89 protein-coding genes, 1 pseudogene and 1 other annotated feature (2 of these 91 running past the window's edge) are annotated in these 115,343 nt (G+C 44.3%); of the genes and pseudogenes, 19 read left to right on the top strand and 71 right to left on the bottom strand.

The window, feature by feature from the left end:
- From MHI52_RS14275 to MHI52_RS14255, 5 genes are all read right to left on the bottom strand, one after another.
- Positions 1–470, bottom strand: partial view of a Gfo/Idh/MocA family protein gene (locus tag MHI52_RS14275; RefSeq protein WP_405159259.1) — the start only. Its footprint begins 628 nt before the window's first position; the window shows 470 of its 1,098 coding nt (coding positions 1–470); it begins with the start codon at positions 468–470; the stop codon falls past the left edge of the window.
- Between the two features lie 14 nt (positions 471–484).
- Entirely contained in the window at positions 485–1,408 is a 924-nt protein-coding gene (locus tag MHI52_RS14270) for a helix-turn-helix domain-containing protein (RefSeq protein ID WP_244988337.1), read from the bottom strand.
- Between the two features lie 24 nt (positions 1,409–1,432).
- The gene (locus tag MHI52_RS14265; protein ID WP_405159258.1) at positions 1,433–2,437 is read right to left on the bottom strand and encodes a Gfo/Idh/MocA family protein; all 1,005 of its coding nucleotides are present in this window, start codon (positions 2,435–2,437) and stop codon (positions 1,433–1,435) included.
- A 7-nt stretch (positions 2,438–2,444) separates the two neighbouring features.
- Positions 2,445–2,678 carry a hypothetical protein gene (locus tag MHI52_RS14260; RefSeq protein ID WP_340982626.1) on the bottom strand — a complete coding sequence of 78 codons (234 nt, stop codon included), beginning with the start codon at positions 2,676–2,678 and terminating at the stop codon, positions 2,445–2,447.
- Between the two features lie 251 nt (positions 2,679–2,929).
- Complete coding sequence (locus tag MHI52_RS14255) at positions 2,930–3,454, bottom strand: DUF5412 family protein (protein WP_340984826.1); 525 nt, start codon at positions 3,452–3,454, stop codon at positions 2,930–2,932.
- A 327-nt stretch (positions 3,455–3,781) separates the two neighbouring features.
- On the opposite strand from MHI52_RS14255, the gene MHI52_RS14250 reads away from it, so the two are divergent.
- Positions 3,782–4,366, top strand: coding sequence for a hypothetical protein (locus tag MHI52_RS14250; protein ID WP_340982627.1), 585 nt, complete (start codon positions 3,782–3,784; stop codon positions 4,364–4,366).
- A gap of 18 nt (positions 4,367–4,384) precedes the next feature.
- Entirely contained in the window at positions 4,385–4,978 is a 594-nt protein-coding gene (locus tag MHI52_RS14245; RefSeq protein ID WP_340982628.1) for a hypothetical protein, read from the top strand.
- 122 nt (positions 4,979–5,100) lie between these two features.
- Here the strand turns inward: MHI52_RS14245 and MHI52_RS14240 are convergent.
- The 9 genes and pseudogenes from MHI52_RS14240 to MHI52_RS14200 all read right to left on the bottom strand — a co-directional run.
- Positions 5,101–5,249 (bottom strand): annotated as a pseudogene (locus tag MHI52_RS14240) (IS256 family transposase); the annotation flags it as partial.
- 247 nt (positions 5,250–5,496) lie between these two features.
- Positions 5,497–6,144 (bottom strand): restriction endonuclease, encoded by a 648-nt coding sequence (locus MHI52_RS14235; protein ID WP_405159257.1) that lies wholly within the window; start codon positions 6,142–6,144, stop codon positions 5,497–5,499.
- Between the two features lie 206 nt (positions 6,145–6,350).
- Positions 6,351–9,143, bottom strand: coding sequence for an alpha-mannosidase (locus MHI52_RS14230; protein WP_405159256.1), 2,793 nt, complete (start codon positions 9,141–9,143; stop codon positions 6,351–6,353).
- Between the two features lie 18 nt (positions 9,144–9,161).
- The gene (locus tag MHI52_RS14225) at positions 9,162–9,986 is read right to left on the bottom strand and encodes a carbohydrate ABC transporter permease (protein ID WP_036608291.1); all 825 of its coding nucleotides are present in this window, start codon (positions 9,984–9,986) and stop codon (positions 9,162–9,164) included.
- 22 nt (positions 9,987–10,008) lie between these two features.
- Complete coding sequence (locus tag MHI52_RS14220) at positions 10,009–10,875, bottom strand: carbohydrate ABC transporter permease (RefSeq protein ID WP_101314027.1); 867 nt, start codon at positions 10,873–10,875, stop codon at positions 10,009–10,011.
- A 67-nt stretch (positions 10,876–10,942) separates the two neighbouring features.
- Positions 10,943–12,322 (bottom strand): extracellular solute-binding protein, encoded by a 1,380-nt coding sequence (locus tag MHI52_RS14215; protein WP_127545869.1) that lies wholly within the window; start codon positions 12,320–12,322, stop codon positions 10,943–10,945.
- Between the two features lie 79 nt (positions 12,323–12,401).
- Positions 12,402–13,703: a glycoside hydrolase family 125 protein gene (locus MHI52_RS14210; RefSeq protein ID WP_253508175.1), complete on the bottom strand. Its 1,302-nt coding sequence runs from the start codon at positions 13,701–13,703 to the stop codon at positions 12,402–12,404.
- Positions 13,704–13,926: 223 nt separating this feature from the next.
- Positions 13,927–15,099 carry a GntR family transcriptional regulator gene (locus MHI52_RS14205; protein ID WP_405159390.1) on the bottom strand — a complete coding sequence of 391 codons (1,173 nt, stop codon included), beginning with the start codon at positions 15,097–15,099 and terminating at the stop codon, positions 13,927–13,929.
- Positions 15,100–15,355: 256 nt separating this feature from the next.
- Positions 15,356–20,608, bottom strand: a complete 5,253-nt coding sequence (locus MHI52_RS14200) for a S8 family serine peptidase (protein WP_405159255.1) — start codon at positions 20,606–20,608, stop codon at positions 15,356–15,358.
- A 995-nt stretch (positions 20,609–21,603) separates the two neighbouring features.
- On the opposite strand from MHI52_RS14200, the gene MHI52_RS14195 reads away from it, so the two are divergent.
- Positions 21,604–22,038 (top strand): hypothetical protein, encoded by a 435-nt coding sequence (locus tag MHI52_RS14195; RefSeq protein ID WP_127545860.1) that lies wholly within the window; start codon positions 21,604–21,606, stop codon positions 22,036–22,038.
- Positions 22,039–22,168: 130 nt separating this feature from the next.
- Here MHI52_RS14195 and MHI52_RS14190 read toward each other — a convergent pair whose 3' ends face one another.
- The gene (locus MHI52_RS14190; protein WP_405159254.1) at positions 22,169–23,641 is read right to left on the bottom strand and encodes an exosporium glycoprotein BclB-related protein; all 1,473 of its coding nucleotides are present in this window, start codon (positions 23,639–23,641) and stop codon (positions 22,169–22,171) included.
- Between the two features lie 282 nt (positions 23,642–23,923).
- Entirely contained in the window at positions 23,924–25,384 is a 1,461-nt protein-coding gene (locus MHI52_RS14185; RefSeq protein ID WP_405159253.1) for an alpha-L-fucosidase, read from the bottom strand.
- Positions 25,385–25,506: 122 nt separating this feature from the next.
- Here MHI52_RS14185 and MHI52_RS14180 point away from each other — a divergent pair, with 122 nt between their 5' ends.
- Entirely contained in the window at positions 25,507–26,352 is an 846-nt protein-coding gene (locus tag MHI52_RS14180) for an AraC family transcriptional regulator (protein ID WP_405159252.1), read from the top strand.
- A 28-nt stretch (positions 26,353–26,380) separates the two neighbouring features.
- On the opposite strand, the gene MHI52_RS14175 is transcribed toward MHI52_RS14180, so the two are convergent.
- Both MHI52_RS14175 and MHI52_RS14170 read right to left on the bottom strand, forming a co-directional pair.
- Complete coding sequence (locus MHI52_RS14175; RefSeq protein ID WP_405159251.1) at positions 26,381–27,466, bottom strand: glycoside hydrolase family 99-like domain-containing protein; 1,086 nt, start codon at positions 27,464–27,466, stop codon at positions 26,381–26,383.
- 61 nt (positions 27,467–27,527) lie between these two features.
- Entirely contained in the window at positions 27,528–28,520 is a 993-nt protein-coding gene (locus tag MHI52_RS14170; protein ID WP_405159250.1) for a hypothetical protein, read from the bottom strand.
- Between the two features lie 287 nt (positions 28,521–28,807).
- On the opposite strand from MHI52_RS14170, the gene MHI52_RS14165 reads away from it, so the two are divergent.
- On the top strand, positions 28,808–29,215 hold the full coding sequence (locus MHI52_RS14165; protein WP_282321556.1) for a hypothetical protein: 408 nt from the start codon (positions 28,808–28,810) through the stop codon (positions 29,213–29,215).
- A gap of 110 nt (positions 29,216–29,325) precedes the next feature.
- Here MHI52_RS14165 and MHI52_RS14160 read toward each other — a convergent pair whose 3' ends face one another.
- From MHI52_RS14160 to MHI52_RS14135, 6 genes are all read right to left on the bottom strand, one after another.
- Positions 29,326–30,675 carry a glycoside hydrolase family 30 protein gene (locus MHI52_RS14160; RefSeq protein ID WP_405159249.1) on the bottom strand — a complete coding sequence of 450 codons (1,350 nt, stop codon included), beginning with the start codon at positions 30,673–30,675 and terminating at the stop codon, positions 29,326–29,328.
- Between the two features lie 22 nt (positions 30,676–30,697).
- On the bottom strand, positions 30,698–32,341 hold the full coding sequence (locus MHI52_RS14155; RefSeq protein ID WP_405159248.1) for a sugar ABC transporter substrate-binding protein: 1,644 nt from the start codon (positions 32,339–32,341) through the stop codon (positions 30,698–30,700).
- A 37-nt stretch (positions 32,342–32,378) separates the two neighbouring features.
- Positions 32,379–33,266 carry a carbohydrate ABC transporter permease gene (locus MHI52_RS14150; protein ID WP_405159247.1) on the bottom strand — a complete coding sequence of 296 codons (888 nt, stop codon included), beginning with the start codon at positions 33,264–33,266 and terminating at the stop codon, positions 32,379–32,381.
- A gap of 15 nt (positions 33,267–33,281) precedes the next feature.
- Positions 33,282–34,271 carry a sugar ABC transporter permease gene (locus tag MHI52_RS14145; protein WP_200868492.1) on the bottom strand — a complete coding sequence of 330 codons (990 nt, stop codon included), beginning with the start codon at positions 34,269–34,271 and terminating at the stop codon, positions 33,282–33,284.
- Positions 34,272–34,390: 119 nt separating this feature from the next.
- On the bottom strand, positions 34,391–35,413 hold the full coding sequence (locus MHI52_RS14140) for a LacI family DNA-binding transcriptional regulator (RefSeq protein ID WP_315370754.1): 1,023 nt from the start codon (positions 35,411–35,413) through the stop codon (positions 34,391–34,393).
- 180 nt (positions 35,414–35,593) lie between these two features.
- Positions 35,594–35,938, bottom strand: a complete 345-nt coding sequence (locus MHI52_RS14135; RefSeq protein WP_036670761.1) for a thioredoxin family protein — start codon at positions 35,936–35,938, stop codon at positions 35,594–35,596.
- Positions 35,939–36,056: 118 nt separating this feature from the next.
- On the opposite strand from MHI52_RS14135, the gene MHI52_RS14130 reads away from it, so the two are divergent.
- On the top strand, positions 36,057–36,194 hold the full coding sequence (locus tag MHI52_RS14130) for a hypothetical protein (protein WP_017688678.1): 138 nt from the start codon (positions 36,057–36,059) through the stop codon (positions 36,192–36,194).
- Between the two features lie 79 nt (positions 36,195–36,273).
- Here the strand turns inward: MHI52_RS14130 and MHI52_RS14125 are convergent, their stop codons facing one another.
- Positions 36,274–36,567 (bottom strand): DUF3817 domain-containing protein, encoded by a 294-nt coding sequence (locus MHI52_RS14125; RefSeq protein ID WP_036608336.1) that lies wholly within the window; start codon positions 36,565–36,567, stop codon positions 36,274–36,276.
- 205 nt (positions 36,568–36,772) lie between these two features.
- On the bottom strand, positions 36,773–37,741 hold the full coding sequence (locus tag MHI52_RS14120; RefSeq protein ID WP_405159246.1) for a LacI family DNA-binding transcriptional regulator: 969 nt from the start codon (positions 37,739–37,741) through the stop codon (positions 36,773–36,775).
- 345 nt (positions 37,742–38,086) lie between these two features.
- Between MHI52_RS14120 and MHI52_RS14115 the strand changes: the two genes are divergently transcribed.
- Positions 38,087–39,520 (top strand): glycoside hydrolase family 1 protein, encoded by a 1,434-nt coding sequence (locus MHI52_RS14115; protein WP_405159245.1) that lies wholly within the window; start codon positions 38,087–38,089, stop codon positions 39,518–39,520.
- Positions 39,521–40,463: 943 nt separating this feature from the next.
- On the opposite strand, the gene MHI52_RS14110 is transcribed toward MHI52_RS14115, so the two are convergent.
- The 9 genes from MHI52_RS14110 to MHI52_RS14070 form a co-directional block, all read right to left on the bottom strand.
- Positions 40,464–41,219 carry an ABC transporter permease gene (locus MHI52_RS14110; protein ID WP_282321564.1) on the bottom strand — a complete coding sequence of 252 codons (756 nt, stop codon included), beginning with the start codon at positions 41,217–41,219 and terminating at the stop codon, positions 40,464–40,466.
- Positions 41,216–41,965 (bottom strand): ABC transporter permease, encoded by a 750-nt coding sequence (locus MHI52_RS14105; RefSeq protein WP_282321565.1) that lies wholly within the window; start codon positions 41,963–41,965, stop codon positions 41,216–41,218. The genes MHI52_RS14110 and MHI52_RS14105 overlap by 4 nt, the downstream gene beginning before the upstream one ends.
- Complete coding sequence (locus MHI52_RS14100) at positions 41,962–42,675, bottom strand: ABC transporter ATP-binding protein (RefSeq protein ID WP_282321566.1); 714 nt, start codon at positions 42,673–42,675, stop codon at positions 41,962–41,964. Before MHI52_RS14100 ends, MHI52_RS14105 begins: the two co-directional genes overlap by 4 nt.
- A gap of 95 nt (positions 42,676–42,770) precedes the next feature.
- Positions 42,771–43,784: a histidine kinase dimerization/phospho-acceptor domain-containing protein gene (locus MHI52_RS14095; protein ID WP_405159244.1), complete on the bottom strand. Its 1,014-nt coding sequence runs from the start codon at positions 43,782–43,784 to the stop codon at positions 42,771–42,773.
- Positions 43,781–44,458 (bottom strand): response regulator transcription factor, encoded by a 678-nt coding sequence (locus tag MHI52_RS14090; RefSeq protein ID WP_282321568.1) that lies wholly within the window; start codon positions 44,456–44,458, stop codon positions 43,781–43,783. Before MHI52_RS14090 ends, MHI52_RS14095 begins: the two co-directional genes overlap by 4 nt.
- Before the next feature lie 329 nt (positions 44,459–44,787).
- The gene (locus MHI52_RS14085; protein WP_405159389.1) at positions 44,788–45,378 is read right to left on the bottom strand and encodes a sugar O-acetyltransferase; all 591 of its coding nucleotides are present in this window, start codon (positions 45,376–45,378) and stop codon (positions 44,788–44,790) included.
- A 38-nt stretch (positions 45,379–45,416) separates the two neighbouring features.
- The gene (locus MHI52_RS14080) at positions 45,417–45,983 is read right to left on the bottom strand and encodes a sugar O-acetyltransferase (RefSeq protein ID WP_127545825.1); all 567 of its coding nucleotides are present in this window, start codon (positions 45,981–45,983) and stop codon (positions 45,417–45,419) included.
- Positions 45,984–46,201: 218 nt separating this feature from the next.
- Positions 46,202–47,365 (bottom strand): MFS transporter, encoded by a 1,164-nt coding sequence (locus tag MHI52_RS14075; RefSeq protein WP_253508147.1) that lies wholly within the window; start codon positions 47,363–47,365, stop codon positions 46,202–46,204.
- 128 nt (positions 47,366–47,493) lie between these two features.
- Complete coding sequence (locus MHI52_RS14070; RefSeq protein WP_036670754.1) at positions 47,494–48,246, bottom strand: TrmB family transcriptional regulator; 753 nt, start codon at positions 48,244–48,246, stop codon at positions 47,494–47,496.
- Positions 48,247–48,452: 206 nt separating this feature from the next.
- Here MHI52_RS14070 and MHI52_RS14065 point away from each other — a divergent pair, with 206 nt between their 5' ends.
- Positions 48,453–48,581 (top strand): DUF4023 family protein, encoded by a 129-nt coding sequence (locus MHI52_RS14065; protein WP_339301222.1) that lies wholly within the window; start codon positions 48,453–48,455, stop codon positions 48,579–48,581.
- A gap of 95 nt (positions 48,582–48,676) precedes the next feature.
- Positions 48,677–48,937, top strand: coding sequence for a hypothetical protein (locus MHI52_RS14060; protein ID WP_047842808.1), 261 nt, complete (start codon positions 48,677–48,679; stop codon positions 48,935–48,937).
- A 79-nt stretch (positions 48,938–49,016) separates the two neighbouring features.
- Here MHI52_RS14060 and MHI52_RS14055 read toward each other — a convergent pair whose 3' ends face one another.
- The 6 genes from MHI52_RS14055 to MHI52_RS14030 all read right to left on the bottom strand — a co-directional run bounded on the left by MHI52_RS14055 (position 49,017) and on the right by MHI52_RS14030 (position 59,999).
- Positions 49,017–50,660, bottom strand: coding sequence for an extracellular solute-binding protein (locus MHI52_RS14055; protein WP_405159243.1), 1,644 nt, complete (start codon positions 50,658–50,660; stop codon positions 49,017–49,019).
- A gap of 119 nt (positions 50,661–50,779) precedes the next feature.
- The gene (locus MHI52_RS14050) at positions 50,780–52,450 is read right to left on the bottom strand and encodes a response regulator (protein WP_282321571.1); all 1,671 of its coding nucleotides are present in this window, start codon (positions 52,448–52,450) and stop codon (positions 50,780–50,782) included.
- Positions 52,451–52,454: 4 nt separating this feature from the next.
- Complete coding sequence (locus tag MHI52_RS14045; protein WP_405159242.1) at positions 52,455–54,203, bottom strand: sensor histidine kinase; 1,749 nt, start codon at positions 54,201–54,203, stop codon at positions 52,455–52,457.
- 95 nt (positions 54,204–54,298) lie between these two features.
- Entirely contained in the window at positions 54,299–55,189 is an 891-nt protein-coding gene (locus MHI52_RS14040; protein ID WP_127545810.1) for a carbohydrate ABC transporter permease, read from the bottom strand.
- Between the two features lie 15 nt (positions 55,190–55,204).
- The gene (locus MHI52_RS14035; protein WP_047842804.1) at positions 55,205–56,110 is read right to left on the bottom strand and encodes a sugar ABC transporter permease; all 906 of its coding nucleotides are present in this window, start codon (positions 56,108–56,110) and stop codon (positions 55,205–55,207) included.
- 148 nt (positions 56,111–56,258) lie between these two features.
- Entirely contained in the window at positions 56,259–59,999 is a 3,741-nt protein-coding gene (locus tag MHI52_RS14030) for an alpha-L-arabinofuranosidase C-terminal domain-containing protein (RefSeq protein WP_405159241.1), read from the bottom strand.
- Positions 60,000–60,384: 385 nt separating this feature from the next.
- Between MHI52_RS14030 and MHI52_RS14025 the strand changes: the two genes are divergently transcribed.
- Positions 60,385–62,802 carry a family 43 glycosylhydrolase gene (locus tag MHI52_RS14025; protein WP_405159240.1) on the top strand — a complete coding sequence of 806 codons (2,418 nt, stop codon included), beginning with the start codon at positions 60,385–60,387 and terminating at the stop codon, positions 62,800–62,802.
- Positions 62,803–63,005: 203 nt separating this feature from the next.
- On the opposite strand, the gene MHI52_RS14020 is transcribed toward MHI52_RS14025, so the two are convergent.
- Positions 63,006–63,560 (bottom strand): helix-turn-helix domain-containing protein, encoded by a 555-nt coding sequence (locus MHI52_RS14020; protein ID WP_036608360.1) that lies wholly within the window; start codon positions 63,558–63,560, stop codon positions 63,006–63,008.
- 130 nt (positions 63,561–63,690) lie between these two features.
- Between MHI52_RS14020 and MHI52_RS14015 the strand changes: the two genes are divergently transcribed.
- Positions 63,691–64,272: a LysE family transporter gene (locus MHI52_RS14015; protein WP_405159239.1), complete on the top strand. Its 582-nt coding sequence runs from the start codon at positions 63,691–63,693 to the stop codon at positions 64,270–64,272.
- 53 nt (positions 64,273–64,325) lie between these two features.
- Here MHI52_RS14015 and MHI52_RS14010 read toward each other — a convergent pair whose 3' ends face one another.
- Positions 64,326–65,303 (bottom strand): MBL fold metallo-hydrolase, encoded by a 978-nt coding sequence (locus tag MHI52_RS14010; RefSeq protein WP_405159238.1) that lies wholly within the window; start codon positions 65,301–65,303, stop codon positions 64,326–64,328.
- Positions 65,304–65,730: 427 nt separating this feature from the next.
- On the opposite strand from MHI52_RS14010, the gene MHI52_RS14005 reads away from it, so the two are divergent.
- The gene (locus MHI52_RS14005; protein ID WP_405159237.1) at positions 65,731–66,708 is read left to right on the top strand and encodes an alpha/beta fold hydrolase; all 978 of its coding nucleotides are present in this window, start codon (positions 65,731–65,733) and stop codon (positions 66,706–66,708) included.
- 85 nt (positions 66,709–66,793) lie between these two features.
- Here MHI52_RS14005 and MHI52_RS14000 read toward each other — a convergent pair whose 3' ends face one another.
- The 5 genes from MHI52_RS14000 to MHI52_RS13980 form a co-directional block, all read right to left on the bottom strand.
- Entirely contained in the window at positions 66,794–67,441 is a 648-nt protein-coding gene (locus MHI52_RS14000; protein ID WP_405159236.1) for a hypothetical protein, read from the bottom strand.
- A 310-nt stretch (positions 67,442–67,751) separates the two neighbouring features.
- A complete protein-coding gene (locus tag MHI52_RS13995) occupies positions 67,752–69,233 on the bottom strand; it encodes a DHA2 family efflux MFS transporter permease subunit (protein WP_074096886.1) in 1,482 nt (493 codons plus the stop codon).
- A gap of 68 nt (positions 69,234–69,301) precedes the next feature.
- Positions 69,302–69,889, bottom strand: coding sequence for a TetR/AcrR family transcriptional regulator (locus tag MHI52_RS13990; RefSeq protein WP_405159235.1), 588 nt, complete (start codon positions 69,887–69,889; stop codon positions 69,302–69,304).
- 262 nt (positions 69,890–70,151) lie between these two features.
- Positions 70,152–73,406, bottom strand: coding sequence for a bifunctional cytochrome P450/NADPH--P450 reductase (locus MHI52_RS13985; protein WP_127545788.1), 3,255 nt, complete (start codon positions 73,404–73,406; stop codon positions 70,152–70,154).
- A 299-nt stretch (positions 73,407–73,705) separates the two neighbouring features.
- Positions 73,706–74,626, bottom strand: a complete 921-nt coding sequence (locus MHI52_RS13980; protein WP_340984828.1) for an NAD(P)/FAD-dependent oxidoreductase — start codon at positions 74,624–74,626, stop codon at positions 73,706–73,708.
- 463 nt (positions 74,627–75,089) lie between these two features.
- On the opposite strand from MHI52_RS13980, the gene cyoE reads away from it, so the two are divergent.
- Positions 75,090–76,019, top strand: a complete 930-nt coding sequence (gene cyoE, locus MHI52_RS13975) for a heme o synthase (protein WP_036608378.1) — start codon at positions 75,090–75,092, stop codon at positions 76,017–76,019.
- A gap of 116 nt (positions 76,020–76,135) precedes the next feature.
- Here the strand turns inward: cyoE and MHI52_RS13970 are convergent, their stop codons facing one another.
- From MHI52_RS13970 to MHI52_RS13960, 3 genes are all read right to left on the bottom strand, one after another.
- On the bottom strand, positions 76,136–77,905 hold the full coding sequence (locus tag MHI52_RS13970; protein WP_405159234.1) for an ABC transporter ATP-binding protein: 1,770 nt from the start codon (positions 77,903–77,905) through the stop codon (positions 76,136–76,138).
- Complete coding sequence (locus MHI52_RS13965) at positions 77,902–79,647, bottom strand: ABC transporter ATP-binding protein (RefSeq protein ID WP_405159233.1); 1,746 nt, start codon at positions 79,645–79,647, stop codon at positions 77,902–77,904. Before MHI52_RS13965 ends, MHI52_RS13970 begins: the two co-directional genes overlap by 4 nt.
- A 601-nt stretch (positions 79,648–80,248) precedes the next feature.
- Complete coding sequence (locus tag MHI52_RS13960) at positions 80,249–81,484, bottom strand: MFS transporter (protein ID WP_315372927.1); 1,236 nt, start codon at positions 81,482–81,484, stop codon at positions 80,249–80,251.
- Between the two features lie 329 nt (positions 81,485–81,813).
- On the opposite strand from MHI52_RS13960, the gene MHI52_RS13955 reads away from it, so the two are divergent.
- Positions 81,814–83,580, top strand: coding sequence for an ABC transporter substrate-binding protein (locus MHI52_RS13955; RefSeq protein ID WP_405159232.1), 1,767 nt, complete (start codon positions 81,814–81,816; stop codon positions 83,578–83,580).
- A gap of 137 nt (positions 83,581–83,717) precedes the next feature.
- On the opposite strand, the gene MHI52_RS13950 is transcribed toward MHI52_RS13955, so the two are convergent.
- The 5 genes from MHI52_RS13950 to MHI52_RS13930 all read right to left on the bottom strand — a co-directional run bounded on the left by MHI52_RS13950 (position 83,718) and on the right by MHI52_RS13930 (position 91,993).
- The gene (locus MHI52_RS13950; protein ID WP_405159231.1) at positions 83,718–86,345 is read right to left on the bottom strand and encodes a PAS domain S-box protein; all 2,628 of its coding nucleotides are present in this window, start codon (positions 86,343–86,345) and stop codon (positions 83,718–83,720) included.
- Between the two features lie 268 nt (positions 86,346–86,613).
- Positions 86,614–88,995: a polyprenyl synthetase family protein gene (locus MHI52_RS13945; protein WP_405159230.1), complete on the bottom strand. Its 2,382-nt coding sequence runs from the start codon at positions 88,993–88,995 to the stop codon at positions 86,614–86,616.
- A 187-nt stretch (positions 88,996–89,182) separates the two neighbouring features.
- Complete coding sequence (locus tag MHI52_RS13940) at positions 89,183–89,980, bottom strand: sulfite exporter TauE/SafE family protein (RefSeq protein WP_127545766.1); 798 nt, start codon at positions 89,978–89,980, stop codon at positions 89,183–89,185.
- Between the two features lie 495 nt (positions 89,981–90,475).
- The gene (locus MHI52_RS13935) at positions 90,476–91,231 is read right to left on the bottom strand and encodes an SDR family NAD(P)-dependent oxidoreductase (RefSeq protein ID WP_047842788.1); all 756 of its coding nucleotides are present in this window, start codon (positions 91,229–91,231) and stop codon (positions 90,476–90,478) included.
- 321 nt (positions 91,232–91,552) lie between these two features.
- On the bottom strand, positions 91,553–91,993 hold the full coding sequence (locus tag MHI52_RS13930; protein WP_405159229.1) for a DUF6376 family protein: 441 nt from the start codon (positions 91,991–91,993) through the stop codon (positions 91,553–91,555).
- A 171-nt stretch (positions 91,994–92,164) separates the two neighbouring features.
- Here MHI52_RS13930 and MHI52_RS13925 point away from each other — a divergent pair, with 171 nt between their 5' ends.
- The gene (locus MHI52_RS13925; protein WP_405159228.1) at positions 92,165–93,133 is read left to right on the top strand and encodes a bile acid:sodium symporter family protein; all 969 of its coding nucleotides are present in this window, start codon (positions 92,165–92,167) and stop codon (positions 93,131–93,133) included.
- A gap of 218 nt (positions 93,134–93,351) precedes the next feature.
- On the opposite strand, the gene asd is transcribed toward MHI52_RS13925, so the two are convergent.
- From asd to MHI52_RS13895, 6 genes are all read right to left on the bottom strand, one after another.
- Positions 93,352–94,437 (bottom strand): aspartate-semialdehyde dehydrogenase, encoded by a 1,086-nt coding sequence (gene asd / locus MHI52_RS13920; RefSeq protein ID WP_017688716.1) that lies wholly within the window; start codon positions 94,435–94,437, stop codon positions 93,352–93,354.
- 169 nt (positions 94,438–94,606) lie between these two features.
- Positions 94,607–94,884, bottom strand: a binding site (T-box leader).
- Between the two features lie 189 nt (positions 94,885–95,073).
- A complete protein-coding gene (locus tag MHI52_RS13915; RefSeq protein ID WP_405159227.1) occupies positions 95,074–95,919 on the bottom strand; it encodes a class I SAM-dependent methyltransferase in 846 nt (281 codons plus the stop codon).
- 149 nt (positions 95,920–96,068) lie between these two features.
- Positions 96,069–96,941 carry a UTP--glucose-1-phosphate uridylyltransferase GalU gene (gene galU / locus MHI52_RS13910; protein WP_405159226.1) on the bottom strand — a complete coding sequence of 291 codons (873 nt, stop codon included), beginning with the start codon at positions 96,939–96,941 and terminating at the stop codon, positions 96,069–96,071.
- 57 nt (positions 96,942–96,998) lie between these two features.
- Positions 96,999–97,391: a GtrA family protein gene (locus MHI52_RS13905; RefSeq protein ID WP_315373367.1), complete on the bottom strand. Its 393-nt coding sequence runs from the start codon at positions 97,389–97,391 to the stop codon at positions 96,999–97,001.
- Positions 97,384–98,370 carry a glycosyltransferase family 2 protein gene (locus MHI52_RS13900; RefSeq protein ID WP_076327735.1) on the bottom strand — a complete coding sequence of 329 codons (987 nt, stop codon included), beginning with the start codon at positions 98,368–98,370 and terminating at the stop codon, positions 97,384–97,386. Before MHI52_RS13900 ends, MHI52_RS13905 begins: the two co-directional genes overlap by 8 nt.
- A 54-nt stretch (positions 98,371–98,424) precedes the next feature.
- Positions 98,425–100,554, bottom strand: coding sequence for a glycosyltransferase family 39 protein (locus tag MHI52_RS13895; protein WP_405159388.1), 2,130 nt, complete (start codon positions 100,552–100,554; stop codon positions 98,425–98,427).
- 226 nt (positions 100,555–100,780) lie between these two features.
- Between MHI52_RS13895 and MHI52_RS13890 the strand changes: the two genes are divergently transcribed.
- Positions 100,781–101,464, top strand: a complete 684-nt coding sequence (locus MHI52_RS13890; RefSeq protein ID WP_405159387.1) for a response regulator transcription factor — start codon at positions 100,781–100,783, stop codon at positions 101,462–101,464.
- The gene (locus MHI52_RS13885; RefSeq protein WP_405159225.1) at positions 101,464–102,981 is read left to right on the top strand and encodes a sensor histidine kinase; all 1,518 of its coding nucleotides are present in this window, start codon (positions 101,464–101,466) and stop codon (positions 102,979–102,981) included. The genes MHI52_RS13890 and MHI52_RS13885 overlap by 1 nt, the downstream gene beginning before the upstream one ends.
- A gap of 602 nt (positions 102,982–103,583) precedes the next feature.
- Here MHI52_RS13885 and MHI52_RS13880 read toward each other — a convergent pair.
- The gene (locus MHI52_RS13880) at positions 103,584–104,294 is read right to left on the bottom strand and encodes an SDR family NAD(P)-dependent oxidoreductase (protein WP_339286682.1); all 711 of its coding nucleotides are present in this window, start codon (positions 104,292–104,294) and stop codon (positions 103,584–103,586) included.
- Between the two features lie 102 nt (positions 104,295–104,396).
- Between MHI52_RS13880 and MHI52_RS13875 the strand changes: the two genes are divergently transcribed.
- Positions 104,397–104,756, top strand: a complete 360-nt coding sequence (locus tag MHI52_RS13875) for a MerR family transcriptional regulator (protein ID WP_076249478.1) — start codon at positions 104,397–104,399, stop codon at positions 104,754–104,756.
- A gap of 180 nt (positions 104,757–104,936) precedes the next feature.
- Here MHI52_RS13875 and MHI52_RS13870 read toward each other — a convergent pair whose 3' ends face one another.
- The 6 genes from MHI52_RS13870 to MHI52_RS13845 all read right to left on the bottom strand — a co-directional run bounded on the left by MHI52_RS13870 (position 104,937) and on the right by MHI52_RS13845 (position 110,937).
- On the bottom strand, positions 104,937–105,518 hold the full coding sequence (locus MHI52_RS13870; protein WP_405159224.1) for a GNAT family N-acetyltransferase: 582 nt from the start codon (positions 105,516–105,518) through the stop codon (positions 104,937–104,939).
- A gap of 35 nt (positions 105,519–105,553) precedes the next feature.
- On the bottom strand, positions 105,554–107,011 hold the full coding sequence (locus tag MHI52_RS13865) for a S8 family serine peptidase (protein ID WP_405159223.1): 1,458 nt from the start codon (positions 107,009–107,011) through the stop codon (positions 105,554–105,556).
- Between the two features lie 122 nt (positions 107,012–107,133).
- The gene (locus MHI52_RS13860) at positions 107,134–107,709 is read right to left on the bottom strand and encodes a GNAT family N-acetyltransferase (RefSeq protein ID WP_076327742.1); all 576 of its coding nucleotides are present in this window, start codon (positions 107,707–107,709) and stop codon (positions 107,134–107,136) included.
- Positions 107,710–107,875: 166 nt separating this feature from the next.
- Positions 107,876–108,175: a hypothetical protein gene (locus MHI52_RS13855; RefSeq protein ID WP_017688728.1), complete on the bottom strand. Its 300-nt coding sequence runs from the start codon at positions 108,173–108,175 to the stop codon at positions 107,876–107,878.
- A 159-nt stretch (positions 108,176–108,334) separates the two neighbouring features.
- Positions 108,335–110,098, bottom strand: a complete 1,764-nt coding sequence (locus MHI52_RS13850) for an ATP-binding cassette domain-containing protein (protein ID WP_405159222.1) — start codon at positions 110,096–110,098, stop codon at positions 108,335–108,337.
- Entirely contained in the window at positions 110,083–110,937 is an 855-nt protein-coding gene (locus MHI52_RS13845) for an ATP-binding cassette domain-containing protein (protein WP_405159221.1), read from the bottom strand. Before MHI52_RS13845 ends, MHI52_RS13850 begins: the two co-directional genes overlap by 16 nt.
- 112 nt (positions 110,938–111,049) lie before the next feature.
- Between MHI52_RS13845 and MHI52_RS13840 the strand changes: the two genes are divergently transcribed.
- Positions 111,050–111,640, top strand: a complete 591-nt coding sequence (locus tag MHI52_RS13840) for a biotin transporter BioY (protein WP_405159220.1) — start codon at positions 111,050–111,052, stop codon at positions 111,638–111,640.
- Positions 111,641–111,782: 142 nt separating this feature from the next.
- On the opposite strand, the gene MHI52_RS13835 is transcribed toward MHI52_RS13840, so the two are convergent.
- Positions 111,783–113,252, bottom strand: coding sequence for an Msr family ABC-F type ribosomal protection protein (locus tag MHI52_RS13835; protein ID WP_405159219.1), 1,470 nt, complete (start codon positions 113,250–113,252; stop codon positions 111,783–111,785).
- Positions 113,253–113,740: 488 nt separating this feature from the next.
- Positions 113,741–115,343: the 3' portion of a beta-glucoside-specific PTS transporter subunit IIABC gene (locus tag MHI52_RS13830; RefSeq protein ID WP_405159218.1), read on the bottom strand. 287 nt of this gene lie beyond the right edge of the window; 1,603 of the gene's 1,890 nt are visible here — the last part of the coding sequence; its start codon lies beyond the right edge, outside the window; the stop codon is at positions 113,741–113,743.

Genomic DNA, 115,343 nt, shown 5'->3' with positions numbered 1-115,343 from the left:
GCATGTGCTTTGGCAAAATAAATATTACCCAGGTCACCCGCTTCGCAGACCTTCTTCAAATACTGACTGTCTTCTCTGAAACGGTTGTTGTATCCGATAGTCAGTTTTTTACCGGTACGTTCTGCCGCTTCCAGCATGAGCTGTGCTTCAGCAGATGTCTTCGCCATTGGCTTCTCACACATGACATGTTTCCCCGCTTCCAGGGCAGCAATAGAAATCTCGGCATGAGAAATATTCGGGGTAAGTACATGTACAATGTCCAAAGACTCATCCTTAAGCAATTCCTGATAATCCGTGTAGACTTCGGCTTCAGTAGTGCCATATTTCTGTTTGGCTTCATCCGCACGTTCCTGAACGATATCACAGAAAGCCACCAGTTCAACATTATCCAGTTTACTCAGACTCGGCAGATGTTTACCATTCGCGATTCCACCACAGCCAATAATTCCGATACGATATGCTTTACTCATATATATATTCACCCTCACTTAAGTATTGGTTGTTTCATTTTACGAAAAGCCGACGGGGTCATCCCCAGACGTTTGCGAAATACAGCATGCAAATAGTTGGCATTATTGAATCCTGAAGCAAGTGCGATCTGTTCAATGGATACGTTACTTTCCTCCAGATTGCGGCACACGGCGCGCAGACGAATATCCTCCAGTACACGGCTGAACGGCATCTCCGGCTGTACTTGGTAGAAGATTCGCTGCAATTGTCTGCTGCTAATATGAAGTTTCTCAGCTACATGCTCCAGCGTGACCACGGTAGGGTGATTCGCCTCCATATACTGCACTGCATACTCATAGCGATACACCGACATATCCCGCACAGGGGCTTCCGGTCGATTCCCCCCGGTGTCGTATGCTCGCACGGTTTTGAGTAATATGCTGATAACCAGTTGCTTGATCGATGTATAATAACCTAACAATTTCTGATCACAGGCCTCATAAGCTTCCAAAAAACAATGCATCGCCCGATGATAATCATTCACCGGAGTAAGCGGAAGCGTTCTCAGCTTTTCCATCGTTTCCTCGGATTCTGCTGCTTCCCAGGGATCGACATGTTCCCTTGGCTTGTGAACGATATCCACATGAAGACATAGTTCATCCATGTCCTCTTTGGCATCAGCCTCCTGATAATGAACGACACCTGGTCCAGTCAAATACAGCATACCTTCCGAGAGTGCATGTGTCTGATCATCCAGAATAACTTTGCCTTTACCTCTCGGGATAAAATGAAACTCAAACTCTGCATGATTATGGAAATCCACAACTCGGCCCGCTGGAAAAGAAGTCAGATGAAATCGCATCACGCGAATCTCATAATGTCCCCAAACCATTGAAATATCCAGTCTCTCCAGGAGATCCTGCCGTTCAAGCATTTTCTCATAAGGATACAGGCTCAAGATTGCACACCTCCTTAAGTAAACCTAACCCTTCAACTCATTCAGAGTGATTCTGCGCCCTTCTTTGGCAGAGAGATTCGCTGCTTCCATCAAACGGGTCAGCTCCATAGCGATCTGCACGTTTTCAGTTGCATCCGTATCATTCTGTATATGTGCAACCCATTGATTGAATGCGCTTTCTCTTTGGTCTACCAAAGGAAGTTCAGTCCAGTCATCATATTGTCCCTCTGCTGCTTTCGTGCGAATCAATAACTTTTCATCAGGTGTTCCATACAGAAGTGTACCTTCCGTACCGTGAACCTCAATCGTAAATGGAGAATGGCTGTTCACAAAACCAGCTTCAACAACGCCGACTGCTCCAGAATCCGTAAACAAGGTTGCAACGGCATTATCTTCCACTTCTTTGCCTGTAATATATCCAAAGTTCGCATTAACCGCTGTTACTTCCTGACCCAGAAACAGTTTGGCGAGATACATTGGATGGCAACCCAGATCAATCAGCGCACCGCCCTGACAGTCCTTCAGATCATAGAAGTGTTCAGGTAACCAGTTGGAAATCGCTCCATCATGTGATAAACGCGCTCTAACATAAGTTACTTTACCAAGTAATCCCTGGTTAAGGACATCCTGAATCGTTAACGTATACCCTGCATTCAGTCGAGGTAAGGATACTGTCATCTTGACGTTGTTTGCCTTTACCTCATTAAAGATTCTATTGGATTCCGCCTGTGTCGAGGCAATAACTTTCTCCGTGAAAATGTGTTTACCTGCTTTTGCAGCAGCGGTGATCACATCTTCATGGATGCGAGTTGGCGCATCTACAATAACGGCATCGATGTCATCCTTGGCCAGCATATCTTCGAGTGAAGCATAGAATGGTACGTTTAAGCGTTCAGCCGCTTCCTGTCCGCGCTTTGCATCTTCATCCCACACAGCGGCGATGACTGTATCCTCATGTTCCTGTGCCTGCTTGATGTAATCCCATGCGTGAACATGCCACAAGCTAATTTTTCCAATTCGAATGGTCACTGTTGTCTTACCTCCATAGGATATAAGGTGAATCTGTAAAATTTACACTCAGCCACTCCGATTGCAGTACCATCTTACGATCACTGTTATCCCCGTATTTTTTGAATCCTTTCTTAATGGAGAAAATCCGGGGATAGCGTATGCTTCCGATGTAGCTTTCTTTCAGAAAGCTTTTAGGTGAACGCTTCGCTTCTACAGATTGGTTCTGCACTCTTCGTTTGCGTGTAAATGTTACATTCATCTTATATAATATTCTGACATTTATCTATAAGTTATCACAGACTTAATCTATTTTTAATAGAAACTCACGACAATAAATGTATAAAATCACGACATGTTTAACTTCTTCTACTCATTCATATAAAACCTCAAAGGATTTTTGATGATGATCACTTTCTCTTCTATCCATCTTTTTCTCGAAACGCAAAAAAAAGCGAAACTCCGTAAAGGAATTTCACTTTAGCTATCAGTTAAGAAAAAAATCTTATAAAATTAAGGGCTACGGCGTACAGTTTCACCATTTAATAAATTAACTTTTTGATCATTAATTGAAATTGTATGGTTATCAACCCATTCCAAGTCTACCTGATCCGTCTTTCCCTCATAATAAAATACTCTTTTAAACCAAAGTGGGCCTTTTAATTCCCCCATAACTCCAAACGATCCCATGGCTCCAGCGTCAGTTTTATAGAAACTTATAGTATAGTGCTTATCTGGTGAATGTGTAGTCGTAAGTAATTGTTTGTACCCAGAAAATATCGATGTAAATGACAAAGCACCCAAAAGGATGAAGATCAATGCTAAGGATAGAACCGTTGAGATCCAACTTCTTACCTTCGTAGACTTGTTCAAATTTTCTTTGAAACCAAGTATAGCTATAGCTAATACTAAAATAGAAAGAATTAGAATTACATAGTTGGGAGGACTAACTAGCCATTTATTATTCATATGAGAATATAGTGAGTACATCGAAACAAAGTACAAAATCAGGACTAAAATCAAAGCAATCCAGCTCATTTTTTTCACTAAAATTGAACCCCCTCTATTTTAAATTATCAATCGTATAGTAACAGGGTTATTTAAAATGATGACTTATTTATATGTTATTTTATGAGAAAATCAAGTAATCCCTAAAGGAGATGCTTAATTGCAGACTCCTGTTTGTCTATGTAAAAGTCTTGTTTTATAGTGCTACCAAAGTTGTCTATTGAATTCGCTATCATTTCCACTTATAGTTTAATTATTCCCTAATTTGGTATAAATGAACTAAGGAGGTGCTGGTGTTAAATCTATAAATACTTTTTTAGGGCTAAATCAATATTACATAGGAAGGTGCCTAAACTGATGAGAATTTCTAAAACGTTTAAAAAAATAGTTCTTTTAGGGTTTTTCGTTGTTCCTTTGAGTCTAGGTTTACTACAAACGGATGCTAACGCGGTTCGATATTCTGGAGGCAGATCCACCGCCATCAATGATGTATGGTACTCAGATTCAGTTTCTTCTTATGGATATGTTTCAGCATTTGATGAAGCTCGATTTAGGTGGAATGAAACATCAAGCAAAGTTAATTTAAAAAGAGTACTCTCATCAAGTGGGACTCCTGATAAATACTATGTTGGTGTAACCAGCATACCTTACCGTTTTGGTTACTACACTCCTTATAAATTATCTAGTTCAGGTGGCTATGTTGAAGCAAATCACAGTGATACTTGGGCTTTTAGTAACGTATCAATATATTATAATAACATGGAGCGCGCCGACTTTAAAACAGACGAGGTAATCTCGAATGCAGGTCATGAGATTGGGCATTCTATTGGTCTTGATCACACTCCATCAGATGGTGCAAATTCGATTATGAGATCTGGTATTCAAAATATCGGCCCTACAACCTATGACATAACTGAAATCAGATTAAAGCGTGGCAATTAATTTTTAGGGAGGTATCTTATGTTTAAATCTCGATCTCTCATAATAGGTTTATCAATTTTAAGTTTATTTATTATATCGACAGGTTTGTACTATTTTCTTCAAGAAAAAGAACAAATGCAAATCAATGAAGTAATTGATATTTCAACTAATTCACTTACTTTTGAAGATGTAGATAGGCTGGACCAGTTCTCAGATCTAATCATTGTGGGATACGCTAAAGATGACTTTGAAAACAGAGAACATATAATCAGCAGTTATGAAGACGGTGCTCTTCAAGATTTCTACACTAAGACAGATATTATTATTGATCAGATCATAAAAAAACCTGACGATTTCCCAGAAAACTCGAAGGAAATAACTATTCTAGAACCTTTAAGTTTAAGAGAAGATAAAAAATTTACGGCTGATGGCTACACCGAGCTAGAGAAAGGTGATAATAATATTATTTTCCTGGCTCAAAACACTTTTGGGGATTACGGTTTAATAAACGGAAGCATGGGAAAATTCAGCCTGGAAAGCAACAGTGACGCAATGAGAACATTCACTACTCAAGAAAAAACACTCTACCAAAAACTTTTTGACTCAATACTCGATAAATATGATTTAAATTAATCAACAAAAAAAAGGCTTCCTTTCTAATTAAAAGGAGTCTTTTTTGTATGAAAGACTGGGGGTCTGTCAATAATTTTGTGTAAACTCTTTTAGTCATAGATTCCCCCGGGGGGATAGCGAATTTACCGCAAGTGTAGACCGACCCTATCTGGGAAAAGACGGAAAGTTGGAGCAGCATTTGCCCCCAGTTTTGGACACGTCCTGTCCATTTCCGAGTGACGTCAATCGTTGCCAGGTAGAGCATCTTTAGCAAGGCTTCGTCTGTCGGAAATCGTCTCTGCGAATAGGTTTTTTAAGACATTTTGTGCATCTTGTGCAGAGACCAGATTGTTCTCAAAAATAAATTCCCGCAATTGTTGTTTTGTCCAAATTCCCAAGTGTTCTCCCAACCTTTCTCTTACTTCCATTTTAATGGGTTTGAGAGTTTACACAATATATTTTACAGACTCTCTCTCCACTTAAGTTATGTATGAACAGTCAACGGAATAAATCATTTTTCTATTAAATAATATGTATGTTCACTTACTCATCACTTTTTTCACATACTTTTCTGCCTTGTAATCTTTTCGAACCTCATGTAGCGTATTGTTATTCGCTTCCGACCAGGATTCAAGGATCATCCTCGGTTCCGCTTCAATAATATCACGCGCCTCAATCATATCACCGTCTCTAAAAGCCTCAATCACATGAATTAAGTCAGTTCGATCAATCAACTTTACAAAGTTAATACCTGCTAATGTCTCACACGACTCTGTGAAGTGGGATGAAGTAATTACGATTGCTTTCTTAGCCTTATAATATCTCATGCAAGAAAACACCTCTTGTACAGCGCTGATGCCAACTGGATACTCTGTTGAGTATCGTTTTGCTTGAATGACATTTCTATCACCTTCCCGATCAGTGAAAACTACGTCAGCACCAAAATCGCGACTTCCTAACGTTTTATAGACCCCTGAATAACCCAACTCAATTAACAATCTGTACAAGTACATCTCGAAGCCAGAGCCATCCTCCATCCTGTCTATATCTGCGATAGTAATGGCTTTTAAGTCGTAATTCTCCTCAAAAAGCAGCACTGATTTCTTTTGTTTACGTACTAAACTCAGAACCCAAAGGCTAAGTGTAATAATCACTACAACGATGAATACAAATAAAATATAGATCATTAGGTCTACCTCCATTACAACAAACTAGCACAATAATACCACATTTTTCTATATTGGAAATTAATTATTTTATTGGATAAAAAGAACTTGTACCGTGCAATAAAGTTACTATAGCCTTCAATAAGACAATGTTTGACTAACAAAAACCCCCTGTCCACGCTACCGTGAACAGGAGGTTTCTATAGTTATGATGTTCAATAATCAACTCAACGTAACGTATACCCTTGTGTAACAATCTTGTACCCCGATACCGTCTGGCTATGCCCCTCCAACTTGCCCTTAACCCGTTCCAGCACATCGCTCTCATAAACGGAGGCAGTTTCGAATCCAGTTTGCACGTTCAACTCAACGGGTTCGGAGTTTAGATTATACCAGCGAGCAATCAAATCTCCGGTTTCCTCTGCGATCTTCAATGTGGAGAAGGCTAGTGACGAACCTTGTGCATTCCATGCCAGCCATTGCTTCGACAGAGGCAGTTCAACCTTTTTCCCATCGGCACCGGCATGACTTTCTCGCTCAAATGTATACGCAAGTGCCCCTAGCTGTACAGTCGTCCACGGAATCGGATACACGTATGCGGATGCACATGCACCTGACTGTGCCGCATCGCCCGCAAATGGAATAATAGCATATTCCACACTCTGAGGTCCCAGACATTGGGCTTCTGGTGTTTCAAACACACCCCAATCTCCCAGTTCCGAAGAGGCACGCAGCAGCGTAACCGCAATCGTACTGCCCTCTTCATGCTGTAAAATCTCGTACTCATTCAGCCCTTTGTTTGCAATCATCAAGCCATGATCACCATCGGTCACATGTACAAACGCTTGCTGATGCTGCGCATTACTCGGATTCACCCATTCTTTGGCCGGTGTATTGGAACGTTTGGCAATTTCAAAGATGGAATCTGCATAATGATCCTCTGTCACCAGTCCGGATGGAAAGAGTGCGCGCAGTCGATGATCCTTGGCCTGATTGTTAAAGTCAGATTTTACCTTGACCATATTACTACCCGCTTCCAACGTATACGTTGTCGTAATCACCAACGGAACAGTGTTCTTGACTCGCTGTGCCTTCCGTTCTGTAAAAGGAACCATTTGGCGCTTCTCCAGCTCGAACAGTTCATCTGCTCCAGCAGGAATATCCCAGCGTAATACACTTTCCATAACTGCCCGATACGGAGACTGCTCCACAATCCGCAGGTCTGCCTTCAGATGCTCCGTGGTCAGCGTTGTCTCTCCCTCGGGTTGACGATAGACATATTCATTGCCGATATCGCCGGTATTTTCATATGAATTCAATCCCCTGTATACAGCACCGGAGACCTTATCTTCAATTGTAGCCGTACCATTCTCTTCAACGGTCACCCGCAAATGACCGTTCTCCATCTTCATTCCCTGAACCTGGATGAGTTCGCTCATATCGGGCACTTCAGCAATCTCTGCTTGCTTCTCTACTGGAATGAGAGCATATGTCTTATATCCCAGCGAAGGTACATCCACCGCCTGGAAAGTCACTCTTACTTTACGAGCCATATAAGGCTGTCGGAAACGATCCTTCGGAAGTTCATAGCCGAAATGCGCACCCAGATCCTTGATTTCTGCCGAGTATGTGCGTCCATCCGAATCGACCAGCTGATACACTGGCAGTGCATCTTTCTCCACCTTCTGCGCAAGCGCCTGAGGGTTAGGACCTTCCGGGAAAAATGCTTTGTCCACAATCAGGTCCATCTCAATGATTCCATTTCGATTCCAACCACTCGTGTTGAACACAGTGAACGGCACCGCTTCCTCTCCCCAAGCCTCAGCAGGTTGCACATGAATGGACTCAGCAATCGCCTGCGCACTCTGGGAAACCAATTTCTCTGCAAGCTGTCTGCTCTTGGCAAAGCGGGTCACCATCTCACGGTGAACCTCATCCACACTGCATCCGCAGATGCTATCATGCGGGTGGTTCTGCATCAGCATCTTCCATGCATGTGTCAACAGATGGTGCGGATAATCCTTTACCCCAGCTATATGGGCCATGGCGGCGAGTGGTTCGGCTACTTTTTCAAGCAACATCTGCCCCTGCTGATTCAACTGTTTCAGATAAACCCTGGCAGATGCCGTATTCACCAGTGTTCCCCAACCATCCGTGTGCTGACTGCGAAGCTCGCCCTCAATGGTCGCCAGATGTTCAGGCACTTCCTTCGTAACCGCCTCAATGTAATCGTCAAAATTGGAGTGGATAAATTCTACATCAGGATACAACGCAGCCGCCGTACGTAAAGCCTCGGGCAGATCCGTCTGGATCGGCTGGTGATCACAACCATTCATGAACAACAGATGTGGAGTCGAGGCAAACTTCTCGGCATCCTCCAGATTTTTATCCCAATATACTCGGGCTTTCCCCGGATCAACCGGAACCTCCATCCCATTGCAGTACCAATTCGCGAACAAAATGCCGAGCACTTCCGAACCATCCGGCGAACGCCAGATCATCTCGGAATAGGGAGATTCATAACTGTCTGCATCAACCACAGCATTATTGAATCCGGTAGGCTTTACCCCGCGCCCGAAGATCGCGTTATGAATGTCCGCCTGTTGCAGAATCTGCGGTGCTTGTCCCATATTTCCAAACGAGTCTGGGAAGTATCCCGTCTTGGATACCACACCCAAGGGTCGAGCATCACGATGACCGATGAGCAGATTACGCAAGTTGGCCTCGCTGCTGGTCAGAAACTCATCCTGTAACACATACCATGGACCAAAATGAATGCGTCCTTCACGAATATAACGGTCGAGCCTCTCCTGCTGTTCGGGCCGAACCTGCAAATAATCTTCACGAATAATCGTCTGCCCATCCAGATGGAAATAGCGATATTCCGGGTCCTGATCAAGCGTGTCCAGCAGTTTATCCATCAGCTCAATGAGCAGTACATGATGGTGTTCATAAGGCATATACCATTCGCGGTCCCAATGGGTATGCGAGATGAGATGTGCCGTCTTTTTGGTTGTCATTTTGCGTACCTCCTGTCATTAACCTTTAGTTGCCCCGCCCATGCTGAAGCCCTTGGACATGTAACGCTGGGAGAAGATATATAGCACAACCGAAGGCATTGTATAAAGTAGTGAAAATGCAGCCAACCTGCCGTATTCAACCATACCGTGGCTGCCGAAAAATTGATAAATCGTGACCGATGCCGGAAGTTTCTCCGGTGTCTGGAGCAGGATGTATGGCACGAAGAAGTTGCCCCAACTTCCCGAAAACGTAAATATCGCTATCGTTGCAATACCAGGCAACATCAATGGCGCCACGATTCGTCTCAAACTACTCCACACGGACGCTCCGTCAATCCATGCCGATTCTTCCAAATCGATTGGCACCGAATCCATGAAGTTTTTCATCATCCAGATGCCGTAAGGAAGTGAGGATGCAGTCAGGAACAGCATCGTGGCAATGATGCTATTTTGCATTTTGAAGAACAGAAACATTTGAAATACCGGAACCATCACGGCAGTAATCGGAAGAGCTGTCATGAACAGAATCGATAACAGGAAGCTTTTTTTGAATCTCATCTCATAACGGGATAAAGGATAAGCAGCAAGAACAGATACCAGTACAACCAATATCGCTTGCCCTCCCGACAGAATCAGGCCTACACCGAATGAACGAAGATTGCTCGAATCCCCGAGTACATCCTTGAAATTTTGAATGGTCCAGGTACTGGGCATTTTGATACCCTGTTGCGCGTTCGGGTCAAATGAAGCCAGAATGATCCAGAGCAGCGGCAATAAAAAACAGAGCCCTAGAAAAACTAGAATCCCGTACTGGATTTTGCGTTGAAGCCCATGTTTGACCATAGGGATCGAACCTCCTTCATGGTTACACTTTCACTTTCATGGATCGCATGTAGAACAGGCTGGCGACAATACCGATGAACAACAGAACCAGAGATATGGCTGTGCCGTATCCAAACTGATAGTTCACAAAGGCCTGATTGTACATGAAGATCGGCAAGGTTTGTGTCGAAGTACCCGGGCCACCACCGGTCATCGTATAGATCAGCGTGAAAACACCCAGTGTCTGTAGAGTAACCAACATCATGTTGGTCACGATGGACCCTTTTACCATTGGAATCGTAATGTGTCTGACAATCTGGAACCCGGTGGCACTGTCAATAATCGCAGCTTCTTCAACTTCCTTCGGGATATCATCCAGTGCCGACTGATAGACCATCATCGAAAAGGCTGTGCCGTGCCAGATATTTGCGATAATTACACTCACCATAGGGAAACTGAACAACCAGGAGACTGGATTCGCTCCAAACCAGCCGAGGATCTGATTCAATGAACCATTGTCACTGAAAAAGGCGACCATACAGAATGCCACAACAATCTCAGGTGTTACCCAACCGGCAATGACGATGATCCCGATGACCCGGCGGAACGTCACATTTTTCTCTTTCATTAGAAGGGCCAGAATGAACCCAAGCAACACCTGACCAATCACTGCGGAGAAGATGAGAAAAACCAGCGTGCGCCAGACACTAATCCGGAAGTCCGGATCATGAAACATATTAATGAAATTCTGGAATCCGACAAACTCCAAACTCTTGGCTGCCGCACCGGTCAGAGCCATATTCGTAAAGGCAAAACAGATCGTCAGAATGATGGGAACAATGAAAAACACAAGTAATAATAGTACGGAAGGCATTAGAAACAGAAATGAGCCTGGTGCTTTCCTTTTCATAAGTCACTCTCCATTCGAACCGGAAAAAGGGGAGATTGTGCCTCCCCCTCCGAATATATCGATATCCTTATTTCTCTTCGATGCTGTCCGCGCCAAGGGAACGGGATACGTTGTCCTTCAATTGTGTAACTCCCTCTTCCGGCGTCAGCTTGCCAGAGGCAATACTCTCAACAATGCTTTGCAATTGTGCGGATACCGCTGCATATTGATCGTTCGCTGGACGGAAGTGGGCCACATTCAAGAGTTCCTGTGCTTCTTTGGTATAAGGACGATCCGTATAACCTTCAACTTCTGTGGAATCATTACGTGGGCTGAGGCTGCCTTCCGCTACTACACGAGCAGTCGCATTTTCCTTATTCATCAGAAACTCGATAAATTTCCAAGCTTCTTCCTTGTTCTTCGCTTGTGCAGGAACAGACCAAGCCCATCCTCCAGACATCGTAGTTGCTCCAGGTTCTTCCCCATTTTGTGTTGGGAATGGTGCAAAACCTATTTTTTCTTCAACGTTGGCGATTGGAGCAGCACCGTTCTCGGCCCATGTCGAACCTGCCCAGCTACCATCTACAGCCATCGCCAGTTTGTCTTGCGGGAACTGTTGCTGGAAGGCAATACTGCCAGCTTGTCCATTCAGGGCAACCTGCATGGTTGGACCTGTTTTATCCGTGTTAAACACTTGATCTATGAATTTGAAGGAATCCAGCAGCCCCGGGCTGTTCACGACCCATTTCTTGCTGGTGTCGTTATACAGCGTGTCCGCCGTACCATAGAGCAGCATTTCCAGTGTTTGCATGGTGACACCTTCACCGTTTGCTTTGCCCACGATCATATTAAGTGGTGTCACACCCGGCAGTTTTTGCTTGATCGTACGTGCTGCTTCGAGCACTTCTGCCCAGCTTGCAGGTTTGAACGGAACTTCAAGTCCTGCCTGTTGAAACAGTTCCTTGTTGTACCAGATTCCGCGTGTATCCGAGGTAGCCGGAACGCCGTACACTTTGCCGTCTTCTCCGGTAACCCCTGCCTTCAGGTTGTCGATGATGTGTTCTTCCCAATCGGGCCATCCCTGAACCTGTGTATCCAGCGGCTCCAGATATCCCGCAGCAGCATCGGATTTGATGATGGATGTATCTTCGGCAATGACATCCGGTGCCGTATCCGGGGATTTCATTTGCAGAACCATTTTGGATGTATAATCGCCTTCACTTGCCAGTACAGGCGCAATGTTGATTTTGATATCCGGGTTTTCTTTCTCAAATTGATCCACCAAGCCTGATTGGAAAAACTTCGTAAGCGTATCTTCAGATCCTGAAGAACGGAACGATACGGTTACTTCCTTCTTGCCATCACTGGTTGTGCCTGTACTTGAACTTCCACCCGAACAGGCTGTAGTAAGAATGAGCAAGGATGTCATAACTGCTGCAACCGGCATTTTCAATGATATTTTTCTCATGATTCGCTCTCCTCTTGTCGGAATTCAACGAACTCCGAACGTTATGATATACTCGCAGGTTATATCTTACTTTCCTATCCTATTTCTGAACGCGGAATCCGCAATAATCCATAATCAGTTCACTAAATAGCATATTGGACCATGAAAACCAAGGACGTGTATATTCATGTGGGTTGTTGGCCGAAAAACCTTCATGGGTCAGTCCGGTATCCGCATCCGTCTTATGGATAAGCTGAAGCAATCGTAGTTTTTCATTGCGATCCTCTGTAGTCAGCCCCTGCATCGATAAAGCGATATGCCAGATGTACCCTTCCGGTGTATGCGGACTCCCGATTCCTGCTGCTGCTGTTCCCTCATAAAAATACGGGTTGTGCGAGGAAAGAATGAAACGGCGTGTATTCTGATACACCTCGTCGTTCTCCTCCACATATCCGAGATAAGGTAAAGACAGCAGACTTGGCACATTGGCATCATCCATCAGTTTGTGATTGCCTTTCCCATCCGTTTCGTACGCATATATGGTTCCATATTCCGGATGTTCAACGGTGCCATAATCCTGAATACCTTTGTTGATCTGTTCCTCCAACTGCTGAGCATTCGCTGCAAGCGTTTCATCCTCGAACACAGCTTCAGCAATTTCCTGTAGATATCGAAGCGCCACAACAGCGAACATATTGGAAGGAATCAGATAACCATATTCACAACGATCGTCACTGGGACGGAATCCCGACCAGGTCATGCCTGTGTAAGCTGTTTCAGTACCTCGCCCTTCTCGGCTGAGCGTATCGGTTTCGGGAGCATCCAGACGTTGGAACGTGTAGGGTGATTTCGTCTCATGATGTTGCTCCACTTGCCATAACTGCATGATGATCTGGGCTGCTTTACGGAACGTATCATTGAATTGAGTTGTTCTTCCCGTGTTCTTCCACAAGAGATAACTGAGCTGAATCGGATAAGCCAGTGAGTCGATCTCATACTTCCGTTCCCAGATCCAATCATTCATCTGCGTCAGGTCTTCCTGATGTCCTTTTCCACTCTCCGTCTCATTAAAAGCGTTTGCATAAGGGTCCAGGAGAATATATTTCAGTTGACGTTCAACCAGTCCAGCGATCATGTCAGCGATATCTTCATCCTCTGAAGCGAGAACCAGATAAGGTCTGACCTGAGCGGCAGAATCACGTAACCACATGGCAGGGATATCTCCCGTAATCACAAAAGTTGTTCCATCTTCTTTGCGCTGAATTGTGGTTGCCATCGTATTGGTAAAACAATTTTTAAACATTTGGTTGAGTTCCGGATAATCCGGCATACGTTTGTTAACCCGATCAATCATGTCGTATATCGAGGGGGAAATTTCTTGATCATCTCTGGGTGTCAGCATGTTGTCCTCCTTATGTAATCCAGTTTGTTAACCGCTTTCATCATCCTAAAACGAATATAATGTTATGTCAATATATTTATTTGTATATTAGCATGTTGTTTTAATTTAACGACACCAAATAATATACCATTTAAAGCAATTCTCCCCATTTTATCCGCACCAAAAAGAGGCCTCGTTTATACGAAGCCCCTGATTGAACACAATGAATATTAAGTTGTTATAATTAACCCTTTTGTTTCACCATACTCGTTGACTTACCCTTCACCAATCGGGCAGGTAAAACAACTCTGTTCACTGTCATTTCGTTGTTCTGCATACTTTGAAGCACCATCTCGAATGCCTGTTTTCCCATATCAAACTGGCTTTGTCTCATATGGGTTACACGGCTTCCTTCGGCAGCATTTGGACTGTCAAAGCAAATGATGGACATATCTTCCGGGATTCTCAGACCAAGCCGATCCGCTGCCTGTTCTGCAAGTAAAGCAATATGATACTCCGCAGCAAAGAGTGCAGTAATCTGGGGGTATTTCTGTAAATGTTCCACCAATGTCTCCACATCACGGACCTCGACTTGAGGATCAAACACACTTGGCAGTGTCGAAAGAAAAGATTCTAACCACAGTTCCCTGTTCACCAGCACCCCTTGATCATGATGAGCCTCAATGATTCCTTCAATTCGTTCTTCAATCGGTGTAGTGTTCGCCGGAGGCTGCGTCAGAAAAGCGATGTGTCGGTGACCGAGGTTGAACAGATAATTCGTCCCTTCTCGCGCCGCGCCTACATTATCCGTACTGACAGATGAAGCCGGAATTCCTTTCAAGTACCGGTCAATCAGGACAAACGGGAATTTATTAACGACCAGTTTTAAAATCTCATCGCTGAAATATTCACCCTGTGCCGGGAAAATAACCAATCCATCCACACCCAGTTCCAGCAGTTCCTGAATGCTCTGTTCCTCCTGCTCAGGAATCCCGAAGGAACGTCTAAGTACGAGAAAACAATCATGCTCTCGCGAAGCTTCTTCCATGCCATATAACAGTTCTGTACCATACATGTCACTGAAGTTAGTGATGACCAGACCAATGAGCAGCTTCTTCTCTGGATCTTTAACCGAAGCACGCGGAGCAGGTCTGTTAGGTCTTTCTTGTAACATATCTGCTGTGTCGGCTACAAAAGAACCCCGTCCCGGCTGACGAACAATTAATTGTTCACTCGCCAGCATCTCAAGCGCTTTTTTAGTTGTAATCCGGCTCACTCCGAATTCATCACATAATTCCTTCTCCGAAGGAACTCGCTCACCAACTTGGTATTGATGAAGCTGTATCCGTTCGCGCAAGGATTCAAAGATCTGTTCATACATCGGCTTGGATGCCGAATCTTTCCCCAATACAAGCACCTCCATAAATACCCATACTTCTCATGTTCTACATCCTAATATATCATGTTATATCATTAATGTGAAGAAAGAGGCAACTCACCTGCTGACATGTGAGAGCAAAATAAAAAGCATTCCAATGGATGCTTCATTAATCTTAGGCGTCAGATGTGAATCGAGATACAACAAAAAGCCGACAAGCCCTGATACGTCGGCTTATCGGCTTCTTGCTTAGATGGTCAAAACGTAGTTAACATCCATGTCACACTTTGCATAATTAAGGTTGAAGACCCTCAGCGGACGATGGACCCACTTCCGTTTCAGTCTCTTCAGGGCTCGAATCTGGTTCTGGAACTGGTTGTTCTTGTGCTGCGCTGACGAACAATCGCCCAGCTGCTTCCGCCTCTACTTTGTTGCCTGCTGCATCCTGAGCTCGAATTACAATGACTCCACCATCCAGAACAAGGGATGAAGGTGTTGCGTACGTACCCGTGTAACGACCAGGTTCAGTCTCCACCAATGGAACCTCTCCTGCCCCCTGGGCATTCAGATTCAAAGGTAACTGAATCCGGAAAGATGCTTGCAGACCAGGTTTACTGTCAAAAGATACGGTGACACTTTCTCCTGATGTGATTCGAACATCTTCAGCTGGCGTAATATTCGTAAGTTCTGGCAACGCCGTTTCCACGTATACGGTGCGGGTTACCGTTGTTTTGTTGCCAGCGAGATCGGTTGCTGTAATGGTAATTGTGTTCTCGCCTTCGTTAACCAATACGCGATGACTGAAGCTTCTGTCTTTGCCCACTTGTACGGTTTGTCCGTTAACGGTTACCTTATCGAGGAATTGTTCCACGACATTACCCGTTACGTGAACAACTTCCGCATTGATGCGATCTCCTTGAGTTGGCGTAACAATGGTCAACTGCGGTTTGGTCTGATCCAGAATAATGACGACGGGGAGTGAGCGGTCGGTCGTTTTCCCGTCCACCACTGCCTCGGCAGTAATCGCATTAATGCCAGAACGGAGTTTCACACCGTATGAGAACTTCCCATTTGCCACCGTTGTGGTGGCAGCCAGATCCTTGCCGTTGTAGATCTTGATCTGAGCTCCAGATGCCGGAGACGTTCCCGACACAGTGAAGGTTGATTGATTCGTATACGTGTTCGCAGGTGCTGTGAGCACAGGTGCATTTACCGGATATCTCACAACTGCACGAATCATGTAGTTACCTTCTTCATCAGGTGAAGTGCTCCACGCTCCACCTACTCGCTGCCAGCTTCGACCTGCATTTGGACCATCCTCATCGGTAGCGAGTCCCGGAGCGCTAGTTCCAGCTAAGCTCTGTACATACACGATATAGAAATCACCCGTTACAATGACCGGTTCCGGGAATTCAACAGTTGTCCATTGATCGTTACGAAGTGCAGTACCGTCAAATGGTCCAGCCAGTTGTCGTCCCGGAGCTCCGCCCGCACCCGAAGCATCATAGACGGCATATTGGAACGCTGTGCCTCCAGGTACAGGCCATTCGGTGTTCCAGAATCGGAACGATGCACCTGTCAGTTGAGCGGTCTCCAGCTCTGGTGTCATTCGAACTGCCCAAGCGTTATCCGCAGCATTAAAAGCTCGTGCGTTCTCTGCTGATCCATCATCATAAGCAATTTCCCCTGGGAAACCGATGAATGGTTTCAAGGCAATATTTGCCTCTGCTGTCCCATTACCAGGTACAGTTATAGTTACGGTTTTACTGTAATAATCAGCAGCCCGGATGGACAGGGTATAACTTCCTTCCAATACCTGAATATCGAAGCTGCCATCTGAACCTGTGCGAACTTCACCTACATTGGCATCTTCGACCACGAGAACGGAAGCATCAGCCAGTGGTTGTCCTGTACGCTCATCCGTTACTACACCTTCTATCTGTCCATGCGGGATTGCCTCCAGATTAAAGTTGGCTTTGGCTCCACTGCCATCGGTGATCGTTACCCGCTGAGTTAGAGGATAATAGCCATATGCTTCAGCTTTTAACGTGTAATCACCTGCTACGTGTGTGAAGTTATACTTGCCTGTAGCTGGATCTGTCTTCACCGAACGTCCGGTTTCAAGTACGGTAACCGTTGCACTTGCAGGCAGGCTTTGTGGATTAACCGAACCTGTTTCTGGTTTTTCAACTTCCGGTTGTTGCTGTTTCGTTTTGTTAAATTCCGCTTTGTCTGTCCGCGAAATTTTGTACCATGGATTATCATAGGACGGTTTAGGTTTGTCACTGTTAAGCACAACCGCATTGTCCTCCGTGACCGTCTCCGCAGCAACACCCAGTACTCGGAAATCATCAATGAACCAGCCTGTCTTCACAACACTGTTGTCTGAGGTCAGACGGAACCGGAATTGTACTTCATTGCCGGTAAGTGCATCCAGGTCATAGAATACCGGTGCCCATTGTTTACCGTTTGTACTATGTGAGAATTTGCCCAGTTCTGACCATGTGGTTCCACCATCCTTGGTGACTTCCACATACCCGTAGTCGTATCCACTCTCAATCTCGTACCAATGATTAAACGTGAGTGTTCCTTCGGACACATCCGTCAAATCAATGACCGGAGATACGAGTGAATAGTTGGAGCCACTCTCGTACGTATTGTCGAGATCAGTCGCCCAGACATTCGGTGGAGAAACCGCGGTGGCAGGTCCCGTTAACGGAATACCGCGTTCCCACTCATCTTTGGTTCCCGAATGAGTCCAGCCATTATCATCACTGCCATCGAAATGATCGATGTAGATATCCTGAGGCACCTCTACTGTAATGGAGACCTCATTCGATTTGTCGCTTTCATTGCCACTATAATCAAGTGCGGCAACGGTATAGTAATACGTCGAATCTGTCACCGTAGCCGTATCTGTAAACGTTGTTCCTGTTGCAGTTCCAATCGATTCATAACCTGCACCTGCGGTTGTGGAGCGATATACCACATAGGATTCGAGATCCTCATCGCTCGGACCCGTCCAGCTCAAGGCTACATTACCAAGAATATCGGCCGTCGCAGACAATCCGGCAGGAGCGCCCGGAGCAATCTCATCCAGTTCTTCTACAGCGAAATCATCAATGTACCAGCCAGCCTTTTGCAATGAATTATCGCTCGTCAGATTGAATTTGATGAACACCTGCTGTCCCGCGTATTCGCGAAGATCCACATATTGTGTCTTCCAATTGCCACCTGTACCCGTGAAGGTTAACAGTTCTTGGAACACATAATCGCTATCCTCGGAAGCGATGTATACCTTGCCGAAGTCGATGTTATTCTCCAGGTCATACCAGTGCTTGAAGGATAATAACGCCCCTTCTGGACTCTCGGTTAGATCAATAGGCGGCGCAAGCAGATATGCATTGCTATTCGCCACATAAGTTCCTTGCAGATTGGTTGCAATCACCTTGTCACCGGAGTATGCACTTCCAGGACCACTGATTGGTGCTCCCCATACCCAAGTACTTCCGGTCCCACCAGTGGTGAAGCCCAGTTGATCTTCTTCAAAATCCTGAAGATATCCTGGCTGAACACCATTGGAGACAGCCACTTTATATACCTGACTTTCGAATCCGTTGTTGCCGTAGTCGTTCACGCGGATATAATACTCCACACCTTGCGGTTCAATAAGAAAAGCAGGGATTGTCGCTGTATATGTCCCATCTTTGTTATCTCCAGCAATCCGGTTCATCGGTAGATAAACGTACTGGTTGGTGCCTGTCGTTTTGGCAAAAGCCTCGACGGAGACTACTGCGACGTTATCTGTCACATGAGCGGTTAATGGTATATCAATGCCTGTAAAGGCAGAATTAACAGGGGTATGTGCCAGTACTGGCTCTTCTAGATCATCTCCGGCTGTAACCACTCTGCCGGATACTGTGCCGATCCCTTCGAGTACAGAACCCACAGCATCAAGGGCATTAATAATGCCGTGACCGTAGCCGTTATTAGGAGATGTCGGATACTGGCTATCGGTTCTCGGCGTGGCTGTATCTGTAATGATCTGCTCCAGCTGATCCACTGTAAGGGAATGATTGGCCTGAAGCAGCAGTGCAGCAAGCGCAGTTGTATGCGGGCCTGCCATGGATGTCCCGTTCCAGCCTCCCTCATATACTCCGCCCGGAACCGATGAACGGATATTCACACCCGGGGCAGATACTTCCGGTTTGATCTCACCATACGGGGATGGGCCCAGCAGGGAGAACGAAGCCAGATTTCCGTTGATATCGGTTGCTCCTGTAGCAAAACTTTCAGGATAGTTGGCTGGGTTAGCAACAGAACCAGGTCCGCCCGGGTTACCCAGTCTCACATTTCCTGCGGAGAATTCCGGGAAAATCTGAGCATCACGCCAAGCTTGGACCATAGGACGGAACCATTCATCCAATCCTGCGCCTCCGCCCCACGAGTTGTTAACGACATCCGGTGCAAGTTCAGGATGCAGATTGCCTTCCGCATCCACCGGAGCGATCAACCATTGTCCGCCATCGAGAATAATGGCATCCGTTGTTTCCGGATTGAATATCCGCACACCAATCCATTTCGCACCGGGAGCAACCCCGATCTGATTGGTGCCATCTGCTTCCGAGCCAACCATCGTACCCATCGTGTGCGTACCATGTCCGTCTTCGTCCGCAGGGAGGGAAGCATTACTGTGCGGATCATACCAGCTCAGTTCGGGATCAACGATATTGCCCGAGGCATCCAATCCCCGCCATTTGCTGCGAAGCGCAGGGTGAGTATAATCCACACCACTGTCCAGATTGGCAACAACAATCCCTGTTCCATCGATGCCCCGATCCCACACGGCTGGCGCATTGATGTAATCCAAGTTCCATTCCACGTTCTCTGTCGCAAGCTTGTCCTTTGCAGCAGGCTCTTTGTCTTTGTCTTTGACACCGACTGAAGAGTCTTTAGTTGGCGTTTGGACAACATCTTTGCCTGATGCCGCATTCGCTGGTTCTTTACTCACTTCGGCTTTCTGTAAGTATCGTGTCTCATTCGGTAGAATCTTCTCCACCTCAGGCAGCAGCGCAATCTGTTCCATGACTTCTTTGGTACTCGTTACTGCCAATGAATTGACAATAAAATAGCTTTTATATTCTTTGACCTTACCCAGGTCAACTTCCTTTTCCAGATAAGTTTCCAATGGATATTGTGTACGCGAGGCCGTTTCTCGCAGCGAGCTGACAACCGAATTACGAACGGACAGCTTTGTGGCTGAAGCCGTTTGTTTGGCTATGGTCGCCTTTTCAAGGGCCTGTTTGGAGACTGCAGCTGTATCCACCTGTTCCTTCATTTTCACCAGATAGGTCACATATTCACTACCATCAAATTCTTTGGTCAGCTTGGCGTTTACTTTGGACTCCGTAACTTTGGCAAGTCCTGATTTCATATCCAATTTGGATGATGTGGAGTTTTCAGCTGAAACCGGATGAATGATCGAAAATGCAAGGAGAAGCGAGAGCCCCATGGAGATGGGCTTGCGTAACCGATTAATCTTTATCAAACTTTTCCACTCCTTTTACCCGGTTTTTTAATTTAGTCTGGTACATATGCCCTTCTCTGCAGAATGAAACGGTAAAATAACCTTTATTGCGTACGAAATAGATACCCTGGATTTCACATAAAGCCTCACCTCCTTTACAGGTCTGGTTAGGGAACAATATGAGTCAGAAGAGATAACAGATCAGTCTATGATTTTTTACTTGAAAGTTTAGGAGATTGAATGAATCGGATTAAACCATGTGAGTGAATAGTTTGGGTGTTTGAATAATGCAATGAGAGTGAATGTCTATAAGCATTCATGTGGAAGGGTAATCTGGAGCGTTAGCAGAACGCTTGCTAAGGAGTGGTGGATATGACTTTCGATCGTAATTCGAGTGAGTAGTTAAACATTTTAATTACATATAATAGTCGATTAGGAATTTAATTGGATTTTATTGGTATAGTATAAAGTCATTATTCGATATACACAAGCACTATATTGAAAAATATAGAAAATAAGTCTATTTAATGCTTTTATGTGTCTCATGTCGCTTACGTATTCATACTCTCATTTCGCATTTATGTATTTCATTTCGCTTAATGAACAAATGTAGTAGTTCTATGAAACTACGACTTGATGTTCAAGGTTACTATTCAAACAAAGTGGCAAAACAGAGGCTCATCCTTCTGTGTCAATTTTCGTTTAATGGCGTGTTCGAATCGTGTATTCCCTCTCCGTAATCGTCTGAGCTTATAAATGTTAATTTGTGAACTATATATGAATAAAGTATATATTTAACAAAAATAGCACAGAAAATCATGAAAACTGTATTGTATATATTTGGAATTAAATGTAGGATTATCTTGTAACATACATTTGGCGCCAGATCAACCTCACTCTCATCCTAGGAAATGACTGTGAGGAAAGCTACTGCTCTATTGATCTTTTGTCTTTTTGTGAACAGTACGAACTCTAATCTAATTTAAATTTTATATACCAAAAGGAGATGTTTGATTGTGAAAAAATATCAAAAAACAGCAATTGCAGCTCTTTCTTCCATGGCGATGCTTTTAGCATCTGTTCCTGCGGTATTCGCTGATGAAGCTCTTACGCTAACTAACCCTTCCTCCCAGGAAGTTCAGACACAACAACAGTCCCAAGCACAAGAAATTAATATTTTTGCCCCAAATCCCTTAAGAGAATATTTCAATGGTGGATATAGTACCGATATTTACTTGAGTGGAAAAGTCACCTTTAGGTTTAACCCTCTTACAACAGGGGAATATGTGTTTAAAGTTGAAGATATGAGTGGAACCCTGAAGGGAGATGGAAGAGTAATCGTGTCTGATTATGGAACGAAAAGCATCACTCTTGAGAACTTGTATGGTTATCATAAAATTGTAGCTTACTCACCCAATGGTTATGGTGGAAGCTATGACATTTACTACTAATGATTGGTAGTAATAGATATCACAATTATTTATAAAAAGTTCTAACCCCATGGCTCATATGAGTCATGGGGTTACTTTATGATTTTTATAGAAACGATTGAGTCAGCCTCAGATCAAAATTTATATCTCATCATGTAATGTTCACGCCGCCACTTGCATACCCGACAACCGTATTCACAAGTGTGAGTCCGGCTGCCGTTGCCGAGAACACCAGCAGCAGACGTGTCTGTGCAGTCACAGGTATAGTCAATCCGGTTGTTATGCCATTGGAGATACTACCCAATGCAATAATACCGGTGAGTGGAGGTGCCAGTGTAACGACCGCCCCCGGAACCGCAGTAAATGCATTATTCGGAGTAGGTGAACTGAATAATTGCGCAGTGATGGTCACCGTTGAACCAACCAAGGCCAAGGCTGCTGTGGTACTGAAATAGGCAGCAATCGAAGTTATAACGCCATCCCGTGGGACAGAGAACGCAAAGTTAATGAGTGGTCCGACAATCGTTCCCGTTAAATCAATCGTGCCACCCAGAATGCTGACTCCTGTTGCCGAGCTGCCGAAACCGATAAGGCTTGTCGTTCCCACCAGTCCACCAAGAATCGTTGTTAATATGGCAGGTCCGCCAGAAGCAAACGGTATGATGGCGCCAGAACCCGTAGCCCCAGTAACACCAGTGCTGCCAGTTACTCCCGCAATCCCAGTTGCACCGGTCGCCCCGGTTACCCCTGCAATTCCGGCTGCACCCGTATCTCCTGTCACACCTGTTGCCCCGGTAGCCCCGGTGACTCCTGCTACGCCAGGATCACCTGTCGCTCCTGTAACGCCAGCTGCCCCAACAGCTCCTGTACTCCCCGTTGCACCTGTCGCTCCTGTTGCGCCACCTGCTGGGCCTGCCGCACCCGTTGCTCCAGTAACACCTGTTGCACCTGCTGGTCCCTGGGCACCAGCAGCTCCCGGTGTACCAGCTGGACCTACACCACCCTGAGCACCAGCAGCGCCAGCCGGGCCTTGTGGACCAGGTACGCCCTGAGGACCCGCTGGTCCTGCAGGTCCTGCCGGACCTTGACTGCCTATGTTTCTAAGCCCTGTTGTGATAGCCAATTCGGTCGCCCGGATCAAAATGACCAGTTGATCTTTCTCAGCCGAATCGATATTCCCCTGTAAAATGACAGATAGGAGCACATCCAGCAATTGCTGCAAATTGGTTCCCACACTGATCGGAGAAAATGGAACAGCCTCTGCAGATACAATGGTAAGCTCCAAGACCGCTTCGAGATCTGCCTTGGTTCCCTTTTTCAAATCCGAGCAATGAACCAGAGCCAGTAATTTACGCAGTACCTCAATCAGAAGTGAAACATTGTGAGGCGTGGGATTGGCAAAAACCTGTACAATTGCTCCCTTCAACTCACCAATTAATTTGAGAAGGAATTCGGCTTCTTTGTCAAAACACTTATGATGGTGGTTATTGTGATGATGATTGTGGTGGTTATGATGGTGCTCGTGGTGGTGTTCTTTGTGCTGCTCTTGGGGATGGTCACAGTCCTCAGCTTTTTTTTTCTTAAATCCGCTCCAACCATATCTGATGCGTTTCTTTGGTTTCATCTTTTTGCAGATCCTCCTTAGTGAGTCTCAATCAATCCATTACAGGCGAACATCACTGGTTTGATGATATCAGTATATTAGCAAGCAAGAATTTCGTGATTATTATATAAGTAAATTTCCGAATTACAGTTTTCAGCTTGGAGGAACCTCCATTATCATGGAGAGGATTTTGCATGGAAGTCAGCCCTATATATAGCCCAACCAAAAGAGCGCTATCCGATGAGTACAATACTCCTGGATGCGCCCTTTTTATATTTACAGTATTTAATTTATCTTTGTTGGTTAGTCCAATTTAATTTTGAAAACAATAGGCGCATTACTTTTCACAGTTGTCGTTGTGATCATCAGTGCGTCCGCTGTTCTCTCCCATTTCGGTTGTTCCTCGTAACCAAGTACCTGAATATCTTGAATGACCCCTTGAAAATGATGAGAATTTTCCTTCAGGGATTTAATCTGCACCACCCCGTTATCTGGATAGGCAAGAACCGTGGCATACAGATCGCTTTCTTTTAACGTAAACCGTATATCTTCACTCGTAAATATCTTCGTATCCCCATCCGTGAATTGCCCTTCCTTCACCTCTGTCGGACCCTCGCCAAACGTACGCCAGAATGACGTGTCATAGATCGCTTCCCCATTCACTTCCAGCCACTTGCCAATGCTCAGCAAAATCTCACGATCTTCTTCCGGTATGCTGCCGTCTGCTTTGGGCCCAATGTTCAGCAGTAAATTTCCGTTTTTGCTTACAATATCGACGAGATCCCGAATGATCTCTTCAGCCGTTTTATAGTTATTATTTTCCGTATAACACCATGAGTTTTTAGCGACAGCTGTATCCGTTTGCCAAAAATAGGGCTTGAGCTCAGCGAACTGTCCCCGCTCCACATCCGGAACGGCACTACCAAACATGTAGGCCTCGTGTTTATAATTAATAGCTACAGGCTCGCCCCATTCTTCGCCTTTGTTATAATAATAGGCAGCAAATTTTTTAAGATAGGGTTTGAACGCAACCGTTTGAATCCACCAATCAAAATAAAAGACCTTTGGCTGATATTGATCGACCAGTTCACAGCAGCGAATCAACCAGTCCTCCAGATACTCCTCGGTTGGAGGTGAGTCATACAAGTCGAAGTGATCCTTGGGTTCAGGCATGGCAGGCCAATAGAAATCCCCACGCTCCAGAGGTTCCTTAATATCTGAATCAAACTCCTTCCCATGAGACATGAAGAACCAGTGCTCGGCGCGGTGAGACGAAACACATAATGTCAGCCCCTGCTTCTCGTATGCAACCTTCATTTCACCCAGAAGATCCCGTTTGGGGCCCATTTCATATGTGTTATAGTGAGAGATAGAGCTTTTGTACATCTGAAAACCATCATGGTGCTCTGCCACAGGCATAACATATCTGGCTCCAGCCTGTTTGAATAACGTTGCCCATTCGTCTGCATCGAACTTCTCTGCACGAAACATCGGAATGAAGTCTTTATATCCAAAGTCCTTATGAGGTCCATACACCTCAAGGTGATGTTCATAAGCTTTGGTGCCTTGTATGTACATATTTCTCGAATACCATTCGCTATCATAGGCCGGTACAGAATATAGCCCCCAGTGAATGAATATGCCGAATTTCGCTTTTGGGTACCATTCTGGAACTTGGAAGGTGCTAAGCGAACTCCAGTTGTCCTTGAATTTACCGCTCTCAATCGTTGCTTCAATATGTTGCAAATATTCGTTTTTGTCCATGAGATGTTCTCATCCCTTCTGTTATTGTCTGTAGTTGTATTGTAGTGCTACGGCTGAAAGATAGACATGCAGAACACTAACTTTTAGATGGACAATAATAACCTTGTATGGAGATGAAAAGTATGAATCATCAAACTTTGCTTACGAACTACCTGTCCAATCTCCAAGTCGAATTATTCATGGTCAATTACAATCGGTGCGATACGGATTGGCGGGATCTGGATTACACGCCCGATTACAGCAAGTTTTATTTCATATGCGAGGGTGAAGGTTGGCTCAAAATTGGGGATGAGGAGTATTATCCTGCGCCTAATCAGCTTATTTTAATGCCAGAGGGGATCCAACAGTCTTACTCTGCCATTAATGACCGTCCTTTTCTCAAATATTGGTGTCACTTTAGCGCAAAGGTTGGGGGAATCAATTTGTTCCAAATTCTGAAATTCCCAAACATCTGTACGATAGATCAACCTGAGTTGATTCAAGCAATCTTCAGCAGTATCCTTACATATGCAAAATCCGATGAAGTCTATGGCCATATGATGGCCAAGAGCAAACTAACCGAGCTACTGTCTCACTATATAATGAATCTGGATCTGGATCAGATCTCTTTTATTAACGTGCCTGTCATGGAGAAACTGTCCACCATTCTGGCTTATATTGATTCCAACATCGAAGAGAATATTTCGGTTCAGGATCTGGCCCAGATCGCCTACATGCATCCGAATTATTTCATTCGATTCTTCAAGCAGCAGATCGGAGTTCCTCCGATCCTCTATATTACTGGCAAAAAAATCGATAAGGCCAAGGAGTTGCTGGCGTGCACCCCGAACACAATAACCACCATCGCCGAGCATCTCGGTTTCAGTGATTTGTACTATTTTTCCAGACAGTTCAAAAAGCATACAGGGTTAACTCCAACGGAGTACCGCAAACAAAAAACGGGACTTACAACGAAACATGGTCTATAAATAAACTCAAAGCAAAGAGAGAGTTCCCTCATTCGGAACTCCCTCCTATAGATTTGTTACTGTTCGATTCATGCTGAGTTACTTTCTTGAGTTCGCTCAAATAAGCATAACCATAGTTTTGATCTGGCTCAAGATAAGCCCCTTCCGCCCACTCGTTCCAGGCATTAACAAAAAGATACTGACTTTTGTACAGCGTCCTCGCTCGTTCCATCTGTCTGGATAGATATAGCCCAAACTTCTCTGGGGTGGCCCCGAGCGTACTCTGTCCGTCAACACCTCTCCGCGGTGTATTATCCCAATTGACAAAAGCACCTGGATAGACAATTTCTCCGTTACGGTGTGGTGTTCGTTCGAGAATGGAGGACCATACCTTGTCGTAATTCACAGCAATATGTTGCTGTCCCTTGATGTTCATTTCGATCCAGATTCCATTCATATGTCCATGTGCAAACGTATAATGCGGTTCAAATTCCATACTCGCATCAAAGATCTGACCATTAAATGTAGGGAATCCACCAATGGTCTGCACAAAATGAATCCCTTTCAGGCCATGTTTCAAAGCCAATTCACGCCAAAACTGAATCATTTCCTCACATTGCGGAATACTGGCTGGTCGATAGATCAGAAATAATGGCTTACCTTGCACTCGAATATATCGTTTGTCCTTAAATACTTTTACCAGATAATTAAAATGTTCTTCCCAATCCTCTCGATCCCCATAGTTCTGGGCCATGAGAATATCGGATTCTTGCCCATCCCATTTTCTTGTCCATGTCTCATTGGCCCAGGACAAGCAAAAAGGAAAATCAGGCTCCCCACTATCCAAAATTTCATTCACTGGTTTTTCCAGCAAACGCTTGCCTTTGAACCAATAATGATAATAACAAAATCCATAAATGCCATGCTGTTTAGCCGTTTCCGCTTGCCACTTTCGTACATCTGGATCGGAAAGGTCATAATATTTCCCCTGAAATGGCTGTTTAGGCTGATGATGACCCGAATATAAAGGCGCGGCTTTTTTTACATTCGTCCATTCGGTAAAACCGTCCCCCCACCATCGGTCGTTCTCCTCAATCCGGTGAAATTGGGGCAGATGCAGAGCAATTACCTTCAATCAGAACTCCTCCAATGCAGCAACATGATGCAGCCTACGCTCCTGTGATTTTTGGGATGATTTATATGAAAATGATATCCAGCAGTCGCAATGTTTTTTGTAGATGGGATTGATTATATTTCATATATGCCAGAGCATGGCTAGCGGCCAGTCTCCTTGCATCAACACTCTGCCAGTAATGTTCAAACTTCTGAGTGAGTTCTTCACAAGAGTTGTATTGTTGAAAGTTACTAAGGTCAATCGCGTTGCTCTGATTCACAGATGGTCCTATGAGTTGAAACGTCCCACATGCGGCAATTTCCATCACGTTTTTGATTGATTCGCCACGATGAATAACCAGTTTGCTTCCGTTATATAACATCTGACGAGCTTCATTCGTATGAACAGGATTGAAATCCCTGATCTGTGCCCAACCCTTTCCATCTACCCGAACCTTTTTGTTATCCAAAAGACCCGCTTTGGCAACAGCGGTGACGATGTCATCCGGTTCTGCATCCCCGATGATATAAACATCCGATTCGTACTCCGGGGGAACAACTTGCGGACAGAATATATGTGGATCAGGCGGCATGAACAGTTCATGACTACCAGTGCTTCCCATATGATGCTGATCATCGCTTATTTGGGTTGATTGTTGTGTAAACACATGATCAAAAATCGGTAGAATAGTTTCGCTTTGGTTCACTTGTTGATCGGCAGACAACCAGATGGCCTTTTTCACGGTGGATGTCCTTAATGCTGTAATATTCTCATCCGGCAAGTTTTCACCGCTTCCGATAACCATAATCAGGTCAACATCATAGGAAGACAAACAGGCTGACACGGATTCGATATATTTAATCTCATTCACATTTCTCACGAGATGTTTCAAACTCTGTTCAATCAGGACGCAATGTGATGACATTTCTCGGTCATTACAAGGAGTGATAAGAAGCACATTTAACTCCTTATAGATCACTTTTGGCACTTCTCGGGTAGGTATGCTCCCCACCTGCATCATTTTCAGCCATTGCTGATTCAGTTCCAATTGCTGTACTTCCATATGTTTACGCATGGATTTGAGTTTCCTGTTCAGAACCACATTCATCTGTCTCAGGAATAACCGGTTCGCATCATGAACTGAACGTTTCTTTTTTGTGGACTTAACCTGCGTTCTTGACTTCTTTTGGATAACAAACCCTCCTGTTCCATGCGAAAACATTCTCTGCCTACAATATGCACGAAATAGTGTTTCGCTAACTCTTTTTTTGCAAAAGGGGCTTTATCCCAGGTATATAATGTGTGGCCACCCGGATCATTCCAGATCTTGTCCTCATAGAATATATGAATACTATATAGGAGATGATATCTTTGCCAACATTTGATAACATCCTTGTCACAGGCAATCAGACGATTAATCAGAATCTGCAGGTCAATGGTAATCAAACCGTTGGTGTCGATCTAAACGTCAATGGCAGTCAGACCATAACAGGCAGTCTTCAAATCAACGCCAGCTCCTCGATTGTCAACCATTTGGGTGTAGGCGGAGTGATTGAAGCTGGAGATAGCGTTAAGGCCGCTACACAATTAATGGCACTTAATCAACCTACTCTTCCACTCTCCCTACCCGTTTTGCAACAACTCAGATATTACAATCCTGGTGTTGCAGGTCAACCCGGTCTGGTCTTAACAGGGACTGCTGGCAATCAATATATACTGTTCGTTGATGAAAGTAGCGGGACACCCCATCTCGCCATTCAACCCGTATAAGATAAGCCTAATCAGATGAGTTTCACCAAAAGAAGCGATATCCGTGTACACTCCGGATATCGCTTCTTTTGGTTTCTTTTCTGATGAAGCCTGGTTATAACTCCATCCTTTTATAAATCTGTGATCAATACGGACAAGACACTCTTGCTTTCCAGCTGGAACTTCATCAATACATCGTCGCGCAGCTTAACCTGTATGTTGCCCGTTTTCTCCCCATCATTGAAGAGGACTAACGCTACGGAACCATCGGCATTTTTACAAGCCACAGAACAAATTCCATCACCACTGGATGTTGATTCGATCCGAACAGCCTTCGGGCGGATCACAGCACTGAAATGAGCCAGAGCATAATAATCAAGTGTATACGTAAGTTCCTTTGTTTGCTGATTCACCTGTACGATCCCACGACACGTACTGCGGCCAAATCCCGGAACGGCTGGCCCGTTGTTCTCATCAAGTGCCATATTCCAAAGTACAAAGGACTTGCTGTAATTGCGAAGAATCTGAATTCCCGTTCGCATCACATTCGAGAAGGCTTGCTCAAATGGCGGGATCCACTCTCCACCCGAACCTTCAGTGAAATGCACTTCTTTACCTGCAAAAGCTTCATAAACCTTCGTTTGAGCAGAAGCATCGCCCCCGTACCAATGCCAGGCTACACCATCCACTTCCTCTCCCGCTTGTTCAAGTACGGTCAGGGGATAGTCCGGTTGATCCCAGTTGTGATCGTAACAGAGAATCTTGGTTTGAATATCATTTTGCACAAAGGCTGGTTTGAGATGATTTTTGATAAAATCTGCTTGCGCTTCGGCTGGCATCAACATTCCGGGATAGTGCCCGGGTTCATAGAGGGCCTCATTCTGTGGTGTGATGGCATGAATCGGTAATCCATGCTTGCCATACGCTTGAATGTATTTCACGAAATATTCAGCATAAACGGGATACCATTCAGTCTTTAATTGTCCGGTAATCATAGATCCACTCGTTTTCATCCAGCCGGGTGCACTCCAGGGTGAAGCAAACAGCTTCAGTTCAGGATTCAATGCCAACGCCTTTTGCGTTAAAGGAATAAGGTCCCCTTCATCATGTGCAATACTAAATTGGGTTAATTCCGGGTCCGTCTGCTGTTCGGGCATATCGTTATAACTATATACCGTTCTCGCATAGTCCGAAGCCCCCATTGGATTACGGATGACTGACAGCCCAATCCCTTTCTCTGGATGGAACAGCCGGGTCATGACCTCATCCCGCTGTTCCTCATTCAAGATTTGATTAATCAGATAGGCGGAAGAATCGGTAAAAGAAGCACCAAATCCGTCCATCTCCTGATACGTTAACTGATCATCCAGATGGATGGTCGTTGTCTCCTTATCAGCATCCAGTGGTTTCAATTGCTCCTGGGATAGAGATACGAATAACTCTTCTTCACCCGTGGATTTGTACATTTTGAATGTAGTCATAGGATTCTCCTTTGTATTTCAATTATTGAATGCCTAGTTTCTCTTTGTTCAATTTCATCTTTTCACTGCGTACCTTCACAATCTCTTCCCAACGGTTCTCACCTAAAAATGACTTGTAAGAAGCCAGTGCATTGTCATACGAGGCATCATCCTTGGACCGTACCATACTGACCAGCGTTGTATTCCACTTCGTATTGATTGCTGACAACGCACGAGCCTCAGGTGTACCTTGATCCGGGCTAATATTCTCCAGAATAAAGTGTGGTTTCAGCTTGCCTTTGCCCCACTCCTGCATCTGTTTAATCGCTTCAGGAAAAGCATCTGCACTGAGTGCTTTGTGGCGGTCATGACCAAAGAACATAAATTCACCCATCCGATAATCTTTTTTGAATTGATCCGCGTTATTGAGTTGCAGGTCTTTCACTGCTGGCAGTAATTCTACACTACCGTCGGCTTTGGTTTGGTAGGTTTCCCCCTCGATCCCGTAATTCATAAGCGTCTGTCCTTCTTCACTCAGCAAATATGTGAATATCTGAATGGCCTTGGCCGGATCTTTACAGTCCTTGGAAATGAAGTTGATCATCCACCCGGTTATTCCGGATTGATTCAATGTTGGTGCATTACCTTTGGTGCTCTGTGGTCCATCGATAGCAACATATTCTTTGCCTGGATTCGCACTCATGTAGATTTGCAAGTTTCCTCCTTGTTGAGGTGTACCGTCAAGCAGCATCGTCGCATATTTACCGGACTTCACTTTTTCTTCAAAAGCGGTTCCATCATCGGCAAAACTGTCATCACTGATATTGCCGTCTCTATACACGGTGTTCAATGTTTTCAACCACGTGAGGTAATCTTCATCCAGATTGCGATCATAGAATTCTCCTGATTCGGTCTCCAACGGAACGCCGATGAAATCTTGTAACGTATCCCCGAGTGAACCTGTTCCTTCACCAATGGAGTTGAATCCAAACGGGATCAGCGCAGGGAACTCTTGCTTAATTCGTTTCATCACACTCTGGAATTCTTCTGGCGTTCCAATGACCGGACTACCCAAAGCTTCGTACACATCTTTACGAATGATAAATGCCGTTTTGGCAGGAATGTTACCGCTATCATAATCCTCTTGTGTATTGGAATAGTTCGGGTAACCATAGGTTTTACCATCCGCCAATTGGAACCAGTTCAATGTATCGGCAGCTGCAACTTTATTAAAGTAAGGATCATATTTTTCCGCCAGATCGTTCAGCGGCATCGCCCAGGTTGCTGCTTTTTGTACCACAGGAGAATTGGAGTCAAACACCGTCAACAAGTCAGGCATATCCCCACCAGCGAAAAAGGTATTTAACTTGGTATCATCACCCGTAATGAATTTGATATTGATGTTCAGATCCTCTTTGATTTTCTTGGTAACAATGTCCTTACCAAAATCAGTGTTCCACCAGTCGGCATTGACGTACCATGTCAGGTCGGTAGCCTCTTCCTTTTTATCCAACTGCCAAGCCGGCTTTTCCGGGTCAACCGTATAACGATCTTCAATGGATACCCAATTCCCTTCACTGGAGCCACCCGATCCACCGCTGCAACCTGTAATCATAAGTACGGCTGTGAGCAGTGTTGCGAGCAATCTAATCCCTTTTTTGCCTGATGTCTTGTTCAACTTCAACATATTTTTGTTCCTCCTCAAAATGGGGTATTGGTTGCTCCTATTCCTTGACTGCTCCGAGCATCATTCCCGAGATAAAGTATCTCTGAACGATGGGATAGATCAGCACGATAGGGAGTGTTGTAATGACAATGGTGGCTAACTGCACGCCTTTGGTCGTTGTTTCAATAACAGCTGAACCCCCGACATTTTGCATGGATTGTGTCTGTGACTGTACGATAATCTCGTACAACATCATCTGGAGTGGATACAGTGACTGATCGGTAATGTATAACTTGGTTGTCATGAAGTCGTTCCATTGCCCCACCCCATTAAATAGCGCAATTGTAGCCATGGCAGGCATGGAGAGTGGAATGAAGATTTTCAGGAAAATATGCCAATCGCCTGCGCCGTCAATCTTGGCCGATTCTTCCAGAGAATCCGGGACATTCCGGAAGAAATTCATCAGAATCACGACATCATAGAAGCTGAATAACGCCGGGATAATGTACACCCAGAAGCTGTTAAGCAGGCCAAGTGATTTGATTAACAGATACGTCGGGATCATGCCACCGGAGAAGAACATTGTAATAACACCCATGGCAACGTATAATTTACGGCCTCTTATGTACTTTTTGCTCAGACCGTAACCAACCATGGCACAAAAGAACACATGTGTAACAACGCCAATCGTTGTTTTGGACACCGATATGAAGAAGGCCTGCCAGATGCCCTGATCATTGAATACAGCTCTGTAATTCTCCAGCGAGAATTCCGGTGACCAGAAGATGAACCCACCTTCCGCTAACGCTTTGCCTGAGCTAAAGGAAGAGATGATGACATTCCAGAGCGGAACCAGAATAACGATCGTACAGATGATTAACAAAACTATATTTAAGGTATCAAAGATCCGACTATCGAGATCTTCTTTTGCCACCTTTCCATTCACGCGGGATGCCTCCTTCTACAACACAGATTGATTATCGTTTAATTTGCTTGTGATTTTGTTTGCAGTGACGAGCAGAATGACAGAGATGATGGAGACACCCAAGCCAACGGCCGTTGCATATGAAAAGTCACCCTGAGACATCCCCATACGATACACATAAGAATTGATAACTTCCGCTTTGTCGCGGTTCTGGGAGTTCATGAGAACCAAGGTCTGATCCAGATTCGACCCTAATAAACCGCTTACAGTTAAAATCAGATTTAGGCTTATGATTGATTTCATGTTGGGCAATGTGATATTCCAGATCTGTCTAAGACGGCTTGCACCATCAATTTTGGCAGCTTCATAATACGTAGGATCAATCTTTGCCATGATCGCCAGATACAGAATCGTTCCCCAACCTGCTTCTTTCCAAATATCCGATAACGTAGCAATCCACCAATACTTTCCTGCATCCAGCAAGATGTTCTGCGGTTGCGAGATCACTCCCAGGCTAAGTAACAACTGATTAAATAAGCCCGTTGTCGAAAACCAGGTGATCAGCATTCCCCCAAGTACGATCCAAGACAAAAAGTGAGGTAAATATGAAACCGTTTGCACAAACTTCTTGAAGCGTCCGCTGTTTAACTCGTAGATCATGATTGCGAGAATGATCGGAATGACAAACCCGATACCTAATTTCAAAAAACTGATCCCCAGCGTATTCACAACTGCATCCCAGAAGTATTTATCTGATAAAATGATTCTGAAATTATCGAGCCCTACCCAAGGAGCGGTAGCAAGCGTATCAATGACCGTGTAATTTTTGAAGGCAATTGTCAAACCATAAATCGGGATGTAACAGAAAATAATCATAAAGATAATGCCTGGGATAATCATCGATTGAATCTCCCATTGTCTCCGATAATCGACTATGAATTCTTTAATCCGTTGCCCGATGGGTTTCTTCCCATTGGGACTGATCGCATTTTTACCGGTTGAAGTCTCTACGGCTAATTTATCCACGTTTTTTTACTCCCCTCCATCATGCATACATTTATATAAAAACGTTTTTATTTTTGGACATAAAAAACCCCTTTGTTTTTATTTATGTAAAAAAAGACCGGAGAAGAAGCTGAGTCAACTTATGTACGGTAGTCTTTCCGGTCGATCTTCACATGGCTTGAACCTCTAACCACCAGCTCACCCGCCAATTTTTGCGCAGCCCCTTGTTCTTTCTCCTTAATCATACCCACCAGTTGATTGATTGCCAGGATACCCTGTCTTGCAATTTGATTTCTTACCGTTGTAAGCGGTGGAGAAAAATACTGTGCGATATCAATATCGTCAAAACCCACGACACTAACATCTTGAGGCACTTCAAAGCCCTCAGACTTCAACGCATGCATACAGCCAATTGCACTCAAGTCATTCCCTGCAAGAAATGCATCAGGCCGCTTGCCGGGGTGCAAATGAAGAAAAGATTTTATCGCACTATACGTGCTCTCCTCCTCAAAATACCCTTGTATAATGTAATCTTCATCGACTGGAAGCTGGTATTCACGCAAGGCAGCCAGATAGCCGTCTCTACGCTGCACACTGTCAAACATCGTGTCCACACCCGAAATATAAGCAATTTTCTTGTGCCCCAGCCCAATTAAATACTTGGTAGCTTCATAAGCCGCCACGTACGAGTCAAAAATGACACTTCCCATCGTATCACTCTGATAAACCCGATCCAGAAAAACCGCCTTGATCTTGTCTTTCTCCATGGCGATAATATCTTGCTCATCAATCCGAAGCTCTTCGTAGATAATGACACCATCCACCCGCCGACCAAGGATATTACTCATAATAACGTGTTTATCCTTGGTCACAAATACATTCAAACCATACCCAAGACGATCACATTCACGAGACATTGACTCAACCAGCTTATAGAAATACGGACCCGATACACTTGTAGTGAAAAAACCAAGCATTTTGGTTTGACCGGACTTCAACAGCTTGCCATTCAGATTGGGCACATAATTTAAACGCTCTGCCACCTTAAGAACATGTGATTTTGTCTCCGGGTTTAAGACATCCACACCATTTAAGGCGTTGGAGACCGTAGATATGGATACGCCCGCTTCCCTTGCTACATCTTTAATCGTTATCTTTGCCATAAGTTTTGTTCCTTTACTATAAAAACGTTTTTATAATGTTTAAATTATCATAAAACCGTTTTCATGGCAACACTTTAATTTGCGAGTTCAGGCATCATGTACTTTATTCATAGCTATATGCCACTGCGGGCGCAAAAAAACGGCTCATGTATGAGCCGCCGTTCATGAAGCTTTAGCTTTCTATTCCTCATCCTGGATATACATGGAGTGAATCTGTTGCAGCTGCTCTTCCAGACGTTCCAAGCGGACAAAACGATCCGCTCGAATATATTCCTTCTGCTCCACAAGCATGATCATTGTTGGAACGGTAAAAATAAGAAACTTGGAAGCAACTTCTTCCACGTCGTTAGCATTAATGTGACCGAGGTATATTGATGGATAAGGTTCAAGCAATGCCCTGATCTTGGGGAGTAAAGCGTGACATACACTGCACTCTGGACGAGATACATACAAAAAAACCAATTCATGTTGTTGAATAACTTCTTCAACCATTTCTATGGATGTTAACTCATGAATATCTTTCATAGCAGCTCAACCCTTTCAATCATTCAATAGCTTGCTCATTTAAACTTTTTCTTTTCAAGTATAGCCTATGTGCGTTAGAATCAAATGGAATATATCCCCATATGAAAGAGGTTATGGTATGAAAAAATCATTCTTATTTCTGTTCACTGCCCTGGTTGTTGTTACTTCCTTCTCGGCGTATACACCTGTGTCAAATGCCTCTGGCGATATTGGAGTCAGTTTATTGTCCGATCGTCAGCAAGGTACAGTAAAGTAGAACTTGTACAGAAAGTAACAGGCGACAATTCGGATAACATCTGAATTAGTCGCCTGCTTTCATTTAGTCATATTGATTTTTATTTCCAATCTCTCTTTCGAAGATAAGATTCGAATACAAAAGTACCAAACGGCAGTAGACCGGCGAGTCCACCCATTAACCAGCGTGTTATCTTCCACTTTTTGACCAGAGCCAAATGCACAAGGGCAATAAGGTACAAAGGAAATAAAATACCATGAATCATGCCCATTACTGCTACAGCGGAAGAGATATCTGCAAAATATTTCAGAGGCATAGCAATAAAAATCAACAGAAGTAAGGATACGCCCTCCCATATGCCCGCAATTCTGAATCGGCCTGTCACTGTTTTCATAAAGTCCATTCTCACCTTTCCTGCTAATCGTTTGTGAAATATGTAACTTGTAACATGATACAAAAACCTCACGCCACATCTCCGTACAGATATGTCGTTCTGAAGCTCATATTCAGTATAACGTATGACTCCGATTCAAAGATGTTTCAAATTTGAATAATTATTGAATCCATAAAACCAGATTCCCACATCAAGTCTTACGGATTCAAGTCGTCTCACGCTCAATCAGCTGGTATGTTAGCTGTTCGGTCTGTAACTCCGTTTTACCCAATACGGCCCACAATTGATGGAAAGCCTGAGTGGCTTGCTCCGCAATCGGATTGTGTATGGTCGTGATTCCAAGAACACGGGAAAGCTCGATATCATCAAACCCCACAATGGCGAGTTGTTCCGGTACCTGAATTTTCCTTCTGCGTGCTTCACTAAGAATGCCGATGGCTGCATAATCATTTGAACATAATACGGCCTGTGGAAGTTCTGGCCCCTCAGCCATTCTTCGCATCGCTTCTTCGCCATCGGAGGAGCTAAATACGGAATATTGATATGCTTCAGTCCACACATGCAACCCTCTGCTCTTCATGAAAGATTCATAGGCTTCACAGCGGCTCTGGGTATTCAAACTTTCAGCCCTGCCAAATGCATTTGCAATTCGGGTGTATCCTCTCGAAACCAGATGCTCCAGAGCTAACTTATACCCTTCTGCCTGATCCATAGCAACAGACGGAATCTCGTCATTCCCCATTCGCTGCCAGGAGACAATCGGACCGTATTCCATATACGCCTTTAATTTCCGAGGATCATTAACACAAGCAATAATAACTAGCCCATCGACTCGTTTACTGCGCAGATCTTCGAAAGCCTGCAATTCAATCTCCGGATCTCCACGGGATGTATAGATAATCGTCTGAAACCCAAAATCCATGGCTGTATCAATGAATTGATTCATGAATGTAAGAATGATCTCACCTGTGGTAGAGGTCACAATTCCAATCTGCTTTGTCTGCCCTGTAGATAACGATACCGCATTCCGGTTGGGAATATAATTCAACTGTTTCATAATATCCGTTATGATCTGTCTTGCTTCATCACTAACATGCGGAGAATGATTAATCACTCGTGACACCGTCGCTTTTGAGTAACCGGACCGCTTCATAATTTCATCAAACTTGGACATCGGAGACTCCCTTCTTGCTAACGAACTATATAAGTTCAACTAAGGTTATTTACACTGGCACTTCGATGACAGAACAACCTTCCGATCGCTGTTATCCCCAGATTTTTTGATTCCCATATCTAAACGGGAAAATCCGGGGATAAAGACGACCGCTTCGCTTCTTCTGGTTATTTCTGTCCTCTCCGTTTTCGTGTAAATTTTAGTTGAACTTATTTAGAATAATAGTATGCCTTAATTTGGGGTCAAAAGTAAAACTTGACGTGTAACCCGTTACAACGTTTAAGCTTTTTTTATGTCATATATGAACAACCTCTTAATATCAATTTGATGAATGGAGCGATACACATGAGCAACTCTCAAAATCATACTTATCAATTCCCGGAAAATTTCCTGTGGGGTGGCGCAATTGCAGCCAATCAGGCTGAAGGTGCATACAATCAAGGTGGCAAAGGATTATCTACTCAGGATGTAGCTCCCAAAGGCATCATGGGGCCAATCACGGAAGAACCAACCGAAGATAACATGAAACTGATCGGTATCGATCTGTATCATCGCTACAAGGAAGATGTAAAACTGTTTGCCGAGATGGGCTTCAAGGTATTCCGTACTTCCATCGCCTGGTCCCGGATTTTCCCAAAAGGGGACGAGCTGGAACCAAATGAAGAAGGATTGCAGTTCTACGACGATCTGTTTGACGAGTGTCGCAAATACGGGATCGAACCACTGGTTACGCTGTCCCACTATGAGACACCTCTTCACTTGTCCAAAGAATACGACGGCTGGGTTAATCGGAAAATGGTTGGATTCTATGAGCGTTATGTAACTGCCGTATTTAAACGTTATAAAAACAAAGTAAAATACTGGCTTACCTTTAACGAAATCAATTCGATTCTTGAAGCACCCTTCATGAGCGGAGGCATCTACACGCCGAAGGAAAAGCTTAGCAAGCAAGATCTCTATCAGGCGATCCATCATGAGTTTGTAGCCAGTGCTTCCGCTGTGAAGCTCTGTCATGAGATTATTCCTACGGCACAGATTGGTTGTATGATGCTCAGTATGCCTACCTACCCGCTGACACCGAATCCAGACGATATGATCAAAGTCATGGAATTCGAACATAGCAACTATTTCTTCGGCGATGTACACGTAAGAGGTCGTTACCCTGGTTATATGAAACGTTACTTCCGTGAAAATGGAATCGAGATTCAGATGGAAGCTGGCGACGAGGAAATGTTGCTGAATACGGTAGACTTTATCTCTTTCAGTTATTACATGAGTATCTGTCAGACAGCAGACCCGGAGAAACAAATCGCAGGTGAAGGTAACCTGCTTGGGGGTGTACCTAACCCTTATCTGCCAGCAAGTGAATGGGGATGGCAGATTGACCCGCAAGGATTGCGTTATGTGCTTAACATGTTCTATGACCGTTATCAAAAACCACTGTTTATTGTTGAAAATGGTCTTGGTGCTGTCGATGAGTTGATCACGGGTGCGGACGGCGAGAAAACAGTTGAAGATGACTACCGCATCCAGTATCTGAATGATCATCTGGTTCAGGTTGGTGAAGCTATTGAAGATGGCGTTGAAATTATGGGTTATACATCATGGGGTTGTATTGATGTTGTCAGTGCGTCTTCTGCCCAGTTGAAAAAACGTTATGGCTATATCTATGTGGATCGTCATGACGATGGATCAGGAACACTCGAACGTTATCGCAAGAAATCCTTCCATTGGTACAAAGAAGTGATCAGCAGTAACGGGAAAAGTTTGCAACGTTAAGGTTCTTTAAGCAAATGTAACAGATACATTCTTCTATCCCCCAGACATATCACATGAAAGAGTGTCGGTTATACGATACCTTGGCATGTTTTCTGTCTGGGGATTTTATTAAAAATACCCGATGATAAACATCGGGTATTTTTAATGGCTAATATGATAATGATATTCTTCACTATATGTTTTTTTTAAGTAAATGATTTTTTTGTTTTGACATTTATCTAATCGATAAAGAGAACAAGTTCTGTTCCCTCTTGACTTACATTTAGGTAAGCTAACCTGCTATTAGCTTAATGAAACAGATTAAATATCCCACTCGACAGTTTGAAGTTCCCACTCTATTCAGAAGTGGAACGGAGATTTTGCCTTCAGAGAATGATTTGAGCCTTATCCCACCACATAATTTATCTCAAGATAATATTTAGATAACAATTTAATCCGCGATGACACAATGTTCTTGCCTTGGACAATTGAAATCGACTTTAAATATCCTTCGATTTCCAACTGTGTCGTGATGGGTACTTAACTATTCTGTACAAAAGCAGCTGATCACATTAATCAGCTGCTTTCTTTGTATTATAGAGCTATCGTTTCCCGTTAGCGTAATGATTTACTGTTGACACATTCATCGTGCTATCTTTAACGTCTAGTTTTTGGGCTATGATTAATTCGAACGGTAGCTACTGGACAATTTCACCTCCATCTCGTTTATTGCTTAAATCATTCTTCATTTTGATTCTTGACTTCCATTCCTCTTGTAAAAACACACGATACCAAACGCAGCAAAAGTTACATAATTACTTATTCTTGCTATGACCTCTTCAGCATCCTTAAAAAAACCTTTTTCTGTGCAAACTCTCTCCTCACATATCTGTGTTTACCATGATTATACAAAAACAAGTTTTTGGTTACCTTTGTTTTATGATTATCTCTGACCATTGATCGCTTAGGCATCTCGCTTACGGTATAATACAACAGAAAATATAATAAAGATCAGTGTCCATAACATTGAAATGCCTGTCCCTTGCATTGGTGTAAGGACATTCATTTCATCAGAGGAAAGCGACCTATACATATAATATCCTGCCGTATCCGGAAAAACATGTTTAATACCTGGCAGATAATTTCTTGCCAACGGACTGACAACAAAATAATACCCAAGCAGAATGACTAGTACAGGAGTCGTTCGTCTAATTAAAGCACCTATAGCTGCACTGAGAAGACTAGTCATTGTTAAATAGCCTGTTGCACCTACTAATGTTTTAATTAATGTGTTCATCTCAATCACTTTTGTGTCTCTCGTCATAACAAAAGCATATAGCACACCTGATGCAACCATAATAAACGCCGCGGGAATAGCTATAATAGCCAATGCCAGAAGCTTCGCGGATAATTGAAACCCACGCCAAGGTGTCACAGTTAAAGTGGTTCGAATCTGTCCGCCGGTATACTCCGAACAAGTTGTTAAGATTCCAAGAATAATGAACCCTGCTTGAAGATATCCCATAGACGCAAGTCCTGTATCCACCATCCTTTGAGTTCCTGCAGCCCCTTGTTGGCCAATAGAAGTAAACGCTACAGCTAGAACTAAATTGATAATGAACGCTCCCGTAAGAGTGAACCATATCCATGGTAATGTAACGAGTTTGCCCAGTTCAGCACTGAGAATTGGTGTTATCTTTTTACTAGAAGAGACACTCATGCTGCAACGTCCCTCCTATAGAATACAATAGCTGCAATAATGAAGAGAACAAATACCCAAGCAAACATGACTAAACCGCCTATGAACGGAGTGTGGAATCTGTCACTCATAGACATAAACATATCAATGCCAGCCCGATCGGGTAAGTACATCGCCAACGTCGTAATCTTAGAAAGCAGAACACTAAATGATACGATGGATGAGTTGATCATGAGCACAGCAAGAGGTATAACGCTATTTTTAGTTAGAACAGTGAACCCAACTGCTAAAAGAGCGGTAAATATCCAGTAACAAAGGGCACCGAACAGTCTGGACCATTCAAATGCAGGAGCATATTCATCAAGAATAAGATGCGTTGTTGGCACCATTATTATAATAGCAACCATACAAAGCAATGCGCTAATTACTGTCACGGCGCCTCCTTTTGCCAACAAAACATAAAGTCGGGATGAAACAACAGATAAACTGGTTGTCATCTGTTGTCCTCCACCAGATTCACTGCTCTCTGTCAAATACTCACTGCTTACAGCAAGCACACCAAGGATGATGACTCCTTGTACCCCAAAACCTAATCCAATATAGCCGACTTCCGCTAGGCGTGTGCTGATTCCAGCTATAATGTCCGCTTTTTGTGTTAGACTATCCAATGCAGCAAAGATCGCTGGAGCAAATGCTCCAATAAAAAGAGCAAGCCAAATGCCCGGCAGGGAAAGTAATTTAGACAGTTCAGCGTTGATTGCTCTCATAGAGCATTCCCTGCACGTTCAGATGTCAGGGCAAAAAAGGATTCCTCTAGCGTGGAATGGGTACCTATGACTTCTTCCAATGTTCCATCTGCAACGATTTTCCCATGCTTAATAATCACCACATCATCAACCGTCTCTGCAAGCTCTCCCATTAGATGACTGGATAGTAACACGGTGTTTCCAGACGCGGCACGTTCACGTAAAAATGTCCGAATCCAGCGAATCCCTTCCGGGTCGAGCCCGTTTACGGGTTCGTCCAAAATCAATATTTTTGGATCGCCAAGTAGTGCAGCTGCCATCCCAAGTCTTTTCCCCATACCAAGTGAATAACTCCCGACTCTTTTGCCCGCCGCAGTAGTAAGACCTACTATTTCCAAAACTTCCTCGACACGTGAGAGAGGCAAGCCTGCGGCACGAGCAATCCAACGTAAGTGCGCCCGTCCTGTTCGCATGCCATGAGCTCCCGATCCATCCATTGCAGCGCCTACAGTTACTAAAGGATTATGTAATTCTGCAAATGGCTTTTCATTAATTAGTGCACTCCCTGAGGAGGCACGATCTAATCCAAGCAGGATACGAAGTGTAGAACTTTTCCCTGCCCCATTTGGACCTAAAAAACCGGTGACTCTACCTGGTCTGGCTTTGAAACTGATACCTGATAAGATTTTTTGGGTTCCTCGGTGTTTGACTAAGTTATTAATGGTAATCAACCATAACACATCCCTTCTTCTGTTATGGTTGTAATTATAAAGAAGCAAAGTTGCATCTCGGATATCATGTTGTTTACTTCTGGGTTAACTTTAGGTTAAGCCCTGCCAATAGCTATTCTTGTGCCATTTTTATTGGATGTAAAGACAGCTTTCAACTTCATTTTTTTCAACATATATTTTGAAGCCGATAAGCCAATCCCCACCCCGCGCTCATCGGATGAGTTATTCATACCCGGACCTCTGTCTTCAATAATAATCTGTTCATTTTCTATATCAACTACAATGTTTGCATATTCCCCCTTTGCTGCATGCCGAAGAACATTCTGAAATAAGTTATCCAGAACTCGTGTCATCCATTTAGGATCTACTTCCCAATAAAAAGTCTTCTCTACCGGTAAATCAACATCGATCCGAATTGCTTGTTCTTCAAATGCAGGATACCACGCAGCAACTGATGCTCTTACTAAGCGTCCAATATCTGTTGAAGTCGGATGAAAAGGATATTTCCCTGATGTAATCAAGGTATAAGAAAGTAAATCATCCATTAGCTCTCCGACTCTTGTAATTGTATGGTTCATTTCCGTTAATGAGTTTTGTCCTTCCAAACTAATTGATTCCTCATTTAACCTGGTGACATGTCCTCTCAAAATAGTAAGTGGCGTTCGTAAGTCGTGAGATAAATTCGCGATGAGCCGATGTCTTAATGATTCCTCTTCATTTTCCCGCTTGCGGCTGTCCTCAAGCTGCTGAATCATCCAATTAAAGGAACTCCCTAACTGGTCTATTTCATCCATGCGATCACTCTGAACCGATATTGGTTTAGGAAATGAGTGATTTGTAGCTGAAAACGACATGAATTCTTGTAAGTAGGTGAGACGTTTGCGAAGTTTCAAGAAGAACAACCAAGACAAAACAACAAATGCAACCATGATAAAACTAAATAATAGAACAGTGATATAAAATAAATTCAACGTATTCAGATCTTCTTCATGGATACTACCCGCAAACCCAACAAACGCACTGAAGAAAATAAGCACTATGGGAGGAAAAAAGATAAATAGAAAATGTACTTTTAGAAAACGGCGAAATAATGACCTATTCTGTCTCATAATTTCACCCGATATCCTATTCCCTTCAACGTTTCTATAATCTCCGGGGAATTTGGATTACGTTCCAACTTCTGACGCAGCCGACGGATATGTACCATTAATGTTTTATCACCAGTAATATAAGCTTCTTCCCAAATAGCCTCATAGATTTGTTCTTTTGGCAGAACTTGATTAGGGTGGCGTAAGAAGTACATTAATATTCGATGTTGTTTCCCTGTCAATATAATTTCTTCACCTGTGCGTTTATCAAATATCATTTTGACTCCTAGATCTACTTCAATATGATTTCCTAATGAAATGCGTTTGGAATGTATTCCGCCACTTCGCCGGATTAGTACTTCTAATCTTGCAACTAATTCATCTGTATGGAATGGTTTCGTTACATAGTCATCGGCAAATTGTAAACCATCTACCTTATCATCAATCGATGTTCGAGCAGATAACAGCAATATCGGAACATCAGGAGCTGCCTTTTTTAATCGTTTTCCCACAGTAAATCCGTCTAAGCCAGGTAACATGATATCCAAAATAACGACTTCATACTGATGCACATCTTTTTCAGCTCCCTCACCACTAAGTAGCCATTGAACCGAAAAGCCTCGCTGTTCTAATTCCTCCTTTACCAATTTGCCTATCTTCTCATTATCTTCGATGTATAATAAGTTTCTTCTCAAGTAACATCCCTCTCTCTGAATGGTGTCCACTATTAGACAGATTAACATAACGCATACCATCGTTTCCATTTAAGAAAATAAGTGCTCCTTCTATGTACCCGATCTTTCACGAGAAATGGCCGTTAGTTGAAAAAAGCAACCGATCTCGTAAATCGACTGCTTTTTTTGTTTCATAACGCTATCGATTCCGTTAGTTTAATGAATTAAGGGGAAAATAAAGATTAGTTATATGTCTAATCGGAAATAGGAACATGTTCTTGTACCGATAACATAAAAAAAGCCGCTAAAATAGCGACTTCAATGGGAATATGTTCTTGTCCCTCGACACTTCACACATCCATGCTGTACTTTGTTTTGTCTTCTTCTGTTATCTTGCGAATGATTCTGCAAGGATTACCCGCAGCAATCACACCAGAAGGTATACTCTTGGTCACTACGCTCCCTGCACCGATGATCGTATTATCTCCAATCGTCACACCGGCAAGAACTGTCACACCGCCACCGATCCACACATTATTGCCCACCGTGATGGGTCCAACGATCTCCAGACCTTCATTGCGCTGCTCAACATCATAAGGGTGGCCTGCTGTATAAAATCCGCAATTGGGAGCAACAAAAACGTTATCTCCAAAACTGATTTTTCCTCCATCCAGCATGACAATATTATGATTGCTGTAGAAGTTCTCACCAATTTCAATATTATAGCCGTAATCACATACAAATGGCTGTTCAATCAGGAAACGATCCGTCGTTTTCCCCAGCAGTTTCTTGATTAACTCTTCTCTTTCATTGATCTTGGCTGGATGGAGCTGGTTATAATCGTAACAAAGCCCTTTGGCATGTAAACGCTCTTCAATTAACTCTTGATCATAATTGGCGTTATACAAGAGCCCTAATTGAGATTTTTCTTTTTCAGTCATCATTTCGTAAGCACTTCCCATCTTCTATCTAAAATAAATTAAAGCTCAATCTCTCTAATGATTCTAGCAGGATTGCCGCCAACGATCATATTATCGGGAACATCCTTTGTAACCACAGACCCGGAAGCAATGACCACGTTGTCTCCAATGATAACCCCTGGATTAATAACGGCTCTGCCACCAATCCATACATTATTGCCAATCGTGACTGGCTTGCCATATTCTGCACCCGTATTGCGTTCATGCGGATGGAGTGGATGAGTAGCCGTATAGATATGTACATCTGGTCCCATTAAGCAATGGTCTCCAATACGAACTTCACACACATCTAATATCGTACAGTTAAAATTGGTATAAAAATGATTGCCTACATGAATGTTATATCCATAATCCACATGAATATTAGGTTCCATGCCCAGGTGTTCACCTGTAGATCCCAACAGTTCCTTCAATAACTTGGTGCGAAGCTCACCGTCCGTTTCCGTCGTTTGATTGAACATTCGCGTCATTTTCCTTGCATACTCTCTGTCCTCAGACAATTGAAGATCCGAAGCCATGTACAGCTCGCCATCCAGCATTTTTTGTTTTTCCGTCTTCGTAGTCATGATCACCGCTCCCTCAATACACATCATGTAATTAAACATTAAGTAATACTTTTAAAAACTCTTTTAATTATATAGATTAGGATGAATAAAGCAAGTTTTGCTCGATATGAAAATGGTTTATTCTACTGACGCGTACTCTAGCGAAACAGCAAAAAAACCTCTACACCCATTAGACTATGGGAATGCAGAGGTTCAAGCTTTTGTCCAATTTCTTTATTCTAAGCAACCGCCTGAACGGTTTTTTCCTTAACGCTAATGGCATAGATGGCAGACACCAAACCAAGCAGAATCAGAACAGAACCAACCCATCCGGTGTTCAGAATCGATGAATGATCGATCACCATGCCGCCGATATAGGTACCCAGTGCAATACCTGCATGTGCAATACCTGAGTTAGTGCTAATTAGCGTTTCGGCTGTTTCCGGCGACGTTTTGATAATGAGACTATTTTGTACAGGCGTAACGGTCCAACTCAGTGCACTCCAGATGCTTAACAATAACAAGAAGGCGATCAAAGGCAATCCTACACTGAACGGAATGACAGCCATACTCACGATAAAGGGAATCAGCACAATGATAATGGCTTTAGCAGGATGCAGACGATCGGATAACATGCCCCCGATTCCTCCACCTGCAACAGCGGCGATTCCAAACATCATATAGATAAAGGTGACCATCGTTGAGCTTGCTCCCAACGTCTCTTGCAAGAATGGCGTGAAATACGCATATAAAGTCAAATGACCCGCAAGCACAAGCAAAGTTGTAGCATGGATTGCCAACATTTTTGGATTCCACAGAGCCGTAAGCTGTTTCTTCAGGGATACAGCAGGAATAGGCTGCACACGATCCATCGCAATCCAGATGGCCACCATAACGACTGCTGTGAGAATAGCGATCAACATAAACACCTCACGCCAGCCTGCCAAGTTACCTACAAAGATTCCAAGAGGTACACCTAGGATAAGTGATGCACTGCCTCCCATGGTAATAATCCCCACGGCGCGTCCTTTATATTGTGGTTCCACAATACGTGCTGCAAGGGTCAGGGAGAGCACAAAAATAAGTGAACCCGTGGCGGCTCCGAGTGCTCTGCCCGCCATCAGCATATAAAAGCTGGAACTAAATGCAGAGATCAGATTACTGATCAGAAATACAAACAGCGTACACATATATACTTTTTTACGCTCGAATCTGGCCGTCATATTTAATAAAATCGGCGCAGACAACGCATAGACAAGTGAGAAAATAGAGATTAAATACCCGGCTTTCGCCAGGGAAAGATGAAGATCCGTAGCAATCAGGTCCAGAATTCCGCCCAAAATCAGTTCAACGGTTCCTACCACGAATGCTGCGATAGCGAGCACATATACTTTCTTATTCATTTTTGAATCCTCCTCAAAAAGTTACAACTACGATAGTAACCCATAAGAATGAAAGTTTCAATAGTTATTTTCATGATTGTTTTCAAACAAAGATATAACAAAAAAAACTATCCTCCGAGAGAATAGTTTTAATAGATCAACCTGGTGAGCAGTTTCTCGATTTCAGCATCCTGTAACAGTTGGTCACCGTATTTTTTGGTAATTTGAGTAAGGGCAACATCATGGTAGAAATAATCAGTCATCGCTTTGACAATCGGTTTGGACATCGTCTTGATCGCTCGCCATGAATCGTGCTCCACACCGGCAAACAGCAAATACGCATGATCCACAATAAGCAGCTGTGAAGGTTCTGGCGCATCAAGCAATGGAATCAACGAGTATATCCGGTTTAAGGATGTCTCCATTCCCCCAACGGCAAGCACTTCAACGTACACGCCCTGCTTTTCCTTCTGCTCCAGCAGTTCACGATATTTCTCCATTCGCTCATTCCACGCCAGAAAAAGAATCGATGAATCTGCTTCTTCGATAAGCTGTTCTATATTCGACGCGATGGATGACTCATCTTTTAACGTCCAGATATGCTCATCTGTAAATGTACGTTTGATTTTGTAACTCTTCAATTCCTCAATATCTTTCTCAAAATCAGCCTTGATCTTATGAATAATAGACTGAAGATCCACAGCCATATATAGTTTTTTCTTCCCATCCATCGTTGTCAGCACCGTTCCCTTGTCGATCAGGCGATTGAGCACTTCATAGATTTTGGCTTTGGGAACGTTGGAGTAATTTACAATCGATGTGGCATCAAGTGGTTCATCCTGCGCGAATATAGCCTCGTATACCTGACTTTCATATTGTGTAAACCCGAATTTCTGCAACATGGTTTGGATCGGCGCATCCCTTCTTAGTGTGTCTGGTCTATCTAGTTTAGACGCATGAACTTCCCATGTCCAGTATGTCCCAACTGACCTAGGAATGTAGAATCAAAATTAAATTTAGCGATGTCCCCAAAATAAAATCACTTTCCAGTGGTTATATTAACAATCGGGAATACACATTTTGCTTGTGGAAGGAGCTGTAATTTAAAATGGAAAGTACTCAAGATTTTGTGAAAAAAGTTAACGAAAATGCCGAAAAAGAGCGTCACAATAAAAACAACGGCAAGGGAACGCCAGGGGACAAGTTGCCCTCCAAACAGCACTCAACGAATAAGTAGAGTCTATTTATTAAACATCATGTCTTCCGTCTAACACCCTTTCCTCTACTTTTCATCTACTATTAAGAACCTTTAATAGAAAAGAGATGATTAGTATGGCTCGTGTCAATGCTGTTCCACAACCAGATCTGGTATTAATCTACTGGTCTAGAAATCCGCTCATTCCCGGTTCTGCGCGCAGAATCCAAAGTGTACGTGTAATTGGTAATACGTCTCCATGTACTTTCACACTGGTTCCTGGTGCACGGTTGATCAATGCACTGAATTGCTTGCTGGACAATGATATTGGATTCAAAGTGGTATACCGCTACAAAACGTCAGAAATCAGCGGAGTTCTGTTATTGAAACGCAAATGATCAGCATCAAAAAATGGTGCCTCCCTTTAGAGAGCGCACCATTTTTTCATTTTTCATTCTTGATTATATAATCAATCTTCTATTGGTTAGCTGCGATGGTATCATTCACTTCTTGTGTGATCTGATCCCCGCCAAGTTTCTTCCAATTGGCTACGAAATTATCAAACTCGTCAATCGACAAGTTACCATAGATGATTTTCAGAAATGTCTCGGCTCTCAGTTTATCCAGTGTAGCTTGCTTCGTATTCATTGTTCTCGTCGGTGCATAGATGAATTCATTCATGACAATGAGGTCATTATCTCGATAATATTTAATCACACCTTGTGAACTCTCTGGGCCAAAGATACGCTCCATATGCCACTTGTCGAGATTCCCATTTCGATAATCCATAATATCGTCATAGAACAGCTTCGCTTCAAGTTCCAATCCGGACGTATCTCCTGTTTTGAGCGCCTGCTCTACTTCATCCTGTGCCTTCACATTTTTGTTGGCTGGCAGGTTGGAGACCGTTGCATTATGAAAACCAAGACCTGTCAGTCCATTCAAATAAGCAGCCCGTTCTTCCTTGGCAGACTCACCGAACATTTTTTCAGCCTGGAAATTGAGCAACTTGATTAGCGCTTCCGGGTGCTCGTAGCCTTTACGAACGGCAAATATACCGCCCAGACTAAGATGATTCTGTGTTTTGGCTGGTTGATCATCAATTGATTGAACCGGGTAAGCCATCCAGTCGATGTTTTTGTCTTTTTTAATCATGCTACTAACCTGAAAAGGAGCCCATTGTGGCAGGAAAAACATGCCTGATTTGCCTGCATTCACATCCTCCATCATTTTAGCAAAATCCTTCACGCCAAATTCGGGATCAAGCACACCCTTCTGATACAGAGTCTGAAGCTCACGCAATCCTTCTTTCACTTCCGCTTGGATCGTTCCGTTCACGACTTGACCTGAAGCATCCTTAATCCAGGTTTCGAGATAACCATGATAGCCGAGCAAGAACGCATTGATAGGCAAATCCTTGTTCAAGGCAATGCCATACGTATCATCTTTGCCATTTCCGTCTGGATCTTCGAAGGTAAAGGCTTCCGCAATCTGGATGACATCCTGCATGGATTTGGGCGCTTCAAGACCAACCTCTTTTAACCAATCCTGACGAATCCAGATCATATCCGAGGAATCCAGCGAGCCTGGGAAACTCACCATGGCGTATATTTTGCCATCCTTCGTTACCGGCTTCAGACCTGCTCCATCTTCAGCAGACATGAACTCCTTCACCAGTTCGGATGCATACTTGTCATATACTTCGGTCAGATCCTCCAACATTCCCGCTTCATGCAGTTGTTCGAATTGAACAGCACTCACTTTCAGTACATCCGGCAGATCACCACTCGCCAGCGTGACATTCATCTTATCGTTATAATTGGCATCTGGAACAATCCATTCGTACGTTACATCAATACCAAGTTCATCCTTGTACCCTCTGGTCCAAATGTTATTGGCGTGTGTATCTCCTTGGGCAAGCGATTCTTTCCCCGTTTCATTCATGGTGGAAGTCAATTTAATGGGTGGGTCATATTTCGTAAGTGGTCCTCCCGCATCCTGCTGTGTGTTCGACTCAGCTTCATTATCGGCACTTCCCGCACCGGATGAACAGGCAGCAAGTGTGGTGGCCAGTACCATGGTTAATGTTAATAATGAGAACTTCTTGAATGATATATTCATGCGAATCCCCCTTTTTTCTCCTCCCGTGAGGTATAATTTCATTTTATAAAGAAAGCGCTATCACTTCGAGTGTATCCCGTTGACATCTGGTATCTTTGATTTACCATTTGAGATATCATCTAACTTTTCTGATCCCGATACTCTTGAGGGGTGCAACCTGTCGCTTTTTTGAAGAAACGATAAAAATAATGCTGATCACTAAATCCAACTTTCGCCGATATTTCATGCATCTTGCAGGAAGAACCCAGAAGCAACTCTTTGCTTCGCTCCACTCTACGGTCATGGATATAGTCGGATATGCCTTTGCCGGTAATCCGTTTGTACCAACGCGACAGATAAGAAGGGTTAAGAGAAACTTCCTGTGCGATCCGTGTGAGTGAGAGGTCGTCCTCGAGATGGTGCTTGATATAATGATGGATCGTGATCAGAATCTGTGATTGGTCATTCAGGCGGGCATCGCTTCGTTTGGAGATCATCCATTCGTATGCCGATTGATAAAAGATGACCAGATCGGTCCATGCGGTATGGATGTCAAAATGCAACATTCGGGAAAGCGATATTTCTTCCATTGCTGACTCATACAATCCCAGTTCGTGCAGAACTTCAATGAGCACATTGGCTGCACCCGTATACGTTTTCATGCGGAAGAACGGATCTGGAAGTCCCTCCTTCGCAGCCTCGGTCCATTTATGGAAAGGCTCCATCCATTCCCGATCCCCGGCGGTTATTCGCTGTTTGATCTGATCCAGATGCAGTGTTACAACACCCTGTTGATTCATAATGCTAGGGGTGTCGGGCAATTCATCCTGGATATTTACACGCAACAGCTTCTCCATCCCAAGCCCGGGACTCTCATGAATCGACAGGCGTAACTGCCCGATTGCCTGATTAACCCTGCTCCACTCTACCGCCTGCTCGCTGACCATGATGGATACAGACAGGTTCAAGCAGTCCGCACAGGATTGCTGCACAGACTCCAAAGTGCCATAGACAAAACGAAGGCAGTTATCCAGCTGACTCCCTCGTTCCCCTTGTGTATCAGATACGTGTGACGGATATGTCTCTTGCGATTGAATAAAACACGCGATGACCTGAGTGTCCAGATCAATCGCCCTCACCTTAGCCTTGTCTTGCAGCAGCTCCTCCGCAACATTGGCAACGGCATAACGGATGAGACTGCGATCCGCCTGAGATTGATAGTTGTTCCACTCCTCTACCCGGATGATCACAGGAATAACGAGTTGATCGGATTCGAAAGGTAACTGCACAGCATCCAGCTCTTCTTGAAGTGAAACAATATCATGTCTATCCGTTCGCTTAAGCACATCCAGTAGCAATTGACGCTGTAACTGGGGCAGTGCTCGTGGCAATTTACTGCGAAACCAGGCAGCTTGGTAGCGAAAATCATTCTCTTCCGAGATCTGTGTTAACGCCCGTTCTACCGCAGCCCGAATGTGATTCATTCCCTCTGTTTTTAACAGGTAATCAACAACGCACGGATTTCGGATGGCTTGGTGTGCATAATCGAATTCGTTATGACCGGTCAGCAAGAGAACTTTGCATCGTGGCCACCGATCCATAATCTGCTCAATCAATTGCATGCCATCCATACCAGGCATACAGATGTCACTGAGTACAATATCAATCTTGACCGAGTTCAGCCAATCGATGGCTTCAAAGGCAGAGTATGCTTTAATAATCTCCATATCCTGAAAGTTCGCCTTTTGAAAGAAAGCATACAGTCCATCTAAAATAACGGGTTCATCATCTACAATAAGCATCCGCTGCATAACACTACTCCCCTTTCCATGGAATCTTCACTATAATGCACAACCCACCGAACTCACTTCGCTGCGCTGTAAGACCATAGGCGGCCCCGAATTTGATTCTTAATCGCTGATTCACATTCATGAGTCCGGTTATCTCTTCGTTTCCATGTATCCGCTCAATTTCCTCAAAGGCAGATTGCAGGTAATTCAAGGTTTCGTCTGATAACTGATCCCCATCATCCTCAATACGAATGGACAAGTAACCCTGCTCCTGTTGGTATGAAAGCTGTAAAATGCCTCCCTGACTACGCTTGGCTAGTGCATGCTCGAACACATTTTCCACGATCGGCTGGATAATAACTCTGGGAATCGAAATCATTTTGTACCTCGCATCCAGATCCTCTAATTCCAATTGAATCCTCGAACCAAATCGGATTTTCTGAATGGATGCATAGACCAGCGAATGGTCAATTTCAGCCCCCAATGACACCTCTGTATGAGAATCCCGAGACATGTACTTGAAATATTGACCCAGATAGTCGGTGAATTCCTGAATGAGCTCCACATTCTCCACCTCTGCCATCTGCTTGATACTGAACAGACTGTTGTATAAAAAATGAGGTTGAATCTGGGATTGTAGATGTTTAAGTTCCGCTTCACTTGTTCGAATCCGTGCAACATAATTCTCATCGATCAAAATATGTAAGCGCTCTATCATATGGTTGAATCGAGAGTATAAATAGCCGAATTCATCCCTTCTGGATGAAGGAATATGTACGCTTGTCTGGCCCTGCTCTGCCATCCTGAATCCTCGAATGAGCACTGATAAGGGTTGGTGAATCGATCTGTAGATCGAAAACGAGAAGACAATAATGATCACAACCGACATGAAGGTGACCATCCATAACCATACGTTGTATTGTTCCAGCGGTGCCCTCAGCACATCTTGCGGTATAGTGGCTGTCAGCGTGAACGAGTGCTCCTTATCATGTAACGAATAATAGAGATATGGATCGGATTGAAACTTCGTAACTTGCATGGACTCGGACGGTTCTGGCGAAACTTTTCGAATCGGTTTAACAGGTGCTGGCTGCTCGGAAGAAGAGATCACTACATGTTGCTGTTCACCAAAACTCAGTGTAATCTCACTTTCGCCCGTTTCCGATAGCTGCTGCAAACGATGTTTCAGTTCTTCAGCAGACAAGCGTATCCCTAATATGAAATTGGGTGGTTCCTCATGGTTCATGTTATATGGATTACTTTTCAGGAAATAGAGATCGTTATTGAAATGTGATAATTCGCCATTTAGATTCCCCATCGTGGCGAGCAGATTCTGCCACTCGTTATCCTCTACGTCCCGAATCCCGTCCGCAGCACTGACCCGTTTGTGCAGAGCAGGAACATAGTACACCACATCACTAATGTAGGGACTTGTCACCATGATCTGACCCAGCTTATTGTGGATATTGTTCAGACTGGACATGACTTCATACCTGCTCATAATCGCGGCTCGTGTACTTAGCGTGGACATGGTTTCATCAAATGAAAACTCGGTAACCAGCGCACTCATTCGTTCCAATTCGAATTGCAGATGATTATGGTAGAAGTACAATTTGGACTTATGTGCCTTCTCCACCTCCGTCTGCATTTGTTTGGAGCTAAGTTGCGTAATCATAATGCTTATCCCATACAAGGGTAGAATGACCAGTACAAAAGCAATCATCAGTTTGACAACAATGGATGACTCTCTCCATCTCCCCCGGATGATTCGCAATATTCCCCTCCTCCTCTCCTCACGCTCTCTCCTCAATAGCAAAAAAGGAGCCAGAAATCGGCTCCTTCCATCGATCGGTTTTCCTCCTACCGATCTTATCCCTTTACACTTCCAACGACAAGCCCATGAACGAAATACCGCTGCAGGAACGGATACACAAGCAGGATCGGAATAACGGACAAAAAGATCTGGGAAGCTTGAGTGGTTCTATCCGATACCTGACTTAAGAGCGTCGCATCCTCCAGCGTCATCATCTCGCTCTGAATCATCGTCACCTGCTGTAACATGGACTGAAGATATGTGGCCAGCGGATAACCTTCCGGACTCTTCATGTAGATCATGCCATCGAACCAGGCATTCCAGTGACCCACCATGGCGAACAACGTAATGGTCGCGATACTGGGAAGTGAAATAGGAAGGTAAATGCTGCATAGGGTTCGGAAATGTCCTGCCCCATCCATCCAGGAAGCTTCTTCAAGCTCCTTCGGCAGTCCTCGGAAGAAGTTAAGCATTAAAAGTACATTAAAGATCGGAACAGCGCCTGGCAAAATCAAAGCCCAGATGGAATCCAGCAGCCCCGCTTCCTTAACCACCAGATAACCCGGAATCAGTCCTCCACTGAATAACATGGTGAATACGAATATCCAGGCATAGAACGTTCTTGAACGGAATTTGGCAGCCTCTTTGGAGAGCGGATAAGCTACGAGAATGGTAAAGATCAGATTGGTCGTAACTCCCAGAACTACACGAAGAAGGCTTGTACCGAATGAGTTCAGGAATTGCTGATTTTCCAGAATGTATTGATAAGAAGACAATGTGAAATCCACAGGCCAGAATGTGACACTGCCCGCTTTGACCGCATCACTCGAACTAAATGAAATCGCTAATATATTCACAATCGGGAACAGGCACAACAAGGCAAGAATCGTCAGGATGACGTAGTTAAACCCTAGGAACCACCGATAGGCTCTTGAAGCATGGTGCATGACTCTGCCTCCTTTCTAGAATATCCGATAATTCGCGAACCGATAGGCCAAGAAATAACCAAGTCCGATAAAAATGAAAGACACGACGGATTTGATTAGACCCAACGCTGTCGATACGGAATACTGTGCATCCTGCAATCCGATCCGGTAGATCATCGTATCCAGGATATCTCCTGATTCATATACCAATGGGTTATAGAGGTTGAACACTTGGTCAAAGCCACCATTAAGTACGTTTCCCAGACTAAGCGTTACCATCAAAATCACGATCGGGCGAATGCCTGGCAGTGTAATATGCCATGTCTGTTTCCATCTTCCCGCACCATCCATAACAGAGGCCTCATACAGAGATTTATCAATATTCGTGAGGGCAGCCAGATAGATAATGGTCCCGAATCCGAACTCTTTCCATTGGTCTGTGATGACAAGTATGTAAGGGAACCACTCGTTACTGGCCAGGAATTGAATTGGGTCAATCCCTACGGCTTTCAGCAACATATTAACGATACCGGTGCTTGGAGATAACACATCCACGATGATTCCCGCCAGAATAACCCATGAGAAAAAATGAGGCATATAGATCACGGTCTGGATCGTTCGTTTAAACCCTGTCTTGCGAACCTCATTGAGCAATAAGGCCACAAGTACGGGAATTACCAAGCCGGACACAATTTTCATCGTTGATATAAATACCGTATTCCATACAACCTGCGAGAACCCCGGCAGATCGAACAGGTACCTGAAATTGTCCAAACCCACCCAATTCATATTTTTGAATCCGGCAATGGGAGAGAAATTCTGAAAGGCAATAGAGAGCCCCGCCATCGGAATGTAACCGAATACAATAATAATGAGCAGGCCAGGCAGAATCATGAGATGAAGCGGAACGTTTCGGATAAATTGTTTGTAGTTGGAACGCATAAGCTGACTCCTCCTTCAACATTTATTATAGGAGCAGCCAGATCACGGCAATAGTGTGGGCTATTTACTTTGGGTATCTTTTGTTGACTCTCACCCCTGGAACGTCAAAAAACCGCGATAAACGCGGTCTCTTGTTCACGATATGAATTTAATTCAGAATATCCATCACCAATACATTCACTGAATGAGCTGTTAAGTTAACGACCACCGATGTATCCGACAGTGTAATCTCCTGTTCTTGGGGAACCACTTTCTCATCATTCTTCTGATTCACATTCGGAATATGCACCAAATGATCTTCTCCAGTAAGTGTGATCAGTCTGGCTGAAGCATTAACCTTCAGATCCTGAAGGCAAATCCGGGTTGATTTATCCACACCATCTGCATTCACCAGTTTCACATACACATGCCCTGTGTCCTTCGTAACAGAGTGGAATACTTCCCGGTTGTAAGCTTCCAGCTTGTAATCCAGAACCTTGCTGGTATTACGTCCGTCTGTATAGGAGCAAACCAGATTCTTTCCTGTATCTCCACCATAGTTAACCGTGATTGTATAATGGGTTCCATTCTCGAGTGGTTCATAGTTGGCCGCTCTCAGGTTACCTGCTGCCGAGCTGGATGAATAGTCTCCCAGTGTATAACCCTCAATCCCTTGTTTGTACACCTTCACGCCTGTTGCGTTCCCGCCGTAACTAATTGCGTACTCGATAACATCCTTGTTCTCAGGCGAGATATCCGTCAGTCCCACACCGATGTAAAAACCATCCTCACCTGAAATTCTTTCAGCCTCAACGTGAACTTTGTAATTGGTCCATTCGTCATTCAGCAGATACAATCCATTCAATCCACTTGATTGTGCCTTCAAAATGAGTCCTTTTCCTGCGGTTAACGCATATCCTTCCGATCCGGGAATCTGTCTCCATGCCTCACTAGGCTCTGTACGTTCCCTGAAATCTTCATCAAACATCAAACTGCCATCCACATTGGACGTCACTGTAACTCGTTTCACCACGATGTCTGCATGACCCGTTGCAATCTCGATACCTCCACGAGGAATGAGATTCAACGGTTTGCCTTTGCTATAGGTGGAGAATGAAGTCTCAAGCACCTGATCCCCTACATATTTTGCAAAAAGCTGCTGTACATAATAATTCGGTGTATACCACACGGTTTCATCATCAAACCAGATGCAGTCTGGCGTCCAGCGGTAAGTACCGTCCGTTAGTACTTTGTTGAACAATGGCGCATAGGCAGCCAAACGAACAACGTCTGCATTATTTTCAAATCCAGTCATGATCGCAGCTTCTGCGACCGCTCCTGCCAGCGTGTTTTTGTCCGTGGAAGCATATTCTCCAACAAATACTTTGGATGTTTCTTTCCAATCGATACTTCCGTCTTCAAGATAAGCCCGGTCACAGTAGTTGTATCGATCCGCGTTATTCAGCAAATATTCATTGGAGCGGTAGTAGTGCTCATCTGCAATGGTGTCCATATAATTGTCCTGATTCTCATACCAGGTTACCGTCTCCTCAATCACCTCAGCACCATCTGCAAAAGCAACCTGAGCTGACCCGGTGAGGTTCCCACTGAGGAATTTCCATCCTTCTTGGTACGCATCATCATCCGCCTGAGCTCCAACCGTCGAGATAATGTGCAGCTCATGATCAGGATAGTTCTGTTTCATGTACTCATCTATCGAACGTTTGAATACTTCGAAGTTGACAAAAAATTCAGTGCCCCAGTTCTCATTGCCTACGCCCAGATAACGAAGATCAAACGGTTCAGGATGTCCCATCTCGCTTCGTACCGCTGCCCATTCGTTGTGTTCAAAGTCTGTACTGAGCGCAAAGTCAATCAGATCTGTAAAGTTGCGGATATAATAATCTCTTAAAGCGCCACCCGCAGGGTGAGCATAATCCGAGCGTGCCTGACACAACACACCGCAAGCCATGACTGGAACTGGAGCGGCATTGAGATCTTCCGCCAGTTGGAAGTACTCCATATAACCGAGGCCCATCGTCATCATGTAACCCCAGACATTGTAATTTTCTTTGCGGAGCTCAACCGGACCCACAGAATCCTTCCAGTCGTATACGTTATCCCAGATAAAAGATCCCTCCGAGATACATCCTCCCGGAAAACGCAAGAACTTTGGATGCAGATCTGCGAGTGCCTGGATTAGATCTTTTCTCAATCGATAGTTCGGATTACCTGTGTAGTTGGCATGTGCTGTAGTCGATATTCCCTCTTCTGTCGGATCAGCTCCCCATACATTCTGAGGGACTAAGGACACCATATCGATGGAGATGTCACCTGCAAACGTAAGTGCCAGTTGACCAAGTACAGTCTCCGTTCCGATCAGAGACAGACCGTATTTCTTCCATGTGTTCCCACCTTCAACATGCAGCGTTACCGAATCACTGATGGAAGTGTCACTTCCATCCTGCAATTGAACAGTGATCGTTCCTGCCGATTCTGCTTTTGCCCATACTGTAAAGTCATATGTTTCAGCCTGCTTGATGGACATGGCACAATGCTGGTTGGAGTCGGAGAATCCACGATTCCGAATCGTCGCCCCATCCTGAACCGTTACATAATAAGCATTTACTTCAGGGTCTTCCACGTTAAAGTGAACGTTCAGTCCATCCGTATACTTTACAAGCATCTTCTCCGTATCGCCTGACCAGGCAAACAAAGGTTCACGATTTCGACCTGTCGAACAACCACATTCTCCAGAGTCATGCGAGTACGTATCAAATGCAAAAGATTCAAATGATCGATTCTGAACAAGCTCTGCATAGATTCCGCCATCTGCCGCGTTGTTAATATCCTCGTAAAAAAGTCCATACATGACTTCACTGATATCAGCCACCTTCTGATCTCCATGGATGGTGACGGTATAGGGAGCTACATGTGCTGGCACAACAGACACGTCAAAGCTTTGGCTCAGCTTACGATCACCTCTGTTCAGAAGCGCACGGAGCGTAACCTCTTGTGCTGATGTGATCACCTGAACTTCTCCGCTCTCGGACAAGACTTCCGGCTTACTGGAGATCCATTCAACAGACACTTTACCACCCAGCAAGTCTGCAGGTAATGATACATCCTTGGTGATGATTCGGTTGGGGAAGGACAAGTACTTGTCCGCCGCAAGCTTCACAATCGCTTCATCTGTCAGTGATTCACACATCACTTCAATGACTTCATCCATGGTGAGCGCTGCCCCATAGATCCGAAAGTCGGATAACGAACCTGCAAAGTCCACATCCGCTGCATACTGGGAACGTCCAATATAATTCTGGCTATAATTCTCAGGATCGGTGAACGAATCAAACCATTCGCGCAATTTGGCATAATTGCCACTCGACGTCTGACTGATCGAGCCGTCTGCGGCCTTCTCCCCGTTCACATATACAATTGGACCCGCACTGCTCAACGTTCCCCCTTGGCTACCTGCCACGGAGAGCGCAATATGCAGCCATTCTCCACTTGCAACTCCTCCACTTGGGTGGACAACCAGATTATCGCCGGCATATAACGTTCCCAAGAGCTGACGTGTCAGAAACAAATACGGCCCCTTCTCCCCTTTGCCAAAGTCAAAAATGCGTTCCCACACATTAGACCCCTTGCCCAGAAACACCCAAGTGGCAATCGTGATTCCCGTGTTATCGCTTACATCACGAAGCAGATTCGAGGGTAATTGCAGATAAGAAGTTCCATTCGCTCCCCCGTTGAAAGTCACCGCCGTTCTGCCTTTCAACTCGGATATCACAGGCGGGATCTCGCCTTTGGTTATACCATCATGGCCCTTACCGGAGCTGTCCTTCCCGATCTGAACGGTATCTTCAAACGTGTATTGTGCAATTAATTGATTTTGATATGTGCTCATGTTCTTACCTCCTATGTAGTTGGAAATTGTCGGTTCACGCTTTTGATTCGCATTAATATAAAATGATTGATAAATAGTTAAACACATTTCTTAAACGTAATAATATCGCATCATCGATCCCCATTTCAATCCTAAATTTGAGAAAGACAACTGGTTTATTTGAATGTAATGACCTTTATCGGCTCTTCCCGTCTCTTATTTATATTTATTTTTACTCTTATAAACATTACATTTATGGTTTACAAACATATAAATCAATTGATAATATAACAAATGAAAGCGCTTGATATAATGAAATACTCAAAGGAGGTCTGCCGAACCTTTTATCGTGTGTTGCCAAGTATCGGTTGATTTTTCATTCCGGGGAATAGGAAAGGGGAAACGTATGAAACGTTATTGGGTTCGCGTACTTAACATTTCTGTACTAAGCACCACTTTACTTACTGCAACAACTTTGGCGCCAGTCTCGGTGTTCGCAAATGGTTCAGGGGAAACCGTGGGTAACTCGCAGAGTTCCACCACACCTATCGCTAATCCTGCTCCAACATTTAAAAATGTTTCCGTTCATGACCCTTCTGTCATTAAGGTGGATGATACGTTTTATATTTTTGGTTCACATCTGCAGGTGGCTAAGTCCAAAGACTTTCTGAACTGGGATCTGGTCGCCTCCGGCGTTACAGATAACAACCCTGTTGTCCCCAATGTAACCAAGGAATTCGCTGAAGCGTTGGAGTGGGCGCAGACGGATACGTTATGGGCAGCAGATGTCATTCAATTGGCGGATGGCAAGTTTTATATGTACTACAATGCTTGTAAAGGGGACTCTCCGCGATCAGCGCTCGGCATTGCTGTCGCAGACAATATCGAAGGCCCTTATAAGGATCAAGGCATTCTGTTGAAATCCGGCATGTGGGATCAGATCAGTGAGGATGGTACCATTTACGATGCAACGATTCATCCCAATGTGGTCGATCCGGATGTCTTTTATGATAAAAACGGCAAGTTATGGATGGTGTATGGCTCGTATTCCGGAGGGATTTTCATTCTGGAGATGGATGTAACGACAGGTAAACCACTGTCGAATCAAGGTTATGGCAAAAAGCTGACCGGAGGCAATCATAGTCGTATTGAAGCACCTTATATGCTCTACAGTCCCGAAACCGATTATTATTATCTGTACCTGTCTTACGGTGGACTAGGTGCTGATGGAGGATACAACATTCGTGTTGCTCGCTCCCAAACACCGGATGGACCTTTCCTCGATGCGGAAGGAAACGATATGATCAACGTTAAAGCGGACAAGGATAAACCGTTGTTTGATGATCGTTCTATTGAGCCTTTTGGAGTCAAATTAATGGGGAACTTCCTGTTCGAGAGACAGATCGGTGATCCGGGCACAGGCCTAGGTAGCGGTTACGTATCGCCAGGGCATAACTCTGCTTATGTTGATCCGGAGACTGGCAAACAATTTCTCATCTTCCATACTCGCTTTCCTGGGCGTGGCGAAGAGCATGAAGTTCGCGTACATGAGATGCAGATGAATGCAGATGGTTGGCCCGTTGTTTCTCCATATCGCTATGCGGCTTTGGGAGAGGATACAACGCAACTGACAACTCAGGATATCGCTGGTCAGTACCAATGGGTGAATCATGGTAAGGACATCACGGCGGACATCAAGCCATCCCAGACGGTTCAGTTCACGGCAGATGGGCAGATTCATGGTGCCGTGACAGGAACATGGAGTCTTGGTACAGACAACAAGGTTCAGATCACTTCGAATAACGTTGTGTACAAAGGCGTTTTCACACATGAATGGAATTCGGAATCTCAAAGTACGCTTCTGACCTTTAGCGCCCTCTCCTCCTCCGGGATAGCCATCTGGGGAAGTCAAGGTGTTGAACGGAGTGATCAGGACATTGTAGATGCGGTAAAGAAGGATCTGAGCATTAGCAGTACGGATCATGTGTTCTTCAACCTATCTCTGCCTACCAAGGGAACAAGTGATGCAGAGATTACGTGGAAAAGCTCCAATGCTTCGGTTCTATCCACTACAGGTGTAGTACAGCGACCTCGCGCCGGTAAGGGCGATGCCAAAGTGAAATTAACCGCAACGATTCGTAAAGGAACTGCGGTAAGCTCCAAAACGTTTAACGTTATCATTCCACAGCAAGCGGTAAGCCCATTGCTCGGGGAGTATACTTTTGAACACAAGAAAATTGGCAAAGTCGCACAGGATTACAGCAAAAACGAATATCACGGACAAGCCTTTAACGTGGTCAGTTCTGCTACTAGTGGCAAAAATCAGGCTGCTACATTCAATGGGACAGACAGTTACATTCAGTTACCTGGACTCATTACAGATACAACGGATTTCACGTTTAGCGCCTGGGTCAATTGGGATGGCGGCGGGTCCTGGCAGCGTATTTTCGACTTTGGAAATGGTTTAACGAGGCATATGTTCCTCACGCCCTCCCAGCATAATGGAGCATTACAATTCACCATTCATAATGAGGGACGGGATCAGAGCCTGATTGCATCAAATCCACTGCCTTCCAAAGAGTGGGTTCATGTCGCTGTAACCCTTCAGGGTGATGTGGGTACTCTGTATGTGAATGGTACATCGGTTGCAAGCAGCTCTGAGATTACTTTTAACCCGAAAGATCTGCAGGTAACGGAAGCTTATGTAGGCAAGAGTCGTTATACGTCTGATCCGTTCTACAAAGGCAGTCTGGATAACGTAAGAGTGTATGATAAAGCATTAACAGCCAAGGAAATACAGCGTCAGGCTAAAGAAAAGCCATAAGTTAGAGTCCTATCATAGGCGTTGGACTCCATAGCGAACAAACCTATAAAGCAGCCAATGTTTTGAACTGAACCCTTTGTGAGACACGACACGACTAACGAGGGAGTTGCAGTTCATTACATCAGGCTGCTTTATTGTCATTCCTTTCATGTATGCATTTATTCGTTCATCGTTCGTTACATTCACAGATGGATCTTTGCATCTCACTTCGAATAATGAATGACCATGTTGAATTTGTTCGTCTTAGCACCGGAGTTAACGTAGGCGTGAGGCTTGTCCGCTCCAAAACGGATCGACTCCCCTGAACTCACCGTATAATCTTCCGCCCCTACTCTAATCGTAACTTCACCTTCAAAGACCGTAATAAACTCTTCCGTACCTTCGATATGCGGTTCAGCTTTCAACTCAGACTTGGGGTCCATCTCCATCATATATATTTCAAAGCGGCGTCCTTCTTCAAAAGGAAAATGCGGATAAATCCGAACCCTTCCCTCATCCTCCATCAATACTTGAATATCATCCCCCGTTACAACGGTTGTATCTGACTTCGGCTCGTGAATCAAAGCAGTAAAGGAAGTTTTCAGGCCATTAGCAATCTTCCATACGGTTGCAATGGATGGATTGGATTCACCACGTTCAATCTGACCAAGCATGGTCTTGCTAATACCAGACATTTCGGCGACCTTGTCCAGACTGAGTTTTCTTTGTTCCCTAAGCTGTTTCAGGTTCTGAGCAAGAATACTATTAATGTTTTTCAAAAATCCATCCTCCTCATTTCATAATTTTGTTGTGCTATATAACGTACATGTTGTACAATAATAAAGATCGTACGCTATAACGTACATTTGAGTTCATTATATCACACAACTAAGAAAACGTGGAGGAACCATGAACATTATACCTTTAGTGACCTATGCCATCATTGCTTCATTTACACCCGGACCCAACAACATCATTTCCATGACGCATGCCAGAAATCAGGGGTTCCTCAAGACCCTTCCTTTTATTAGTGGAGTTGCAACCGGCTGCCTGCTTATTATGTTTCTGTCCAGTTATTTCAACCTTATTCTTCATCAATATATTCCCAAGATCGCACCCTTATTGAACGTGTTAGGGTGTGTGTATATGCTCTATCTGGCTCTCAAAATCATGCGAAGTAAACCTGCAGATTCGCAAGAAAACAAGGTTAATCATTATTCATTTCTATTTGGGTTCACCCTGCAATTCATCAATCCCAAAGTCATTCTGTATGGGCTTACTGCCATATCCGTTTTTGTTCTGCCTCTTGGGCAGTCCCATGTACAATTAATTGTATATTCCTTGCTGCTCACCTTCATCGGTATTAGTGCCAATATGACCTGGGCGTTTGGGGGCATGTTATTCCAGAGCTTTTTATTAAGATACGAGCGTCCTGTTAATATCGTCATGGGTATGTTGTTAATTTACAGTGCACTATCAATACTGATGTAAAATGCAATAGAAAAAGCGTCCACTCATTCAATGAGCTGAACGCTTTTATTTTTTTATCCTAATTCCGGTCTCCACCATGGATGTGTAGGATAATCCTCCGTATGAAGCACAACCTTCTCGCCGATTTTGGGAGTTGCAATCTTTACGTTCAAAGCATGTGCAGCCTTCGTGATTCGTTCAACCGGTTCATTCCAGGCATGATAGGCCAGCGTAAATGCGGCCCAATGAATCGGGATAAGCAACTTACCCCCTACATCCAAATGCGCTTGCACCGTCTCTTCCGGCATCATGTGAATGTTGGACCACCGCTCGTCATATTGCCCACATTCCATCAAGGTGAGGTCAAATGGACCGTATTTACTGCCAATTTCTTTGAAATGAGGACCGTATCCGCTGTCACCACTAAAGAACACCTTTGTATGTTGTCCAGCGATAACCCAGGAACACCATAAGGTAGAATTTCGGTCGAATAATCCTCTGCCCGAGAAATGGCGCGCTGGCGTGCAAGCCAATGTTAGACCTTTGAACGATAACTCATCCCACCAGTTATGCTCGGTAATCTGTTCCGAAGGCACACCCAGTTGAATCAGTCGCCGACGTACCCCAAGCGGTACGATAAATCGCTTTGTTTTATCCTTCAATCTGCGAATGGAGTCATAATCCAGATGATCATAATGGTCATGCGATATAATGATTGCATCCAGCGTTGGGAAATCCTCCGGTTGAATCGGTAGATTGGTGCTGTATCGTTTGGTACCCACCCAGGATACGGGAGATGGACGATTACCCAGCATCGGATCAAAGAGTAACCTGTGCCCTTCAATTCCAAGCAAAAAAGCCGAATGTCCGAACCATGTAACCTGTGGATTATCGGATGCACTAAAGGTTTCAGCAGGTTCACATATCTCCATAGGCATTACGCCCACTGGCCTCCGCTCTACATTTCCACGCATGGAATCTCTCAATATACTGATCAGGGACTTGAAGTTCATTCCGGCAGATGTCGGAATCTGGTTTTCGTATTTTGTCATTGTGCATACCTTCTGTTCTATATAATCAATCTATGGTTCAACTTTTGATTAAGATATATTCAACTATATCAGTTGAACTACACATTAACACTAGAACGTAGAGGACAGAAATTACCTGAAGAAGCGGAGCGTTCGCCTTTATCACCAGATTTTCACCTTTATAAAAGTGAATCAAAAAAATCTGGGGATAACAGCGATCGGAAGGTTATTCTGTCATCGGAGTGAGCAGTGTAAATATTCTTTAGTTCAACTTATATCGTAGCTATATATTAATTCATTGGCCGTTGATATACAATTTTCACTAGAACACGCCCATTCCCCATGATCGGAAATAAATTCAATTAAGATAGAATTAAGACTCTGTTTTCTCTCCTATAAGATTGGGCATATATGATAGAGAAAATACATGGAGAGTATGTGAGAGAACATGAAGAAATGGCGCAAAAGATTAGTTAAGTTTTTGATATTTGACCTCGCGGTAATTCTGTTGCTTCTGGGTACTGGCGTGATCTACCAACAAGTGGGTTTAAGGCAGGATGCCAAAACACTCGTCCCCCCTGGTAAGCTGTACGAAGTCCATGGAGACAATATGCATCTATATACTGGTGGAGAAGGCGATGTAACAGTCGTACTCGCCTCTGGCTGGGGGACCGCTAATCCCTATGTAGATTATTATCCATTATATGAAAAGCTTGCTCCCAACACAAAATTCGCTGTATATGACCGATTTGGCTATGGATATAGCGATCAGACCGATAAAAAACGTGATGTCGATACCGTAGCTGAAGAATTACACGAGTTGTTGCAGGTATCTGGACAGAAGCCACCTTATGTATTAGTTGGACATTCGCTCGGCTCGCTGGAAACCATCCGTTTCGCACAAAAATACCCTGATCTCGTCAAGGGTATCGTCATGATTGATGGCGGAAGCCCCGAATATTATTCGAATGACGATGACTCTTTGGCAGACACAATTGGTGGTTTTGCGAATAAATTCCGTATCCAAACCGGACTATTCCGCCTCTCCATGCAATCTGACATGGTTGTCGAAACTTCTAATGCCAATCGTAATGAACTGAAACTTGTACCCGATGATCTGAAAAAATTGGATACAACTGCGCTGTTGCACAACTATGGTAATGTGAACACGTTGGATGAATTACGTGAAATAGCTGCCAATGCCAAAGTGGTTGTAGATCACAAACAAACCTTACCGTTTCCACTCACCATACTGACGGCTGATTACCTTGGTGCAAGTGAACCCGAATGGGATAAATCCCAAGTAGAATTCAAATCTTGGTCAGATGAATCTAAACAGGTAACTATTAAAGATACCGATCATTACATCCATCAATATCGCCCTGATATCGTTGCGGATGAGATATTGGCCCTGGTGAAGAAGTAACGTACACCCTGCTAAAGTAAGGCTATGTTATATCATAAAAGAAACCCCAAAGATTCTCTAATATCTTTGGGGTTTCTTTTATGATTTATTGTGCTATCGCTAGTCTTGGCCGTTGGGACCTGAAATCGCTGAAAGCTTGTTCGATCTCTAATGAAGTCAACTGGTGACGATAAAAGTACTGTTTCATCGCCTCCATTTCGGTACAATCGCCATTGTAGATGTTATCAATTCTTCGAATGACCTGGTTATATAAGTTCTCACGTCTGGAGTTTACAGGCTCACACAACCAAAAGTTCGTTCTTTTCACATCACCTGTCTTGGTCCAGAGCAGATTCTCATAACGGATGACATCCCAGTCCCAATATCCAGCATGAATCTGCTGAAGTTCCGTCGTAAACATATCGTATATCAAGTTGGGAGGAATGTGTCCATAGGTTACACGGTACTCTTTCAGTTTGAATGCTTCAATCCACTCTGTCAGGGTGTACTCCCCTGGTGAATACGCATACAATTTAGGTGCATAAGAATTACTCTGCAATGCCCTAAGTGCCTCACTTTCCATCTCCCCATCCAATCTTGCCCGTGAAGCATATACCTTGAGACAATAGTCTTGCAATCTATATACAACCGAGCTATTACTAATAAGCGATGCCTGTAGAGTGAGATGGCCGTTTTTTTCGTAGTGCAACAGCATCTGTTCAATGTTATTACCAATGGGATTGATGATGATCATAATGAAGTCTCCTTGATTAAAAATAAAATATAAACCGTTTTCGAATTGGTTAAAAGTTGTACTATTACATTCTATATTACCCTTTTATATTAGTATGAACATATACAATTTTGCCGGAACATGAAGTATTTGCTCTGAAATTCATTCTTTAAACCGCTGTATTCCGGCTACATTTTTACTCTAAAGGCTGTAACCCGTTTCACGTCAACACCAAAAAAGATAGAATAAATACGCAAAAAAGCGATGCGTCCCTAAAGTTAAGGATACATCGCTCTTATACAATATCTAATTATTATTGTTAGTTAATGGATTAATGCATAGGACCTTGTTGTCCTGGCGTTGATCCTACTTTGACCCGTTTCACGAAGAGTGAAGTAATCAGACCGATAATCGACAGAACTAATGCGAATACAAACGCATTCTGTACACCTGACGTGAAACCTGCCAGTTGATTTTCTGGACTTTCCGGGTTCGCCACTCCGCTCAAAAAGCGGGATTGTCCTGCGCTCAGTATACTTACCGCAACAGCCGTACCGATCGCTCCGGATACCTGTTGCAACGTATTCATGATGGCAGTACCGTGAGGATAATACTCACGTGGCAATTGGTTCAGACCATTCGTCTGTGCAGGCATCATAATCATCGAGATTCCGACCATCATGAACACATGCAGCGTAATAATTTTGGCCAGTGTTGTTGTAGGTGTAATTCCAGTGTACATGAAGAGTACAACCGTTACGACAGCCAGACCAATAATCACAAGCCACTTCGGACCAAACTTGTCAAACAGTCGGCCCATGACCGGAGACAGTAAACCATTCAGCAGACTACCCGGCAATAGAACCAGTCCGGCAGTTAACGCTGTAACGGCCATACCTTGTTGCAGATACATTGGCAGGATCAGCATGGATGACAGCATCATCATCATACAGATGAATATCAGGATCAAGCCAATCGTAAACATCGGATATTTGAACGCTCGCAAATCCATCATTGGCTGTTTCATTCTCAACTGACGGATACTGAATAACAGCAAGGACAACACACCAATAACGAGAGTGGCAACAACGACCGGACTCGTCCAGCCTCCGCCAGTTTCTCCATGTCCCCCTGCACTACTGAATCCGTATACGATACCACCAAAACCAAGGGTAGAAAGGATAATGGACAGTACGTCAATTTTGGGCTTGGTCAATTTCGAAATATTTGGCAAGAACAACAAGCCGCATACCAGTGAGATAATGAAGAACGGCAAGGAGATCCAGAAGATCCAATGCCAGCTCAGATTAGCCAGAATCAGACCGGAGATACTCGGACCACTTGCTGGTGCAAACATGATAACCAAACCGATCAATCCCATGGCCGCTCCACGTTTTTCAATCGGGAAAATAACCAATATGGTGTTAAACATCAGTGGCAACAATAGCGCTGTACCTATCGCCTGCAGTACTCGTGCCACCAACAGAATTTCGAAGCTAGGTGCAAGTGCAGCAACAAATGTTCCTGCAATCGAGAAAATCAAAGATGTTGTAAACAGCTGTCTTGTGGTAAACCACTGCAACAGCATACCGGATACCGGTACCAGGATTCCCAACACAAGCAAGTAACCTGTAGTTAACCATTGAATCGTTGTAGGACCTACTTCCAGTAGAGCCATAAGTGGCGTCAATGCCACGTTTAATGCCGTTTCTCCAAACAGACCAATAAAGCCGCTCAGCAGCATTGCGAACAAAATCGGAAATACCTTGTATTGCTTTGTTTCTTGTTGATTCTGTGCAGAACCAGCCTTCATGGAAACCTCCACGATCCCATCCTCCTCAAACGTATCGAACTTTCTTTTTCTCTGTCTCTTGGTATAAATTATTGAATCTGTTTGGCGTTCTTCGTCACAACCGACAAATACTCAGCAGCCGTCAGCAGAGGCTGTTTATCCTGATTCGTCAGGCTGATAATCAGTGCTCCCTCCATCAAAGAAATGATCAGAAGTGCCGTCTCCCGCGCCTTCTCTTCACCAACGCCATCCAGAATCATATGTTTCTTAATGACATCCTGCCAATCTGCAAATACACCCTGACATGCAATACGCAACTGCTGACTAATACACGATGTCTCCACAGCTGCCCAGAAGCTGAATGGCAGAAATCCGGTAAACCCGGCTGCTTCTGTTTCATGAGCCAAATCATGAATAAATCTCTGAATGGCATCCCCCGTATTGTCGTGGGCTGCAAATGTTTTCTCAAATGTCTGCAAGATATGTTCATTGGCTTTTTGAATACACTCGTGCGCGAGCTCTTCCTTGCCTTGCGGGAAATAATGATACAACGACCCTTTCGGCGTACTACTCTCTTTGATGATCTGATTCAGACCGGTCGCATGATATCCTTGTGAAAAAAACAGTCTCGCTGCTGTGCTGACAATAGACTCTCTAGCATTAGACTTTTCACTCAACGAAAGCCACTTCCTTCAAATAATTATAACAATCGGTCTATATAATTAAACTCGTTCAGATAAGGACTGTCAATCATTTTTATTTCAAATTTTAATGTAAACGCTAACAGTTCAGGAGTGAGAAAATGAACCGAGCGACGGCTCATGGTCAGATCATGATAACAGCCGCTAATTTGGAGACAAAGCTCCAGATTAAGCGGCTGTTTGTTAGCTTGAGTATATTAAGGACTGTATATTAGTAGATATTGGAGTCATCTCCGTCTTAATGTACCTCCTCATGCACAGTTTTAGGAGTTTCACCTGTTCGTTTATTACCTGCCCACACGTCTTGCACGTAGCGTCCTTCGGCCTGAAGCTGAATGAGCCAGTCCTTCGCTTGCTGCACCGTTGCTCCCTGCACCTTCTGATACGCTTGTTGCAAAGTCTCTTCTACCGCAGGGGCCATCTGGCTTCCATCCCCACATACGTAGAGTTTTCCTTTGCTCATCAGCATGTGAATCAACTGTTCGGAATTCTCCTTCATCAGATGCTGTACATACGTTTTGGGCTTGCCATCCGCACGAGAAAAAGCAGTGTGTAGTTTAACGATCCCTTCTCGCTCGTATTGTTCAAGCTCTTGACGATATATGAAATCTGAATCATTCCTGCACCCAAAGAACAAATGCGCATCACTCAGTGGCAAACCTCTCTGTTTCATGACCGCTCTCGCCTGAAGGAAACCTCTGAACGGCGCAACACCCGTCCCCGGTCCCACCATGATCATGGGTACGTCAGCCTCTTTCGGCAAACAAAATTCGGATTCCGGCGTACGTACAAACATCAGAATACGTTCTCCGGATGGACAACCGGCAAGGTACGATGAAGCAACTCCCAGATATTCGCCCTTACCACTCCATGCAGGTTCTCTTACTACCGATACGGTTATACTCGCTTGCTCGAAATTCAGGCTTGGCGAGCTGGATATTGAATAATATCTGGGCTTAAGCGGAGGCAATAGTTCAAGGAACCTTTCGAATGGCAGCTCACACGCCTCATACTTTTCTAGCAGGTCCAACATGGTGATACGATTGGCAAGAATATCATCCCTGTAGCTGTTTTCGTCCAACATACCTTCCAGTTCACGCTTATGAGGTGGACATACCGTATGATTAGCTAACTCCTGCAACTGTGTTCTGGAGACTGGTGTCTGCAATTCCACACAATAAGCGAGCAACTCATGAATCTTGACGGGTCTGTTCAGTGGTAGGTGTGTAAGATGGCTGACGTCCGAAGTTAATTGGATCGGAGTATCCCCACGTAGTCCGAACCGACTGAGTATCCGATCCACATTCTGCTTCTGATTACTAGGCAACACGCCGAGATGGTCACCTTCTCTATAACTCATGCCTTCAGGCAATAACACTTCGATGTGACGTGTGCTTCTTCCACTTCCCAGCGCCTGAAGCTCTTTATTAACTACAACCGTGGCATAGCTGGCATCATAAGTTCGTGCAAGTGGCCTATCCGTTTTCTCGCGGACAAACTCCATTTGAAGTCTGCTGGCGCTTGGCTTGGAGGATTTGATTGCTTCCTCGCTAATCCCCAAGACACTCAACACCTGTGGCCACAACATCTGCTGCCACGCCTCGACTTGTTTCTCCATATCACCTCCAGCATCGGCTTCTCCACGGGATAACAGTCTTTTACCTCCCAATTCTTCAAGCCTCTCATCTATTAATCGAGGAATGCTCTGGTACGTCCCGGACCAACTCCGATCTCCACAGCCCAGAACGGTATAATTTACATCCCTTGCTTCCTCTGACTCTGCTCCCTTTAACCATTCTACAAATGCCGTAGCATTTTGCGGAGGTTTTCCGTTATACGAAGCAGTGACGATGAGAACGACACCTTGGCGGGGAATGCGGCCAACCCACTCATTCAGAGGGGCTGCTTCACTTGGGATTCCATAAGAATGGCCTTTCTCCGCAAGCTCTCGGGCAATGCCTTCTGCCGTTCCCAGATTGGAACCATATAACACCAGGAGCGATGGGTTACCGTCTGCTTCAACGGACAACATTTCTCTCGTCTGGCTATCACTTGCTACATTTTTATGAACAACAGGAGCAGGTTTCTCTTTCGCAGATACCGTCGACTTATTCCTTGTTTGCGAAGCCACGCGGGCTTTCACCTGAATCCGGAAGTCTCCCGGCTTCAATGTCAGCGTCTGTTTAACATCCAACTCATAGTTGCTATAATCGATCAGTTCAAAATGTTTAAGGACCATGCCAAGCACAAGTGTTGCTTCATATAAAGCAAACTGCATCCCGATACACGCTCTCTCCCCATTACCAAAAGGTTTATACGCATGATGAGGCACTTTCGCCGTATCTTCAAATCGCTCTGGACGGAAAAGCTCTGCATCCTCTCCCCATGCCTCTCTGTCACGGTGTAGCTGGGGCAGGAGAATACTGCAACTTTCGCCTTTCTTCAAGGGGTATTTGCCACCTATGACGGTGTCTTCTTTCGCATATACGTCAAATCCCGGAGCGGTTGGCCAGAGACGTAACGATTCACTGAGAATCATGCGAATGTATGGAAGCTGAAGAATTTCCTCGTACTGCGGTGAGTCACTGACCAATATCTGATCCACCTCGTCATACGCCTTTTGAAGCGATTCCGGATTTTTCAGTAGAAAGTAAAGAGCAAAAGATAATAGACCACTCGTGGTTTCATGTCCGGCAATGAGAAACGTAATAATCTGATAACGGATGTTCTCATCATCCAACATTTCGCCAGTCTCCGGATCTTTGCCATTCAACATACGTGCGAGCAAGTCGACCTCTTCGGGTGCTGAACTCGCTTTACGTTCCTCTATAATCTGATCTACCAGAGAGAACATCGTCTGAATATCCGCTTGGAACTGTCGTTTGGTTTTCACCATAAGCAGATTCTGAATTTTCAAACGTGAGCTCTTTTGCATAGCTTCATTTAATGCCCGAACCATGCTTTCAATAAAAGGACTGTGATCCTGTCTGTAAAAACTGTTAAATCGATAATTGAATCCACATAGTCCAATGGTATCCAACGTAAGGCGTGTCATATCGTCCGCAACATCAATCGTATCGTTGGAATTGAGGCGTGCCCATTTGTTGATCAACTGTTCGGCAATATCAACCATCATCGGATGATAACCTTTCATGGCCTGTTTGCTGAAGGTGGGAAGCAGAATGTTGTGGGCCTTTTTCCAATTGGGCTCCGATGTTCTGCTTGTAAATAAACCATCGCCTCCAAAGGCACGTACATTTTCGAGTTCATTGTATACATATTTGTCAAACCGGGACACATCGCACAACTCAGCGACAAGATCTGGTCCAGATACGATTAAACCGGAATAACCGGGAACGGTAAGTCGATATATCGGTCCATGCTGTTCAGCCAGAACGCCTAGCGACAGCGTGGGTTTATCTTTATCAATTAAGGGCAGATTGCCAAGTGGCCCATACATTTTGGGCTGTGGAATGTAAGTTGCATCACTCATGATGATCACCTCTTATCTCTACGCCGTGGAGCAAGGTATTCGTTAGCCATATGATGGCTGCTCTGCTTTCATTCATAAGTGATCTCTCCTTTGAAGATTATATAAATGATAGTAATATGTATCATTTGATAATACAATAAACCATAATTGATTTAATATCAAATTTTCTTCCGGCTGAATTACTTTTAATTGAACCGTTCAACGTTTAAATTGAATAACAACAAATAGAGGAATGCATATGCAATCCCCTACTGTATGAACCAATGACGTTATGATTCTATGACGCTTTTTAATGTATTCTAATGATGTCTTGACTCATCCCACTTCTCGAAATTCAATTCATTATTAATGCTTACCGCAGACAATGCCCCCAGAGACGCAGCCGTGATTGCCTGATATATCTCGGATGCTGCATCACCAGCACTGTATACACCCGCTACAGATGTTTTGCCTGAAGCATCAACTATAACCGTTCCTGATTCTGTAATTTCACAACCGATGGCCTTTGGCAGTTCTGATCCGGTAAACAGTTTCGGTTGGAAGAAAACTCCTGTGCAAGGAATCGCTGTACCGTCATTTAGTACAACTTGCTGTACCATCCCTTCTTCAGAATTAATGGATTGAATCGGTGCATCGAATACAGTAACATGATGCTGCTTCAGCTCTTCACGGTGCTCATCGGTTAAGGAATCTGATCCATTCGTACAGATCGTATAACGTTCTGTCCAGCCGGATATGACTTTTGCCATATGTAATGCGTTAACTCCACTAACGATGATGACCAGCGCTTGGTCTCTTAACTCCCATCCATCACAATATGGACACACAAACGCACTTTTACCGTAAACTTCTGTTAATCCGTTAATATCCAAGGGAAGGTCTTTCTTGCCTACCGCAAACAAAATCTTTTTCGTGCGATAACTTGCCCCCTGAGTAGTCTTAACTACAAAATCACCATCGCTACCTGTTATCGCAGTTGCCGTATCGGATGCAAATTGAACTGAGGGATACGCTGCAATCTGATCTTTGGCAGCTTTCCGGAATTCACGTGGACTTGCCCCATCTCTTGTCACAAACCCATGAGTCTCCCTTGTAACCCAGTTACGCGGTGTCTCATCATCAATGACCACAACGTTCTTGCGGGCCCTGCCAAGTACTAGGGCTGCATTAAGCCCCGCTGGTCCTCCACCAATAATAAGTACATCCAAGAGTTGATTCATATTACTCATACTATACACCCTTTCCAGACATTTAATATCTCTAATTAAGTTTTAAAAATAACCTCCGCTTTCTCTTAAGAAAGTAATATCGGAGATTTACAAGAACACATTTTAAAAAATACTATTAAAGATATCTTATATCTACAATAAACAAAACCTAACCATTTTGCAACATATATCTTTAACTACGTTCTTCAATCCAGCCTGTGTGAGTTGAATAAAAGATTATTTACACTTACACTACAATGACAGAACAAACTTTGGATCACTGTTATACTCGGATTTTTGATTTCTCTCCTGTAACACAGAAATAATTATTTAACAATTAAAAACAACCTTGTTTTTAAATTGTTCACAATCAAATGACATTATTTTAAATACTAAAACGTTAATTAAATCACATAGTGTATTGAATGGTATAATAGCGACATAATATACAAGTATAGATATAGGAAGTGAGTTCTTGAAAACATTGAACAATGGTTCACAGACCAATATCAGCCTGGAGTATAGCTCGATTCCGAAAGTATTCTTCGATACGATCAAAATCGGAATCATTAAGTCCAACCTGATCGCCATGTTTGCGGGTTTAAGTTTGGCTTTATATGTATTTGATGCTTCAATCTTAGCTAATATTGTACCAATCATCCTTTCCTTTATTGGATCTTCTCTCATTATTGGAGCTGCAGGGGTGTTTAACAACTTGTATGATCGTGATATTGATGCGATCATGGAACGTACGAAGAAACGTCCTACCGTTACGGGACGCGTAGATACCAAGTCGGGTCTAATTCTCGGTATTGCAATCACCATCATCGGGGGCATCATGTTGTACATCGCTTCCCCATCCGCTGCTGTATTTGGTATTTTGGGTCTGTTGCTTTACGTGTTCCCTTACACGATGTGGACCAAACGTACAACGATCTACAACACGGAAGTGGGAAGTCTTTCGGGTGCTGTGCCTCCACTCATCGGTTGGGCAGCCATTTCACCGGAACTGGGTCATTTTGAGATCTGGGCATTGGTCGTTACGATGCTCTTATGGCAAATGCCTCACTTCTACGGGATTGCGATTCGTCGTTTTGACGAATACAAAGCTGCTGGTGTTCCCATGCTACCCGTTGTTAAAGGCATCAGACGGACATACATTCAAACAAATGTGTATCTGGTACTGTTACTGATCTCCAGCTTTTTATTCTGGCCGATGAGTCCATTTGTCGCTATTGTGGCATTTCTGGTTAGCTTGGCTTGGCTCATTCTCAGTGTGGCTACCTTTGACAAGAAAGAAACAGAGAAATGGTCCAAACGGATGTTTATCTTCTCCATTAACCATATCACTATTATCTTCCTGGTCATCATTGCGTATTCCTTGATTGCTCAGATGATGAGATAATAATATTCCATCTTTCCACTCGTTATAACGATAAAAAGCCTTACAGACTGTCCTCTTTCAAGGAGTCGTCTGTAAGGCTTTTTTGTTTTTTTATTATCTTTTCTAAATTTTTTAAGCTATCCAACTTTGGCGGGGGTTTGTTCCCCTTGCCACAGCAGCTGCATCTCTTCATTGGTGGCAAGCAATTCGGCCAAACTTCCCTCGGCTTCAATGCGTCCATCTTTCATCACGATAATGTGATCTGCTTTGGAAAGTGCTGCCCTGCGGTGAGAAACTGCAATGCAGGTGACATCCGGCTCTTGGAACAACCCTTCCCATACTTGTTGTTCTGTCTCCACATCCAGTGCACTGGACAGGTCATCAAAGATAAACAGGTCCGCCTCCGTCATTAACATGCGTCCTGTGGCCGCGCGCTGAATCTGCCCGCCTGACAGCATCACCCCTCTTGGACCAACCGGGGTCTCAAGCCCCTGATCCAGATGTTTGATATCCTTCTCCATCACAGCCAGACGAATGGCTTTTTCAAGGGCTTGCTCGGTGTTACCCTGTTTGCCCTGGACGATATTTTCTTTCAACGTATCACTGAACAATCTTGGCACTTGAGGGGTATACGCGGCTCTAGGCGGCATCAGGAATGTGGCTGGATCAACAGCCGCTCCATTCCAGTGAATGTCCCCTTTTTGTTTGGGTAACAGTCCAAGAAGTGTTCGTACAAGCGTTGATTTACCTGATCCGATCCGTCCCGTAATCACAAGAAATTGTCCGCGTTTCAGACGAAAACTGATCTCTTCTATGCCATTTTCAGAATTCGGATATTGATAAGTCAGCTTATTCACCTCAAGAGATTGCAACTTCTCCTTAGGGTCCCTCTGTTCACTTACAAGTTCCGGCGGATCTTCATACAGATAGATTTCCCTCGAATCCATGATCTGGTCTTCTTCCCCTGGGCGGAATAGCTTACGCATACGATCATAGGATACCTTGAGCCTTTTATGCTGAAACACCATATAACCAAACAGTGAAATGCTAAATCCGATATTGGCCAGATAACTGGTGAATAAGGCAAAATCACCTACGGTAAAATTCCCTGCTTTCATCTCAGCTGCACACATCAGTAGAATCAATCCGGTACAGATACTTAGAACATGCTGATTCATCGATCTCATCCACTGCTTGAACAGATTGTCTCGAAGTGCAGCCTGGCGACGATCTTCATTCAACTGGTTGAAACGTGAAGAGACATTCTCTTCGGCCTGACCCAGTTTCAGGGCTTGCACTGCTCCAAACGTTTCCGCAATAAAACTGGTAATTCGCCCAGTCGCTTCACGATTAACCTGTGCATACTTCCGAGCCCGATTTCCGGACAGGTTGTTAAGTAAGGTAACGACCACCAATGGCAGCACGGCAACCAATGTGATCTGCCAATTAATGTTCGCCATAATGACGATGGACACAACAGCAAATACGAGCCGTCCCCAGAAGTCCACCCATGATTCTACATACTCGACGACTTCATCGACATCATCCCGAAAGCGACTCATCGCCTCCCCTGGTGAAGCCGGAAGATTACGCCCAGGCCAGCGCATGATCGCTGCGAGCATGTTGGTTCGTAAAATCGCCTGAACATGATACAGATACGTAACCCATGCATAGAAGGCTACAAAAAATGTGCCCACCCGTGCCATTCGGACCAAAGCAATAAAGATAAGCGGCACAGCAAGCCACATGTAGTCATTGGAGCCCACTGTTGTGCGATCAAAAAACCATTGCATTCCAATACCAATGGCTAGCGGCAAGGAATGAAATATACACCATAACAATCCGTTGATTACAAATAACAAAGGCCTGAATCGAAACAAACGGCCTATAAATCCTGCTACAGTCATGCCAATTCCTCCTCTCTGCCTGTAATCAGCAGTCTGGCATAGTGAGATGCAGGGTTACTGGCAAGTTCTTCTCTCGCTCCAAACTCCAGTACCTTCCCATCACCGAGCACCATAATCCGGTCAACTTTCTCCAGCGTAGCCAGTCGGTGAGCAATAATCACTCCTGTGGATTGTTTCATTAACTGGTCAATTGCAGATTGCAACATACCTTCGGTCGCAGCATCTAGACGCGATGAAGGCTCATCCAGAATAACCAGACTCGGTTCGGTCAGGAATACGCGGGTTAAGGCAAATAACTGTGCTTCCCCTGCCGACAATGAAGCTCCGCCTGCAGCCAAATACGTATTAAGTCCTTCTGGTTGTGAATTAATCCATTGGCTAAGTCCAAGGCGATCCGTCGTCTCCTTGATCATCTGATCCGATACATCTCCATTGAACAGGGTCAGGTTATCACGCAGCGTGCCATCAAACAACTGCACATCCTGTGTCACCATTCCCACCCTGCGATAGAGCGCTTGTAATGAAAGCTTTGTGATATCCGTTCCACCCACACGGATCGTACCCCGATCCAGATTGTACAGCCGGAGAAGAACACGACTAAGACTCGATTTACCGCTACCTGTGCGACCGATGATTCCTAGACGTTCACCAGGCTTAATGGCAAAAGTAATGTCCTGCAATACCGGTTTATCCTGGTTATAACTGAAGTTCACCTGACTGAATTCCAGACCAAGAGGTCCTTCCGGCAATTGCTCCTCTGTGCCCTCTTCAATCTCACTCTGCATGGACAACAGCTCTCTGGAGCGCAGCATGCCTGATTTTGCTTTTTGGAACTCCTGCACCTGATCTCCAAGCATCTCAATCGGATCATTCAGCATCTGCGTATATTGGTAGATCAGAAATAATGTTCCGATACTAATTAGACCTTCCATATAATAATGCACACCCAGCAAAAGCACCGCAGTGACCGCCAGTGCGAACAGAACTACTGTGGTATTCCACGGAATAACCCGTAGCAGCCAGGCTTTTCTCCCCTTACGGAATACCGTGCGCATCGAGCGGTAAAAGCGGTTCATCACATAGGGCACATGACCATTTGCTTGCACATCTTCAATCCCGGCAATGCGTTCTTCAATTAATCCGAACAGAGAGGCACTTGCCGCACGTTCATTTTTGGAAGAGTCCACGCCTAGATTTCGGATAAAGACCATGAAAAGGATCGATAATAATGTGAACACGGTCATGACCAAAGCAATGGGCACATTAACACTGAACATGAACCCGAGAATTCCGGCCAGCAGTACAAAACTCCCGATCACTTGCACAATGAACATCGCGAAAAAATTGGAGATACTTGTTACGTCACCATCCACACGTTCAATCATCTCTCCAGGTGTTTTCACATTATGAAAACGCATATCAAGACGCAGGCAGTGCTTCAGCAAATCTCCGCGCAGTTGATTCGTGGCCCGCCAGGCCACGTCGTTCCCCAAATAACTGACCGCTACCGTGATGAGTTGATTAAACACGGCAACAACCAGAAATATTCCTGCGAGCTGAACAAGATTGGTGAGGACTCCCCCACTTGCTGCTGTATCAATAAATCGTTTAATAATCTGTGGATTCAAAAGCTGAAGCCCCGTTGATGTGAGCAACATGATTAAAAGTAAGGCCAGCCGTCCTTTAACGGGTTTTAGATAACGCAGTAGCCATGACATGGAGATTTTCTCTGTTTTGGGCACAGGTCCCACCTCTTTATCGGTTTATTTAATTGTTCTTGGCTATTCATATTTGTTGATGATCTTAACGACAGCAAATTTGCGATCACTAGGATGAGTCATACATAATGACATTAAAATCGGGATTTCCCGCCCATAATTGATATGTAGAACGTAAGTTGACCATTGTACATTCTCCTTTTAATAAGTTAGTTTTTATAAAATAACGCTCCAAACGCTCCTTTCCATGTGAACAAATTGGGTGGAATGCATGCCAAAAAGCCATAGATGAACTAATGTTCATCTACAGCTTGTAGCCAAAAGAGATCGAATGAAATGCAAAGCATTTCCCGTATCTCCTCTGCATCGCAATAATGATGAGCGTCCACGACAGAGGTGCACAAACATGACTGTCCCAACGCGATCATTGCAAAAAAATTGGATTAATGTCACTATGCTCATGCGTATTCAGTTATCGATTCGAAATCTGTATAGGCATAAACATAATCAACATCCCACCCGTTTCACATATTTGTTGTTTATTGTATTCGCTGGACTAACATCCGTCAAGATAATTTTAACTGAATTGTTATTTAATTCATGCCATTAAACTTTTCAATTCTCGCTACATACTTAATGATGTAGGCTCTGTTTGTTTTTCTCTAACAACAAGACGTCTATGTGCGATCAGAAGAAAAGGTACTCCCAGGGCAGTCGTCAGTGCAATCGGTAGAAAAACAGCGAAACCATTCTCCGCTCCAAATTGACTTAATAACACCCCGCCCATGACAGGAGCAATGACACTACCGATATTATTGAATCCGATGGTACCGAAATACGTCCCTTTCCATTCCGGCTTCGCAATCCGGTCAATGAGCATATCCATCATGGTGAACAACAACACTTCCCCAATGGTAAATAGTATGACACTCATCATCATCATGAGCACACCTTCAGCGATTCCAACCATCATCAGACTGGTTGCCACCAGCAAGTTACCCACAATCAGAGGAACAAGCGGTGGGAAGTTTCGGAAGGTTCTCACAAGAGGATACTGAATAATCAGTACCGTCACGGCATTCAGGGATAGCATGTACGAGAACATCTGACTTCCATTTTCAAAGATCGGGCTCCTCGCCAAGTACTGTGCCAACGTAGAACTAAAGTGCCCGTAACCCAGAACACAAAATGTGGTACCGATTAATACTGGCAGAAACACCCGGTCGCGACCGGTGGTTATGAGTGCTTCACGCAAACGTGGTGCTGTTGCCTGATGACGCTCTGGCAGATTGGCATGCTGCAGCTTGAATTGAAGAAATAATACAAGTCCATAGGCTATGTATATCAAGCCGGAAATCACAAATGGGAACGTTGATTCAGATGATCCCAGCTGAAATCCGATAATTGGCCCAAAGACCACACCAAGATTAACTGCAGCATATCTGAGGTTGAACACCAGCAATTTGTTCTCCGGAGAAGTAATATCCGATAACAGCGCTCTGGAGGTGGGCTCAAATACTGCGCGGCATAATCCGTTTAACGTATTGGCAACAAAGAACACCCATAGATGCTCTGCTGCTGAAAAGATAAAAAACACACCTGCCCAACTAAATACCGAGATTAACATCACGATTTTGCGCCCGATCCGGTCCGAAATATAACCTCCATAAAAGCTGACCATTACACCTGCCAGCGAGCTAACCGCCACAGTAATACCGGTCTGGGTCGGTGTAGCATCTAACACACGTGTCAGATAGATGGATAGAAACGGGATACTCATTGACGTCACAAGACGTCCAAACATGGTTCCGATAATGATCGTCCATGCCAAGGGGTGAATTTGCCTTAAATATTGCTTCATGCGAACTTCTCCTATTCTTTCTAAATGCTTCAAAAGTGAACTTTTTGAACTACCTCTTCTAATACGTGTTCAAAAAGTTCGGTTTTCAGTACCGAGAAGATGGGATGAAGCTAGAAATGGAGTAGCGGAGCGTAGGGAAAACTACGTGAGCAACGGACATTTCGGCTGAATTCCATATTCGATGCTGATGATGCCTTTAGGCATCTTTCGTAATCAAAAGCGGACTTTTTGAACAACTTCTACTAATGTATAATTGTAAGGATAAAAGGGGGAAGTAAAAGTGTAAACATATGATCACACTTTTCACCTTTAATAGAGGAGTCATGACCATGGATACCCTGCACACACACTTTATAAGGCTCGCCGGGGCCGAACAACTTTCATTCAAACTTCATGAACCTGTAGCGGTAACGATTGATAGCCTGTCCGCTGCCTTGTGCTGCACCCCTCGTAATGTGAAATTCATTCTCAGAAAATTGGAGGAACAAGGCTTTATCCATTGGCAGCCTGGGCGTGGTCGTGGACATCATTCGGAGTTAACGATGCTGCGTAGCATGAATGAAGCGTTGGAAGCGAGTTTTACCGAACTTTTGGGTAAAGGCAAAATGAAAGATGCCATTGAACTCATCGGAACCGTTCAGATGGATGATACATTGCGAGAACAGCTCATGCTCTCCCTTCATCAACAGATGGGGTTTCACGGCCACGATGAAACTGCCTCTGGTCAGGATATCCTGCGCATCATGAGGTCACGCCAGTTAGGTGGTTTGGACCCAGCCTTTGTTTATACTGCATTTGAAACCTACCTATTAAGCCAGGTCTGTAATACATTGATCACTTATGACGCCAAGACAGAATCATTCCTGCCAGCACTGGCGCACATGTGGGAGTGTAGCGAGGACCATCGCTTATGGACCTTCTATCTCCGGAAAGGTGTACGTTTCCACAACGGACGTATCATGACGTCCCAGGATGTTCAAGCGACATTGCAACGATTGATTGATCTACATAGTCCCTCCATCTGGTTATATCGGGATATCGAACGTGCGGAAGTAGCTGGTGATTACTGTATCAAGTTTGTTCTACATCGTCCTAATCGGTTTTTCTTGCATCTGTTCAGTTGTATTCGGATGACAATCCTGCCCTACGATTACAATGTAGCCAATACATTGGTAGGTACCGGTCCTTTTCAGATCTCTGAGCTGAATGAAGATGTGCTGGAGCTTACCGCTTTTGATGCGTACTACGGCATCCGGCCACATCTGGATCAAGTGCATTTCTGGTTTGTGCCTGACCTGAGTCCAAATGATCGCTATTATGAGCTACCCGGTACAGATCGATTGAGTCTGGCAACAGGCTGTGATCAGACGAACAGTATCAATTATCCGGCGCTTGGTTGTCAGTATATGCTGTTCAATTTTCACAAGGAAGGCATCCATCATCATCCCTTATTTCGACAAGCCCTGCGTATCGTCTATGATTCGGTCGCACTTGTCCGAGATCTCGGCGGGAATCGGATTACACCTGCCAGCAGCTTTCTGCCTTGGAGAAGTGCAGCCCAAGACTGGACCGCTGCCTCTCTTGAGCATGCTCGTGAATTGTTGCATAACTGTGGGTACCAAGGTGAGACGATAACATTATCATATAAGCATAATAAAGATGCAGACGTTGCGGAGTGGTTTCAATGTCGTGCGCAGTCCATCGGAATGAACATCAGCATGCAGGCCGTTGTGGATTATTTCAACTCAGAAGAAACCACAAACGCACAATTGATTCTGGCTGAAGAGATACTGGAGGAAGATTGGCAGTACGGCATGATTCATTTTTTCAAAAACCTGTCCAACCATTTTCATATGTGTATGTCTCCTGCATTCCAGTCTCTATTGGATGACAAACTGGATCATTTTGCAAAGCTTCATCGGGCAGACCGTACTGCGCTCCTGGATGAAGCTGAAGCCTTGCTACGTGATCACTGCTGGATCTTGCATGGCTGTCACATGAACAAGCAGGCTGAACTGGATCAGAGCATCTTCGGCATGCAGATCGCAGAATTCGGATATATGGACATCTCCAAATTGTGGATCAAAAATCCTTAGAGATTTGTCCTTAGTCGTATATGCGGCATACAGGAGTGGACCAAATCATGGAACAGCAAAAAAAGCCGGTAGCCTATTGACGATAAGCTAGCGGCTCTGTTGCCGATCCGTTTTTTAGTTCAATCAGAGATGAATATTTAGAGATTATTTTTGATGTAATAGGTTTCCAATGCTTGCATAATGGACTCGATTTTGATCGGTTTGCTGACATACGTATCCATGCCTGCCTTCAAGCAGTTTTCCATGTCTCCTCTTACGGCATTTGCAGTTACCGCAATAATGAATGGACAACTCTCGGGGGGCAAAGCATTTTTAATCGCTTTTGTCGCTTCAAATCCATTAAGCCTTGGCATATGCACATCCATGAAGACAATATCATATGAAGTGTGTTTGACCGCCTCGACTGCCTCAACACCGTCCGCCACGTGATCCACGAAGTGCCCTTTTTTCTCAACGATCCTGCTAAGGACGAGTTGATTCACCTCATTGTCTTCTGCAATTAAAATCCGCAAGGCTGATGTTCTGCTCTTCTTCTGCTGTTGATCCAACCTGTTACTCTCTTCACCGTTATTTAATTTAAATTGGGCGGTAAATATAAAGATTGTACCCGGATCATCCGATTCCTCGATCCAGATCTCACCCTGCATAAGTTCCACCAGTTTCTTGCTAATGGCAAGGCCAAGACCGGTACCTTGAGGTTTGCGGGTCATAAAATTCTCCAGTTGGTAGAAAGGTTCAAATAATTGTTGTTTCCTCTCAGCCGGAATGCCAATGCCCGAATCTTTTACCTGAAAATAAAGCTGCACGTTATTGCCGCACTGCTCCTTAACTCCCACTTTAACTTCTACGCCGCCTTCTGAAGTGAATTTGACCGCGTTGCCGATGATATTGGTAAGTACCTGTTTAAGACGATAAGCATCACCATACACCGGAGTTGGAATGACATCTTCTACGCACATGCGAACATCCAGCTTCTTTTCACGAGCCAGCGGTTTTACGATTTGCACCGTCTCGGTCACGATCTCTACGAGATCAAAAGGATCTTCTACCAGATCGGTTTTGCCTGATTCGATTTTGGAAAAATCAAGAATATCATTAATGATGGCCAGCAAGGAATCTCCACTCTTCTGGATGATTTCGATATATTCCTTTTGTTCCCCGCTAAGTCCAGGAGTATCCAAAAGCAAATCCGTCATCCCAATTACACCGTTCATAGGTGTGCGGATTTCATGACTCATCATCGCCAAAAATTCACTTTTGGCCTTATTCATTCTCTCCGCTGTCTCTTTGGCTACCAGCAGTTTTTTCTGCTCCGTAATATCCTTCGCAATCAGGTAAAACCCGACATTCGATGTATTAATAATAATTGGAGCAAGCGTAGCCAAGACTTCTGTCTCAGATCCATCCGTGTGCCGAACAGCGTTGATCTCCTTTTCAGCCATCTCATAGTTACTGCCCAGAATCAGACCCAGATTACCGGCTCCGATAAATCTGCTTATGCTTGTACCGATCATTTCAGCCACGGGACAACCCGTCATTTTCACCGCTACTGGATTTGCATTCATAATATTACCATCCATGTTAAACGAGATAATGGCGTCATGATTGTATTTCTTAAGCGAAGTGTATCGCTCGACAGATTCCTGCAATTTAAATTCGATGCGTTTGCGTTCAGTGATATCCTGTAGTGTTCCGTTCAGCTGAACTGGCTGACCATGCTCATCAAGCGTAATTAATCCACGCAAGTGAAGATACTTCTCATTCCCATCAGAGCTGATGTGTTTGTATTCAAAATCGAGCGGTTCACCCTGTTTTACCCCTGCAATATGTTTTTGTAAAGAGGTTATATCTTCAGCATCCATAACATTAAAAACATCACTTATCCGATATGGTTTGCAGGTGCGTTCAAGTTCAAAAATCTCAAAGATCTGATCTGAAAATGTAATATGGTCTAAGACCATATCCCATTCCCAACTACCGATCAAGGCGATACGTTCAGCCTCTGCACTGATATCCTTTTGTTTTTTTCGCTCTGATATATCTCGTCCAATTGTAAAAATCTGCTGTTCATGCTCCGCATCACCAAAGACCTTGTATGTGGTTTCAAACCAAAGATAATGCCCGTCTTTATGGCGGACTCTAATATTCAACAGATTACCTTTAGTCAAATCCATCTGTGAGATCCGTTCCAGATCTTGTGGGTGAAAGGAAGCATTATTGTTTTGGCCAATGACTTCTTCCGGGGAATAACCTAATATTTGTTGGACTGACGGTGAGCAGAACCGACAAACTCCCTCTGAATCGGCAATATAGATGATCTCCTGAGCATGATCCGTAATAAGTTTGAACATTTCTTCACGATGGAGGAGTTTTTGTTCAGACAGTTTACGATTGGAAATATCAACAATATGGCAAACGGAATAAAGCGGTTCATCTGTAATTTCGCTTCGAACCAAGGAAACATGTATTGAACACCATAAGATGTCACCATTTTTATTAATGTAACGTTTTTCGTATTGATTTTCTTTTGATTTACCTTCAAATAGCTCATAACTACAGATCATATCTTGTGAGGAATCATCCGGATGTGTAATATCCTGATACGTGAGATTCATTAATACATCACCTGTATAACCTAGCATACAACAAAAAGCAGGGTTCACTTTCATCCATTGCCCTGTTGGAGCAACGAGTGCAATCCCAATAGGCGCTTGGTTATAGATCTGCTCGAACAATTCGTGATGATCGACCTTTTGAACCTGCATTGTAAGTTCTCCTTTTGGCATAGACTCCATGTAAATTTTGTCGAAATCTAAAATTTTTACTGATATAAGATGTTCTATAAGAATTAGTCAGTTTTAAAACAACAGTACCTGCTTAATACCCAGAATTTCAACCGTTGAAACAAATCTTTTTAAGAGATTTGTGTCTTTAAACCAAACAAGGCCCGGAATCCATCCACATGGAATCCCGAACTTTGTCATTATATATCATTATGAGTCATAGGCAACACGGAATCATTAGAAAAATGAATTAGCGCTCGCGACCAATAAGATAATCCAATAAATGTCTCAAAAATGGAATAGGTTTCGGCATCTCGTTCAATGCATCTGTAGCAAGACAATAATGCTCCCACATCGCTTTCTTCGCGCCTTCATCACCCAGAATAGACACAAAGGTTGAATTGTTGTTCCGCTCATCCTGACCTGCAGGTTTCCCAAGAATGAGGTGATTTCCCTCGAAATCCAGCAAGTCGTCCTTGATCTGGAAGGCGATCCCCGCATGATAAGCAAACTTTTTCAGCGTAGCCATCTCCGGTTCCTTCACTTGGGCAAGTATCGCTGGCATGACCAGGGCAGCTTCGAAGGCAATGCCTGTTTTGTAAAAACAGATCATGTTCAACTGCTCCAGCGTCAATGCCTTGCCTTTGGAATTCAGATCCATGGCCTGCCCCATACACATATCCTCTGCTTTTTCAGCCGAATACTGGATGAGTCTGAGCACGGTCGCCGCATCAAAACGATCCAATGAGGATTGCTCTCCAATCGCCTTCTGGATAAGAAATAGACCGGTTAGCTCTGCTGTGGCACTATTGTGCACATGGTGCAGCGTTGAACGTCCACGTCTTGTTGAAGCATTATCCTGCGTTGGCAGATCATCAAAGATCAGGGAAGCGGTGTGCATGTACTCCAGCGATCTTAGCAGCGGAACGATGGATGACTCAGGTAGACCATACTCGCGCACGCCCATAACCCAAGTTAATATCGGACGTAGCCTTTTTCCGTCTCCCTGCAAGCTGTAATTGGCTGCATCGATTAGTGTTTCTTTCATCTCATGAAGGCCACCGGGCTTCGCAATCTGCAACTCCACATTAATCTGTTCGCGAACCGTTCGAATGGTCTGTTTGAACTCCTCTTTCTCCTGCTTGTCATTTTTCAATTGAAGCACAACCTGATCCCGTAACAATTTATCAAGGAAATCAACGTCATCTGCTTTTCGCACCATCTGTTGAACCAGTTGATTGAATTCAGGCTGCCCAGAGGCAAAGATCGTCATCACTTCATCATATTTTTGCTGCCCCAACCGTTCTTTACAACGCTTCAGCCCGTTAATGGCACGATCCAGTATGACCTCACGGGTCTTGGCATCCGAGTTGTAAACATCATGGATTAGATGAGAGATGACTGCCCAATACAATTCATATGGATTAATCAAATCGGGACGCAAATCTCGATACTTCAAATAGTACGTATATGGAGTTACTGCCCCTTCTTCCATATCGTCAAACATATCGGCAAAATCATCAGCCAACTGATTATATATCCCGTAATAGAATGTTCGCAGATCAAATCCTTCATCCACCGGTGCACTGAGAACAGACCGGACGATTAATCGGGAAGAAGAAGATTTGATAATAATCGGAATGTACAGTTCTTCATTGCTATAATTCGCATTGGCTAATTTCTTGTTGCGATCGATCTCCTGAGACTGAAAGAACACATAGGATTGCTCTAAAAACGTGCGCTGTTTCTCTGGATGCTGGTAGTTCTTGATGTACTCAAATGCTTCCCGAAGCTCGGAATGTACATATTCAATTACTTCAAGATTGCTGCCTTTCCAATCTCCCAGATCAGGTACGACCCCGGTAAGAAGTGCATCGCGTATCATCAGGGAATATTGTTCTTTTTCTTGAACAGTCAAAGCTTGAGAATCCAGCAGATCATCCACAAATGGATACGTCAAACCGTACGAATAACCAAGTCGGATCGCCGCATCAAATCTCCGGGCACGTTCTTCAGGTGGTGTCTGCTCATTCATCTCATCGTCCACATGAAGGACCACGCCAAGAATGATCTTGATGAGCTTCCGTTGCGCCTGCTCTGCATCCAGCTCCTTCGGGATGTTGGATGCTACATTCTTTAATTTGTTCATCACCCAGATGACAGCCGTTTCAGTGTGCTCCTTCTGTCCCCATCGGTACAACGCAGCCAGACTGATATAATCAGGCTGTCCTTTTCGCCCAGTAGCTGAGCCCATAAAGTATTTTTTAGTATTCTGGACAACGTTCTGAATTCGGGCCTGCGTACCCGGAGAATCAAGGGCTTGCCCCAGATCTCGCATATAAATATAGGAGATACTCCGATCCAGGTAATCATCCAGCTTTCCTGTCGTATTCAGCCAGTGGATATATCTATGAACATCCCGAGGATCCGGTTTTCTTTTGCTAGGTGATAAAAGAGAAAGCCAGGCAAAACGATGAATATGTTTCTTTTGCCATACATGAATATCTTGGGTAAGTGCTGTGGTATACGTATTATCCATAAGTTGCTGCCTAAGAGAAGTAAAATACTGAGATGCTTTCTGCTCAGCTAGCCGATATCCTGCATCAGCCTGTTCTGTAAGTACGTTATTCATAGGGTGGATACCTCAAATTCTATTAATGTTAAACATGTATCCATGAAAGGAGATGAGGTGCTCCATGGACGAAAACTGAACTCATTTGATCGTGTATCCAACGCTTCAGCTCATGTTCATAACCTTTATACGGCGATCCAACCGTTTGGTTACGAAATCGTCATTGTTCATTCCCATATACGTGATTTTACAGAATGGATGACCAGACTTTGACCGCTGTGATGGCGATAAGTACGATTAATGCATATCGAAGTACCCTCACATTAATCATCGAACTAACCCGTGAACCAAGGGATGCCCCGAGCAGACTGCCGATCACCGTATAGATAATGGGTTCCATCGGAATGTCTCCACCCGTAATTTTACCTATAACGCCGCCGATTGCGGAGATAAATACAATCGCCAGTGAAGAAGCAATCGTTGTTCGTACGGGGATGTTGAGAATCGTCAGCATGATCGGAATAAGGATAAAGGCACCACCCGCACCAACAATTCCTGATACAATACCTACTGCAAAAGCAGTGCCTGCTGCAATCCATCGGTTAAACACCAGTGGAGCTGAGGTATCAAGCTTTCCCTTTCCGGGAATCAGCATAAGCACAATTGCTATGATCGCCAGAATGCCATAGATCAGATTAATAACTCTTCCGTCCAGATGACCGGATATGAACCCGCCGATCAGACTGCCAGCAAGAATGCTGGAGCCCATGTATAGCACCAAACCTCGGTGAACGATCGCCCCACCGCTTCTACCCGTTTTTACTTTTCTGCGGAATGCAATCACACCAGCAAGTGAAGCGAAAAACACTTGAAACATACTAATCGACGATACCTGATGTGCTGAGAACGGCTCCAATCCCACCCAGGATGGAACATATAACAGTAGCGGATAATTGATAATGGCCCCACCAATACCCAACAAACCGGAGAAGAATGAACCGACCAGACCCAGTATAAACATGATGACAAAAAGCAGAAGATCCATCGGTTATGCGCTTCCTTTCGTGCTATATAAATCTCATTTCGATATCACTCAAAAGTGCTATACACAGCGAAAATTATCCGTTATAATAAAAACCAAGTAAATTAATCCGAAATGAGTGATTAAGCATGTTTAACGTGTTGAAGACTCTTTTTGAAAATAAATGTCCACAGTGCAACGAAAAATTACAAGTTCATAACGATGCGTTATGCTCGACCAAAACCTGTTCTCAATGTCATTACAAAGAAGAGAGTTATGGCTCTCTCGGAGTTCGAATTGTATATGACACACCACAAAATGATAAAAAGATACAACCTTGCTAATTGTATCACGATCTCTGAAATTTCGGGATGATTCGACAAACTTATTTCCATCTCATATGCCACGATTACTTTATAATGAAAATACAAAAACGGTGCAAAACGAATAAATCGTTCTGCACCGTTTTTTTCTGTTTTTCTTTTTTTGAGATGAGTTGTCTTAATTATAAAAGGGTACTTATTTAGTTTTGAAGCTGAGGAATCCATCATCTACGGCTACGGTTGTACCATTAACTGCACTGGCTGCATCACTGAACAGGAATGTAACCACACTGGCTACTTTCTCGGGTTGAATAAGCTCTCCACGCATATGTTGAGTAGCAAGCGCATCCTTCATGGCTTGGTCATCACCCAGAATCGGTGTTTCGATAAAGCCAGGTGCTACACCAACTACACGAATTCCATGCTCAGCAAGTTCCAATGCACCGGATTTGGACATCATAACAACAGCAGCCTTGGCTGCGTTGTAGTTGAAGCTACCTACTGCAGCAACACTTCCATAGATCGAAGCTGTATTTACAATGGTACCCTGTACGTTCAATTCAACCATTTTTTTCGCGCCATAATACATACCATAATATACACTGTGCTGATCTACATCAATGACTCTGTGATAGGATTCCGGGTCCATCTCCAGAAATGGCTTCACAAGTCCAATGCCTGCGTTATTGAAAATACCGCTTAACGTACCATATTGCTCTACGGTCCAGTCGATCAGGGCTTTGATCTCGTCCCCTTTGGATACATCCACTTTGTACGCGCCCGCTGTTCCGCCTGCTGCTTCAATCTCTGCCGCAAGCTTCTTCGCTCCGTCTTCATTATAGTCAGCGACAACAATAGTCGCACCTTGATCCGAAAGTTGAAGTGCTGTCTCTTTACCAATACCACTTGCTCCACCTGTAATAATGATTACTTTTCCATTGTGTTGAGTCATGACTCTGTTCTCCTTTGGCAAAATATATTTAGGTGTAGTTCTAAACTTATAGTAAGTAACTATATTTTATTAAATTATATACTTATCATACGCCTCTGTCCCAACCTTGTCAAACCATAGATCATCTTCACATAAATAAGAGATAAATGTCATATACATCTCCTATTTACATGATATAGTCTAGCTCCTGTGATATTAAATATGCATCCGTTTTCGGAAAATAAAAAAACGAGCATAACGGTAATTCAATCATTCCGATATCTCGCCCTTATAAAATATGAGAATTTCAAACTGTGTTGTCTTCCATATTGAAAATTAATTTTATTCACCCTGAAGTCCGCTAAGCGGATCTTTCAAATTATTGATATTGGTGATCAGTTCAGGAATGCCTGTCTTCTCCCAATTCTCTGCCGTAAAACCTTGCTCTACAATTGTTTTCTCGAAATTGTCTACAACTTCTGTTAATTGAGTATTGTAACTGACCAGATTTTCATGAATACTCTCTCCTATTGCAGGAGCAGTCAACTGAGAAAATTCGCTTGCCTCTGCTTGGATCAGATCGATTTTCTCCTGAATCTGCGTTGTTATCTCCGGATTATTCACCGCACCCGATGCGAGCTCTTGCAGATCAGCTCCGGCGTTTGATACCTGTTCTATATAATCAGTAGCCCCACTCACATAATTTAAACTTTGATTAGCTTGTTCCACGACAGAACAGGCCGAAATCAGCAGAATACTTGATGCAATTAGGCCTGTCATCATTAATGTGTGCTTTCTTTTTCTTATGAACATGATCATCTCCCCTTCTCCTAATCGGAATCCTTGTTCAAAGTCCATGATACCTGTTCAGACTGCTTCTTTGCAAATGGGTCTGCAGCCAACGTTATTAAGATGTATAATAGTAAAATCACACGGTAAAGGGATGTCATGATTATGCTTCAAGCCTTGAACCAACGCTTGAACCGCATCATGCCACTGATTACCCCAATCAGCATTATTATTGGCGTGTTATGCGGGAGTTTTCTTTCTTCTTATACCTTTTTATCCCCTTGGCTTTTTGCGTTCATGACGTTCGCTGGAAGTATCAGTCTTGGGATACGGGATTTTGTGAACGTGCTGAAAAAGCCGTTCCCCCTGTTTGTATGTCTGTTTATTTTGCATTTGGCGATGCCTCTAATTGCTCTTGGTATGGGTCATCTGGTTTTCCCTACAGATGCGTACACCATAACGGGCCTTGTTCTGGCAGCCGTGATTCCGACAGGAATAAGCAGCTTCATCTGGGTCAGTATCTATCGGGGCAATATCGCACTTACGCTATCCATCATCCTGATTGATACCATGCTTGCTCCTTTTGTAGTGCCCGGAGTGTTATCCCTGTTAATCGGAACCAGTGTCACACTGGACACAGCAGCCATGATGAGCAGTCTGTTCTGGATGATTGTTGTACCATCCCTGCTCGGTATGTTGCTGAATGAGTGGACCAAAGGCGGCATTGTCCCGGTCTGGGGACCAAGGTTGAATCCGTTATCCAAATTGTTCATGGCATCTGTCGTTGCGATTAACGGATCTGTCGTTGCGCCCTACTTGGCTGATTTCAACTGGAAGTTGGCTGGTCTTGCGGTCATCATTATTTTCTTGGCATCATTCGGTTATGCACTAAGTTACTTCATCGCCCGATTGCTGGGCTGGAACGAGGCTGATCAGGTCGCTCTGGTGTTCAATGGAGGCATGCGTAATATCAGCGCAGGTGCAGTACTCGCTGTTTCGTATTTTCCACCACCAGTTGCTGTCCCGGTCGTGCTTGGCATGGTATTCCAGCAGATGCTCGCTTCACTTACAGGTTATCTGCTCGGTCGTCGCTCTCAGCTTCTGCATAAGTCGGATAAGACATCTGCGGCCTAACAAAATATTGGATGATTAAAAAACGCCGACAATCATGTCGGCGTTTTTCGTCACTATAACCCTCTACTGTAATTTCTGCCGTAGTCTCTGTAATTACTTTAATCTAATCCTACCCATTATACGCTCCCTGCCCACAATAGAAAAAAACCATCAACGAGTGATGGTTTTCATCTGTTCATTCTTTTCAGAAATCTGTTGTTGCTTATAATGCCTTATGCTTATTTCGGTTGAATATATCCTTCAGCTTTAAGCAGTTCTGCGATCAGAACCGCACCACCTGCCGCTCCGCGGAGCGTGTTGTGGGACAATCCAACGAATTTGTAATCATAGAGTGAATCTTCGCGCAGTCGGCCTGTGGAGACACCCATTCCGCGTTCGATGTCACGATCCAGTTTTGTCTGTGGTCTGTTCTCTTCTTCAAAATACGTAATGAACTGTTTTGGTGCACTTGGGAGAGCCAGTTCCTGCGGACGGCCTTTGAACTGCAACCAACGTTCCAGAATTTCGTCTTTGCTTGGTTTTTTCTCGAAGTTTACAAACACGGTCGCCAGATGTCCATCCGTTACTGGAACACGAATACATTGTGTTGTAATTAATGGAGCCGATGCTTTGACGATCTCATTATTTTCGATGCTACCCCAGATCCGCAGTGGTTCCTGCTCACTCTTCTCTTCTTCGCCACCGATGTATGGAATGACATTATCAAGCATATCAGGCCAGTCCGTAAAGTTTTTACCTGCTCCGGAGATTGCTTGATACGTGGAAGCAACAACCTGAGTCGGGTTGAACTCACGCAAGGCGTGCAGTGCAGGTACATAGCTCTGAATCGAGCAGTTTGGCTTTACAGCAATGAATCCGGTTTTTGTGCCCAGACGTTTGCGTTGAGCTTCAATCACGTCTAGATGTCCCGGGTTAATCTCAGGGATTACCATTGGTACATCTGCTGTCCAGCGGTGAGCTGAGTTGTTGGACACGACAGGTGTGCCTGTTCTAGCGTAAGCTTCTTCGAGCGCTTGAATTTCATTCTTTTTCATATCAACCGCGCAGAAAATAAAATCAACCTGGCTGGCAAAAGCCTCAACTTGGGAAGCATCCTGAACAACGATTTTCTTCACAGCTTCCGGAATAGGAACTGCGAGTTTCCATCTGCCTTGTACGGATTCTTCATATGTTTTACCTGCCGAATTGGCGCTTGCAGAAATAGCTGTTACTTCAAACCATGGATGTTGATCAAGCAGGTCCACAAAACGCTGACCCACCATTCCCGTTCCTCCGACGATACCAACTTTCAATTTTGCTGACATTCAATCATCATTTCCTTTCGGTTTAAGTGATTCTTCTCTTCAAATCAATTTCATAACTCACTAAAAACGTATTATGAAATTGACTTCCTAATTAACACTATTCAGGCAATTCCAAAGCGTGTAGTCACACCCCGGAAAAACCAAAAAATCCCATCCCCAAGACAATAGTCTCAGGGACGAGATTGAACTCTCGTGGTACCACCCAGATTCGCCAATATGTCACCATATCCGCCTCTTCAAGTAAAGGTTTACAACCATGTTGAAAGCTGTAGACCGTTCATACTCTAGCTCTGTAACAGGAGCTCCTGTCACACCATCCCCTAAATGTTAAGTTCCGATGTGCTGCTCTGAGTCTTTATTCAATAAAAAGTTCCTTACTCCTTTTCAGCTGCCGGAGCTCTCTTTGAAAGAATGATTTTTATCTACTCGTCTCTTCGTCGCATTTGATATTGCGATTATAATATCAAAATTACTGTGATGAAGTAAACACATTTTTTTAGATCTTGGAATTTATATGTTTCCAGCGGAGCTGAACTATTCAATTATCGCAAGAAAAACTTCAGCTAAACGGTCTGTCTTCTGTAAAAAGTACGTGATGGACTTTTTTCTTATAACATACTACAAATAGCTATTTCCTTACTGCTTTTTGGCAACCATCGCATACGTTCCCAGTGGGCTCCCGGGCCCCGAGGCATGATGTGTCTTAAGTAATTTCAGTTCGGAAAGAAGAAGTGTCTTTACTTTGTCCGGGATCGGAAGCAGTTTCAGTTCCACAGGCGCTTCTGCCAGTGTCATTTCGGTTTCCCAGCGACCGTCCTGCAGCTCAGGAGAATGGGTCGAAGTCTCTTCCTTAATCGTCCAGCCTGCCGCAAAGACAAGCTCTTGGATATCCTCCGGTGTAAAAAGCGTGCGCACATTGGAGAAGCTGTTCTCCTTGTAACATTCAACCTGAGACTGAATCAGAACGGATAACCAATGTGAGAGCTGGCTCACATCTGTTACTCGTGCATCCCATTCAGCAAAACATAACTGATGTCCCCACGTCCTGACCTTGCTAAGAATCTGGGCGAGTTCGTCAAACGATTTCAAGTACCAAGAACAATGGGAAAGTACAATAACATCAAACTCATTCTCGGCGAATTGAGTCTGATCACTCAGAATATCAAAATCATAATCCATTCGAATTCGATCACCCAGTGGAGATCTCCGCAGCTTGGCTGCCGCTTCGCCTACGGTCAGCGGTGTACCATAATCCTCCGGTGCAATATCTACACCATGAACGTACCCGTGCTCCCCCACCAGATGTGCAAGCACGGCCGTTGTATCTCCCTGACCACACCCGATTTCCAAAACCCGGCTGCCTTCCTGTATCCCCCAAAAGAGTCCCAGTTTCATCCGATGCTCGGTCTGAATGTACTGAATGGCGGCGTTGTCCTCCACGTCCATATACTTAATAAGGTCCCTGATGATAGATTCATTCATGATTCCTCACTCCTCAAAGAGCAACTCGAACTTCTTGCTAATTGTAGCGTTACTGGAATAATTGTACAACACTGGAGTCTATGACAGAACCATGGCACGGAGGAGAACTCGTCCTTTAGCAGATCTAAACCTCTGCTACATATCAATTCCTATGCCAACTGAGTTGCAAGCTTCTGAAGATAGGGTGTCAGCATGGGCTGTAATTCCTTGCGCAACAGTCCGATCTCCAAGATCGCCTGAATATATCCGAATTGATCGCCTATATCGTAGCGACGCCCCTCCAGTTCAAGGGCCAACAGTTCCTCCACCTGACTTACTTCTTTCAAGGCATCCGTTAACTGATATTCCCCTCCAGCACCTCTCTCGATCTGATCCAGAATAGAAAAGATGGAAGGTTTCAGAATGTATCGTCCCATTACGGCTGTTCGGGATGGCGCTTCTGCAAGAGAAGGTTTTTCGACCAGATTGGTGACCCGGTGAACCCGGTCCTCTGCACCATTCGAATCAATAATGCCATATTTGCTCACATTTGCCGCGTCTACCTTACGAACACCAATGATCTGGTTGCCTGTCTTTTCGTAGAGATGAACCATCTGTGCAAGTGCAGGCGGATCAGACACCATTATGTCATCTCCCAGCAGTACAGCGAAGGCATCATCCCCTACAAATTGCCGTGCACACCCAATGGCATGCCCCAGACCCAGTGGTTCCTTTTGACGAATAAAATGAATATTTGCCATCTCGCTGATGGCCTGCACCTCTTCCAGTAAAGACTGTTTGCCCTTGGCATATAAAGAGTGTTCAAGTTCAACCGATTTATCAAAATGGTCCTCTATGGATTTTTTGTTGCGTCCAGTCACAATGAGGATATTCTCAATTCCTGATTGCACTGCTTCTTCAACAATGTATTGGATGGCCGGTTTGTCTACAATCGGTAACATCTCTTTGGGCTGTGCTTTGGTCGCTGGCAGGAAACGGGTTCCGAGACCCGCTGCCGGAATAACTGCTTTTTTAATTCGCATATCATCATAGACTCCTTTCATTTGCTTCTTATAACCAATAATGCACGCTGTGGGCAGCTAAGTAGCGATACGAAACACCCAATATCTGCTGGCTATATAGTTCAGAACCATCCCCATCAAGGTCGCCAGGATTTTACTCATCACGAGACTCCAACCCAGCATGTCTTGCAAAGTCATCAGAATGAGAGCGGATAACGCAAGAACGATGAGATTGGTGATTAGAAAACGAACAAGTTTCGCTCTATCGCCGCCCCCTCGTGCCGTATCTCGAAAAGTCCACCTGCCGTTCAGCCAATAACTGTTCGCAACACCGCAGCTGTACGAGATTACTTGAGCCATCAGAACCGGTACACCGCCCACTGCAAGCAAAGCAAACACCACCGCATCTACTGCCGTATTCGCAACACCCACAATACCGAACTTGAAGAGTGTCACCAGACGCTTAGTCATGATGAGCAACTCGAACTGTCAATTGGGATTTTGCTTGCTGGCCCTCGGCCTGCACCACATCTCTCACAATGTATAGCGGACGCGCCTTGGTCTCATCATAGATGCGGCCCACGTACTCGCCCAGAATGCCCAGCATGATCAGGATGAATCCGTTAAAGATCAGCATGATACTTACAATGGATGGCCATCCCTTAATCGTTGAATCCGTAAAGATGGCCGAAACAATAACCGTTAACATATAGATGAATCCGCCAACCGACAGGATCGCACCTACATAACCTGCGAGCTTGAGCGGTTTATACGAAAATGAAGTAATGCCGTCCAGGCTTAGTTTCAACATGCGTTTCAGCGGATATTTTGTTTCACCTGCCAGACGTTCATCACGTTCATATTCAATCGCAGTCTGACGAAATCCGACCCAACTGACCAACCCCCGCACAAATCGGTTTTTCTCCGGAAGACGTTTCATCTCATCACATACTTTGCGGTCAATCAGGCGAAAATCTCCGGTGTCTACCGGGATATCCGTATCCGTTGAAGCACGAAGTACACGATAGAACAGACTCGCCGACCATTTCTTAAAGCGAGTTTCCCCACTTCGTCTGGTGCGACGGGCATATACGACTTCATAGCCCTCTTTCCATTTGGCGATCATATCCAGTATCAGTTCGGGAGGGTCCTGCAGATCCGCATCAATAATAACCACCGCATCCCCCACTGCATAATCCATACCAGCTGTTATCGCAATCTGATGTCCGAAGTTACGGGCAAAATCTATCAGCTTCACACTCTCGTCCCAACGGGCGTAATCACGGATCATCTGTGCACTTCGATCCACGCTACCATCATTAACAAACAACAGTTCATAACTCTCTCCTGTGCTGCCCATGACCTTCTTCAGACGCCGATAAGTCTCCTCGATCACCGCTTCCTCGTTATACATGGGAATAATAATGCTGTATCGGTACGCGTGAGCCATGTTTGTCCCCTCCCTTTTCCAATGGACTTCGTTCGTTCGAGATTTTCATTACAGTTATAATTTCACTTCGTACAAGGTGGTCTGTCCGCCAAATCCGAATCCGAATCCAAATCCAGCTTCACTCTCCGTATCACCGTTATCCATGGATCCGCTGTCCGTGCCTGTCTTCCATTCTGACGTTGGAATCTCGGTTCCGTGCTCTTTGATCCAATCGCTAATATCCGAGTTTCCTCCGCGGCCACCCATGCCACCAACCATGAAGTATTTCACTTGCCCGCTCTTGACGAGTTGCTCAAGTTCATCTGTTGTGTACACCGGGTCTGAGCCGGAGAACCCTCCAAGTGTAATGACCGCTGCTCTTTCATCGATGATATAAGGTGCTGCCTGATTATAGTCCGTAGTGGCAAAGAGATACGTTTCGCCTGTATTGTGCTCTTTCAGATAATTCAGTGTGACTGTATCCACTTCTTCGTTACGGTTGCCCATTCCGCCACGGCCACCCATTGTAGGCATTTCTGTGTCTCCTGCACCGTTACCCATCGGCATGCCCATTCCTGCTCCACCAAACATACCATTGGAACCAGTAGGTCCTGCTGCCGGAATCATGCTGTTGCCACCATAAGTTATTGGGGTGAATGCCCAGTAGATTGGACCGATCAGCATCACTATGAATCCCGCGATAATGAAGCCCTGTTTCCATTGATGTGTGCGATGAAGCATAACGATTAGGATGACCGTGACCAGAATGCCTGCGATCAATTCACTAATGGACCAGCCTGCACCAATCGTACCGTTATACACCTGCATGATATACCAGCCGAACAGAGTCGTCAGCAACACGGACACCGGAAGCAACCATGCCTGCCAGCCATTGCGATCACGATATGACTTCCACATCGCTACAAATCCTGCGCCAGTCAGCGCCGCAATTGGAGGTGCAAGCATAATCAGATAATACTGATGGAAGAAACCTGCCACACTGAAAAAGGCAGCAACGGGAAGCAGCCAGGTCAGCCAGAACAAGGCTTCCTTGTGCTTGTTGGTTATATTTCTCCGTCTTAATCCTGCAAATATGGCAATGCATCCAAGCAGCACAACTGGCAGAAGCCAGCTAGCTTGGCCTGACAGTTCAGTCTGGAACAGACGCAGAGGACCTTTCTCCCCCGTACCAAACATTCCGCCCATGCCTCCGCCGAAATCTCTTCCGTTTGGCATTTCCATATCATTTGGCATCTGCCTGTTCGGGAAATTGCCATTCGAACCATTCATGTTATCGTTATCCGGTGCATTGACATCTTGCCCAACGCCAGGAACATCACTGCCTGTCTGCTTAGGACCTGAAGACGAGTCTCCTCGATTGCCACGATTATCTCCCTGTCCCATACCATTTGGCATACCTGCGTTACCTGCAGTATTCTGCTGACCCGTTAGGCGAGCCAGACCATTGTATCCAAAGGCGAGTTCCATGACCGAGTTTGTTTCACTGCTGCCGATATAAGGCCGCTCGTCTTCGGGTATAGAATCCACAGTGACCGCCCAGGATAAGGAAACCACCGCCAGAACCGCTGTGCTGCCGATCAGCAGGATGATCTTCCTTCTCCATTTCGCCTGAAATGCAATCAGATAAAACAAGTAAAAAGCCGGGAGAATCATGTAGGCTTGAAGCATTTTCATATTAAATGCTACGCCTATTAACCCAAAAGCAACCAGAATGCGCCAAGTACTGCCTTGTTTGCTACCTTTGAACAAAAACCATGAACCCAGCAGTAGTGTAAACACCAGCATGCTGTCAATATTGTTGGTCCGGCTGACTGCCGCCACGACAGGCACAGTTGCCATCGCAAGTGCCGAGATTCGTGCTGCTGCAAGACCATATGTAGGTTTCACCATGAAATAGATCAGGAGTACCGAACCGATTCCCGCTAATACCTGCGGCAAAATAACGCTCCAACCGTGCAGTCCGAAGACATAGGCAAAGGCCGTCTGAATCCAGAAGACAACGGGTGGTTTATCTACAGTGACCGAGCCTGCTGAGTCTAGTGACGCATAGAAAAAGTTATGGAAGTTGCTGAGCATACTCCCAACGGCAGTCGTATAATAGGAATTGGCATATTGATCGTTCCAGATACCGTACCCATTGAGAAATGCCGCCAGTAATACAATCGGAAGAAGGACAAAATCCATCCTTCTTTTGGTGTTATTCAATGTTGATCACTCCTTCAAAGTTCTTCATGTCTAGTATTGTGACATGCCAAAATAAAACTGGGATGAGTGCCCGCTGAATGTTGTCTGAGGATAATTCACAATCCTTTCAGCTAAATTTCAGTTTGGCAAGCGATAATACAACATACAGTCCCTCTCAATTAAGGGAGAGCTATAGATGGAAGCAAGCAAGGAGGAACACCGCATTATGAAGCTTAGCAGCGGAATTAAAATACTATTGGCTGACGATGAACCGCATATTTTGCAATTTCTGGAGCTTGGATTAAGCAATGAGGGCTTCGATGTGCGCACCGCACCGGATGGAGTGGCTGCGCTTGAGTTGGCGCTTGAATTCAAGCCACATATGGCTATTCTGGATGTCATGATGCCTGAGATGGATGGATTCGAAGTGGTCGAGCGTCTGCGTAAGACCGGTACCGAGGTTGGCGTAATTATGCTGACAGCGAAGGACGAGGTCGAGAATCGGGTTAAGGGCCTTTGGCTAGGTGCTGATGATTACATGATCAAACCCTTTGCCTTTGATGAGCTGCTCGCCCGGATTCAGGCCAGACTGCGGAATCAATTTCCTTTATTAATAGGAGCCGTCACCCACGGTCCCTTCCGAATTGATGATCAGCGCAAAGAAATCACCTATCAGAATCAGGTCTTGGAGTTATCTCCTACCGAATACGAACTGTTAAAATTTATTGTGCTTAATCATGGAATTGTACTTAGCAAAGCGACCATTCTGAGCCGGGTTTGGGGGTATGATTTTGGCGGGGAAGAAAATATTGTGGAGGTTTACGTTCGTTCCTTGCGCGACAAACTCGGGGATAAAGAGCATAAACTCATTCGTACGCTTCGGGGTGTCGGGTACAGGCTGGATCTCTGATGAACTCGCTGCCTAAGAAAAATAAACTTCGTATCAGACGTCTCCACCACTGGATATGGCCTCGTTCATTACGTTCTCAATTGCTCTCACGTTCTCTGTTCGTACTTGCTGGGCTGTTATTGTTAATCGGTATTCTGCAATTCTGGATCATGGAAAGCTTTCTCTACCGGAATCAGGCAAAAACCATGGAAGAACAGCTCATGTCCATGCCCCCGGTTTGGCTCGGTATCCAGTCACGTAACGGCTCTTCCAACAATCCTTTTGGTGGACAGGTAGGAAACGGGTCTGGTAATCGGGTGTTGTTTATTCCTGACCGTTCACTAGCCCTGTTTGATAACGAAGGTACGTTCGAGGATGTTTTTGGGGAAGACGGTCTGAAAGCCCCTCAACTATCATCCGCTGAATATCAGGACATTACAGATGAGTTGAAAGAACAAAAACACATTCCCTACGAGATCGTCACGGATAGCCAAGGGAATGAGCAATTGATTGTATTCGCTTCACCCGGTCCACGCAATCGTGGTTTACCAATGGTGCAGATGGGCACGGCTACAAAGCCACTGAGAGACTTGATTATTAAACAGCTTCTGATCTTCATCATGTTATCGCTGTTGGCCATGGTAGCCGGTCTTGTTCTATACACTAAGGTATTACGCCGGACGCTGGTTCCCCTGTCCAACATGGTGAATAAAGTACAGCAGATAGATGCAGGCAGCCTCGCAGAACGGCTTCCCGTCATTCAGGGACAAGAAGAAGTGGATCAGCTCGCAGTTTCATTTAATGGCATGCTTGAAAGACTGGAGAATTCGTTTGAAGCGGAGCGGGAATCGAAAGAGCAGATGCAACGTTTCTTGTCTGATGCTTCTCATGAGCTTCGTACCCCGCTCACCTCCATTCACGGTTTCATTGAAGTTCTACAGCGGGGTGCAGCGACCAATCAAGATCAATTGTATAAAGCACTGGACAGCATGCACGGCGAATCGGTGCGAATTAACAAGCTGGTTGAAGATTTGCTGTTACTAACCAAGCTGGATCAGGCCCCAAAGCAGGAGCGGGAGGTCATTCAGCTGGATAGTCTGCTGCTCGAAATGCAACCACAACTTGCCATGATGGCTCAACAAAGATCCATTCATCTCGATTTGACGGCTGAAGTATATGTACTGGCTGACCCTTACAAGCTGAAACAGGTTGTGCTGAATCTGTTCCATAACGCGGTGCAGCATACCGATCCTGAGCATGGAGCCATCTCCATAACGTCATATGCCACGTATCATAAGGCTGAATTATCAGTGAAAGATAACGGCACAGGCATTGAACCTGAACATCTGCCCCATATCTTTGAGCGATTTTACCGCACAAGCAGTTCTCGTTCGCGCAAACAAGGTGGCGCAGGTCTCGGTCTCGCCATTACCCGCTCGATTGTGGAGTCGCATGGTGGGAATATTACCGTACAAAGTCAGGTAGGCTTGGGAACTGACTTTATGATTTTGCTGCCGCTGTCTAAGGCAGATGTCTAAGTTAAGCGTCGGCTCTACGTAAGATAAGTTGGCTATAAGTAGCTCTACGTAAGATCTACTTGATCATTACGCAAGCTCTAGGCAGGCTCTCCAAACGATGCTCATCTTCCATTTTAATTCCGGCTTTTCATTGCATGACGAATCCCCCCTCTCATTTCGGTTAAGAAATGAGTGGGGGGATTCGTTTTTGTATCCAATGGTAGAGTGGTAGCCCAATGGCTTTCGGGCTAACGAATCTGAGGCGTCTTATTCGAGCATTTGAAGCGTCCGCAGAGATCTAATGAACCTGAGCCACGTTATATTAGAATAAACAACCGTTTACTGCGTTTTTCTCAGGGGATTTCGGAAAATAGCGTGTCTGATGTTCCTTACAATTTAAGAAGCGTACCTAGAGGCCGAATAAGACGTTCTGAGTTCGTTAGAAAATCGTCTAGGCATTCACTAAGATTAGCCAGGATCAGCTATCTTGGACCTCAAGACTTTTGAGACAATGGTATCCATCATCGTATAGCTTGCCTAAATTTGAATATGAGTTTGAGTTTGAGTTTGAAGATACACGCTAAAATTCATCCCGTTCTATCGTTGCTTTTGGCAACGGTGGATTACCAAGGGTATACACCATTTTCATCTAGGAACTCCCCATTATGACGTTTACCATCCGTTGCATAGCCCACGATAATCGCAGCGCCGGCTTCTTTTGATTTACCACCTTCGGCATTGCCGTTAAGATCTGTTGATGTGAATCCGGGCGTTACTGCAAAGACTTGCGCCCTGCTGTTTTTGACTTCATAAGCCATCGAAAGTGTCATGGCACTGTTGGCCGTTTTGGATGAATTATAGTCGAAGGAATTTAAAGTAAATTCCGCATTTTGCATATGGTCCAGAGAAGCCATGTCAGTTGATACATTAATGATTGTGCCTTCATTATCTTTGATTAACGGGAACAATCGCTGATTCAAACGGAAGGTGCCGAAAAAGTTCACTTCAAAGGCGTTCCGTAGATCTTCCTCTTTTGTATCCGTAAAGGAATGAGAGAAAGCACCCGGCATACCCGCGTTATTGATCAGAAGATTTATTGCAGGATAACTCTTGTGAATCGTATCGGCTGCCTGCTCAATGCTCTTCAGGTCGCACATGTCGATCTGTACAAATTCTACATCTAACCCCCTGGAAGTTAACTCTGAAACAGCTCTTTCGCCCCGTTCAACACTACGTGCGCCAAGGATAACTTTCCAACCTGCTTCACCCAACTGCTTTACGATTTCATATCCAATTCCTTTATTTGCTCCGGTTACAAAAACAGTCTGTTTCATGCGAATCCTTCTTTCCATAATTTGATTTATATTGAACAATGTATAAGTTACTATGCTACACTTAGTGTAGGTCAAATTATTTTTATAAAAAGGGGGATTAACATGTTAACGATTGGAGAAGTAGCAAAAAAAGTTGAAATCTCCATTGGAGCGATCCGCTTTTATGAAAGAAAGGGACTGCTAAAACCTGCTGCACGAAATGAGCAGAATAACCGTCTTTATTTGGAGGATGATCTGAACTGGCTGGTTTTTATCAAATGCCTTCGCGAAACCGGGATGAGTGTGGAAGACATCAAAAAATATTATGATCAGGTCAACGAAGGAACCTCCACGCTGAAGGAAAGAACCAAGCTGATTGAGGATCAAAAGCAAAAGTTGCTGAATGATATAGAGGAGAAAAAAGCGCAGCTTGTTCATTTGGATAACAAACTGGAGCGCTATTATCGAGGAGAAAATTATTAATATAAGCCTTATGCTATAGATTAACCTTTTGCATTTATGTAAGGGAGCACGTATCCTAACAAGGTTTCCTCAGTAGCTTCTTAAAATAAATACAAAAAAGATCAGACAGCCAGAGCAATAACTGTCCAACCTGATCCGAAACTTTCATTTTATAGCCCTTCACTATGGGACTACGTTCTATTAAAATTGGCCTTGTTGCTTACGCAGGTGGTAATGGTTATACTTTTCATCCTCGATCTCGATCGAGCTGACCCGTTCAAAATTACATTTCTGTATCACCTTATTAGATGCTGGATTGGTAGTCAAAGCGATGGCATTTAACACTTCCACGTTTGTATATTCAAACAAATACTCCGTCATTCCTTTGAGCGCCTGCGTGGTGTAACCACGATTTCTGAAGTGTTTCGAAATACCGTACATAATCTCCCGATTGGATGCTGGCAGTTCGTCCTTAATCCCTGAGCAACACCATCCTATAAACTCATCATTTTCTTTGAGTACGATAGCCATACGTAAGCATAAATCTCCGATGTCTCCTCCCGCCACCACAGCTTGTTTAAAACGCTGATTCTCAGGAATTTCATATTCGGTGAGCCACAGGCTCCTATCTTCAATCGTAGCGTTCCATCCCGGTAAGAATTCATACACCTCGGGTTGCCACGTAATTTCTTGCAGTTTCTTCAAATCCTCGAGTCGATACTCACGTAAATAAATATCCTTGCAATCGATGATTAATTCATCAGTTTGTATAGGTTGGTTCATAAGGTTGCCTCCACATTTTAATTTACATTACATCATTATAGAGCCGTGTACCATTCCCTTAAAGGCAATGCCTTGATATGTATAGCGTCAGGGTCTTGGGTTTTTTCGAGTTGGGGAAAATACTCTGGATATTGAGCCAAATATTCGCTAACACACCATCGAACCGACCAGTTAATATCTGTTGACCATTTTATCCAATTGTGTATTTCCTCCTTTGGAGCATTTTGCAATAATCCATGCATATACCATCCACGCACTCCTCCTTCTGTTTCATGCTTTAAATGCACCCAATACAACTTTCGCTCTTGTTCATTCATCGGTTCGCCGAGGGTCGATACTGCAATTTTACGAACAATAGCGGATGAATCTTTCGTGAAACTCCATAACTCTTCACGTGATAATTCGTCCCTCTCAACTAAAACTGTTAAAGAGAGCGCTCTTTCGGTATCATCGATTGAATGAATTGCGCTATAGAGATTTTGATTTTTTATACTTATCATGGGTAAAGTTTTTTTTATGTACCTTGGCTTATCTGCCCTGTTCATATAACGAATTGTATTCTCAACATTAATTCGAGGAGCCAGGTTATCATTACCCTCAAGTGGTTCTCCATGCTCGACTAACAAGTGTCTTAGCATCTCCGCACTTAGACTCGGAAATTGGGAGAACAAATGGGCCGCAACACCAGCCACAAGCGCAGCCGATCCAGAGGTGCCCCCATAAAAAGATACGCGCTGACCAGAATCTTCAGTTTCATAAGAGGGGATTGTAAGGTGTAGTCTGGGCGCTAATATATCTGGCCTAAAGTGGCCATCTCCATTTCTACCATAAGGTTCATCAGGGAAAGGAACGTGTAATGAACGATCGGCCTTTCCACGATCAACGTAGCCTCCTACTGCTAGATATTGTATTGGAGGCATGATGTTATTCAAACGTGTATTTCCATTCGAACAAATAACCAAAATGCCCTGTTGCACAGCTGTCGCCAATGCTTTAACCGTTGAGTTTTCACTCGTATTTTTAAGATAAACTTCATTATCTAATGCCTGCCAACCAGTACTTAAAATAATTTTAATATTCCATTCGACCCCATGTTCAAGAATCCATTCCATTCCTTTTTTCAGACGTTCTCCTTCTCCAGTTGTAAATGCGCCATGATCTAAAACTATAAATGTTGCTGCTGGTGCAATCCCGACGTGAATTTGTTCCTCTAACAGAATAGGTTCATGGGCTAAAGCCAGTGTACTCATAAGGCCATGTTCACCTTTCCGATTATCCTCCTCCCTGTTCATAGATGAAATGTCTTGCACAGAGACAGTCATATTTTCATGTACGGCAACACATTTGATTCGTGTATTTAAGTGATTTACGAGATGATGTTGTTTAATTGAATCGATAATTACAATCCCCACACCCAGACCAGAAGTATGAAAATCAGGTTGTTCAGCAAAACCTAACCTTTTCCATGTCGGATCGGGTATTGCTCTATCCACACGATCACCTCAGATTTGATATCATTAGAATACTCTCTCGCCTTCCGCTTAAAGTACATTATCATTCATCCAACTAAAATCGGCAGATTTCGAGCTCTCTGGCGATCTTATTTATACTAGAATCATACAAGGCCCTCTTTTTCCATAAACTCATCTTTGGTTAATCCAAAGAGGATCATATCCTGGTATTTTCCATCGGTGTAGATCACCTGGCGACGCACACCTTCCTGAATACATCCAAGTTTTCTCATCATGGCTGCAGAAGGTTCATTTCCTTCGAGTACAGAATCATTGAATTTGTTGAGCCTACGCTCGAAGAAGGCATACTTCAGTAAGATTCGTACGGCTCTGGTCCCGTATCCTTTTCCTCGATGATCCCTGTCAATTTGAATGCCAATGCTAAAGGTACCGTTCCTTTCATCAATGCTGTTCAGATTCACACCTCCGACATTTTCACCATCCATATTTACAATTGTAAACATGATCCGTCCTTTGGCTAAAGAAAAATCAGAGAAGTTTTCCGTGAAACTCTTCGCTTCAACATGGGTTGGCGGCAACTCTACTGCACACTCTAATAACCGACGGGCGGGTGTATCAAAGCGGTTATAATAATGATCTTCCCAATCTTCCCCACGCAAAGCACGCAATCTAACCTTGTCATCCTGCCAGAAATATTGACTATAATCGATCTCTCTCATTCCAAGTCCCCCCGCATATTCAACCAGATTTTTACTTCGAGCTACAAACATAATAACCCATAATGTGGAATTAGAGGAGATTTGTTTTCATTAAACACAACGAAAATAACCCCCGAACAGGATAAAACCTGTCGGAGGCTACGCTCTAATTTATATCAGAATCCCTTTACGATTCTTCCGTATATTGAGGCTTGGACACGTTATCCGGAACCGTTTCGTCAAAAACATCCTGACCTGGATAATCCCGTACTTCTCCCTCGTGAAGCTCATGATTTTCATAATCAAAACGATGTGCAGACCGCTGGTCCACGCGCCACGGTGAACTTTTCCCAAGAGACTCGGATAACAGCGATGAACCGTAAGGACCCTCCGGGAATTCTTCGAGTGTGATATCGTTTCGCTGCGACTCCACCGTAGACACATCGGTATATTCTTGCCGTTCTTCACGCAAAAACTTATCTTTCATCGTTTATCCCTCCTGATCCACTTCAGATGATCAACGTCCACTTATTGTGAGCGAGGACAAACGCATTTATGCATGATCTTTGGAAAACACTGCGTTTAAGGTTCTAATCCATCGTCTTATTCATCACCGGATTAATCACGTTAATCATCGCCATCACAATTAGCGAATCCATATTAAAAGTACAAAAACAATGAGGCCAGCCATGCTAATCCAGGTATCACGTTTGGACCATACCAATAATGATGAACGTCCTCCGAGCGTAGAGTGCTCTCTAACTTTACGCATTTCCATCGCAATGGTCATATCCTCTGCACGTTGGAACAGTGCCATTAACAAGGGAATCACCATCGGACCCAGGTCACGAATTCGAACGGTATTTGGTCTTAAAGCCGCCTTTCCACGTGCCCGCACGATCAGTGAGAATCGCTGCCACTCACTCCAGATCATCGGGATAAACCGAAAGATTAACGATACAGCAAGAGCAAACGAAGCTACGGGCAACCTGATCTTTTTACCGATACCGAGTACCCAGTTAAGCCCTTCTACCATTCGCCCATAAGGTGTCGTCAACGAAAACCAAAGGCTTGCCAATGTGACGATAAACAAACGATACACATTCAGCAAAGTGCCCTCCGCCTGCATCAGGGAAAAGCCAAAGTGCAGACCGCCTCCCTCTGTTGAAAGGGTTGTCCCAGATAACGCCGTTGAGATGATGAAAAAGAATAATAATGGCTTCATTAACTTCATACATCCAGCCAAAGTCTGACGCGGGAGCACGGCAAGTGCTGCTACTACCGGCACCAGTGTTAAAGTCAATCCCAGCCATCGCTGTTGAAGCATAGCTGCGGTGACCAGCAAAATATACAAAATCCATTTCAGACGCGGGTCCATAACGCCATATAATCCGCCTGAATGAGTCAAGGTGTTCGGAAGAAGCTTTGGATCATCTTCAGTTTCAACGGACGACAGCTTCAGTGCTTTTTTTTCATACTTCATTACATCGCTCTTGACTTCCATCGTTACCGTCCCTGATGCTTCTTTCGATCCGTTCTGAATCCCCACCTCAACTGACGTGGACTGAACAATACTTTCAGCCATCTCCTCTGGCGTCATCGCGGTCAAAGACAGCTCAAGACCCGCTTCTCTTAACTGCTGTGCCAGTCTCATCGATGGTGGCAGTCCAATCCCTGTTTGCTCCAGCAGTTCAGGCCTTTTGTGAAGTTCTCTCGGCGTAAGATCGGCGATTAGACGGCCTTCCTGCAACAATAATACTCGATCCGCACAAGGCAAAAATGTATCCAGATCATGGGTTGCTACCACGCCCCCACCACCTGCCAGACGATGTTGCTCCAATACATCCAGCAAAAGCCCGACACTTTGCGCTTCCAACCCTGCGCTCGGCTCATCCAGCAGAAGCCAGTGTGGGTTGGTCACACTTCCGAGAGCAAGTCCAAGCCTGCGCTTCTCTCCCCCACTTAGAGCAAATGGCGACCTGTCAAGATGAAAACGCCGGTCCAACTCCGAGGACACTGGCGGGTCCCATTGGTTCAGTGCTTTTGTGATCTGCTCTTGTTGCTGTTTCTCTGAAAGACGATAGGGACGCAGAGAATATGAGAATTCACGCTGAATACTTCGGGCAAACAGTTGTTGTTCCGGAAATTGAAACAATAGTCCCATTTGCAATAAAATCGACTGCGGCACTTTTCCTTCTTTCCAGAAAGGTGTGCCATCCAATGTGATACTTCCTGCATCGGGCGGTCTCAGACCAGCCAACGTCTGTAATAAAGTCGTTTTTCCTGAACCGGTGCAGCCCAGCATCAAGGTGATTTCCCCACTGTTCAACTGTACACTCACATCTTCAAGCAGTGCACGTTTGCCCGATTCCGATGCTTCTATACGTATATTGGTTAGCTTGATCTCCAACGTGCGACCTCCTTGGCCAGTTGCTCAGGTCGCAGTGGCATGGCTTCTGGCATCATACCTTTTTGCTTGAGCAATAACGCAGTTTTTACAGTAAAAGGAGGGTCCAACCCTAACCGTTCACAGGGAGATAGCTGTACATTTTCCCAAGTAGCCTTCTCATTCAACTCTGTTTCATAGAAAAAGGACTCAGGCGCCCCGTTGTACACACAACGTCCCCTCTCCATAGCAATAATTCGATTACACAGGGTTGCTTCCTCCAGATGGTGTGTAATCCAGATCACCGTTGTGCCCCGCTGGGTAATCTTCTGAACGATGGCCTCGATACGGTCTCTTGCTCCCGGATCAAGCATGGCTGTTGGCTCATCCAGAATCAATATATCCGGTTTGGCTGCGAGCGCTACAGCAATATTAAGCAGTTGTTTCTGTCCACCGGATAATTGTGAGACAGCCTTCTCCGGGGGATATTGAAGTCCTACGGTATGTAATGCATCCTGCCTGCGCTCCAATTGCTCTTCTACAGATTCCATCAATGGTGACAGCGCAAAATGAAACTCCTCTTCAAACGTATCGCCAAGTACCTGAGCATCCGGTTGCTGCAGTACACCCCGAACAGTAAGTTCATCCGAAATATTCCGTACCCCTCCCGATAGCGGAATGAATCCGATCAGTAGTCCAGCAAGTGTGCTTTTCCCACTGCCATTCGCTCCTACAATACTAATCCATTCTCCTTGGTGAAGCGTAAGTGAGACCCCATCCAGTGCTTTTCTCACCTGACTACCTTCGGAAGCATAATGCACTCGAACATCTTCTAATGTAATTATAGGCAGGTTGCCTTGCATCGTAAATTAGTCCTTTCCCTTTCTATTGTTATGTGGTACGATCCTAATCGTTAACCACATTTATATAATTGGTTAACAATCATATTACCAAAATGGAGAGGATTGTTCAAACATGAAATTATCTTTGCGAGGCATTGTATTCAGCGCACTTATGGCCGCAATTTTAGTACTTTTTGGTTACATAAGCATTCCCATTGGCTTCTCCCCAGTACCGATAACATTACAAACTTTGGCTGTCATGCTGGCCGGAGGATTACTTGGTCCACTATATGGTTTTCTGAGCGTTACCATGGTTGTTCTGCTCACCGCTCTTGGTTTCCCCTTGCTACACGGGACCGGAGGACTTGCGGTACTTCTTGGACCTACCGGAGGATATGTGATGATGTGGCCGTTCTCCGCATTATTGATTGGATTGTTGCTTGCACGAATCAACATCAAAGGTGTAACAGGATTCATACTCGCTTTTGTTGTATTTGAACTATTTGGTTCACTGCTCGTGTATGTCTCGGGGGTCCCTTGGCTTGCCTATGCTTACAAAATGGACATACCTGAGGCCATGATTCAAGGGTTTTATCCTTACATTATTGGGGATCTGATCAAAGCTGTATTTGCTGCCATCATCATTGCGCCAGTGCGCATGGTTTTCCCACCTCAACGTCTCACAGGTAACATGCATTTCACGGTTTTAAAGGCGGATTCTTAATAGAAGCTACATAAGGTAACTAATCTGCCTATCTTTGAAAACGACGAAACCGCCAAAATCACTTTGGCGGTTTTCGTTACTTCTCTTCCTCTAAGATTGTTCTGTCATCGGAGTGATACGTGTAAATCTTCTTTAGTTCAACTTATATATTCACCTGAATTAATTGACGCTCTGTAATATGAAATTGTTGATCCGCTGTATTTTCAATAAACCTCTGATCATGAGATACATACAGAATCGTTCCTTCATACGCCTTAATAAAACGCTCCAACGCTTCCAATGCATGCATATCAAGAAAGTTCGTCGGCTCATCCAACAATAGAATGTTATATTGTCCAAGAAACAAGTGACATAATTGAAGACGAATCGCTTCTCCTCCGCTTAATGTCCCAACATTCTTCAGCAAGTCATTACCTGTAAACTGCATCGCATGCAACGCACTTCTGAGCTCTGATTCCTCATATTCCGAACGATTTTTCAGGAATTGTAATACGGTCTCTTTTGTCGTGAAACGATAGCTCATTTGCTGAAAATAACCGAGCTTTGCTTTTGGAGACATTGTGATCTGATCTCCCACATGGAAAACATGGTTAAGCAATGTGCTTTTGCCACTGCCATTGGCTCCGGTTATCGCTATTTTTTGTTTTAATGGAATTTGAAAACTTACATCCTCCAACAATATGTTTCCATCCACCTCAAGTGTAAGGCGATCTGCCATAATCGGAAATCGATTGTGCAGCTCCAGTGTCTTTGGCTGACGGAAGATCATAGGCCGATCCTCTTGCACCGCTTTTACCTCGTGAAGTTGTTGCATCCGCTGTTCAATCGCTTTGGCTGCGCGGTGCACCGCTTTTTGACTGGTGCCTTTGGATTTGGTTTCAACCATACGGTTTGTTTTTGCCTTGGATTCTTTTTTGGACATGCTTCCGGCCTGCGTTATTTTCTCGGCTTTCTTCATTTTTTCACGGGCGGCCAGCTCCAATCGTCTTTTCTCCTTGGAAAACTGCTCATGGGCCTGGTTTTGTTGTTCACGCTCCAGCCTCTTCTGTGCCTGATAATCACTATAGTTGCCGGAATATACGCGAACCTCACCTTGATGGATTTCCCAGATCGTGGTCACCAGTTCATCCAGAACCACACGATCATGACTGATCAGCACAAGCGCCCCATAATAATAACGCAATTCATCCAGCAAAAATGTAATGCCCTCTTGATCCAGGTGTGTCGTTGGTTCATCCAGTAACAGTACTTCATGATAATGAGTGAACATTTGAGCCAGTTTTAGACGGGTCTGTTCTCCACCACTCCATGGCTGATCGTGTTGAGGTATCGCTAATTTACTGAGTAAAGCCCCGTCAACTTCGATACTTTCGTTAGACTGGGGCGGTTCCACTTGTTCCAAATAACCAAACTCTGCAAAACGTTTTACCTTTCCGACTGTTGGCTGGATCTGTCCCGCAATGAGTTTCAACAATGTACTTTTACCCTGACCATTACCACCCACTACACCAATGCGATCCAGTTGATGCACAGCCAGTCGCTCAATGTTCAGTATTACTTTATCCATATAGGTCATCTCAACCTGTTCTAATTCAAAACATATCTTTTCCATATTCGCTACCTCCGAAATAAGATTTATTTCGTATCGATAGCGAAGCACGCTTCTATCGATACGAGCTTATCGTGCCAGCTCGTATCAATAGAACAGTAACGTCATCATAGCGGCTACCTCCAGTAGTCTGTATTGAGCGCCTTTACCTAATTATTTACCTGATTAAGATAATCAGAAGAAAAAACAAAGAATCACAGGCCACGGCCTGTGATTCAACGTAAACGGGAAAGCGAGTATAACACTTATTTTTAGGTCAGGATGATTGAAAATGACAGACTGATCCCGTTTACTCTGAACCAATAGTCAGAGCCTTTGAACGTATTCAATTACCGATTCAAAGGAAGGAAGCGCAGTCTCATTGCATGTGTCATATTCAATAATCCACCTTTCATTATCATGTATAGATGTACAATTCTAATTATAATTTTCCAATTCCACCATGTCAACGGAACGATGAAAACACTACACCATCAGATTAGTACATCAAACTACTTTTGTTCCTGGTCATTACCGCTACTTAATTTCAATAGAAGTTCCTGGCTATGAACCTGACCTGTAGCCTGTGGAATTACTTCCTCGTAGTTGGCGGAATTCGTTACGATAATCGGCGTTACCGTGTGATAACCAGCAGCCTTAATCTGTGCAATATCGAACTCAAGCAACAGATCTCCCGCTTGGACCCGATCGCCTTCCTTGATATGGGACACAAAATGCTGTCCGTCCAATTTAACGGTATCAACTCCCACGTGAACCAATATCTCAGCACCGGTGTCTGATACTACAGCCAAGGCATGTTTTTTCTTGAATGCAACGGTAACTGTGCCGTCAAAAGGCGCTACAACTCTGCCCACAGTTGGCTCAATCGCAATCCCTTTACCCATTGCTCCCGATGCAAAGGCCGGATCTGGAACTTCCGACAATTCAACAATCGTTCCTTCGATTGGGCTAAATACATTTTCGTCCGAAGCATTCGTTGCACGAACAGATTGCTGAGCGGATGTCGTAGATTCGGATTTTGTTTCTTCTTCAACCGGATCTTTGAAGCCCATGATGTACGTCAGTACAGCCGAAACAACAAACGATACTACGATACCCAGAATCAATCCTGGGAAACCTTGTCCGCCTGGTCCGTAGAAGATTGGCAAGGTCAGTAGTCCCGGTGCGCCAGATGCAAATGCCAATGTGCCCGCTTGACCAATGATAGCTCCACCAACTGCACCACCGATTACTCCTGCAATGAATGGGCGTTTCAGTGGTAATGTTACCCCATAGATAGCCGGTTCCGTAATACCGAACAGAGCCGTCAACGTGGATGATCCCGCCAATGTTTTCAGTTTTTTGTTCTTGGTTTTCAACATAACCCCAAAAGCAGCACCCGTTTGGGCAAAGATCGAAGCCGTGGCAGCTGGTTTAACACCATCCTGTCCATACACTGCAACGTTATTAATAAATACTGGAATCAGACCCCAGTGTATTCCGAAAATAACGAGCAGCTGCCAGCTTGCACCCATAACAGCTCCTGCGAGCAATGGACTGAATCCAAATGCGGCAACCAGTCCAGCTGCAATTCCATTACCAACGTATACGCCAAATGGTCCAAATACAAGCAATGTCAGAGGTACCATAATCACTAGCAAAAATAATGGCGTAACAAAGTTTTTCACACTATCGTGAAGTGTTTTATTAAAGAATTTCTCCAACTTGCTCATAACAATGACAGCTAAAATAATAGGAATAACAGTAGATGAATAGTTCATCAAGATGACAGGGATACCGAAGAAATCCGTTGGTGTTCCCTCTGATTTCAACGCAACGATGGACGGATAGATCAGTGCTCCTGCAATCGTCATCGCGACAAACATATTTCCCTGGAATTTACGTGCTGTTGTAACCGCTAACAACAGAGGCAGGAAATAGAAGAGACTATCTGCTGCTGCATACAAGATCGTATATGTTGTTTCTGTCGTTTCCAGCCATCCAATATTGCTTGCAATCAACAATAACCCTTTTAGAATACCGGCTCCCGCCATAACACCCAGAAGTGGTGCAAAGATGCTGGATATGATATCGATAATACCCCCGAGCCCTTTG

Source organism: Paenibacillus sp. FSL H8-0283, from assembly GCF_045040675.1.
GTDB lineage: Bacteria > Bacillota > Bacilli > Paenibacillales > Paenibacillaceae > Paenibacillus > Paenibacillus amylolyticus.
The sequence above is the reverse complement of the archived record's forward strand: the minus strand, read 5'-3'. Positions and strand labels throughout refer to the sequence as shown.

Excerpts from the sequence above, each read along its gene's own strand:
- MHI52_RS13940 (WP_127545766.1), bottom strand. The coding sequence starts at position 89,980 with ATGGATCTTCTGCTTTTTGTCATCATGTTTATACTGGGTCTGGTCGGT.
- MHI52_RS13845 (WP_405159221.1), bottom strand. The coding sequence starts at position 110,937 with ATGCAAGGCAACCTGCCTATAATTACATTAGAAGATGTTCGAGTGCAT.
- MHI52_RS14125 (WP_036608336.1), bottom strand. The coding sequence starts at position 36,567 with ATGAAAACAGTGACAGGCCGATTCAGAATTGCGGGCATATGGGAGGGC.
- MHI52_RS14030 (WP_405159241.1), bottom strand. The coding sequence starts at position 59,999 with ATGAGCACATATCAAAATCAATTAATTGCACAATACACGTTTGAAGAT.
- MHI52_RS14095 (WP_405159244.1), bottom strand. The coding sequence starts at position 43,784 with ATGAGACAGAATAGGTCATTATTTCGCCGTTTTCTAAAAGTACATTTT.
- MHI52_RS14000 (WP_405159236.1), bottom strand. The coding sequence starts at position 67,441 with ATGATCATCATCAATCCCATTGGTAATAACATTGAACAGATGCTGTTG.
- MHI52_RS14160 (WP_405159249.1), bottom strand. The coding sequence starts at position 30,675 with ATGACTACATTCAAAATGTACAAATCCACGGGTGAAGAAGAGTTATTC.
- MHI52_RS14035 (WP_047842804.1), bottom strand. The coding sequence starts at position 56,110 with ATGCGTTCCAACTACAAACAATTTATCCGAAACGTTCCGCTTCATCTC.
- MHI52_RS14110 (WP_282321564.1), bottom strand. The coding sequence starts at position 41,219 with ATGAGTGTCTCTTCTAGTAAAAAGATAACACCAATTCTCAGTGCTGAA.
- MHI52_RS13855 (WP_017688728.1), bottom strand. The coding sequence starts at position 108,175 with ATGAAAGATAAGTTTTTGCGTGAAGAACGGCAAGAATATACCGATGTG.
- MHI52_RS13840 (WP_405159220.1), top strand. The coding sequence starts at position 111,050 with ATGAAATTATCTTTGCGAGGCATTGTATTCAGCGCACTTATGGCCGCA.
- MHI52_RS13995 (WP_074096886.1), bottom strand. The coding sequence starts at position 69,233 with ATGAAGGCTGGTTCTGCACAGAATCAACAAGAAACAAAGCAATACAAG.
- MHI52_RS13905 (WP_315373367.1), bottom strand. The coding sequence starts at position 97,391 with ATGACTAAGCGTCTGGTGACACTCTTCAAGTTCGGTATTGTGGGTGTT.
- MHI52_RS14180 (WP_405159252.1), top strand. The coding sequence starts at position 25,507 with ATGAATCATCAAACTTTGCTTACGAACTACCTGTCCAATCTCCAAGTC.
- MHI52_RS14025 (WP_405159240.1), top strand. The coding sequence starts at position 60,385 with ATGAAACGTTATTGGGTTCGCGTACTTAACATTTCTGTACTAAGCACC.
- MHI52_RS13895 (WP_405159388.1), bottom strand. The coding sequence starts at position 100,554 with ATGGATTTTGTCCTTCTTCCGATTGTATTACTGGCGGCATTTCTCAAT.
- MHI52_RS14040 (WP_127545810.1), bottom strand. The coding sequence starts at position 55,189 with ATGCACCATGCTTCAAGAGCCTATCGGTGGTTCCTAGGGTTTAACTAC.
- MHI52_RS13955 (WP_405159232.1), top strand. The coding sequence starts at position 81,814 with ATGGATACCCTGCACACACACTTTATAAGGCTCGCCGGGGCCGAACAA.
- MHI52_RS14235 (WP_405159257.1), bottom strand. The coding sequence starts at position 6,144 with ATGATCTATATTTTATTTGTATTCATCGTTGTAGTGATTATTACACTT.
- MHI52_RS14070 (WP_036670754.1), bottom strand. The coding sequence starts at position 48,246 with ATGTTGCAGAAATTCGGGTTTACACAATATGAAAGTCAGGTATACGAG.
- MHI52_RS13890 (WP_405159387.1), top strand. The coding sequence starts at position 100,781 with ATGAAGCTTAGCAGCGGAATTAAAATACTATTGGCTGACGATGAACCG.
- MHI52_RS14140 (WP_315370754.1), bottom strand. The coding sequence starts at position 35,413 with ATGGCAAAGATAACGATTAAAGATGTAGCAAGGGAAGCGGGCGTATCC.
- MHI52_RS14005 (WP_405159237.1), top strand. The coding sequence starts at position 65,731 with ATGAAGAAATGGCGCAAAAGATTAGTTAAGTTTTTGATATTTGACCTC.
- MHI52_RS14060 (WP_047842808.1), top strand. The coding sequence starts at position 48,677 with ATGGCTCGTGTCAATGCTGTTCCACAACCAGATCTGGTATTAATCTAC.
- MHI52_RS14255 (WP_340984826.1), bottom strand. The coding sequence starts at position 3,454 with ATGAGCTGGATTGCTTTGATTTTAGTCCTGATTTTGTACTTTGTTTCG.
- MHI52_RS13970 (WP_405159234.1), bottom strand. The coding sequence starts at position 77,905 with ATGACTGTAGCAGGATTTATAGGCCGTTTGTTTCGATTCAGGCCTTTG.
- MHI52_RS13950 (WP_405159231.1), bottom strand. The coding sequence starts at position 86,345 with ATGCAGGTTCAAAAGGTCGATCATCACGAATTGTTCGAGCAGATCTAT.
- MHI52_RS14215 (WP_127545869.1), bottom strand. The coding sequence starts at position 12,322 with ATGAGAAAAATATCATTGAAAATGCCGGTTGCAGCAGTTATGACATCC.
- MHI52_RS13880 (WP_339286682.1), bottom strand. The coding sequence starts at position 104,294 with ATGAAACAGACTGTTTTTGTAACCGGAGCAAATAAAGGAATTGGATAT.
- MHI52_RS13960 (WP_315372927.1), bottom strand. The coding sequence starts at position 81,484 with ATGAAGCAATATTTAAGGCAAATTCACCCCTTGGCATGGACGATCATT.
- MHI52_RS14130 (WP_017688678.1), top strand. The coding sequence starts at position 36,057 with ATGAAAAAATCATTCTTATTTCTGTTCACTGCCCTGGTTGTTGTTACT.
- MHI52_RS14075 (WP_253508147.1), bottom strand. The coding sequence starts at position 47,365 with ATGAATAAGAAAGTATATGTGCTCGCTATCGCAGCATTCGTGGTAGGA.
- MHI52_RS14260 (WP_340982626.1), bottom strand. The coding sequence starts at position 2,678 with ATGAATGTAACATTTACACGCAAACGAAGAGTGCAGAACCAATCTGTA.
- MHI52_RS14085 (WP_405159389.1), bottom strand. The coding sequence starts at position 45,378 with ATGACTGAAAAAGAAAAATCTCAATTAGGGCTCTTGTATAACGCCAAT.
- MHI52_RS14115 (WP_405159245.1), top strand. The coding sequence starts at position 38,087 with ATGAGCAACTCTCAAAATCATACTTATCAATTCCCGGAAAATTTCCTG.
- MHI52_RS14190 (WP_405159254.1), bottom strand. The coding sequence starts at position 23,641 with ATGAAACCAAAGAAACGCATCAGATATGGTTGGAGCGGATTTAAGAAA.
- MHI52_RS14135 (WP_036670761.1), bottom strand. The coding sequence starts at position 35,938 with ATGAAAGATATTCATGAGTTAACATCCATAGAAATGGTTGAAGAAGTT.
- MHI52_RS13835 (WP_405159219.1), bottom strand. The coding sequence starts at position 113,252 with ATGGAAAAGATATGTTTTGAATTAGAACAGGTTGAGATGACCTATATG.
- galU (WP_405159226.1), bottom strand. The coding sequence starts at position 96,941 with ATGCGAATTAAAAAAGCAGTTATTCCGGCAGCGGGTCTCGGAACCCGT.
- MHI52_RS13915 (WP_405159227.1), bottom strand. The coding sequence starts at position 95,919 with ATGAATGAATCTATCATCAGGGACCTTATTAAGTATATGGACGTGGAG.
- MHI52_RS14230 (WP_405159256.1), bottom strand. The coding sequence starts at position 9,143 with ATGACAACCAAAAAGACGGCACATCTCATCTCGCATACCCATTGGGAC.
- MHI52_RS14250 (WP_340982627.1), top strand. The coding sequence starts at position 3,782 with ATGAGAATTTCTAAAACGTTTAAAAAAATAGTTCTTTTAGGGTTTTTC.
- MHI52_RS14225 (WP_036608291.1), bottom strand. The coding sequence starts at position 9,986 with ATGGTCAAACATGGGCTTCAACGCAAAATCCAGTACGGGATTCTAGTT.
- MHI52_RS13945 (WP_405159230.1), bottom strand. The coding sequence starts at position 88,995 with ATGAATAACGTACTTACAGAACAGGCTGATGCAGGATATCGGCTAGCT.
- MHI52_RS14210 (WP_253508175.1), bottom strand. The coding sequence starts at position 13,703 with ATGCTGACACCCAGAGATGATCAAGAAATTTCCCCCTCGATATACGAC.
- MHI52_RS14120 (WP_405159246.1), bottom strand. The coding sequence starts at position 37,741 with ATGTCCAAGTTTGATGAAATTATGAAGCGGTCCGGTTACTCAAAAGCG.
- MHI52_RS14245 (WP_340982628.1), top strand. The coding sequence starts at position 4,385 with ATGTTTAAATCTCGATCTCTCATAATAGGTTTATCAATTTTAAGTTTA.
- MHI52_RS13900 (WP_076327735.1), bottom strand. The coding sequence starts at position 98,370 with ATGGCTCACGCGTACCGATACAGCATTATTATTCCCATGTATAACGAG.
- MHI52_RS13925 (WP_405159228.1), top strand. The coding sequence starts at position 92,165 with ATGCTTCAAGCCTTGAACCAACGCTTGAACCGCATCATGCCACTGATT.
- MHI52_RS13930 (WP_405159229.1), bottom strand. The coding sequence starts at position 91,993 with ATGATGACAGGCCTAATTGCATCAAGTATTCTGCTGATTTCGGCCTGT.
- MHI52_RS14185 (WP_405159253.1), bottom strand. The coding sequence starts at position 25,384 with ATGGACAAAAACGAATATTTGCAACATATTGAAGCAACGATTGAGAGC.
- MHI52_RS13875 (WP_076249478.1), top strand. The coding sequence starts at position 104,397 with ATGTTAACGATTGGAGAAGTAGCAAAAAAAGTTGAAATCTCCATTGGA.
- MHI52_RS14165 (WP_282321556.1), top strand. The coding sequence starts at position 28,808 with ATGATATCTTTGCCAACATTTGATAACATCCTTGTCACAGGCAATCAG.
- MHI52_RS13860 (WP_076327742.1), bottom strand. The coding sequence starts at position 107,709 with ATGAGAGAGATCGATTATAGTCAATATTTCTGGCAGGATGACAAGGTT.
- MHI52_RS13870 (WP_405159224.1), bottom strand. The coding sequence starts at position 105,518 with ATGAACCAACCTATACAAACTGATGAATTAATCATCGATTGCAAGGAT.
- MHI52_RS13885 (WP_405159225.1), top strand. The coding sequence starts at position 101,464 with ATGAACTCGCTGCCTAAGAAAAATAAACTTCGTATCAGACGTCTCCAC.
- MHI52_RS13980 (WP_340984828.1), bottom strand. The coding sequence starts at position 74,626 with ATGAATCAACTCTTGGATGTACTTATTATTGGTGGAGGACCAGCGGGG.
- MHI52_RS13985 (WP_127545788.1), bottom strand. The coding sequence starts at position 73,406 with ATGAGTGATGCAACTTACATTCCACAGCCCAAAATGTATGGGCCACTT.
- MHI52_RS14220 (WP_101314027.1), bottom strand. The coding sequence starts at position 10,875 with ATGAAAAGGAAAGCACCAGGCTCATTTCTGTTTCTAATGCCTTCCGTA.
- MHI52_RS14155 (WP_405159248.1), bottom strand. The coding sequence starts at position 32,341 with ATGTTGAAGTTGAACAAGACATCAGGCAAAAAAGGGATTAGATTGCTC.
- MHI52_RS14010 (WP_405159238.1), bottom strand. The coding sequence starts at position 65,303 with ATGACAAAATACGAAAACCAGATTCCGACATCTGCCGGAATGAACTTC.
- MHI52_RS14105 (WP_282321565.1), bottom strand. The coding sequence starts at position 41,965 with ATGAGAGCAATCAACGCTGAACTGTCTAAATTACTTTCCCTGCCGGGC.
- MHI52_RS14065 (WP_339301222.1), top strand. The coding sequence starts at position 48,453 with ATGGAAAGTACTCAAGATTTTGTGAAAAAAGTTAACGAAAATGCCGAA.
- MHI52_RS14055 (WP_405159243.1), bottom strand. The coding sequence starts at position 50,660 with ATGAATATATCATTCAAGAAGTTCTCATTATTAACATTAACCATGGTA.
- MHI52_RS14050 (WP_282321571.1), bottom strand. The coding sequence starts at position 52,450 with ATGCAGCGGATGCTTATTGTAGATGATGAACCCGTTATTTTAGATGGA.
- MHI52_RS14080 (WP_127545825.1), bottom strand. The coding sequence starts at position 45,983 with ATGACTACGAAGACGGAAAAACAAAAAATGCTGGATGGCGAGCTGTAC.
- MHI52_RS13935 (WP_047842788.1), bottom strand. The coding sequence starts at position 91,231 with ATGACTCAACACAATGGAAAAGTAATCATTATTACAGGTGGAGCAAGT.
- asd (WP_017688716.1), bottom strand. The coding sequence starts at position 94,437 with ATGTCAGCAAAATTGAAAGTTGGTATCGTCGGAGGAACGGGAATGGTG.
- MHI52_RS14170 (WP_405159250.1), bottom strand. The coding sequence starts at position 28,520 with ATGCGTAAACATATGGAAGTACAGCAATTGGAACTGAATCAGCAATGG.
- MHI52_RS14015 (WP_405159239.1), top strand. The coding sequence starts at position 63,691 with ATGAACATTATACCTTTAGTGACCTATGCCATCATTGCTTCATTTACA.